General features: G+C 45.6%; 117 protein-coding genes, 1 pseudogene and 1 riboswitch (1 of these 119 running past the window's edge). Of the genes and pseudogenes, 43 read left to right on the plus strand and 75 right to left on the minus strand.

Features of this window, described 5'->3' with window-relative positions; translation table 11 throughout:
• Positions 1 to 19: 19 nt before the first annotated feature.
• From EX191_RS14040 to EX191_RS14050, 3 genes are read right to left on the minus strand one after another with little or no spacing between them, the layout of a single operon-like run.
• Positions 20 to 484, minus strand: a complete 465-nt coding sequence (locus EX191_RS14040) for a hypothetical protein (protein ID WP_193447925.1) — start codon at positions 482 to 484, stop codon at positions 20 to 22.
• 16 nt (positions 485 to 500) lie between these two features.
• Positions 501 to 1,019, minus strand: coding sequence for an ATP-binding protein (locus tag EX191_RS14045; protein WP_193447926.1), 519 nt, complete (start codon positions 1,017 to 1,019; stop codon positions 501 to 503).
• A 32-nt stretch (positions 1,020 to 1,051) separates the two neighbouring features.
• On the minus strand, positions 1,052 to 1,450 hold the full coding sequence (locus EX191_RS14050; protein ID WP_149595584.1) for an ASCH domain-containing protein: 399 nt from the start codon (positions 1,448 to 1,450) through the stop codon (positions 1,052 to 1,054).
• 899 nt (positions 1,451 to 2,349) lie between these two features.
• Between EX191_RS14050 and EX191_RS14055 the strand changes: the two genes are divergently transcribed.
• Positions 2,350 to 3,153, plus strand: coding sequence for a MetQ/NlpA family ABC transporter substrate-binding protein (locus EX191_RS14055; RefSeq protein ID WP_104974523.1), 804 nt, complete (start codon positions 2,350 to 2,352; stop codon positions 3,151 to 3,153).
• Between the two features lie 94 nt (positions 3,154 to 3,247).
• Here EX191_RS14055 and EX191_RS14060 read toward each other — a convergent pair whose 3' ends face one another.
• Positions 3,248 to 3,523: a D-fructose-6-phosphate amidotransferase gene (locus tag EX191_RS14060; protein ID WP_193447927.1), complete on the minus strand. Its 276-nt coding sequence runs from the start codon at positions 3,521 to 3,523 to the stop codon at positions 3,248 to 3,250.
• Between the two features lie 228 nt (positions 3,524 to 3,751).
• On the opposite strand from EX191_RS14060, the gene EX191_RS14065 reads away from it, so the two are divergent.
• Positions 3,752 to 4,801, plus strand: a complete 1,050-nt coding sequence (locus EX191_RS14065) for a DUF4382 domain-containing protein (RefSeq protein ID WP_193447928.1) — start codon at positions 3,752 to 3,754, stop codon at positions 4,799 to 4,801.
• Positions 4,802 to 4,854: 53 nt separating this feature from the next.
• On the opposite strand, the gene EX191_RS14070 is transcribed toward EX191_RS14065, so the two are convergent.
• Positions 4,855 to 5,574, minus strand: a complete 720-nt coding sequence (locus tag EX191_RS14070) for an SIMPL domain-containing protein (RefSeq protein ID WP_005392213.1) — start codon at positions 5,572 to 5,574, stop codon at positions 4,855 to 4,857.
• Positions 5,575 to 5,737: 163 nt separating this feature from the next.
• On the opposite strand from EX191_RS14070, the gene EX191_RS14075 reads away from it, so the two are divergent.
• The 6 genes from EX191_RS14075 to dhaR all read left to right on the plus strand — a co-directional run bounded on the left by EX191_RS14075 (position 5,738) and on the right by dhaR (position 14,377).
• A complete protein-coding gene (locus EX191_RS14075) occupies positions 5,738 to 6,004 on the plus strand; it encodes a hypothetical protein (RefSeq protein WP_031780245.1) in 267 nt (88 codons plus the stop codon).
• A gap of 135 nt (positions 6,005 to 6,139) precedes the next feature.
• On the plus strand, positions 6,140 to 7,888 hold the full coding sequence (locus tag EX191_RS14080; protein ID WP_193447929.1) for a lysophospholipid acyltransferase family protein: 1,749 nt from the start codon (positions 6,140 to 6,142) through the stop codon (positions 7,886 to 7,888).
• A gap of 613 nt (positions 7,889 to 8,501) precedes the next feature.
• Positions 8,502 to 10,454 carry a PTS mannitol transporter subunit IICBA gene (locus tag EX191_RS14085; RefSeq protein ID WP_167426946.1) on the plus strand — a complete coding sequence of 651 codons (1,953 nt, stop codon included), beginning with the start codon at positions 8,502 to 8,504 and terminating at the stop codon, positions 10,452 to 10,454.
• Positions 10,455 to 10,566: 112 nt separating this feature from the next.
• Entirely contained in the window at positions 10,567 to 11,715 is a 1,149-nt protein-coding gene (locus EX191_RS14090; protein ID WP_193447930.1) for a mannitol-1-phosphate 5-dehydrogenase, read from the plus strand.
• Positions 11,716 to 11,772: 57 nt separating this feature from the next.
• Positions 11,773 to 12,303 (plus strand): MltR family transcriptional regulator, encoded by a 531-nt coding sequence (locus EX191_RS14095; protein WP_193447931.1) that lies wholly within the window; start codon positions 11,773 to 11,775, stop codon positions 12,301 to 12,303.
• A gap of 148 nt (positions 12,304 to 12,451) precedes the next feature.
• On the plus strand, positions 12,452 to 14,377 hold the full coding sequence (dhaR, locus tag EX191_RS14100) for a dihydroxyacetone kinase operon transcriptional regulator DhaR (RefSeq protein WP_193447932.1): 1,926 nt from the start codon (positions 12,452 to 12,454) through the stop codon (positions 14,375 to 14,377).
• A 78-nt stretch (positions 14,378 to 14,455) separates the two neighbouring features.
• Here the strand turns inward: dhaR and ptsP are convergent, their stop codons facing one another.
• From ptsP to dhaK, 3 genes are read right to left on the minus strand one after another with little or no spacing between them, the layout of a single operon-like run.
• A complete protein-coding gene (ptsP, locus tag EX191_RS14105) occupies positions 14,456 to 16,855 on the minus strand; it encodes a phosphoenolpyruvate--protein phosphotransferase (protein ID WP_193447933.1) in 2,400 nt (799 codons plus the stop codon).
• Between the two features lies 1 nt (position 16,856).
• The gene (dhaL, locus tag EX191_RS14110) at positions 16,857 to 17,492 is read right to left on the minus strand and encodes a dihydroxyacetone kinase subunit DhaL (protein ID WP_005379705.1); all 636 of its coding nucleotides are present in this window, start codon (positions 17,490 to 17,492) and stop codon (positions 16,857 to 16,859) included.
• Positions 17,493 to 17,507: 15 nt separating this feature from the next.
• Entirely contained in the window at positions 17,508 to 18,566 is a 1,059-nt protein-coding gene (gene dhaK, locus EX191_RS14115) for a dihydroxyacetone kinase subunit DhaK (RefSeq protein ID WP_005383055.1), read from the minus strand.
• A 353-nt stretch (positions 18,567 to 18,919) separates the two neighbouring features.
• Between dhaK and EX191_RS14120 the strand changes: the two genes are divergently transcribed.
• The gene (locus EX191_RS14120; protein ID WP_193447934.1) at positions 18,920 to 20,002 is read left to right on the plus strand and encodes a glycerol dehydrogenase; all 1,083 of its coding nucleotides are present in this window, start codon (positions 18,920 to 18,922) and stop codon (positions 20,000 to 20,002) included.
• A gap of 53 nt (positions 20,003 to 20,055) precedes the next feature.
• Here the strand turns inward: EX191_RS14120 and EX191_RS14125 are convergent, their stop codons facing one another.
• The 5 genes from EX191_RS14125 to EX191_RS14145 all read right to left on the minus strand — a co-directional run bounded on the left by EX191_RS14125 (position 20,056) and on the right by EX191_RS14145 (position 25,519).
• Positions 20,056 to 21,441 (minus strand): heavy metal sensor histidine kinase, encoded by a 1,386-nt coding sequence (locus EX191_RS14125; RefSeq protein ID WP_193447935.1) that lies wholly within the window; start codon positions 21,439 to 21,441, stop codon positions 20,056 to 20,058.
• Positions 21,434 to 22,126: a heavy metal response regulator transcription factor gene (locus tag EX191_RS14130; protein WP_005487426.1), complete on the minus strand. Its 693-nt coding sequence runs from the start codon at positions 22,124 to 22,126 to the stop codon at positions 21,434 to 21,436. The genes EX191_RS14125 and EX191_RS14130 overlap by 8 nt, the downstream gene beginning before the upstream one ends.
• A 102-nt stretch (positions 22,127 to 22,228) precedes the next feature.
• On the minus strand, positions 22,229 to 22,606 hold the full coding sequence (locus EX191_RS14135) for a DUF3316 domain-containing protein (RefSeq protein ID WP_193447936.1): 378 nt from the start codon (positions 22,604 to 22,606) through the stop codon (positions 22,229 to 22,231).
• A 204-nt stretch (positions 22,607 to 22,810) separates the two neighbouring features.
• Complete coding sequence (glmS, locus tag EX191_RS14140; protein WP_005392238.1) at positions 22,811 to 24,643, minus strand: glutamine--fructose-6-phosphate transaminase (isomerizing); 1,833 nt, start codon at positions 24,641 to 24,643, stop codon at positions 22,811 to 22,813.
• 114 nt (positions 24,644 to 24,757) lie between these two features.
• Positions 24,758 to 25,519, minus strand: a complete 762-nt coding sequence (locus EX191_RS14145; protein ID WP_005392240.1) for a DeoR/GlpR family DNA-binding transcription regulator — start codon at positions 25,517 to 25,519, stop codon at positions 24,758 to 24,760.
• 433 nt (positions 25,520 to 25,952) lie between these two features.
• Here EX191_RS14145 and pykF point away from each other — a divergent pair, with 433 nt between their 5' ends.
• Entirely contained in the window at positions 25,953 to 27,365 is a 1,413-nt protein-coding gene (pykF, locus tag EX191_RS14150; protein ID WP_005392243.1) for a pyruvate kinase PykF, read from the plus strand.
• Positions 27,366 to 27,522: 157 nt separating this feature from the next.
• Positions 27,523 to 28,209 carry a GntR family transcriptional regulator gene (locus EX191_RS14155; RefSeq protein ID WP_006742739.1) on the plus strand — a complete coding sequence of 229 codons (687 nt, stop codon included), beginning with the start codon at positions 27,523 to 27,525 and terminating at the stop codon, positions 28,207 to 28,209.
• 64 nt (positions 28,210 to 28,273) lie between these two features.
• Here the strand turns inward: EX191_RS14155 and EX191_RS14160 are convergent, their stop codons facing one another.
• From EX191_RS14160 to EX191_RS14195, 8 genes are all read right to left on the minus strand, one after another.
• Positions 28,274 to 30,154: a sensor domain-containing diguanylate cyclase gene (locus EX191_RS14160; protein WP_005392251.1), complete on the minus strand. Its 1,881-nt coding sequence runs from the start codon at positions 30,152 to 30,154 to the stop codon at positions 28,274 to 28,276.
• 109 nt (positions 30,155 to 30,263) lie between these two features.
• Positions 30,264 to 30,758, minus strand: a complete 495-nt coding sequence (gene ilvN / locus EX191_RS14165) for an acetolactate synthase small subunit (RefSeq protein ID WP_005392253.1) — start codon at positions 30,756 to 30,758, stop codon at positions 30,264 to 30,266.
• Between the two features lies 1 nt (position 30,759).
• Positions 30,760 to 32,484: an acetolactate synthase 3 large subunit gene (locus EX191_RS14170; protein WP_193447937.1), complete on the minus strand. Its 1,725-nt coding sequence runs from the start codon at positions 32,482 to 32,484 to the stop codon at positions 30,760 to 30,762.
• 449 nt (positions 32,485 to 32,933) lie between these two features.
• Positions 32,934 to 34,742 carry an AMP-dependent synthetase/ligase gene (locus tag EX191_RS14175; RefSeq protein ID WP_046874025.1) on the minus strand — a complete coding sequence of 603 codons (1,809 nt, stop codon included), beginning with the start codon at positions 34,740 to 34,742 and terminating at the stop codon, positions 32,934 to 32,936.
• Between the two features lie 294 nt (positions 34,743 to 35,036).
• Positions 35,037 to 35,996, minus strand: coding sequence for a LysR family transcriptional regulator CalR (calR, locus tag EX191_RS14180; RefSeq protein WP_005379693.1), 960 nt, complete (start codon positions 35,994 to 35,996; stop codon positions 35,037 to 35,039).
• Positions 35,997 to 36,552: 556 nt separating this feature from the next.
• Positions 36,553 to 37,599, minus strand: coding sequence for an MJ1255/VC2487 family glycosyltransferase (locus EX191_RS14185; protein ID WP_193447938.1), 1,047 nt, complete (start codon positions 37,597 to 37,599; stop codon positions 36,553 to 36,555).
• A 3-nt stretch (positions 37,600 to 37,602) separates the two neighbouring features.
• Positions 37,603 to 38,151, minus strand: a complete 549-nt coding sequence (locus EX191_RS14190; protein WP_005379690.1) for a phosphatase PAP2 family protein — start codon at positions 38,149 to 38,151, stop codon at positions 37,603 to 37,605.
• A 152-nt stretch (positions 38,152 to 38,303) separates the two neighbouring features.
• A complete protein-coding gene (locus EX191_RS14195; RefSeq protein ID WP_193447939.1) occupies positions 38,304 to 39,101 on the minus strand; it encodes an SH3 domain-containing protein in 798 nt (265 codons plus the stop codon).
• 514 nt (positions 39,102 to 39,615) lie between these two features.
• Here EX191_RS14195 and leuA point away from each other — a divergent pair.
• The 5 genes from leuA to EX191_RS14220 all read left to right on the plus strand — a co-directional run bounded on the left by leuA (position 39,616) and on the right by EX191_RS14220 (position 45,581).
• Positions 39,616 to 41,163, plus strand: a complete 1,548-nt coding sequence (gene leuA / locus EX191_RS14200; RefSeq protein WP_006742733.1) for a 2-isopropylmalate synthase — start codon at positions 39,616 to 39,618, stop codon at positions 41,161 to 41,163.
• An 82-nt stretch (positions 41,164 to 41,245) separates the two neighbouring features.
• Positions 41,246 to 42,337 (plus strand): 3-isopropylmalate dehydrogenase, encoded by a 1,092-nt coding sequence (gene leuB / locus EX191_RS14205; protein ID WP_193447940.1) that lies wholly within the window; start codon positions 41,246 to 41,248, stop codon positions 42,335 to 42,337.
• An 81-nt stretch (positions 42,338 to 42,418) separates the two neighbouring features.
• On the plus strand, positions 42,419 to 43,819 hold the full coding sequence (leuC, locus tag EX191_RS14210; RefSeq protein WP_039841408.1) for a 3-isopropylmalate dehydratase large subunit: 1,401 nt from the start codon (positions 42,419 to 42,421) through the stop codon (positions 43,817 to 43,819).
• A gap of 11 nt (positions 43,820 to 43,830) precedes the next feature.
• Complete coding sequence (gene leuD, locus EX191_RS14215) at positions 43,831 to 44,433, plus strand: 3-isopropylmalate dehydratase small subunit (protein WP_104971226.1); 603 nt, start codon at positions 43,831 to 43,833, stop codon at positions 44,431 to 44,433.
• Between the two features lie 365 nt (positions 44,434 to 44,798).
• Positions 44,799 to 45,581 carry a DUF547 domain-containing protein gene (locus EX191_RS14220; protein ID WP_046874030.1) on the plus strand — a complete coding sequence of 261 codons (783 nt, stop codon included), beginning with the start codon at positions 44,799 to 44,801 and terminating at the stop codon, positions 45,579 to 45,581.
• A 100-nt stretch (positions 45,582 to 45,681) separates the two neighbouring features.
• Here the strand turns inward: EX191_RS14220 and djlA are convergent, their stop codons facing one another.
• On the minus strand, positions 45,682 to 46,536 hold the full coding sequence (djlA, locus tag EX191_RS14225) for a co-chaperone DjlA (RefSeq protein WP_005383076.1): 855 nt from the start codon (positions 46,534 to 46,536) through the stop codon (positions 45,682 to 45,684).
• 266 nt (positions 46,537 to 46,802) lie between these two features.
• Between djlA and lptD the strand changes: the two genes are divergently transcribed.
• From lptD to EX191_RS14255, 6 genes and pseudogenes are all read left to right on the plus strand, one after another.
• Positions 46,803 to 49,148 carry an LPS assembly protein LptD gene (gene lptD, locus EX191_RS14230; RefSeq protein WP_193447941.1) on the plus strand — a complete coding sequence of 782 codons (2,346 nt, stop codon included), beginning with the start codon at positions 46,803 to 46,805 and terminating at the stop codon, positions 49,146 to 49,148.
• Between the two features lie 60 nt (positions 49,149 to 49,208).
• Entirely contained in the window at positions 49,209 to 50,492 is a 1,284-nt protein-coding gene (gene surA / locus EX191_RS14235; protein ID WP_006742728.1) for a peptidylprolyl isomerase SurA, read from the plus strand.
• Positions 50,482 to 51,480 (plus strand): 4-hydroxythreonine-4-phosphate dehydrogenase PdxA, encoded by a 999-nt coding sequence (gene pdxA, locus EX191_RS14240; RefSeq protein ID WP_193447942.1) that lies wholly within the window; start codon positions 50,482 to 50,484, stop codon positions 51,478 to 51,480. The genes surA and pdxA overlap by 11 nt, the downstream gene beginning before the upstream one ends.
• A complete protein-coding gene (gene rsmA, locus EX191_RS14245) occupies positions 51,477 to 52,286 on the plus strand; it encodes a 16S rRNA (adenine(1518)-N(6)/adenine(1519)-N(6))-dimethyltransferase RsmA (protein WP_005379669.1) in 810 nt (269 codons plus the stop codon). Before pdxA ends, rsmA begins: the two co-directional genes overlap by 4 nt.
• 75 nt (positions 52,287 to 52,361) lie before the next feature.
• Positions 52,362 to 52,742, plus strand: a complete 381-nt coding sequence (apaG, locus tag EX191_RS14250) for a Co2+/Mg2+ efflux protein ApaG (RefSeq protein WP_005379668.1) — start codon at positions 52,362 to 52,364, stop codon at positions 52,740 to 52,742.
• 15 nt (positions 52,743 to 52,757) lie between these two features.
• Positions 52,758 to 53,565: pseudogene (locus EX191_RS14255) on the plus strand (symmetrical bis(5'-nucleosyl)-tetraphosphatase).
• Positions 53,566 to 53,833: 268 nt separating this feature from the next.
• Here EX191_RS14255 and folA read toward each other — a convergent pair.
• The 6 genes from folA to rplU all read right to left on the minus strand — a co-directional run bounded on the left by folA (position 53,834) and on the right by rplU (position 57,763).
• Positions 53,834 to 54,313 (minus strand): type 3 dihydrofolate reductase, encoded by a 480-nt coding sequence (folA, locus tag EX191_RS14260; protein ID WP_005392293.1) that lies wholly within the window; start codon positions 54,311 to 54,313, stop codon positions 53,834 to 53,836.
• A gap of 9 nt (positions 54,314 to 54,322) precedes the next feature.
• A complete protein-coding gene (locus EX191_RS14265; RefSeq protein WP_005392295.1) occupies positions 54,323 to 54,796 on the minus strand; it encodes a threonine/serine exporter family protein in 474 nt (157 codons plus the stop codon).
• On the minus strand, positions 54,796 to 55,596 hold the full coding sequence (locus EX191_RS14270) for a threonine/serine exporter family protein (protein WP_150916207.1): 801 nt from the start codon (positions 55,594 to 55,596) through the stop codon (positions 54,796 to 54,798). The genes EX191_RS14265 and EX191_RS14270 overlap by 1 nt, the downstream gene beginning before the upstream one ends.
• A gap of 195 nt (positions 55,597 to 55,791) precedes the next feature.
• A complete protein-coding gene (cgtA, locus tag EX191_RS14275; protein ID WP_005383091.1) occupies positions 55,792 to 56,967 on the minus strand; it encodes an Obg family GTPase CgtA in 1,176 nt (391 codons plus the stop codon).
• A gap of 206 nt (positions 56,968 to 57,173) precedes the next feature.
• Complete coding sequence (gene rpmA, locus EX191_RS14280) at positions 57,174 to 57,431, minus strand: 50S ribosomal protein L27 (RefSeq protein WP_005383095.1); 258 nt, start codon at positions 57,429 to 57,431, stop codon at positions 57,174 to 57,176.
• A gap of 20 nt (positions 57,432 to 57,451) precedes the next feature.
• Positions 57,452 to 57,763 (minus strand): 50S ribosomal protein L21, encoded by a 312-nt coding sequence (gene rplU, locus EX191_RS14285; protein WP_005383096.1) that lies wholly within the window; start codon positions 57,761 to 57,763, stop codon positions 57,452 to 57,454.
• Between the two features lie 256 nt (positions 57,764 to 58,019).
• Here rplU and ispB point away from each other — a divergent pair, with 256 nt between their 5' ends.
• Positions 58,020 to 58,991, plus strand: coding sequence for an octaprenyl diphosphate synthase (gene ispB / locus EX191_RS14290; protein WP_005392297.1), 972 nt, complete (start codon positions 58,020 to 58,022; stop codon positions 58,989 to 58,991).
• Positions 58,992 to 59,080: 89 nt separating this feature from the next.
• Here ispB and EX191_RS14295 read toward each other — a convergent pair whose 3' ends face one another.
• Together EX191_RS14295 and mdh are read right to left on the minus strand one after the other, a co-directional pair.
• A complete protein-coding gene (locus EX191_RS14295) occupies positions 59,081 to 59,272 on the minus strand; it encodes a hypothetical protein (protein ID WP_005392299.1) in 192 nt (63 codons plus the stop codon).
• A gap of 113 nt (positions 59,273 to 59,385) precedes the next feature.
• Entirely contained in the window at positions 59,386 to 60,321 is a 936-nt protein-coding gene (gene mdh, locus EX191_RS14300) for a malate dehydrogenase (RefSeq protein ID WP_046874036.1), read from the minus strand.
• Between the two features lie 359 nt (positions 60,322 to 60,680).
• On the opposite strand from mdh, the gene argR reads away from it, so the two are divergent.
• From argR to EX191_RS14320, 4 genes are all read left to right on the plus strand, one after another.
• Positions 60,681 to 61,151 (plus strand): transcriptional regulator ArgR, encoded by a 471-nt coding sequence (gene argR, locus EX191_RS14305; RefSeq protein ID WP_031780246.1) that lies wholly within the window; start codon positions 60,681 to 60,683, stop codon positions 61,149 to 61,151.
• 406 nt (positions 61,152 to 61,557) lie between these two features.
• Positions 61,558 to 62,526 carry a TAXI family TRAP transporter solute-binding subunit gene (locus EX191_RS14310; protein ID WP_005392302.1) on the plus strand — a complete coding sequence of 323 codons (969 nt, stop codon included), beginning with the start codon at positions 61,558 to 61,560 and terminating at the stop codon, positions 62,524 to 62,526.
• A gap of 295 nt (positions 62,527 to 62,821) precedes the next feature.
• Entirely contained in the window at positions 62,822 to 65,401 is a 2,580-nt protein-coding gene (locus tag EX191_RS14315) for a TRAP transporter permease (protein ID WP_048626597.1), read from the plus strand.
• A gap of 44 nt (positions 65,402 to 65,445) precedes the next feature.
• Positions 65,446 to 65,883: a universal stress protein gene (locus tag EX191_RS14320; protein ID WP_005392306.1), complete on the plus strand. Its 438-nt coding sequence runs from the start codon at positions 65,446 to 65,448 to the stop codon at positions 65,881 to 65,883.
• Between the two features lie 63 nt (positions 65,884 to 65,946).
• Here the strand turns inward: EX191_RS14320 and EX191_RS14325 are convergent, their stop codons facing one another.
• Positions 65,947 to 67,023, minus strand: coding sequence for an alkene reductase (locus tag EX191_RS14325; RefSeq protein WP_193447943.1), 1,077 nt, complete (start codon positions 67,021 to 67,023; stop codon positions 65,947 to 65,949).
• A 92-nt stretch (positions 67,024 to 67,115) separates the two neighbouring features.
• On the opposite strand from EX191_RS14325, the gene EX191_RS14330 reads away from it, so the two are divergent.
• Positions 67,116 to 68,063 carry a LysR family transcriptional regulator gene (locus EX191_RS14330; RefSeq protein ID WP_182033096.1) on the plus strand — a complete coding sequence of 316 codons (948 nt, stop codon included), beginning with the start codon at positions 67,116 to 67,118 and terminating at the stop codon, positions 68,061 to 68,063.
• Between the two features lie 18 nt (positions 68,064 to 68,081).
• Here the strand turns inward: EX191_RS14330 and thiQ are convergent, their stop codons facing one another.
• The 5 genes from thiQ to mpl form a co-directional block, all read right to left on the minus strand.
• Positions 68,082 to 68,786, minus strand: a complete 705-nt coding sequence (gene thiQ, locus EX191_RS14335) for a thiamine ABC transporter ATP-binding protein (RefSeq protein WP_182033097.1) — start codon at positions 68,784 to 68,786, stop codon at positions 68,082 to 68,084.
• The gene (gene thiP / locus EX191_RS14340; RefSeq protein ID WP_193447944.1) at positions 68,786 to 70,372 is read right to left on the minus strand and encodes a thiamine/thiamine pyrophosphate ABC transporter permease ThiP; all 1,587 of its coding nucleotides are present in this window, start codon (positions 70,370 to 70,372) and stop codon (positions 68,786 to 68,788) included. The genes thiQ and thiP overlap by 1 nt, the downstream gene beginning before the upstream one ends.
• A gap of 41 nt (positions 70,373 to 70,413) precedes the next feature.
• Positions 70,414 to 71,406, minus strand: coding sequence for a thiamine ABC transporter substrate binding subunit (thiB, locus tag EX191_RS14345; protein ID WP_193447945.1), 993 nt, complete (start codon positions 71,404 to 71,406; stop codon positions 70,414 to 70,416).
• 71 nt (positions 71,407 to 71,477) lie between these two features.
• Positions 71,478 to 71,614, minus strand: a riboswitch (TPP riboswitch).
• A gap of 37 nt (positions 71,615 to 71,651) precedes the next feature.
• On the minus strand, positions 71,652 to 72,287 hold the full coding sequence (locus EX191_RS14350; RefSeq protein ID WP_006742964.1) for a flavin prenyltransferase UbiX: 636 nt from the start codon (positions 72,285 to 72,287) through the stop codon (positions 71,652 to 71,654).
• A gap of 4 nt (positions 72,288 to 72,291) precedes the next feature.
• Positions 72,292 to 73,650: a UDP-N-acetylmuramate:L-alanyl-gamma-D-glutamyl-meso-diaminopimelate ligase gene (gene mpl / locus EX191_RS14355; RefSeq protein ID WP_124007403.1), complete on the minus strand. Its 1,359-nt coding sequence runs from the start codon at positions 73,648 to 73,650 to the stop codon at positions 72,292 to 72,294.
• Positions 73,651 to 73,962: 312 nt separating this feature from the next.
• Between mpl and fbp the strand changes: the two genes are divergently transcribed.
• Positions 73,963 to 74,979 (plus strand): class 1 fructose-bisphosphatase, encoded by a 1,017-nt coding sequence (gene fbp / locus EX191_RS14360; protein WP_005392321.1) that lies wholly within the window; start codon positions 73,963 to 73,965, stop codon positions 74,977 to 74,979.
• 127 nt (positions 74,980 to 75,106) lie between these two features.
• A complete protein-coding gene (gene ppa / locus EX191_RS14365) occupies positions 75,107 to 75,637 on the plus strand; it encodes an inorganic diphosphatase (RefSeq protein ID WP_012841160.1) in 531 nt (176 codons plus the stop codon).
• A 74-nt stretch (positions 75,638 to 75,711) separates the two neighbouring features.
• On the opposite strand, the gene EX191_RS14370 is transcribed toward ppa, so the two are convergent.
• From EX191_RS14370 to tamA, 4 genes are read right to left on the minus strand one after another with little or no spacing between them, the layout of a single operon-like run.
• Complete coding sequence (locus tag EX191_RS14370; RefSeq protein ID WP_193447946.1) at positions 75,712 to 76,074, minus strand: DUF2799 domain-containing protein; 363 nt, start codon at positions 76,072 to 76,074, stop codon at positions 75,712 to 75,714.
• Between the two features lie 49 nt (positions 76,075 to 76,123).
• A complete protein-coding gene (locus tag EX191_RS14375; RefSeq protein WP_193447947.1) occupies positions 76,124 to 76,471 on the minus strand; it encodes a gamma-glutamylcyclotransferase family protein in 348 nt (115 codons plus the stop codon).
• A 45-nt stretch (positions 76,472 to 76,516) separates the two neighbouring features.
• Entirely contained in the window at positions 76,517 to 80,281 is a 3,765-nt protein-coding gene (gene tamB, locus EX191_RS14380) for an autotransporter assembly complex protein TamB (protein ID WP_193447948.1), read from the minus strand.
• Positions 80,278 to 81,990: an autotransporter assembly complex protein TamA gene (gene tamA / locus EX191_RS14385; protein ID WP_193447949.1), complete on the minus strand. Its 1,713-nt coding sequence runs from the start codon at positions 81,988 to 81,990 to the stop codon at positions 80,278 to 80,280. The genes tamB and tamA overlap by 4 nt, the downstream gene beginning before the upstream one ends.
• A 167-nt stretch (positions 81,991 to 82,157) precedes the next feature.
• Here tamA and msrA point away from each other — a divergent pair, with 167 nt between their 5' ends.
• Positions 82,158 to 82,796 carry a peptide-methionine (S)-S-oxide reductase MsrA gene (gene msrA / locus EX191_RS14390; RefSeq protein WP_005392333.1) on the plus strand — a complete coding sequence of 213 codons (639 nt, stop codon included), beginning with the start codon at positions 82,158 to 82,160 and terminating at the stop codon, positions 82,794 to 82,796.
• Positions 82,797 to 82,882: 86 nt separating this feature from the next.
• Here msrA and EX191_RS14395 read toward each other — a convergent pair whose 3' ends face one another.
• Positions 82,883 to 83,083, minus strand: coding sequence for a DUF1107 domain-containing protein (locus tag EX191_RS14395; RefSeq protein WP_193447950.1), 201 nt, complete (start codon positions 83,081 to 83,083; stop codon positions 82,883 to 82,885).
• A 214-nt stretch (positions 83,084 to 83,297) separates the two neighbouring features.
• On the opposite strand from EX191_RS14395, the gene EX191_RS14400 reads away from it, so the two are divergent.
• From EX191_RS14400 to EX191_RS14430, 7 genes are all read left to right on the plus strand, one after another.
• Positions 83,298 to 83,849, plus strand: coding sequence for a YtfJ family protein (locus EX191_RS14400; RefSeq protein WP_005392336.1), 552 nt, complete (start codon positions 83,298 to 83,300; stop codon positions 83,847 to 83,849).
• A gap of 224 nt (positions 83,850 to 84,073) precedes the next feature.
• A complete protein-coding gene (locus tag EX191_RS14405) occupies positions 84,074 to 84,373 on the plus strand; it encodes a DUF2607 family protein (protein ID WP_005392338.1) in 300 nt (99 codons plus the stop codon).
• Between the two features lie 134 nt (positions 84,374 to 84,507).
• On the plus strand, positions 84,508 to 85,173 hold the full coding sequence (zrgA, locus tag EX191_RS14410; protein ID WP_124007397.1) for a zinc uptake protein ZrgA: 666 nt from the start codon (positions 84,508 to 84,510) through the stop codon (positions 85,171 to 85,173).
• 52 nt (positions 85,174 to 85,225) lie between these two features.
• Positions 85,226 to 85,954: an ABC transporter ATP-binding protein gene (locus EX191_RS14415; RefSeq protein ID WP_065644943.1), complete on the plus strand. Its 729-nt coding sequence runs from the start codon at positions 85,226 to 85,228 to the stop codon at positions 85,952 to 85,954.
• Positions 85,951 to 87,210, plus strand: a complete 1,260-nt coding sequence (locus EX191_RS14420; protein ID WP_193447951.1) for an ABC transporter permease — start codon at positions 85,951 to 85,953, stop codon at positions 87,208 to 87,210. The genes EX191_RS14415 and EX191_RS14420 overlap by 4 nt, the downstream gene beginning before the upstream one ends.
• A gap of 4 nt (positions 87,211 to 87,214) precedes the next feature.
• Positions 87,215 to 87,709 (plus strand): DUF3299 domain-containing protein, encoded by a 495-nt coding sequence (locus EX191_RS14425; protein WP_012841166.1) that lies wholly within the window; start codon positions 87,215 to 87,217, stop codon positions 87,707 to 87,709.
• A gap of 322 nt (positions 87,710 to 88,031) precedes the next feature.
• Entirely contained in the window at positions 88,032 to 88,937 is a 906-nt protein-coding gene (locus EX191_RS14430) for a TIGR03899 family protein (protein WP_006742971.1), read from the plus strand.
• A gap of 89 nt (positions 88,938 to 89,026) precedes the next feature.
• Here EX191_RS14430 and cysC read toward each other — a convergent pair whose 3' ends face one another.
• The 5 genes from cysC to cobA all read right to left on the minus strand — a co-directional run bounded on the left by cysC (position 89,027) and on the right by cobA (position 94,938).
• Positions 89,027 to 89,644, minus strand: coding sequence for an adenylyl-sulfate kinase (gene cysC / locus EX191_RS14435; RefSeq protein WP_005392350.1), 618 nt, complete (start codon positions 89,642 to 89,644; stop codon positions 89,027 to 89,029).
• 24 nt (positions 89,645 to 89,668) lie between these two features.
• Complete coding sequence (locus tag EX191_RS14440) at positions 89,669 to 91,393, minus strand: SLC13 family permease (RefSeq protein WP_005392351.1); 1,725 nt, start codon at positions 91,391 to 91,393, stop codon at positions 89,669 to 89,671.
• 252 nt (positions 91,394 to 91,645) lie between these two features.
• Positions 91,646 to 93,076, minus strand: a complete 1,431-nt coding sequence (gene cysN / locus EX191_RS14445) for a sulfate adenylyltransferase subunit CysN (protein ID WP_193447952.1) — start codon at positions 93,074 to 93,076, stop codon at positions 91,646 to 91,648.
• A gap of 18 nt (positions 93,077 to 93,094) precedes the next feature.
• Entirely contained in the window at positions 93,095 to 94,003 is a 909-nt protein-coding gene (gene cysD, locus EX191_RS14450; protein ID WP_005379592.1) for a sulfate adenylyltransferase subunit CysD, read from the minus strand.
• 59 nt (positions 94,004 to 94,062) lie between these two features.
• A complete protein-coding gene (cobA, locus tag EX191_RS14455) occupies positions 94,063 to 94,938 on the minus strand; it encodes a uroporphyrinogen-III C-methyltransferase (protein WP_031780800.1) in 876 nt (291 codons plus the stop codon).
• A gap of 274 nt (positions 94,939 to 95,212) precedes the next feature.
• On the opposite strand from cobA, the gene cpdB reads away from it, so the two are divergent.
• Together cpdB and EX191_RS14465 are read left to right on the plus strand one after the other, a co-directional pair.
• Positions 95,213 to 97,174, plus strand: a complete 1,962-nt coding sequence (gene cpdB / locus EX191_RS14460; protein WP_193447953.1) for a 2',3'-cyclic-nucleotide 2'-phosphodiesterase — start codon at positions 95,213 to 95,215, stop codon at positions 97,172 to 97,174.
• 97 nt (positions 97,175 to 97,271) lie between these two features.
• Positions 97,272 to 97,850, plus strand: a complete 579-nt coding sequence (locus tag EX191_RS14465; RefSeq protein ID WP_012841168.1) for a Crp/Fnr family transcriptional regulator — start codon at positions 97,272 to 97,274, stop codon at positions 97,848 to 97,850.
• 43 nt (positions 97,851 to 97,893) lie between these two features.
• On the opposite strand, the gene dbpA is transcribed toward EX191_RS14465, so the two are convergent.
• On the minus strand, positions 97,894 to 99,273 hold the full coding sequence (gene dbpA, locus EX191_RS14470; protein WP_047009023.1) for an ATP-dependent RNA helicase DbpA: 1,380 nt from the start codon (positions 99,271 to 99,273) through the stop codon (positions 97,894 to 97,896).
• Positions 99,274 to 99,415: 142 nt separating this feature from the next.
• Here dbpA and EX191_RS14475 point away from each other — a divergent pair, with 142 nt between their 5' ends.
• Complete coding sequence (locus EX191_RS14475; protein ID WP_048626712.1) at positions 99,416 to 99,877, plus strand: GNAT family N-acetyltransferase; 462 nt, start codon at positions 99,416 to 99,418, stop codon at positions 99,875 to 99,877.
• 85 nt (positions 99,878 to 99,962) lie between these two features.
• Here the strand turns inward: EX191_RS14475 and EX191_RS14480 are convergent, their stop codons facing one another.
• On the minus strand, positions 99,963 to 100,559 hold the full coding sequence (locus EX191_RS14480) for a LysM-like peptidoglycan-binding domain-containing protein (RefSeq protein ID WP_046874056.1): 597 nt from the start codon (positions 100,557 to 100,559) through the stop codon (positions 99,963 to 99,965).
• Between the two features lie 232 nt (positions 100,560 to 100,791).
• Between EX191_RS14480 and EX191_RS14485 the strand changes: the two genes are divergently transcribed.
• Both EX191_RS14485 and EX191_RS14490 read left to right on the plus strand, forming a co-directional pair.
• Positions 100,792 to 101,412, plus strand: a complete 621-nt coding sequence (locus EX191_RS14485) for a BamJ family beta-barrel-assembly machinery protein (RefSeq protein ID WP_005392370.1) — start codon at positions 100,792 to 100,794, stop codon at positions 101,410 to 101,412.
• A 153-nt stretch (positions 101,413 to 101,565) separates the two neighbouring features.
• A complete protein-coding gene (locus EX191_RS14490; protein WP_109168735.1) occupies positions 101,566 to 102,045 on the plus strand; it encodes a DUF2780 domain-containing protein in 480 nt (159 codons plus the stop codon).
• A 135-nt stretch (positions 102,046 to 102,180) separates the two neighbouring features.
• On the opposite strand, the gene rplQ is transcribed toward EX191_RS14490, so the two are convergent.
• The 27 genes from rplQ to rplC form a co-directional block, all read right to left on the minus strand.
• Positions 102,181 to 102,561, minus strand: coding sequence for a 50S ribosomal protein L17 (gene rplQ, locus EX191_RS14495; RefSeq protein ID WP_005383141.1), 381 nt, complete (start codon positions 102,559 to 102,561; stop codon positions 102,181 to 102,183).
• Between the two features lie 26 nt (positions 102,562 to 102,587).
• Positions 102,588 to 103,580, minus strand: a complete 993-nt coding sequence (locus EX191_RS14500; protein WP_005383143.1) for a DNA-directed RNA polymerase subunit alpha — start codon at positions 103,578 to 103,580, stop codon at positions 102,588 to 102,590.
• Positions 103,581 to 103,604: 24 nt separating this feature from the next.
• A complete protein-coding gene (rpsD, locus tag EX191_RS14505) occupies positions 103,605 to 104,225 on the minus strand; it encodes a 30S ribosomal protein S4 (RefSeq protein WP_005383146.1) in 621 nt (206 codons plus the stop codon).
• 27 nt (positions 104,226 to 104,252) lie between these two features.
• Positions 104,253 to 104,642 (minus strand): 30S ribosomal protein S11, encoded by a 390-nt coding sequence (gene rpsK, locus EX191_RS14510; protein ID WP_001118870.1) that lies wholly within the window; start codon positions 104,640 to 104,642, stop codon positions 104,253 to 104,255.
• Positions 104,643 to 104,660: 18 nt separating this feature from the next.
• Positions 104,661 to 105,017, minus strand: a complete 357-nt coding sequence (gene rpsM, locus EX191_RS14515) for a 30S ribosomal protein S13 (protein WP_005383154.1) — start codon at positions 105,015 to 105,017, stop codon at positions 104,661 to 104,663.
• 149 nt (positions 105,018 to 105,166) lie between these two features.
• The gene (gene rpmJ / locus EX191_RS14520; protein WP_000868186.1) at positions 105,167 to 105,280 is read right to left on the minus strand and encodes a 50S ribosomal protein L36; all 114 of its coding nucleotides are present in this window, start codon (positions 105,278 to 105,280) and stop codon (positions 105,167 to 105,169) included.
• A gap of 38 nt (positions 105,281 to 105,318) precedes the next feature.
• Positions 105,319 to 106,653 carry a preprotein translocase subunit SecY gene (secY, locus tag EX191_RS14525; RefSeq protein ID WP_005379562.1) on the minus strand — a complete coding sequence of 445 codons (1,335 nt, stop codon included), beginning with the start codon at positions 106,651 to 106,653 and terminating at the stop codon, positions 105,319 to 105,321.
• Positions 106,654 to 106,673: 20 nt separating this feature from the next.
• Positions 106,674 to 107,108 carry a 50S ribosomal protein L15 gene (rplO, locus tag EX191_RS14530; protein WP_005383155.1) on the minus strand — a complete coding sequence of 145 codons (435 nt, stop codon included), beginning with the start codon at positions 107,106 to 107,108 and terminating at the stop codon, positions 106,674 to 106,676.
• Between the two features lie 5 nt (positions 107,109 to 107,113).
• A complete protein-coding gene (gene rpmD / locus EX191_RS14535) occupies positions 107,114 to 107,290 on the minus strand; it encodes a 50S ribosomal protein L30 (RefSeq protein ID WP_005379565.1) in 177 nt (58 codons plus the stop codon).
• A gap of 7 nt (positions 107,291 to 107,297) precedes the next feature.
• Positions 107,298 to 107,801, minus strand: a complete 504-nt coding sequence (gene rpsE / locus EX191_RS14540; RefSeq protein WP_004745894.1) for a 30S ribosomal protein S5 — start codon at positions 107,799 to 107,801, stop codon at positions 107,298 to 107,300.
• A 14-nt stretch (positions 107,802 to 107,815) separates the two neighbouring features.
• A complete protein-coding gene (rplR, locus tag EX191_RS14545; protein ID WP_005379568.1) occupies positions 107,816 to 108,169 on the minus strand; it encodes a 50S ribosomal protein L18 in 354 nt (117 codons plus the stop codon).
• Positions 108,170 to 108,178: 9 nt separating this feature from the next.
• The gene (gene rplF / locus EX191_RS14550; RefSeq protein WP_005392377.1) at positions 108,179 to 108,712 is read right to left on the minus strand and encodes a 50S ribosomal protein L6; all 534 of its coding nucleotides are present in this window, start codon (positions 108,710 to 108,712) and stop codon (positions 108,179 to 108,181) included.
• Positions 108,713 to 108,725: 13 nt separating this feature from the next.
• Positions 108,726 to 109,118 (minus strand): 30S ribosomal protein S8, encoded by a 393-nt coding sequence (rpsH, locus tag EX191_RS14555; RefSeq protein ID WP_005379572.1) that lies wholly within the window; start codon positions 109,116 to 109,118, stop codon positions 108,726 to 108,728.
• A gap of 29 nt (positions 109,119 to 109,147) precedes the next feature.
• Entirely contained in the window at positions 109,148 to 109,453 is a 306-nt protein-coding gene (gene rpsN, locus EX191_RS14560; protein WP_012841173.1) for a 30S ribosomal protein S14, read from the minus strand.
• A gap of 17 nt (positions 109,454 to 109,470) precedes the next feature.
• On the minus strand, positions 109,471 to 110,010 hold the full coding sequence (gene rplE, locus EX191_RS14565) for a 50S ribosomal protein L5 (protein WP_005379573.1): 540 nt from the start codon (positions 110,008 to 110,010) through the stop codon (positions 109,471 to 109,473).
• A 23-nt stretch (positions 110,011 to 110,033) separates the two neighbouring features.
• Entirely contained in the window at positions 110,034 to 110,351 is a 318-nt protein-coding gene (gene rplX / locus EX191_RS14570) for a 50S ribosomal protein L24 (RefSeq protein WP_005379574.1), read from the minus strand.
• Positions 110,352 to 110,364: 13 nt separating this feature from the next.
• The gene (rplN, locus tag EX191_RS14575; protein ID WP_004410450.1) at positions 110,365 to 110,736 is read right to left on the minus strand and encodes a 50S ribosomal protein L14; all 372 of its coding nucleotides are present in this window, start codon (positions 110,734 to 110,736) and stop codon (positions 110,365 to 110,367) included.
• 162 nt (positions 110,737 to 110,898) lie between these two features.
• Entirely contained in the window at positions 110,899 to 111,153 is a 255-nt protein-coding gene (gene rpsQ / locus EX191_RS14580) for a 30S ribosomal protein S17 (protein WP_005379575.1), read from the minus strand.
• A complete protein-coding gene (rpmC, locus tag EX191_RS14585; RefSeq protein ID WP_005379576.1) occupies positions 111,153 to 111,344 on the minus strand; it encodes a 50S ribosomal protein L29 in 192 nt (63 codons plus the stop codon). Before rpmC ends, rpsQ begins: the two co-directional genes overlap by 1 nt.
• Positions 111,344 to 111,754 (minus strand): 50S ribosomal protein L16, encoded by a 411-nt coding sequence (gene rplP, locus EX191_RS14590; protein ID WP_005379577.1) that lies wholly within the window; start codon positions 111,752 to 111,754, stop codon positions 111,344 to 111,346. The genes rpmC and rplP overlap by 1 nt, the downstream gene beginning before the upstream one ends.
• An 11-nt stretch (positions 111,755 to 111,765) precedes the next feature.
• Positions 111,766 to 112,464, minus strand: a complete 699-nt coding sequence (rpsC, locus tag EX191_RS14595) for a 30S ribosomal protein S3 (RefSeq protein ID WP_005383161.1) — start codon at positions 112,462 to 112,464, stop codon at positions 111,766 to 111,768.
• A gap of 18 nt (positions 112,465 to 112,482) precedes the next feature.
• Positions 112,483 to 112,815 (minus strand): 50S ribosomal protein L22, encoded by a 333-nt coding sequence (gene rplV, locus EX191_RS14600; RefSeq protein WP_005383164.1) that lies wholly within the window; start codon positions 112,813 to 112,815, stop codon positions 112,483 to 112,485.
• Between the two features lie 10 nt (positions 112,816 to 112,825).
• Positions 112,826 to 113,104, minus strand: coding sequence for a 30S ribosomal protein S19 (gene rpsS, locus EX191_RS14605; protein WP_004394525.1), 279 nt, complete (start codon positions 113,102 to 113,104; stop codon positions 112,826 to 112,828).
• Positions 113,105 to 113,125: 21 nt separating this feature from the next.
• Positions 113,126 to 113,950, minus strand: a complete 825-nt coding sequence (gene rplB, locus EX191_RS14610; RefSeq protein ID WP_005383168.1) for a 50S ribosomal protein L2 — start codon at positions 113,948 to 113,950, stop codon at positions 113,126 to 113,128.
• A gap of 15 nt (positions 113,951 to 113,965) precedes the next feature.
• A complete protein-coding gene (gene rplW, locus EX191_RS14615; RefSeq protein WP_004398471.1) occupies positions 113,966 to 114,268 on the minus strand; it encodes a 50S ribosomal protein L23 in 303 nt (100 codons plus the stop codon).
• On the minus strand, positions 114,265 to 114,867 hold the full coding sequence (gene rplD / locus EX191_RS14620; RefSeq protein WP_005379556.1) for a 50S ribosomal protein L4: 603 nt from the start codon (positions 114,865 to 114,867) through the stop codon (positions 114,265 to 114,267). The genes rplW and rplD overlap by 4 nt, the downstream gene beginning before the upstream one ends.
• 17 nt (positions 114,868 to 114,884) lie before the next feature.
• On the minus strand, positions 114,885 to 115,343 hold the 3' portion of the coding sequence (gene rplC / locus EX191_RS14625; RefSeq protein ID WP_005379555.1) for a 50S ribosomal protein L3. Its footprint extends 171 nt past the window's final position; the window shows 459 of its 630 coding nt (coding positions 172-630); its start codon lies off the right edge, out of view — the gene reads right to left on this strand; the stop codon is at positions 114,885 to 114,887.

Raw genomic sequence — 115,343 nt, forward strand, 5'->3', positions numbered from 1 at the left:
GTACGGCGACAACCACGATCTACACAAGGCTATTCGTCGGCAGCGTCAGATGTGTATAAGAGACAGTCTTAACACCTTGAACCCCATCACCATTCTCTTGATCTATCTGTGTATAGAAATTCATTTTTTTATTATCTGGTAAAGATATATAGTGAATTCCTGAACCAGTTAAGTAAGAAGTTTCAGTGACATAGCTGTTAAAAATTGCAGACAAAAGTTCATGATCAGAACATACAACATTTCCTAGTTCTGAATCATATTCTATATGTTTTTTTTCAAATGGTAGATAAAATACAATACTTTGTATTTTTGATGCTATATCTTTTACACTAGATTTATTTGTTAGCTTAACTCCAATATCTAAGTAATTTATTCCCTGATTAGGTAAGACCCAGTAATTTATGTGGAGCTCAGAGTTTATCCCTAATGTCTCCTCTTGATATGAATCATGTTTATCTAACCAGAAACCTAAACTACTAGCCATTGAACGTCCTCAATTATTATAACTTATCGATTTTCTCAAAAGTAAGTGATATATCGTCTTGCCCAGAGTAATGTTTAACAAAAGGAATATTTCTTTGAAAACAGAAACTTTTAGCTCGTTCAAACTCTGCTTTTTGGAAAGAGCTCAGTAACTCAACGGAAAATTTCGTATTATCTCGCATCAACAAGCGACGTCGAAGCTCTTCTGGTTCACACTCAACAAAAATTACTAAAGACAGATTCATTGCATCGAAAACAGCATAATCAATTGTAATAATTTCCATATTATTGTTGAGCAAACAAAAATGACCATCTAGCAGGAATTTCTTTTCTTTCACAGAAGAAAGACCTCGAATTAAGGCCGCTTGATTTTTTTCTGCCTTATCTACGAGCTTACTGTCTTCAATGTAATCTGAATTATTTTTAATCAAATCACTTGCTGAATAGCTTTTGACACCTAACAGGTCATTCAAAGACTGACACAAAGTGCCTTTACCTGAACCGTGTACACCTGACACAAACACTACTTTTTTCATTTTCTCCACCAACATACTGAACTTTAGTCATATCAATTAATACATAACTCAGATGACGGTTCTATGTACTTAAATGATTGAGGAGCCTTGAAGCCTTCCTCTCTTTCATAAGGATTGATTGGTGTTGCATATCTTTTCAACTTTTTGATCTCAATGGCATAAGCTACATCACGATCTATAAAGTATTCATCAAAAAACTGTTTGTTGATACCTGATACATCTTTGGTTTGCTCCCACAACTCCTCTGGAGGCTTTGCCAAGATCTGACCGATTTCGAACTCACCAACAATTAAGCCATCGGGCATCGTTGAATAGATTACTACCGACTTAACTTCTGGGCGCTTAAAAACAGCTTTTCTGTATTCAAATAACTTCTCACCCGAAAGGATTTTTTCAACAAATTCAGGTTTTATCGAAAGAAGTGCTTTCATATATGACTCTCAAGAAAACTTCATGGCTGTAAATCTTAAACTGTTCAGTATCAAATAGCATTACAAAATAGGGGCCGCTTTTAAACATCTGACATTGGACATAGAATGGACATAATAGCATCCAACTGTTTTTATATACAGCATAAGTAGAAATTTAGAACCCTATCATGTGGTTAAAAATAGCTCTAAGAAACCTTGACTGCACTAGCGCTACACAAATAGTGTCAGTAGAAATAAGAAGGATGTTAACCGTCGATCTCCAAAAAGCTTAACTCTTGGCTTAGACGTGGCTGATACGGCTGAAGAAACAAACCAGTTTACCAAAACGAAGCTTAGTACCAAACTATACGTTTGGGTTCGTTCCAGCGAGTTTATACGCCAAGTTTGCTTACTGAAGAGTCCAATAACCTTCAATATAAACACATAGAGAAAAGGTACAATAGCGGTACAGTCACTAGTTTTGACTAATTTACGCAAACTACGCTAAACTACTGTTTAGTAATTACTTTAACCTATTTTAAATTACGCTAAACTTACCTCGGTTTACCTAGACTTCCTGTATTAGTGGCTAACTCATAATCGATTGGTCCGCAGTTCAAGTCTGCGAGGGGCCACCAAATTTCGAAAGGCGTAGCAGGTTAGTACCTACTACGCCTTTTTTGTGTCTGCTGACTTTGGGTACAGTTGTGGGTGTAGTAATTCGTTGCTCATCTCGTCAACAACTTCAAACTTATTACCTTCCTCGGTTCTACCCCCTCTTTCTTTCGCTTATTACCAAGCTTTCTATATAGTCGTAGAAACAAAATGTCTGCTCGCTATTTAAACCATTGACCCTTTTTCGACTTCTGATAGGATGGACATGTAAACGTATGGACGTCTAAAACAAAAATGGAGTTACAATGAAAAGTATTCGTCACCTAAAGAAACTAGCTTTGGTTCTCACGGCAGTAGTTGGCTTAAGTGCTTGTGGAGAAAAAGATAACTCTGTCATTAAAGTGGGAGCAACCGTAGGGCCTCATGCTCAAGTAGTTGAAGCAGTAGCTAAGGAAGCAGCGAAGCAAGGCTTGAATGTAGAAGTCATCGAGTTTTCTGATTACGTGACACCCAATGCCGCGCTTAGTGATGGTAGCATCGACATTAACAGCTATCAGCACCAACCATTTTTAGACAACTTCAACAATAGTCATGACGCCCAATTAGTGTCGATTGGTCAATCCATTCTGATGCGCATGGGGCTTTATTCTAACAAGTATCGCTCATTACAAGAGCTTCCAAACAATGCACGCATAGCAATTCCAAACGATCCAACTAATGGTGGTCGTGGTCTATTGCTACTCGCCGATGCAGGTTTAATTGAACTTAAACAAGGTGTTGGCCACAAAGCCGCCCTAACTGATATTACAAAAAATGCAAAGTCGTTTGAATTTGTCGAGGTAGATGCCGCCCAGTTACCACGAACATTGGATGATGTAGACGCGGCTGCGATCACAATGAACTACGTAATGTCTTCTGGTTTAGACCCGAAGAAACAAAGTATCTATCTTGAAGCAAAAGACGCACCGCTGGCCGTCATGGTCATCGCTACTCGTGACGCAGACAAAAATAATGAAGCGTATAAAAAATTCGTTTCTATTTACCAATCTCAAGCAATTCGTGATTATCTCGATCGTACGTTCAAAGGCACAATAGAAGCAGCTTTTTAATCAATAAAGCAACGAATACTTTGCCCACGAATCAGATAGAAAAGAGGCTAATGTTTTCTCATAGCCTCTTCTTTTCACTCCTCACTCAACCGGCTTATTGTCGACTTTCAGCCTCTAATCTCATTGCTAAATAAGCTTGGTCCGCAGAAACCAATTCAGGGCGGTTAATCAACTTCCAGAGGAAATATGGTGGAATTAAAAATACGATGAAGTAGAGAGATTCATGGAAGAAAACATCGGCTATCGTTTGCTGATGCTCCCAAAGTGCCGTCAGTGCAAAGAGCTCTAACATCACGCCTAATACGCCAAAGACGACAGAGACAACAATCGCTAAACCCAGTAGTTCTCTAATAAAGTGCTTGTATGCCATGATACTAATTCCTTCTAGCAGTAAGTCATACTAACTTACGCTCATAAGAACGAAGCCAGCTTGACTATTATCAAACTCCCCTCATCACAGTTAAGAACTTAGTTTTATAAAAAAGGACTTGTATATAACGCCATTGAAGATTGACCTCTCTATCACAATACAATGACATCATTTCTCGACTTTGAGACTAGCCTTTACATTTATCAGCAGTGTAAACAAGAGGTCATAATGAAAAAATATACCTACCCTTTACTTGCCATCTCAGGCGGTCTTTTATTGACGGGCTGTGGTAGCGACAACTCTTCATCCGATACAGAAGCAGCCACTTTTTCTCTCAGCGTTTCCGATGCGCCTGTCGACGATGCCAACAAAGTCGTCTTAGCGTTTAAAGATGTTGTCCTTGTACCATTTGACCCAGAAACTGGCGAACAAACTGGAGAACATATTCTGTTAGATGTTAGTGACAATGGAGCACTACACCAAGTTGATCTAATGGAATATCAGGGAAGTAACGCTAAAACGATCATTAGCGAGCAAGACATCGCTCCTGGTGATTATGCTATGTGTGTGTACGCTAAAGACGGCAAACAATTAAACGATACAACGCTGTCATACGTAGAGAAGACAGACGGCAACATCAAAGGCTTAGTTGTGCCTAGCCGAGGCAGCTGTTTTGGTTTTAAACCAGATACGAGCAATCAAGGTCGCTTGAAGTTTTCGCAAAAAGGTCAGTATGTAAAAGTTCATACTGGTCATAATAGCTATGTTGTCGAGTTTGATTTGCGTAAAGGTCTGGCAGATCCAACGGGCAAAGATTACATGAACATGAACTCTAATGCGGTAAGCTTAGTAAACGCATCAGAATCAGGTCATATCGGTGGTGAAGTCAGTGAAATTCAGTATCAAGCGTGTGAAGCAGACAGTGCAGCATCAAATGCAATAAATGACGTTCCTGCCGTTCACTCAGTCTATCTTTACGCAGGTTCGATGGATCGCTCAACCATGGGCGATATGGGCGCGATGGAGCCACTCCAAGCGCCAGTTGCAGTAGCTAACGTGAATGAATCGCAAGACGAAGAAGGTAATACATCCTACAGCTACGAGTTTGGTTACATCGGCCCAGGCACCTACAGTATTGGGTACACCTGTACCGCGTATGTTGATACACCAGATAACCATGAAACATCAGAAGATGGCTTCCTGATTTATCAACATTACACACCTGTTGATGTGGTCGAAGGTGAGCATACAGAGCAAGATATTAATCCTATCCTATAGCTCTCGTCTTATCGAAAGCCGCTCACACGAAGAGCGGCTTTTTGACTATTATTTTAATCCGATAAGTAATACTGAACAGTTGAGACCACTCGTACTTTCTTAATGTAAGGCGTGTTGCTATCTCGGTCATAAATCGAGAACTGCCCTTGCGTGGCACGTTTGATCTTACCCAGTGAACTCTGTGAGTCTTTGGCAAACTTTTGCGCCACTTCGCGGGCGTTTTTGGTCGCCTCTTCAATCATGTCTGGCTTTACATCATTTAGCTTAGTAAAGCTGTACTCAATGCGGTTCGCGTACGGGTCCTGATTCAGCAGTACACCTTGTTTTCCTAGCTCACCAATCTCATTAATTGCCGCTCGAACCACATCGACACTTTGACTATAAACCGTAACCGTCCGCGAGGCTAAATAACGAAACTCGATATCTTGCTCACTCCCGTATTGCTGTGCTTTTCGGTCAATGACAGCAGGAGAAGAAAGGGAAACGCTGGTTTCAGGGAGCCCTTTGGCACTTAAGAAATCCAGAATCAAACGCGTTTGCTGATCGATGTCATCAAACATAGCCCCCATATCATTACTCGCTAAGGTGAACTGAATTGGCCAGATCACTGTATCGGCAGAGTACTCTCGTTCAGACAATCCCTTCACCGTTACCACTCGCTCATAGGCTTTGTATTTGACTGCTGTTTGCTGAATAAAAAAGCCCAATACTCCTAAACCAATTATCAGACACAGCCCGAGCCATATTGACGCTTTATTGGAAATCTTCTCCATTCATCCTCCTAATTTCGCCAAAAGTAACAATTCGTCGTATCGATAACATAGCTCAACTATGGCCAGAAAATGGCGACCTAAAGCCAAGTTTTTGTCATGTCGTTCGAAATGGTGAATAGAATAAATTACAATTGAACAGTGTTTCATTATGATTTTTAAGATTATGTTGAAAATAAAATGGCTGGTAGTTCTGAGCGGATTATTTGTCTCAACGGCTTGTTTGAGTACTGACGACTTAGTAATGGATGACAACTCAACACAAGCCCCCCAAGCGGGTATGTGCGATGAAGATCAATGCGAAGGGAAAAGCTTTGATGGTCGCATTCTGCTAGATAATGAGCCGACCAAACAGGTCTTGAGCTCACTAGAAAGTCTCGGTGAAACGCTCAACTCTCTGAGTATCCTGATGTTTGCTGGCGACAAAACGTAACGCTAATACGTCCCTATCCCTCGCCTTTGGTCAACAAAGCTTCACCAGTTTGTCACCAAAGGCTCATGGATTTGCCTCTGAACTGTCATCTGTAATTTCTACTATCCGATCAGCCACTTGTATGCTGAGGTAAATATGGATAGTTCAACCCCTTTTCGTCTCCCTCGTAAAACGCCGTTCGGCATTGGTGAAAACGTTGCAGAATGGGCAACGGGTTTAAGTCAGCTCGATAAATTCTACGCCCAACGCCCCGTGAATGCGGATACCAAAACTTTCTTGCGATTTACGCTGGATATTTTGGGGATCGACTATCGCATTGCCCATGGTTCGCTCGACGCAGTGCCAAAGCAAGGCGCAACCGTCATTGTGGCGAATCACCCTCTCGGTTGTGTTGAAGGCGTGATTCTCGCCGAGCTACTATTGATGATACGAGACGATATCCAAATTTTAGCGAATCAGTACCTAAAAACCGTACCAGAGCTCGACCAACTTTTTATTGGTGTCGACGTATTCGAAGGCAAAGACGCCGTCAAATCGAATATGAAGGCCCTCAGAGCAGCCAACAAACACCTTGCGAATGGCGGCTTGTTATTGGTTTTCCCTGCGGGTGAAGTGTCGCAGTTAGTGGATGCCAAACAACAGCGTTTAGAAGACAAAGAATGGAGCCGCAGTGTCAGTGCGTTAATTCGTAAGAACAAAGCCGCCACTGTTCCCGTCTTCATTCGTGGGCAGAACTCAAAACGCTTCTACATGGCAGGTAAAATCCACCCTCTTTTACGCACCTTGATGTTAGGAAGAGAGCTGCTCAACAAGAGCGCAAAAACCATTGAGTTGTCCTTTGGGCAAGCAATCAAGTTTAAAGAACTCAATAACCTCAATGATGATCAGATCGTCAATTATCTGAGGCTTAACACCTACCTGCTTAACCGCGATGTAAGTGCCACTCAGCAAACGGTCTCAGACAATGCTCTCTTACCTATTGCGGCAGGGTTACCCATAGGCCAATTGCTTGAAGAGCTGCACAGCTTACCGTCAGAAACCCAATTGCTTCAAAGTGGCGAGTTCGACGTATATTGCGCCAGCGCGCAGCAGATCCCATCTCTCCTGCATGAAATTGGCCGCTTGCGAGAACATAATTTCCGTCAAGTTGGCGAAGGGACCGGGCAAGCGATAGACATCGATCATTTCGATCATGATTACCTGCACCTATTTGTGTGGGATCGTGAGAACCAATGCATGGTAGGTGCTTACCGTCTTGGATTAGTTGATCAGTTATTGGCGAAATATGGCGTAGAAGGATTGTATTCGCGCACATTGTTCAACTATGACCAACGCTTTCTCGATCAAATGGGTAAGTCGATTGAAATGGGTCGTTCTGTGATTGCCGAGCAATATCAAAAAAGCATGAGTGCCCTACTCTTACTCTGGAAAGGCATAGCGACTTTTGTCCATCAACATCCCGAATACACGCACTTGTTTGGCCCAGTGAGCATCAGCAACGATTACAGCCATACCGCGCGTCAGTTGCTGGCACAATCGATGACCCTACACCACTACGACAACGACTGCGCCGAATACGTCACTCCGTCAAATCCACTGCCAGAAACCAACTTAAACTGGAATACCAGCATGCTAACCGCATTGGGAGACTTACAGTTGCTATCTCGCGTGATCGCTCGAATTGACGAAGGCAAAGGCGTTCCGGTATTACTGCGCCAATATTTGAGTTTGAATGGTAAGTTGGTGTGTTTTAACGTCGATCCGGCGTTTAACAACGCACTGGATGGGTTGATTATGGTGGATTTACGCGATGTGCCTGAGAAAACGCTTGCACGTTACATGGGCAGTGAAAACGCGCGTGAGTATTTAGCTATGAACAATTAAGCGTCGTCTAAAAACGTAGGAGGTATCGCGCTGCTCAAAATCGCTCTAAACAACACAACGCGAGCAGCATGAAGCGTTATTTACCCATAAGACATTAAAAACAAAGTGTTTAGTTAAACTCATCGCAAAAAGGCCAGTCATCTCAAGCTTTAATCCACAAAACGCCAACATCGCAAAAACGTTCACGTTATAAACTTTCACAAAACCTCAAAATGGTCATAGATCACATTTTTAATCAAACCTGACGTCAAACAAAATGTGATATTGATCATCTCGAGCATTTAATTTGAATTGAAAAAGAAATTAAAGGCGATCTTAATCACAATGAATTTTGATTTTATATTTGTCAGAAGATCGAATTGATCACTAATATTTTTATTGACAGATTTGAAAGTCATTTTTTGTTATTAAGTTACATATCAATTAATTGATCATCATCACTTAAAAAATGCTTTTCATCCGAAGAAATGCGGGGGTTGATCACGAAAAACCCGTCGTCAGTTCCAATTGGAAAATGTGTGGTAAATTGATTGGGTACTAAGCAATCAAACAAGCGGTTTTGGCGAACCGTTTACGACAACATATTCATCAGAACATCGAACGGGGAATTGTTATGATATCACCAGATGCCAAGATCAAGATACAAAATTTTGGTCGTTTTCTGTCAAACATGGTAATGCCTAACATCGGCGCGTTTATCGCGTGGGGCTTTATCACTGCTCTATTTATCCCAACCGGATGGCTACCAAATGAGACGTTAGCTTCCATGGTTGGTCCTATGATCACTTACTTGCTGCCACTACTGATCGGTTACACCGGTGGTAAATTAGTGGGCGGCGATCGTGGTGCGGTAGTCGGCGCAATCACAACAATGGGTGTGATTGTCGGCACAGACATCCCAATGTTTATGGGTGCAATGATGGTCGGCCCAATGGGCGGCTGGGCTATCAAGAAATTCGATAACTACATCGATGGTAAAGTAAAAAGTGGCTTCGAGATGTTGGTTAACAACTTCTCTGCGGGCATCATTGGTATGCTGTGCGCCATTTTGGCTTTCTTCCTTATCGGTCCATTTGTCAAAGTGCTTTCAGGCGCATTGGCAGCAGGCGTAAACTTCCTTGTTTCAGCGCACCTTCTGCCACTGACTTCTATTTTTGTTGAGCCAGCGAAGATCCTGTTCCTAAACAACGCGATCAACCACGGTATCTTCTCTCCGCTAGGTATCCAACAAGCGTCTGAGACAGGTCAATCGATCTTCTTCCTAATCGAAGCAAACCCAGGTCCTGGTCTAGGTATCCTGCTAGCTTACATGGTGTTTGGTAAAGGTACGGCTCGTCAAACGGCAGGTGGTGCATCAATCATCCACTTCTTCGGCGGTATCCACGAGATTTACTTCCCATACATCCTAATGAACCCTCGCCTAATCCTTGCGGCTATCGCAGGTGGTATGACTGGCGTATTCGTTCTAACTATGTTTAACGCAGGTATCGTTTCTCCAGCATCACCAGGCTCAATCTTCGCAATCTTGTTGATGACTCAGAAAGGTTCAATCGTTGGTGTTCTAGCGTCTATCGCAGCCGCAACAGGTGTGTCATTCGCCGTAGCAGCACTGCTAATGAAGACACAAACGTCAACAGAAGAAGACGGTGATGAAGCAGCACTAGAAAAAGCAACATCACAAATGAAAGACATGAAATCTGCATCTAAAAACGATGCGGTGGTAAATAGCCAAAGCAAAGGTGACGTAGACCTAGCGACAGTACAAAGCATCATTGTCGCTTGTGATGCGGGCATGGGCTCGAGTGCAATGGGCGCGAGCATGCTACGTAAAAAGGTTCAAGACGCAGGTCTGAACATCCACGTAACCAACCTTGCTATTAACAGCTTACCAGAGAGTGCAGATATCGTGATTACTCATAAAGACTTAACGGGTCGTGCACGTAAGCATGCTCCAAACGCACACCACATTTCATTGACTAACTTCCTAGACAGCGAAATGTACAACCAGCTAGTCACCAAGTTACTAGCAGCACAAAACCAATCCGCAGCCAATGACGACCAGATGGTAAAAGTGTCAGTCATGGCGGCGAACGACGACAGCTTTGAGCCACAACAACCATCGGTATTCCAAATCCAGCGTGAGAACATTCACCTAGGTTTGAAAGCAGCCAACAAAGAAGAAGCCATTCGCTTTGCAGGCAACAAATTGGTTGAACTTGGCTACGCAGAACCAGAATACGTAGACGCGATGTTTGAGCGTGAAGCGTTGGTTCCAACTTACCTAGGCGAATCTATCGCAGTACCTCACGGTACGGTAGAAGCGAAAGATCGCGTGAAGAAAACCGGCATTGTAATCTGCCAATACCCATCGGGTATCCAATTTACTGAAGATGACGACGATGTCGCGAAACTGGTTATCGGCATTGCCGCTAAGAACGATGAGCACATCCAGGTGATCACCACCATTACGAACGCGCTCGATGAGCCGGAAGCAATTGAGAAGCTAACCAGCACCAACGATGTAGAAGAAATTCTAAACATCCTTGGCGGCCAGCAAGCGGCTTAATCACTCCTTTAATTTGCTCCTGAGGCAAACGAGGTCAACTGTCACCCCCTATGCGGTTGGCCTCACCCTAGTTTCGTAAGTCAACATTTTCAGATATTGGTAGGTAAGAATTATGAAAAACGCAGTTCATTTTGGTGCAGGTAACATCGGTCGTGGTTTCATCGGTAAACTCTTAGCAGACGCAGAAGTCGAGGTCACTTTCGCTGACGTTGATGTACCGCTAGTAGACCAGCTCAGCCACAAACAAGAATACAAAGTAAAAGTGGTCGGTACTGAGTGTCAAATCGACACCGTTACCCATGTCACAGCGGTAAACTCAGCCAGTGAAGACGTGATTGATCGCATCGTCAAAACCGATTTAGTCACCACAGCAGTTGGTCCAAACGTATTAGACATCATCGCGAAAACCATCGCGAAAGGTATCGCCAAACGTTTTGAAGCTGGCAATGACGCGCCACTTAACATCATCGCCTGTGAAAATATGGTGCGTGGCACAACGCACCTAAAAGGTGAAGTGTACAAACACTTGGATGAATCACTGCACGCAAAGGCAGACGAGTTGGTTGGCTTTGTTGATTCAGCGGTAGATCGCATCGTGCCACCAGCAGAAGCGGCGAACGATGACCCACTAGAAGTGACGGTAGAAAGCTTTAGCGAATGGATTGTCGATGAGCAGCAATTCAAGGGCGATATCCCTGACATAGCTGGCATGGAAAGAACCAACAACCTAATGGCCTTTGTCGAACGTAAGCTGTTCACCCTAAACACAGGTCACTGCATTACCGCTTATTTAGGTTGTTTGAAAGGGCACCGTACCATTCGTGAAGCAATTGAAGACCCAAGCATTCATGCCGAAGTAAAACAAGCAATGCACGAAAGTGGTGAAGTGCTGATCAAACGTTACGGCTTCGACCGCGACATGCACAATGCCTACATCGAAAAGATTTTAGGTCGCTTCGCCAACCCATATTTAGTGGATGAAGTGGATCGCGTTGGACGACAACCAATTCGTAAATTGGGTGCAAATGATAGATTAGTGAAGCCATTACTCGGTACAATCGAGTATGGCACTGAAAATCAAACACTTTTGAAAGGGATCGCGGCGGCGTTGAAATACACCAACGACACCGACCCACAAGCGGTGGAACTACAAACCTCATTAAAAGCCGTGGGCGTAAAGAAAACGCTAGCAACGTACACTGGCCTGGCTGAAGACAGTGTTGAAGTGGCTCAAATCGAAGTGATTTACCACCAGCTTTAATCGAATCAAGGGGAGCTCTGCTCCCCATAAATATAATTTTAAACAGTTACTCAGTATATGGCAGATAACATCAACGAAACCGAGATCATTGAACGATTAAACAGCGCGCCATCGGTACGAGGCTTTTTTATTGCAGCAGTCGATGTGTTCAACGATTCCATCGACGGGCTAATACAAAGGATCTTTCGTAAAGATAACTTCGCCGTGCAATCGGTTGTTGGTCCCCTACTGCAAGACTCCGGACCGCTGGGCGATCTCTCCGTTCGTTTGAAACTCCTATTTGGCTTAGGCGTACTCCCAGACGATATTTATCATGATATTGAAGACATCATTAAGCTTAAAAACCGACTCAATAGCGATGCATCCGACTACGAGTTCACTGATCCAAATATTCTAGAGCCAATCAAAAAGCTGCATCTGGTGAAGAAAATGGGCATGGTGCAATTGGAAGTCAGCGAACCCGATGACGACATCGATCTTGAGTTTTACCAACTCCAGCTTCAGCGCCAACAACAAATCATTAAGTCCGGCCTGTCACTCGCGATTGTCGAAATTTGCAATGAACTGGGCAAGGACAGCCCTTTTTAACCCAACCTCCGGCAAGGAATGCCTTCTCAACTAGCCTCTTTTCTTTACGTATCCTTTCTGTATAACGTGCGTGAAAGCCATCACAGTCCATATTCGTATGTCTCTGTAATATCGGACCAATCTATCGCTGGTATTGAAACGGTATGGCATGCTTTCAATCGAAGACACTAAAACCAAATGGGCGTTTTTCCAGAAACACCATTGGGTATCTCCAGAATTTTCCCGCACTCCCGTACTTGAGTCGTGGGAGCGTTGCATAAAGCAATGCAGCCCTTATACCTGGTCAAAACCACATATTGCCTCTGGCTTTACCTTCTCATCTCTGATGAAACGCAACGAGCACCTCATCGAATGCGCCACTACCGTACTTGAAGACACTTACGACATGCTAGGAGACGAAGACCTGCTATTGATGGTGACTGACGGCAACGGCTGCGTTCTATCTGTTGTGGGACATGACTCAATGCAACAAGAGATGCAGGCGCTCGGTATTAAACAAGGCTGCTTTCTGTCTGAAGGGAAAATTGGCACAAATGCGGTCAATCTCTGTATTAGTACTCATATCCCGTGTGAAGTGTTCGCAGCAGAACATTTCAATCGCCACTTACATCCTTATGCCTCTGTAGCAGCGCCTGTTTTCGACCAGTTTGGCAAGTTACGCGGCACAACATGCCTTCTCAAAAAAGCAGAGAGCTATAAGAAAGAAAACTTGGTCATCATCGCGTCGAGCGCGAAAGAAGTCAGTTTGCAAATCCATATTCAGTCGGAACAAGAAAACATTAACCGCCTCACTTGTGCGCACAACGCAACACTAGAATGCATGGATGACGGCCTTCTGGCCTGGGATGAAGAAAGCCGTATCACCATGGTAAATCATCAATCAGAGCGCTTGTTAAACATCGAAGCCAGTCAGGTCTTGGATAAAGAAGTCTTTTCTGTTTTACGTTTCCCGCCGAATGTCCTCAATAGTCTTGAGTCGGGTGCAAGCATCAACCGCAAGCTCACAACGGTAGAGGTTCGTGGCGAGTTTGTTGAAGCGATCATTACCTTGCGTCCACTCAACGACGGCACGCACTTATTGTTTTTGCACCCCATCGATAAAATTCGCGAACTTGCTCAACAACAAATAGGTGGCAGTGCGCGCTATACATTCAGCACTTTGCCTGTCATTTCACGAAAAATGAAGCATGTCATTACCGTGGCAAAACGGGCCATAAAGTCCAAATCACCGATTCTAATTACAGGTGAAGAAGGTGTAGGAAAAACCACTCTCGCCATGGCGATTCATAACGAAAGCACCTACAAAGAAGGGCCGTTCATTACGCTCAACTGCCGCTCCATCAATACAGAGCAACTGGTCAAAGAAACCCTGGGATACGACGAGGGGCAAGGCATGCCCTCTAAGTTTGAACTCGCCCATGGCGGTACACTCTTTTTGGAAAAGGTGGAATATCTGTCGCCCGATTTACAAGCCGTGCTACTTAAGTTGTTAAAAACTGGACTCGTCAGCCGCAGCGACAGTTTGCGATTAATCCCCGTAGACTTTCAACTTATTACGAGCACCGCTTCAGAGATCAGCGAGTATGTCACTCAGCGCTCATTTGGTCGGCAACTTTATTATGAAATCTCCTCGAACGAGCTGCATATTCCACCACTACGAAAGCGTAAAGAAGACATTGAATTTCTCGTCCAGCAACTTATCAGCCATTATGAACGCCGCCACAATGTGACGATCTCGATAGAGCCAGTCGCACTGGAAGCGTTGATGAATTTTCGTTGGTCAGGCAACAACTCTGAATTAAGAAATCGAACTGAGCGAATTTTGCTGAACCGCAGTTCCAACTTAATCAAGCTGAACGATATTCCTGAAGACATTAAACTGAATTCTCGCCATACCGCAGAAAATACGCCAGTAATCACGTTAGAAGAAGCCGAGAGAAGAGCGATTGTTCAGGCTTGGAATCAGTGTGATGGCAAAATGCATGATATGGCGAAAGCATTGCAAATTGGCCGCACGACCTTATGGAGAAAAATTAATAAGTTTGGGCTGCAGGAGCAAATGAAGCTGTATTAAGCCAAGAAGTGGCGTTCCTACAAAAGTAAAACCGGCGTAAGCACGCCGGTATACGTGTACTAACGATAAAGGTATCGATTAAACATCGACAGACAACTGACGAATCTGCGCTTTTAGTCCCGGCAACAAACTCGCACTGGCGCTGAATTTTCGTAACCCAACACGAAGCAATGTTTCTGTGGCATTTGGATCGCCTGCCATCTCACCACACATACTGACCGGTATGCCCGCGCGATCGCCTGCTGCACAAGTGAGTTCAATGGCTTTTAGTACCGATGGTTCAAAGTAGTTCACCAATTCAGCAACGGCAGCGTTGCCTCGATCGGCGGCCATAACATATTGAGTCAAATCATTGGTGCCAATAGAGAAAAAGTCGACTTCTTGTGCTAACGCATCAGCATTCAACACCGCGGCTGGTACCTCAATCATAATACCGACAGGCAAATGAGTCGCATCCAAGCCGAGTTGGGTTGCTTGATGCGCCAACAGCGCTTTTACTTTTCTCACTTCTTCAACCTGGGCCACCATCGGTATCATCAATTGAATATTCGGTTGCTCGTGAAAGGCTCTCAGAATGGCTCGAAGTTGGGCGGTAAACAATGATTCATGTTGAAGGCACAACCGCACCCCTCTCAGACCTAAAAATGGATTATCTTCCGCTGGCATAGGATAAGCGGCTAAAGGCTTATCACCGCCAACATCTAGACTACGAATCGCAAGTGGCTTATCGCCAAGTGCGGCAGCAATATCACGATACACTTGATATTGCGCTTCCTCAGTCGGCAACTCATCACTGTTTTGAAATAGAAACTCAGTCCGGAATAGACCAACGCCCTCAGCTCCTGATGTTAGTGCATCATCAATATCTTTCGGTCCACCAATATTGGCGAATACTGGAATATGGACACCATCACAGGTGACTGCGGCTTGCTGAGCACTCGCTAGTGCACTTTGTCGGGAGGTTTGCCACTCAATTTGTTGCGCTTCTAATTCCTGCTGTACGGAATCCGAAGGAGAGAACCATAAATGTCCTCGGAAACCATCAATAGTCACCACTTGACCAGCACGCACAGCATCAAGGCAGCCCGGAGCTTTAACGATGGCAGGAATCCCCATCGCACGAGCAAGAATCGCACTGTGAGAGGTTTTCCCTCCTTCACTCAAACAGATACCAAGCACTTTCGATTTATCAAGCCCGGCCACATCAGAAGGCATCAGGTCACGGGCCAACAAAATACTCGGTTCCTGAATGTCGATGGCATTAGGCGTTAAGCCTGTCATTTCGACCATAACTTGGCGTGCGATATCATGCACATCTGCTTCGCGTTCCCGCATGTACTGGCTTTCAGCCTGGCGAAACTCGTCGGCCAACGTTTGCAGTGATTCTACCCAAGCTTGCTCGGCTATCATGCCCGTTTGAATTCGCGACTCGACCGATGCCCATAATTCTGGGTCACTGAGCATCATGCTATGAGCGGAAAATATTTCCCCTTTCGGCAGCTTCGCTTGCTCCTGCAAATGTTGAACAACCACGCCTATCGCACGCTTAACCCTTTCAATTTCATCTTGTTCACTTTGGAAATCACGTTCAGGCACTGCTGGCATTTCATGAGTAAAAAGGACAGCTGGAGCAGTTGCGATACCGTCATTGACTCGAATACCAACAACAGCACCTTCAATCTGACTTGAGGCGATATCATCGAACAGAGTATCCGTGCTCTCTTCAGGCTCGATAATGCCTTGCTCAACCGCCTCTTTTTCTCCGAAGTGCTCATGAGCTAAGGCTTCAAATGCCTGAATTGCTTCACTAGATTGAGCTCCGAGTGCGCACAGCGTGATCGTCTCTTGGCTACGAACGCCAAGTTTAGCAATGCTGTTTAAGCTTTTCGCGTTCACACGGCGCTCGCCTTTTTTCAACCATAATTGGCAGTCAAAAGGCGCGAGTGCACCAACAATGGCCGCTGCGGGACGAGCATGTAATCCATGCGGATTTTGCACTACCCAATCAAATGTCCGCTCGTGTTCAAAGTTCTCTAATACTGGCGCTATCTCAGCGGATGTTAGTGGCTGATCGCCAAGGTGCTCTCGTTTTACGCTTAACGCATTCTGTGCCTCTTCGACTACCGTCGATAAAGGTAGTCCAGCGGCAGCAGCCACCGACGCCGCCATGGTCCCTTCAACAATGGGGGCCGAGATAAGGGTGACATTTTCCCTCACGTGATCATCAATCAGATCCAGAGCCATTTCCGTGCTAAGCAGGGCGCTGCCAAGATCCATCAACACAACAACCCCTTGTTGATCATGTACCTGCTCAATCGCTTCCATCACGGCAATGGCATCGGTTCCGATCGGGTTCTCTGGATCATCAATCCCAGCCGCAATCGCCAGCTTGGCTTTGCCTTGCGTCATTTGGGTGGCAAGTTCGGCCACCCCTTCCGCAAGGCGACGACTATGAGATACAACTACAATTCCCACCATCTTAATTACCTGCTATTGCCTGCTGTAGTGCTTTAATCATTAACAAAGAAGAGGTTGCGCCGGGGTCTTGGTGACCAATACTGCGCTCACCTAAATAGCTGGCTCGCCCTTTTTTCGCCAACATTTCAATCGTGGCAACCGCGTTCGTTTCTGCTAGCTCAACCATTTCATTCAATAAATGGTCAGCGCTCATGCCATTTTCTAACGACGCCTTCACGCTAACTAAAACGGGTAACCAAACATCACACATGGTTTTATCACCCAGTTCCGCTTTACCACGAGACACCACACCATCCACACCGCTTTTTAGTGCATCCACTAACTCTTCAAACGTTAATTGCTCTCGAGTTCCGACAGCGGCAGCCGTGCGAATAAACAGCGTGCCATAAAGCGGGCCACTTGCCCCACCGACACTAGAAAGCAAGGTCATGCCCGTATTCTTGAGAATGCTGCCGATATTTTGGTCCGCAAATTGCGGCAGTTTTTCCGCGACTTTTTTAAAGCCTCGGTTCATATTGAGACCATGGTCTGCGTCACCAATATCACGATCAAGGTCGGTCAGAAAATCTTGATTCTCTTGATACGTTTTTGCACATAGCTCTAACCAGTGAACGATATGTTGTTTTTCAATTTGCATGTTTGCTCCCCCCTGTTACCACTTGATCGCGGCCGTATCGACAGGAGCATCAAACAGCTCCAACATCTCTTTATCTGCTTTCAGCAACGTAATTGAAACGCCTTCCATATCGAGTGACGTACAGAAGTTACCAACCATATTACGCACGATACGGAACCCTGCTTGCTCACAGTTATGAGCAAGACGGCGGTACACTCCGTAAAGCTCTGAAGTTGGCGTACCGCCCATACCATTCACCATCACAATGTAGTCGTGTTCAGCAGCAAAAGGCTCAATGCTGGATTCCACTTCATCCCATTCACCTTCGTCACGATTCCAAATACGCAAAGTGCGCTGATAAGGTGTGTTTTCAGCAACTTCAGCAAACATTTCATCCACTAGCGTATCGACGTCGGTGTATTTCACTCGCTTGATACCTGGTTCACCATGGATACCAACACCAAACTCCACTTCATCATCTTCCAGAACAAAAGATGGTTTACCCGCCGCTGGCACAACACAAGCATTAAGCGCCACGCCAAATGAACGACAGTGATTATTAACGCGACGAGCCAGTGCTTCACATTGCTCCAACGAATAGCCTTTGTTCGCGGCAGCCCCAACTAACTTCTCAACCAATACCGTTCCAGCAACGCCACGGCGACCAGCGGTATACAGGCTGTCTTTGACTGCCACATCGTCATCCACTAACACCGACCCAACTTTGATGCCATCGGTATGAAGGAGCTCCACGGCCGTTTCAAAGTTCAACACGTCGCCGGTGTAGTTTTTAATGATAAACAGCACGCCTTCACCAGTATTCACTTGGTTACCACATTCGTACATTTGATCAGGCGTAGGTGAAGTAAATACCTCACCAGGGCAGGCGCCTGTCAGCATGCCTTTACCAATAAAACCTGCGTGCAAAGGTTCATGACCACAGCCACCACCAGAAACCAATGCCACTTGCCCCGGCGTTTCCTCATGCCACATGTAACGAGGTTCGTAGTTAGCTTTGAGCTCAGGGCGGGACAATGCCAGGCCTTCCATTTGCTGCAATACAACATCATCGACTTGGTTAATTAACTTTTTCATCGTTCTATCTCATTCCATTTATATTTTTATGTAGGGTATGAATTCATCTTAAACAGAGAAAAAACGTGCTCAACAAAAATCAATCCGTTTCATATTGAAACAACGACTTCGGTATTTTCGTTTCAATATGAAACGAAAAACGACGAATTTGCTTGAATAGTGATCGGCGCCATAAAGCATACTAATGCTTATTACTTCTGACAGTCGGTTTGACACCGAGGTCATAAAAGCATGGAACAAAACCAGAGATATCCTTCACCACTTACCTCACCAAACCTAATATAAACCTTATCCCTACAATGGATATTCATTGCAGTCCAAAACACACATAAAAAAGGTTAAAGGTTTGAATTATGGACAAAATTATTATCAGCCCAAGCAAATACGTCCAAGGTGAACAAGTACTTACATCTATCGCTCACTATGTGAAAACATTAGGTGAACGTCCGTTAGTCATTGCCGATGAGTTCGTGACTAACCTGGTTGGTGATGACGTCAAACAAAGCTTTGCTGACGAAAAGCTTCCACTCACTATGAACATTTTTGGTGGCGAATGTTCGCGCGTTGAGATTGAACGCATCACGGACATTTGTGCCACTCAAAAACACGATGTCATTGTCGGTATTGGTGGCGGTAAAACGTTAGATACAGCAAAGGCCGTTGCGTTTTACACCAAAATTCCTGTCGTGGTGGTTCCTACGATTGCCTCGACGGATGCGCCAACCTCTGCTCTTGCGGTGATATACACACCAGAAGGTGAATTTGCGGAATACTTGATGATCCCTAAAAACCCAGACATGGTCATCATGGATACATCAGTCATCGCAAAAGCCCCAGTTCGCCTACTGGTATCGGGGATGGGCGATGCACTCTCCACCTACTTTGAAGCTCGTGCCAACATGACCTCTGGTAAGGCAACAATGGCCGGTGGTTTAGCGACGCGTTCAGCGCAAGCTCTTGCGAAACTTTGCTATGAAACCTTGCTTGAAGATGGTGTAAAAGCAAAAGCTGCGGTAGAAAATGGTGTGAGCACCAAAGCGGTAGAAAACATTATTGAAGCCAATACATACCTAAGCGGTATCGGTTTTGAAAGCAGTGGCCTAGCAGGCGCTCACGCTATTCATAACGGCCTAACTAAGCTCGAAGAGTGTCACCATCTCTATCATGGTGAGAAAGTCGCGTTCGGCACGCTTGTTCAATTGGTGTTAGAAAACGCAGCGATGGAAGAGATTAATGCGGTTCTCGCCTTCTGTCGATCTGTAGGTCTACCAACCAACTTATTTGATATGGGCGTTAAAGAGCTTAATCACGCTAAGTTGCGCGAGGTCGCCGAAGCTTCAACGGCCGAGGGAGAAACCATCCACAATATGCCATTCCCAGTGACGGCAGAAAATGTCTACTCTGCAATTCTAACCGCTCATCAACTGGGTCAATAACCCAAATAACTTCAAACAAGTTTGAGTCCCAAAGGCAAGCCTTAGCTTGCCTTTTATGCTTCAACTGACTTATCACTTCCATTGACACCTGCCGATGGCAACATCATAACAAACTGCGTCTTTTCTTTATCTGATGTTACTTTTATCTGTCCTTCATACGCTTGCACGATAGATTGGGTAATCGACAAACCTAGCCCTGCACCGACGCTGCCTACATGTTGGCGAGACTTATCTGCGCGATAAAAACGGTCGAAAAGGTACGGTAAGTTTTGCTCTGCAATGGTGTCACCTTGGTTGCTGACCGATATCGTCACCCATTCATCAACCACTTGAACGTCAATCACAATGGTTGAATCAGAATACGCATGGCGAATCGCGTTGGAGAGCAAATTGCCCACCGCACGCTCAAACATGTTTTTGTCCATATAGAGCTGACCGTCGCCTGAGCTCACGATTCGCACCTCGGCATCTTCGGCCAATATTTCAAAATACGCGACCAAACGGTCGATTTCCTCCTGCACCGCAAACACTTCGTCATGGCGATGAATGAGCTTGTTTTCGGCCTTGGCAATGTAGAGCAAATCGTTGATGGTTTTCGTGATGCGGTTGAGTTCTTCCAACGTTGAGGCAATCGCATCCTGATACTCTTCAGGCGTTCGACACGCACCTAAAATGACCTGATTTTGCGTGGTAATGTTGGTGAGTGGCGTTTTTAACTCATGTGCTATATCAGAAGAAAACTCGCTCAAGCGGCGAAAACCAGTTTGCAACCTATCGAGCATCGCGTTGTGTTTGTTGGCTAACTCGCGCAGTTCTATTGGCAACGAATCGGGGTCGAGACGAATGCCCATTTGCTCTGGTGATATCTGTTGAATGTGCTGATTCAATCCCACAATCGGCTTCAACCCACGTTTTACCATCCAACCGCTCAACGCAGAAGAGATCACAAACGCCAAACCGAGCGCCCAAAACAAAATCCAGTCGAGCTTATCCAAAAACAAAATATGGTGATTGATACTCATGCCGAGCACCACCTGATACTCCCCAGCTTGAAACACAAACGCGCGAATATTCAGCGAGTCCTCACTCCATTCGATGGCGCGCTCGTGATTTAAGACCTGAGGAGAGCTAATGCTGTAGGCTCGGTTCTGAGGAATCGTCAGGCTCGAATTCTGATACACGTTCTGCTTGCCTTCAAACACCCACATGTAGAGCGTGCTGTTATTCGCTTGCTTGAACACATCCTCTGGCGAGTGTTTTAACGCTTTCTCAATGGCATTGAACTTACTGGAAATATAGCTGAAATCTTGCGAATAAAAGTGGCGCTCAATGGCGTACTGTAGGATGAAAGCCAAAGAAAAATAGGTCACGAACGTCATGCTAACAAACATCAGCACGAGTTTATTTTTCATGGAAAAAGGGAGCGAGAACTTAGGCATCACGACTCTCTTCGAGTTTGTAGCCCATCCCTCTGACAGTGTGAATCAGTGGTTTATCGAACGGTTTGTCCACTTTGCTACGCAGACGTTTGACCGCCACATCAATCACATTGGTATCGCTGTCAAAGTTCATATCCCACACTAACGACGCAATGGTGGTACGTGAAAGCACTTGGCCAGTTTTGCGCATCAACAACTCAAGCAGGGCATATTCTTTGGCGGTAAGCGACATCGACTGCCCCGCGCGCGTGGCAACGCGTTTGATCATATCAAGTTCTAAATCTGCCACACGTAATGTTTGCGGCGATGCGACCACTTGCGCGGCAATATGATGACGAAATACGTTTTGAACACGCGCCAGTAGCTCCGCAAACGCGTAAGGTTTTACGACATAGTCATTGGCACCCAGCTCAAAACCGCGCACGCGATCTTCCACTTGCTCCTTCGCTGTCAGCATGATCACTGGGGTGTGAATCCCGCTACTGCGCAATGTATTAAGCACCTGCCAACCATCGAGTTTAGGCAACATAATGTCGAGGAGGATTAAGTCATATTCTTCACTGGTAGCGTGATACAGCCCATCGACCCCATCATGCACTAAATCCACCACATACCCAGATTCAATCAAACCTTTTTGCAGATATTCTCCGGCTTTGTGCTCATCTTCGACGATCAATATTTTCAACTTTACTTACCTAGTGTGTTAGCGGGAGGATGAGAACCCAGTATAAAGCTCGAAAAAGAGCATGATGTGAACCACACCATACTCTTCCCCATTGGCAAACCATTATCGATTGTTATCGCGTTCGGCATAATGCACTTTGACATTCACTTTGCCCAAATATTCCAACTGACCATCTTCATTCATGCGTTCTTGCACGGTCACGAAGCCACCATCTTTTAAATGCGTACTGCGAGACTTCACATTAAACGTCAGGATATTGAGCTCTTTATTCAGTTCACGAGCCGTCATGGTTTTAAGTGAATTGAGTTCAGACAGTGCCTGTTGATAAGCCTCATCTGACGTTGCTGTCGGCGTAACTGAGATGGTTTTCATCTCTTCGTGGCTCACGTAGTTGCCACCAGTGAAAAGTGGTTGAGCGAATGCAGATGCGCTAGTCATTGCCATTACCGTTACAAAAAGAACAGTTTTGATTGCGTTCATGTTGTTAACCTTTGAGTGCTTGTTTTCAATGAGGTCATTATTGAACACCGCCTCTGACACCACCCTTTCAACAAAATGACATTTTTGTCATGAAAGCAACCTACTGGCGAAGGCTCTTGAGCATTCCATCACGCTTAGAATAAGACAAAAAAAAGCGGCACATACTCTCGCATGTGCCGCTTGGGATTTTTGCTGTTAGCGTAATTACTCAACCGTTACCGCTTTCGCTAGGTTACGTGGTTGGTCTACGTCCGTACCTTTGATCAGCGCTACGTAGTATGACAGCAACTGCATTGGGATGGTGTAGTAGATCGCCGCCGTGATTTCACTAACGTGAGGCATCGTGATGATCTTCATTGTTTCATCGCCTTCGAAGCCTGCGTCTGCATCTGCGAATACGTATAGAAGGCCGCCACGTGCACGTACTTCTTCAACGTTTGATTTTAGCTTTTCAAGTAGGTCGTTACTTGGTGCAACCACAACAACAGGCATGTCAGCATCAATCAGCGCTAGAGGACCATGTTTCAGTTCACCCGCCGCGTAAGCTTCTGCGTGGATGTAAGAGATCTCTTTCAATTTTAGAGACGCTTCCATCGCGATTGGGTAGAATTCACCACGACCTAGGAACAGTGTGTGGTGCTTGTCTGCGAAATCCGTCGCTAGTGCTTCAATGTCTTTCTCGAAAGAAAGTGCCGCATTGATTTGCTTAGGAAGTGCGTGTAGCGCTTCAACAATCTCTTTTTCTTTCTCTTTGCTGACGCGGCCTTGCTCTTTACCTAACGCCGTAACCAGCATCAATAGTGCAGAAAGCTGAGTCGTGAACGCTTTGGTTGAAGCGACACCGATTTCAACACCAGCGCGAGTCATGAATGCAAAATCTGACTCACGAACCAAAGAAGAACCTGCTACGTTACAAATAGTCATCGCCGCCATGTAACCTTTTTCTTTCGCAAGACGAAGTGCTGCTAGCGTATCGGCGGTTTCACCAGACTGAGACAACGTGATCAATAGGCTGTTTGGACGCGTCACAAACTTGCGGTAACGGAACTCAGAGGCGATTTCTACGTCACAGCTCACGCCAGCAATGTCTTCAAACCAGTAACGCGCTGTCATACCTGCGTTGTAAGACGTACCACACGCAACGATTTGTACGTGTTCTACTTTGCTTAGAATGTCAGCCGCATGCACACCGATCGCATCAGTTACAACAGAGTCTGCCGTGATACGGCCTTCCATTGTGTTGATCAACGCTTTAGGTTGCTCATAGATTTCTTTTTGCATGAAGTGGCGGTATTGGCCTTTATCGCCAGCATCATGTTCTGCGTTAGATTCTACGATTTCACGCTCAACCAGCTCGCCCGTTGCGTCAAAGACAGTAACTTCACGGCGAGTGATTTCTGCCACATCACCTTCTTCTAGGTACATGAAACGGCGCGTTACATTCAGTAGCGCAAGTTGGTCAGAAGCCAGGAAGTTTTCACCCACACCAAAACCAATTACGATCGGGCTGCCTGAACGTGCAACTACGATGCGTGAAGGATCTTTGCGATCCAACGCTACCGTGCCGTATGCGCCTTCAAGTTGTTTTGCTGTTTTTTGTACTGCTTCTAGTAACGTTTCTGAAGTGCGAAGTTCCCACTCAACCATGTGTGCGATAACTTCTGTATCCGTTTGAGATTCAAACACGTAACCACGAGATTGAAGCAATTCACGAAGCTCTTCGTGGTTTTCGATAATACCGTTATGTACAACAGCAATATCGCCGGACATATGTGGGTGTGCATTAACTTCAGATGGTTCACCGTGCGTCGCCCAGCGAGTGTGTGCAATACCCGTTCCGCCGATCACTTTTGCTTCTTCTACTGCATCAGCCAGTTCTTGCACTTTACCCAAGCGACGAACGCGCGTTAGGTTTGACTCGCCATCAACAACAGCAACGCCAGCAGAGTCGTAACCGCGGTACTCTAAGCGGCGTAGACCTTCAACCAAAATTTCTGCAACATCTCGTTGTGCTACTGCACCTACGATTCCACACATGTGTTTATCTCCGTTTGTAGTTTTGTTCTTCCCTAGCCATGTTTCAGATAGAGGCAGCAAGCAAAGGCCTGTATTCAGAGGGAAGTGAAATATGAAACTGATTACATTATTAGATTAGGCGCAAATAACTTTCACGCCATGTTGTTCAATCTGTATTTTGTGTTCTTGCTGAATATCAGCATCCGTCACTAGCACATCAATTTGATGCCAAGCGAGCTCTAAATTCGGGATCTTACGACCGATTTTTTCCGATTCGATCATGACGATCACTTCGCGCGACACTTCCGCCATCACCTTACTCAAACCAACCAATTCATTAAACGTTGTGGTGCCGCGTTCGAGATCGATGCCATCCGCACCGATAAATAGCTGGTCAAAATCGTAAGCTCGTAATACAGATTCGGCTACTTTGCCTTGAAAAGATTCTGAGTGCGTATCCCAAGTCCCGCCAGTCATCAGCAGTGTTGGTTCGCTCTCTAATTCATTAAGGGCGTTAGCAACATGCAACGAGTTGGTCATGACAACTAAGCCACGTTTGTCATTCAACTGTTGAATCAACGCAGCCGTAGTACTGCCACTGTCGATCACTATGCGATTATGGTCTCGAATCAGTGATGCCGCTGCTTTTGCCAAGTTTAGCTTTCGAGTCGAAACATTAGCGCTCAATTCTTCGTGAATGACTTCGGTTGGGATAGCAATCGCACCGCCGTAGCGGCGTAGAAGTTGGCCATTTTTCTCTAAAGAAGCTAAATCCTTTCTAATCGTGACCTCTGAGGTTTCGAATTTCTGAGCGAGTTCGTCAACGCTGACTTCTCCTAGCTCAGAAACCAAGTTAGAAATGGCGTGTCTTCTTAGTTGAGTGTTTCGTTTCGACATTTACGTTTTGAACTTAAGTTTCGATGTGAAACTTATTATAGTCAAACCGAAACTTTTAAGTCCATTTATTTCGATCCAAAAAATTAATATTTCTCGATAAAACCTTGTCCTAAGACAATTCTTAAACAGTGATATTGGATTCATTCAGTGGTAGAATTCGCCACCGAAAAGAAAAAAAATTACAGAATTGAAGGCTATTTTTTTGCAACTTTCTGCATATAAAGTGGGATTAGTCACAAAAAGGTAACCAAAATCGCCGATCTTTTAGTCATAAAATGACTAAACTTGGTGAAAGACTTTCAGAATCTGAAGTACTGATAATGAGGCGAAAAATCGGTGGGTGACAGGCACTAAATGTCATCAATAACGCCCTAACTTCAGAGTAAACAACCGACTTTCAAATTGTAACTATACTTACCGGAGAGTATCTTCCATGAAAAAGACCAAAATCGTATGTACGATTGGCCCTAAAACTGAATCTGTAGAGAAGCTAACTGAGCTAGTGAACGCAGGCATGAACGTAATGCGTCTTAACTTCTCTCACGGTGACTACGAAGAACACGGCACTCGTATCGCGAACTTCCGTAAAGTAATGGAAGCTACTGGCAAACCACTAGCAATTCTTCTAGATACTAAAGGTCCAGAAATCCGCACTATTAAGCTAGAAGGCGGTAACGACGTTGATCTAGTAGCTGGTCAAGAATTCACTTTCACAACTGACACTTCAGTTGTAGGTAACAAAGATAAAGTTGCAGTAACTTACGCAGGTTTCGCAGCAGACCTAAACGTAGGTAACACTATCCTAGTCGACGACGGTCTAATCGAGATGGAAGTTATCTCTAAGACTGAAACAGAAGTTAAATGTAAAGTACTTAACAACGGTGCACTAGGCGAGAACAAAGGTGTGAACCTTCCTGGCGTTTCTGTAAACCTACCTGCTCTATCTGAAAAAGATAAGAACGACCTTAAGTTCGGTTGTGAGCAAGGCGTTGACTTCGTAGCAGCTTCTTTCATCCGTAAAGCTTCTGACGTTCAAGAAATCCGTGAAGTTCTAGCGGCAAACGGCGGCGAGAACATCCACATCATCTCTAAGATCGAAAACCAAGAAGGTGTTGATAACTTCGACGAGATCCTAGAGCTTTCTGACGGCATCATGGTTGCTCGTGGTGACCTAGGTGTTGAAATCCCAGCTGAAGAAGTAATCTTCGCTCAGAAAATGATGATCGAGAAGTGTAACCGTGCACGTAAGATGGTTATCACTGCAACTCAAATGCTTGATTCTATGATCAACAACCCACGTCCTACTCGTGCGGAAGCAGGCGACGTTGCTAACGCAGTAATGGACGGTACTGACGCAGTAATGCTTTCTGGTGAAACAGCGAAAGGTAAGTACCCAGTTGAAGCGGTAACTATCATGGCTCAAATCGCGAACCGAACTGATTCAGCGCTAAAAGCTGAGCTAGGTTCTCGTCTAGACAGCCCACGTCTACGCATCACTGAAGCAGTATGTAAAGGCGCAGTAGACACAGCTGAGAAACTGGCTGCTCCACTTATCGTTGTTGCAACTGAAGGTGGTAAATCTGCACGTTCAGTACGTAAATACTTCCCAACTGCAAACATCCTAGCACTAACAACAAACAAGAAAACAGCAGCACAACTTGTTCTAACTAAAGGTGTGACGCCAGTTGTTGTTGATTCTATCGAAAGCACTGACGCATTCTACGTAGCAGGTAAAGAGCTTGCTCTAGAATCTGGTCTAGGTAACAAAGGCGACATCGTAGTGATGGTTTCTGGTGCTCTAGTCGCTTCAGGTACTACGAACACAGCTTCTGTACACGTACTATAAGACTGAACTTCTCATACTTCAGTTGATTGATAAAGAGGGCTTATGCCCTCTTTTTTTATATGGCTTTCTTGCTCTAATAATAGCCTAACTGTATCATTCACCATGCGCAGAATTGCGTACTGTTTAATTTTGTCGTCACGATTAAAATTTCTATGAGGTGTATGTGTCCAGTCCCACTCTTACCGACAAAGTATCAAAAATGATCCGTCAGGATATTCTCGATGGCGTGCTTAAACCGGGTCAAAAACTCGTGGTTGCGGAACTCAAAGAGAAGTACAACGTAGGAGCGTCACCCATTCGCGAAGCTTTGGTGCAGTTATCGTGGAGCAAATACGTCAAACTCGAGCCGCAAAAAGGCTGCTGGGTTGCACCTGTATGTAAAGATGAGTTGAATGACTTGTACGAGAGCCTACAAATGGTCTCTGCATGCCTACTAAATAAAGCAATTGTGATTGGCGATGAAAATTGGGAACTGGACGTCCTAACCGCTTATCACAAGTTATCCCGCTCTAAATCTGGCGAAAGCTTTTGCTGGAAGGAATGGGAAGAACGCCATAATCAGTTTCTTACTGCGCTGTTTGAAGGCGCTGGCTCTGCCAATATGTTTGGTTTTTTCCGCGATCTACTCACGCAAATTAAGCGTTACCAATATTTTGCTATGCAAATGTTAGGTACTGGAAACCCAGGGCACTGTAATATCGATGAACAAGAAATGCTGATGAAGACGTCGTTAGATAAAAAGAGCCAGGATGCTTTAGGTTATCTAGAGCGTTATTTGAGACAGTCAATGCAGTGTATCGAAGCGGCCATCGACAACCAATATCGCATACTGGCTAGCGAATAACGCTGAGGCTAAAATAAGCATAAAAATCGGGGTCCATCCCCGATTTTTTGTTTTTGAAAAAGAGCTAAGCAATATCATCGAAACTATGGCATAGCGATACGCAGTTACGCCCTGCACTTTTGGATTCATACAAGGCAATATCAGCACATTTATAAGTACGCGTGCGATCGGAGGTTAAATCACTATACCCGGCGCTAACGGTAATCGCTCTATCACTGCGCAGTTGAACCGCCACACGTAACCGGTTCAATACAACTTCTGCTTCTTCGAGTGTGGTATGCGGCATGATCACCGCAAATTCCTCACCACCGACACGAGACACAAAGTCAGTACTGCGCACCTCTTTAAGAAGAGTCTCAGCGACACTGCAAATCACTTTGTCCCCTTCATCGTGCCCAAGTTCATCGTTAATGCGCTTAAAGTGGTCAATATCAAACAACGCCAAACACGCTGGGGGACTGTCAGGATAACGCTCAATAATCCCGGCGTATTGCGCTAATTGCTCTTCAAATTTTCGGCGGTTCCACAAGCCCGTCAAACCATCTTTTTCACTGAGGTTGCGTAGCTTTTCTTCCAGCTCTTTTTGCTCGGAAATATCCACCAGCGACGTGATGTAATAGCTCACTTTACCTGACTTGGTTAAGTTTGCCTGAATGCGCATAATGGCGGTAAATACGTGATTAAACTTGGTTCGACAACGAACCTCACCTTCCCAAACGTGCTCGTTCGCAAGCTTATTCCAAATATTGAGGGTCGACTCGAGATCTTCCGGTAAGAAAATTAGATTATGCGCATTCCAGCCTTGAGTATGCTTGGTGGAATAGCCCATCATGTTTTCAAATTCTTGGTTCACCATAATGATTCGATGCGACGCATCTGAGATCATCACCGCAGTCATGCCATCAAGTGCAGCCCGAGCTAACTTCGATTCCATACTATGACGTCGATAGTGCAGGGCTAGCGCGGTCGTTGGTAAAGTAAAACCAAACACCAAACTTAATACAAAAAACGCTTCTTGGATTAAGTCATCAATATCTCGCTGAGATCGAGATAGTAATTGCTCATTCGTGAGATCAATCACCAGATGAAGTGGTTCACTAGAAACAAATTGGATCGTGCTATACGCAATCAAATTCGAGCCGTTGTACTCATAGCCCGAAACTTCTGAGATCATCGTGCGCCAAATGTTGGGGTACATCCGGCCAAAATTAAATTGAGAACGAGCTGGGATAATATTGCCGTACAAGCGTGATGACTTAGGACTCGCGATATAAAAACCATCACTTTTAATTAACTCAATATGAAAATCCCGCACCGGTGAGTAGTTGAGTCGAGAAGATAAATACTCAATATCAACATTAAGAACAAGATACCCTTCGCGTTTCCCATTGAGAGAAATCGGCATCAGAATACGCAATGAAGGGCTATAAGGGTAAACAAGCTCACCATTTTCTCGCTCCAGCTCAATCCCCCACGATGCAATTTCATCATTACCTAAACCTTGCGCGTAATGAAAATAATCCCGCTCTGACTTGTCATGTAATTTGAGGGCGGGTGCAGCGATACCCGTTTTGAAATCGTAATTAATCCGTGCTTTTTCCTGACCGGTAATATCAAGAAAACGAATTTGTTTATATAGCTTTTGGTTGATCGCAACCGAGATCCACATATCTTCTAAGATAGAAAGGTTGACTCGGTTCGGCTGACGTAGATAGTCGTAAAGACTTTGGCTGTGACCGAGAAGATCGCTGATCGTCTCAATTTGATCCTGAATATTGTTGTATTCGCGACCAGTATAAGCTAGTTGGTGTAATGCTTCTTGAGCGGTATTCTCAACGTTACTCTCTAATAACGTCAGATATTTCTGATAATAGTAAACTGCAGTGAGCGCACTAAAAAATAGTGCTGTCGCCAACAATGTGCCGACTCGCTTAGGTATTTTCACGCGTCTACTGCCTATAATGCTTACTAAAACGACAATTATATCATTAATTGTTATTTTCTAAACAAAAAGCCACTTAGATTAAGTGGCTTTTCTATATGCGATTAGACAATTACGGTTTGAGTGCGCGCTCACCTCGGGCAATGCCCACTACCCCACTACGAGCAACTTCGACGACTTCAGTTACTTCAGATATCGCTTGAATGAAGGCATCCAACTTTTCACTCGTGCCCGCAAGTTGTACCGTGTATTGAGCTGCAGTGACATCCACGATCTGGCCACGGAAGATGTCCGCTGTCCGTTTCACTTCTGCTCGTGCAAAACCGCTGGCTTTCACTTTCACCATCATCAGTTCACGTTCGATGTGTTCATACTCGGTGACTTCTTGTACTTTCAACACATCGATCAATTTGTGTAACTGCTTCTGAATTTGCTCCAACTGCATCTCATCAGACGTCGTGGTAATGTTCATTCGCGACAGCGTTTCATCATCTGTCGGTGATACCGTCAAAGATTCAATGTTGTAACCACGTTGAGAGAACAAGCCAACAACACGAGACAACGCACCCGGTTGGTTTTCCAATAGCAATGAAATAATGTGTCTCATATTAAGTTCTCTCCGTTTTGCTTAGCCACATTTTATCCATACCCTCACCTTTGATTTGCATCGGGTATACGTGTTCGGTTTCGTCTACGTTGATGTCCACAAACACCAGACGATCTTTCATATCCAACGCTTTTTGTAGCCCTTCTTCGAGCTGATCAGGCGTTTCGATACGAATACCGACGTGACCATAAGCTTCTGCAATCGCTGCAAAATCAGGAACAGAACTCATGTAAGAATTAGAGTGACGACCTTGATAAATAATGTCTTGCCACTGTTTTACCATGCCTAAGAAGCGGTTGTTTAGGTTGATGATCTTCACTGGAATGTCGTATTGCATGGCTGTCGAAAGCTCTTGGATATTCATTTGAATACTGCCATCGCCCGTAACAACCACGACTTCTTCTTGTGGCATGGCAAACTTAACACCCATACCAGCCGGAAGGCCAAATCCCATAGTGCCCAATCCACCCGAGTTGATCCAACGGCGTGGTTTGTTAAATGGGTAGTAAAGTGCTGCAAACATCTGGTGCTGACCCACATCAGAAGCAACATACGCATCACCATTGGTCAGCTTGTGCAAGGTTTCAATCACTTGCTGTGGCTTAATTCGCTCTGGTGACTTCTCATAAGCCAAACAGTTGCGGTCACGCCACACTTGAATGTCATCCCACCATGCGGTGACAGCATCTTCATCGTTCCCACCTTCTTGCTCTGCCAGCAGGCCAAGCATGGTTGTAAGCACTTTTTCCGCAGAGCCGACGATAGGTAAATCCACCTTCACGTTTTTCGAGATCGATGATGGATCGATATCAATATGCATGACTTTTGCGTTTGGGCAGTATTTTTCAAGGTTGTTCGTCGTGCGATCATCAAAACGCACACCGATACCAAAAATGAGATCCGCTTCATGCATCGCCATATTGGCTTCGTAAGTACCGTGCATACCCAGCATGCCCAGTGAGTTTTTGTGCGTTCCAGGGAATGCGCCTAGTCCCATCAACGTACTGACTACTGGAAGGTTCAGCTTGTCGGAGAGCTCTAAAATATGTTCATGAGCGCCAGAAATCACAGCACCACCACCGATATAAAGCACTGGCTTTTTCGCTTCTAATAGCGATTTAAGGGCTTTTTTAATCTGGCCTTTATGACCCGACGTCGTCGGCTTGTAAGAACGCATTGAAAGCGTTTCTGGGTATTGGTAAGGCAGTTTGATTTGCGGATTCATTACATCTTTCGGCAAGTCAATAACTACTGGACCAGGTCGACCTGTGGTCGCGATATAAAACGCTTTCTTGATCGTTTCAGGAATATCTTCCGCTTTTTTCACTAAAAAGCTGTGTTTGACCACTGGGCGAGAGACACCAACGATGTCACATTCTTGGAAAGCATCATTACCAATTAGGCTATTAGGTACGTTACCCGAAATAACGATCATTGGGATGGAGTCCATATAAGCCGTGGCAATACCAGTAATGGTATTGGTCGCGCCCGGACCTGAACATACCAGTACGACACCCGGTTTACCGGTAGCGCGAGCGTAACCATCTGCCATATGAGTGGCGGCTTGCTCATGCCTTACAAGTACGTGTTTGATTTGATCGGTTTTGGCATGCAGTGCATCGTAGATATCCAAAACGGAGCCACCTGGGTAGCCAAAGATCTGCTCTACGTGCTCTTCTATCAGAGATTGAACCACCATCTCTGCGCCTGACAACATTGCTGTCATAATTGCTCTCCTTAGCCAGTTTCCTCACCGTAAGGTCAACGGATTGGTCTGGTTTTACATAGTCTAGGTCTTATTCGTAGCCTAATCGAAATACTTCCACGTTTTCGGCTATGTCTTGCGTTCGTCATAACATCCCGCAAGGTTACCCAACAAATGTAACGTTTTATTATCAACGGGTCTAATGAGAGATTGGTCTACTTTTTAAACAAGATGCTAGTAATTAGAATGTTAGTAGGAATAGCAGCCACACATACCTTATTTCACAGTACAACCTAAAAATTTAACGTTCAAAAAAAGAACATTATTTCAGAACCTTTTAAGTATAGGGTGCTAAATAGCTGTATTTGGTGAGCAAAATAGAAAGAATCAACACAAACAAAAATCCCCAGTAATGCGCAATATCATCACTGGGGATTTTTTCATCAATATAAAATCTAAGTCAGCTTAAGTTACTTTTTCTCTGACTTTTCCTTATACATTTCTTCAATTTCATCTTGGTATTTGTCATTGATGACTTTACGACGCAGTTTTTGAGTTGGCGTTAACTCACCATCATCCATAGAGAAAGCTCTTGGTAACAGTTTAAACTTCTTCACCTGTTCAAACTTTGCCAACTCTTTTTGGAGATCGTTAACACGCTTCTCAAGCATTTCGACCACTTGGTGATGCTTAATCAATTCAACGCGATCGTGATACTTGATATTCAGCTCTTTCGCATACTCTTCAAGAGAATCAAAACACGGCACAATCAGCGCCGAGACAAACTTACGCGTGTCCGCGATAACCGCGATTTGCTCGATGAAGTGGTCTTTACCAATCGCACCTTCAATCATTTGCGGAGCGATGTATTTACCGCCAGAGGTTTTCATCAATTCTTTGATACGATCAGTAATGAACAAATTGCCATTTTCATCAATGTAACCCGCATCGCCAGTTTTTAGGAAACCGTGCTCATCAAAGGTCTTTTCGGTCTCTTCTGGCATTTTGTAATAGCCACGCATCACCATTGGACCACGCACCAGAATCTCGTTGTTCTCACCGATCTTCACTTGCGCGCCAGGCATCGACATACCAATAGAGTCTGGGTTAAAGCACTTATCATCCCAACACGATACTGTCGCCGTGGTTTCAGTCATGCCGTAACCTAACTTCACATTGATACCAATCGCGTGGAAGAATCGGCCTATGGTTTCATCTAACTTTGCACCGCCACACGGCATAAAGTTGATTTGTCCACCAAGTAACGCTCGCAGCTTGCTCAGAACCAATTTATCCGCCAGGGCATATGACTTGCGCAGCATGAGCGATGGCTGACGTTTTTCTTGATGACAAGCGGCCATTTTTGCGCCCATGTTCACAGCCCAAGTAAACATGATCTTGCGATGAATTGGCGCGCGAGACACTTTCTCGTGAATCGCAGAGAAGATCTTCTCATAGAAACGCGGCACGGCACACATCACGGTAGGTTGCACTTGGCTCAGTGCATCACGTACCTGCATGGTGTCTTGCAAATAGCAGTTGGTCGCCCCTTTGTACAACACATAAAAGGTCCAAGCGCGTTCAAATACGTGTGACAGCGGAAGGAAACACAATGACACATCACTTTGAGAAAGGCTCAAACGTTGATCGTGCCCTTCCAATTGCGCCGCAATGTTTGCGTAGTCCAACATGACACCCTTTGGTTGGCCTGTTGTGCCCGAGGTGTAGATCAGCGTAAGTAGATCATCTTCCTTTGCTTGCTCTAAACGTGCGTCTAATTCAACTTGGTATGTGGTATCGCCTTTGGCGACAAATGCTTGCCAAGAGATAACGAAATCATGCTCGCCAAGTTCGATATCATCAGACATGGCAACAATGAGCTCTAACTGCTCGCACTGGTCGAAAATGCTCACTGCTGCGTCAAATTGTGGCTGCTCACCAACAAACAGCACTTTGACGTCTGCGTTGTCAATGATGTACGCCGACTGAGCGGCGGTATTGGTTGGGTAAATAGGTACTGTTACGCCGCGTAGTTGTAGCGCTGCAATATCAGCAATCGTCCATTGCGGCATGTTGTTCGAGAAAATGCCGATTTTATCTTGGACTCCTAATCCCTGAGCCAAAAGTGCAAGTGATAAAGCATCAACTTGCTGACCAAATTGCGTCCACGTAATACCTTGCCATTCCTCACCCACTTTATGCTTGAGTGCAACGCGTGTACCACCGTTCGCAATTTGTTCACGAATACGTTTAACGATATGAAAATCTAACTTGGCCATTCTTTTACTTACCTTTTGGCTTACAGGCGTAAGCTAATTGAGCGAACAAGTGTACTCACGGCTTGCTAAAACGCAACTGACCAGTATCAAACTTATCACTAATAAGAGACAACTATCACTTATACGTCGCGAACATACCCAAAACTGCTGAATGATTACTCTATTTAACTTACTGTTTCGATTGTTGATTGCTAAAACAAAAAGCCCCGAGAGACAAAAATCTCTCGGGGACCAATGAATTGTAAAAATTGATGATTACCAATATGGTCTTAACCGATAAGACCAAACGTCATCTTATTTTGCGGCAACCACTTCACCACAAGTGATCATCAGTTGATCGCGCAGCCAAATGTGGCCTTTATCTTTTTCACTTGATTCATGCCAGCTTAAGAAGCCGCTGATTTCCTTGTTTGCAAATGGGAAGTCTAGAATTTGCAGCTGATCGCTGTTTACCGCATTTTCGGCCATCCAACGTGGCGCGATAGTCACAAGCTCAGATTGACCTACCACATATAGTAGGTTGCTTAGACTAGAGCCTTCGTACGCGGCTTGGCAATCCAGTTCACGATATGCTTGTTCTGAGAAGCTGCGTTGACCGTGCACTTTCGATAACTTCGCATGTTTTTCGTTAAGCAGTTGCTCGGCCGTTACACCACCTTGAATGCGTGGGTGTGTTTTTGACGCGATAACCACTAATTCATCTTTGAAGATTTCAGTACTTGAGAAACCTTGCTCATCAAAGCGAGCATAATCGATCACGAAATCAATTTCTTGATAGCGCATACGCTCAGACAACAGACGGTCAAATTCTGCATCTAGGTGAAGCTGAACGTTTGGTGCTTGTTGATTCACTTTTGCCATGATCTTCGGAGCAAAACGCATGTCACAAGGACTGCAAATCGCCAGCTTAAATAAGCGAGTCGAAGATTCTGGTTGGAATACGGAGCTAGGAAGTTCATTACGAATCAGCTGTAATGCTTGGCGAATTGGACCAAACAATTGACGAGCACGTTGCGTTGGCTGAATACCACGGCCCTGACGCATAAACAGCTCGTCGTTAAACATCACTTTTAGGCGTGCCACGGCATTACTTACTGCCGGCTGAGACATGCCTAAGTTATGTGCTGCACGAGTAATATTTTGCTCTTGCATCACAGCATCAAATACAGTCAGTAGGTTTAAATCTACACCACGCAAAGTGCTTTCCATACGGTAGCTAGCAATTGCGCTCATCGCATCTTTCTTCTCTAACATTGAGTGCGCCTCTTTTGTAATCGTCAACTTTGTTCATTAAATTCATAACGAATAGAATCCCATCTCGCACAAAAGACGGCGGCTGGATTCGAATCATTTTACGAATAGATAACCTAACTTTTTATTATATTTGCTGTCCGGATACTTCCGGCTCGAACTGTACTATCAACTAATCGATTGCGGTTTCGCAACTAGATTGATATTTAATCAGTAAATTTTAGCCGATTAGGTATTTACCCTTTAAATAACAACAACTTGATAAAAACATAAAAAACTATAAAACACGTAAAAGCGCATTCTTTGAGGAAGTATTTAGCAAATTGATGAGACGGATGGTCACCACATGCATGCATTTACCTCAGTTATTGGTCGAGAGCAAACCAACAAATGACGACTATATCTCTGAGTGAAATTTGCACTTATCAGTCAAATTATCAGCAAATACACATTGAATAGAAATGAAAGAGAAAGAATAAAAATGCAGCCTTCTAGATTGAAAGGCTGCAACAAAATCGTGTCAAAAATAGGAAGGAACAATGTACTTAGAACAACGTACTTAAATGTTCGACACGTAACTTGGGAAATCAACTTGCTCCCACAACTGTTTGGATAACTCCGCTTGTGAATCCCACGCGCCTTGCAATACCCAATGGACAATGGCCTGAGCAACATCTGGGTATTTCACACTTTCGGCTTGTTGCTCCTTTAGCCACTGGCGTACTGCGGAAATGTCTAAGTTCTCCATCGACATCGCAAGTCCTAAGTCTTCTAAGGTCGCGACATTGCTTTGTTGCTCAAACTGACCTGCGAGTGGCTTAAGCAATAATTTTTTTCCTAGAGACAGAGCTTCCGAAGGGAGCTCGAATCCACCATTGGCAATGACACCACTACAGCGATGTAAATGATGCTGAAAGTTGCTGTGGCATAAAGGGCGTAATTCTATGTTTTCCACTTGCTCACATTCGATCACATCGGGGTGATAACAGATAAACGCTTGTTGATTAAAGTGGAACAATAAATCAAAGATGTCTTCAATCGATTCGAACGGTAGATACACCAAAACAAAATCGTCATTTTCCGCTTGGCTATCGACGGTATGCACTATCGGTGGTAGCAAAGGTTGATCAAAATGATGCCAATGCAAACCAAGGTGGTGTTGAGAAGGCGCAAAGTATTCAATGACGGATTTGTCTAACCAACTCGCTCCCTTTAACGGCACTGGATAACGGAAAGCATTTTGATGACTGATACCAATCGACGGCTTATTTTGTTGTTTTGCCGCCCATGCCGTAACAGGCTCGAAATCATTGAGCACAAGATCATAGGACGACAAATCAAGCTGTTTAACTTCTTTGCAAAATTGCACTAAATTGTTACTCAATGCTGTTTTCGCATAGTTCACTGAACCTTTTTCAGTGATAAAGGTGAAGCCTCGGCGAGTCTGATAATCGCCAAACGCTTCCATTGAAAAGTACTTTTCAGGCGCTCGTCCAGAAAACAAAAAATCGACCTCAACATCGTGCTCTTTAAACGCATGACTCATCGCCCTCGCACGCGCAATATGTCCGTTTCCTGTACCTTGAACACCGTATAAGATTTTCATCAATTAGCCTCCCAGCATCGCAATCGCTAAGCCACCACAAAGGCTACCTAGCAGTGCACCAATGATGACATCGGTAAAAAAGTGCACCCCCAATAAGATTCGCGCAGTTCCGATTAAACTTGCCCAAAAGAATGCAGCAACGCCTAGGCTCGGATAGAAATGATCAATCAGCGTCGCCATGACAAACGCAGCGGCGGTATGTCCTGAAGGAAGACTGTAGCGATCAGAGGGGGTAATAAAAGCAGGAAGGAGTGCACTGAGTTCTTCAGGGCGACGACGCTTAAAACTGTTTTTCAGCGTCCAATAAATTGGCAACTCGATGGCAAAAGCAAGTAAACCCGCCAGTAAAAACCAAACTCCCTGCTCTTTATCTAAATACCAAGCTAATAAACCTAGCACCAAGTACAGATGTCCGTCACCACTGTGGGAGACTCCTTTACTGATGTTGGCAACTTGCTGATTAAAACGGTGCTTAAGACAAACACTAGAGAGCGCTAAATCAAACTTAGCAATGGTTGCAATTGGCTGTGTAATTGTCTCTATGGTTCGCATGTGGCCTTTCCTTACTTTGACAACGCCGTTGTGTGAAAAGTAGGAGGTTTAGGTGACAACTGCATGACGGGAGTTTGGACAATTAATGACAAATGCCAAATTAGAGTGTGCCCAATAATCTATCTATTGAGCACAATCATAGGAGAGAACGCTTAAGAAGGGTTTGCTTGCTGCGGTTGAGGCGTATCGATATACCAGACTTTTCTCTTCTTACGGCAGGCGCGCAAAGAGCCCATCGTCATGTCGCCATCTTTTGTCAGCTCGTAGCTAAGGGAGCGGCAAGTGTAATTTCCTGACAGTTCATGCTCTATGCCCGTTTGCTCAGTTGTGCTCGAAGCAGACTCTAAAAGAGGATTAGGCTGTGTAGAAAGAATGTCACGATTTACCACATTGCTGCGCGCATAATCCTTATGGACGTAACCTTTTATCACGCCTTTCTGTTCAACAAGAAACCAAGGTTGATCCACCACTTTTGCCAACACATTAAAAACTTCCCCTTTCGATAACACGCCAAGCTTTTCTCCTTCTAGGCTCGGCTTGGATCGCAGGTTTAATGTGGTCTTAGAGCGATAGGAGACATCCATAAACTCAACGGGGTTTGAGATATCCACACCGTCAGCTGTTGGTCGGAAGACTTCCGCTTGTTGTTTCTCACTAGGTTGCACTCGGATCTTCCACCACGAATAGGTTTCCGGATCTTTGCCTTTAAATTTATCTCGACTGTCCGACTCAAGAGCAACAAGCATCTGATTCAAGAACGATTCGCGTCCCTCATAACTCAAAAATCGATCCATTTGATCATTGATAACCATGACGCTCTGCGAGTGATCATTCATAACAACGGGGGAAGCCACTTCCACATAGGTCTGCGATTGAAACAGCTGACAACCCGACAAGCTGACCAGAGTAAATACTATGGCTGAACGTCCAAATTGTTTTGTTAACCTCATTCTTTCCCTAACCCTTCTTTTTACCTAGTGCAACTGCACTACTATAAATGGTCATTCAAAACTTTTGCCAAACAATTCGGACCTTTGTGTGACAAGTCGCAATCCCGATGCTTGTTTTGGTAATGAAACGTCGCAAACTTGATGAGAACTTACTTCTTCTAGCACGTTTCTATCGCATCATGTCGTTTCACTTAGTGCATCATTTTTTTCAAGCAAACGAAAAGACTCATCCGATATGAATAAAAAATCGACTTTAGGGTTGACGCGCTTCATGGAGTGCGGTACTAATTTGTTAACTTAATTATGTGGAAAGCTTAACAACTATGTCAGCTCATTTTTCTATTCTGCTTAGCCTCCTCCTGATCGTGACCAGTTCGCGCGGGTAGGCTGTGGAAGAAAAATAACCACACCAATTTCTAAGAACCCGCATGAGAATGCGGGTTTTTTTATATCTAAATACTGGAAGTAAACGATTAACTTGCACGAAAGTGCAGAAATCAGGAAGGAAGCAAACATGAACGATCAGGTCATTATATTCGACACCACATTGCGTGATGGCGAGCAAGCGTTGTCAGCAAGCTTGACGGTTAAAGAAAAACTGCAAATTGCCTATGCGCTGGAAAGACTCGGCGTTGATGTTATCGAAGCTGGCTTCCCAATCTCTTCACCTGGTGATTTCGAGTCGGTACAAACCATTGCAAAAAACATCAAAAACAGTCGAGTTTGTGCCCTTTCGCGTGCCGTTGCGAAAGATATTGATGCCGCCGCTGAAGCATTAAAAGTGGCCGACCAATTCCGTATTCACACGTTTTTAGCCACTTCCACCATTCACGTAGAAGACAAACTACGCCGCAGCTACGACGATGTACTTGAAATGGCGGTCAACGCCGTTAAACATGCGCGTAACTACACCGATGATGTCGAGTTTTCTTGTGAAGATGCAGGTCGTACTCCTATCGACAACCTATGTCGCATGGTAGAAGCTGCCATCAATGCAGGTGCGAGCACAATCAACATTCCAGATACCGTTGGCTACACAGTACCAAGCGAGTTTGGTGGCATTATTCAAACCCTTTTCAACCGCGTTCCAAACATTGATAAAGCGATCATCTCCGTTCACTGTCACGACGACTTGGGGATGTCAGTTGCCAACTCTATTGCCGCCGTTCAAGCCGGTGCACGTCAGATAGAAGGCACCATCAATGGCATTGGTGAGCGAGCAGGTAACTGTTCTCTTGAAGAGATCGCAATGATCATCAAGACACGTCAAGAGTTCTTGGGTGTTCACACTGGCATCAAACATGATGAAATTCACCGCACCAGTAAATTGGTGAGCCAATTATGCAACATGCCAATTCAGAGCAACAAAGCGATTGTGGGCGCGAATGCCTTTAGTCACTCTTCAGGTATCCACCAGGATGGCATGTTAAAGAATAAGAATACCTACGAAATCATGACCCCTGAGTCGATTGGCCTTAAAAACCAAGCACTAAACCTAACCAGCCGTAGTGGTCGCGCAGCCGTGAAGAGCCACATGGACACCATGGGATACAACGAGGACGAGTACAACCTAGACGCTCTATACGCGGACTTCTTGAAACTTGCCGACCGCAAAGGCCAAGTGTTCGATTACGATCTAGAGGCCCTAATGCACTTCTCGAACCTGCGTGAAGAAGATGACTTCTACAAACTGAACTACCTAAGCGTGCAATCGGGCAGCGTAATGGCCACCACCAGCATCAAAATGCAATGTGGCGATGAAGAAATGTGTGAAGCGGCAGTCGGTAATGGCCCAGTTGATGCGCTATACCAATGTATCTACCGCGTGACAGGCTACGACATCGTACTGGATAAATTCGACCTAACCGCGAAAGGCGAAGGTGAAGATGGTTTGGGTCAAGCTGACATCATTGCCAACTACAAAGGTCGTAAATACCACGGTACAGGCGTTTCCACCGATATCGTTGAAGCTTCCGGCCAAGCACTATTGCACGTTATTAATAGCATCCACCGTGCAGACAAAATCGAAGAAATGAAGCAGAAAAAGATTGCGACTGTGTAATAACAACCGAGCTGCATGGCTCAGGAAAGAACACGCTCGTTGAAATAATTAAGCTCAAAATTAGAAAACTTAAAGGATTAACATGACAGACAAATCATACAAAATTGCCGTCCTACCCGGTGACGGCATCGGCCCGGAAGTAATGGCGCAAGCACACAAGGTATTGGATGCTATCGAAAAGAAGCACGGTATTGCGTTTGAGCGTGACGAGCATGATGTAGGCGGCATCGCGATCGATAATCACGGCTCTCCACTTCCAGAAAGCACAGTAAAAGCGTGTGAAGAGTCTGATGCAGTCCTATTCGGTTCAGTTGGCGGTCCGAAGTGGGAACACTTGCCACCAAATGACCAACCTGAACGCGGTGCCCTACTACCACTACGCAAACACTTCCAACTGTTTTGTAACCTACGCCCAGCGCAAATCCACGCAGGCCTGGAAGCTTTCTCACCACTACGTGCAGACATCTCAGGCCGTGGCTTTGATATCGTCGTGGTCCGTGAACTGACAGGCGGGATCTATTTCGGTCAACCAAAAGGCCGTGAAGGCGAAGGCGCGACAGAAAAAGCGTTTGATACTGAGGTGTACCACCGCTTTGAGATCGAACGTATTGCAAAAATCGCCTTTGAGTCTGCTCGTCTACGTCGCAAGAAAGTTTGCTCAATCGACAAAGCGAACGTTCTACAAAGTTCAATCCTATGGCGTGAAGTAGTCGAAGAAATCGCGAAAGATTACCCAGATGTCGAGCTATCACACATGTACATCGACAACGCAACCATGCAGCTTATCAAAGACCCAGCACAGTTCGACGTCATGCTGTGTTCAAACATCTTCGGCGACATCATTTCTGATGAGTGCGCAATGATCACTGGCTCAATGGGTATGCTGCCTTCAGCAAGCCTTAACGAAAGTAAGTTCGGTCTGTACGAGCCAGCAGGCGGCAGTGCACCGGATATCGCAGGTAAGAACATCGCCAACCCAGTAGCGCAAATCCTATCGGCAGCACTGATGCTACGTTATAGCCTTGGCGAAGAAGCCGCAGCACAAGATATTGAAACAGCGGTGTCGAAAGCACTTTCAGTTGGCGAGCTAACAGGCGACCTTGCAGGCAACAACCCGGCACTCTCAACGTCTGAAATGGGCGATAAGATTGCTGAGTACATTTTGAACGCATAAATAGAATGAATTTATAAATATAACTGTCGTTCGCAGTCTACAACATGGTTGTGATAACAAGGACGACGAGGAAAGGAAGCAATGGGCAAAACACTATACGAAAAAGTCTACGACGCACACGTTGCCGTCGCAGCAGAAGGGGAAAACCCTATCTTGTACATCGACCGTCACTTGGTACATGAAGTGACGTCTCCGCAAGCATTTGACGGCTTGCGTGAAAAAGGTCGCAAAGTGCGTCAGGTCAGCAAAACTTTTGCCACTATGGACCACAACGTTTCGACCACCACCAAAGATATCAACGCATCCGGTGAGATGGCGCGTATCCAGATGGAAACGCTATCAAAAAACTGTGAAGAGTTTGGCGTTACGCTTTACGACATCAACCATAAATACCAAGGTATTGTGCACGTTATGGGCCCAGAACTTGGTATTACCCTACCGGGCATGACGATTGTTTGTGGTGACTCGCACACGGCTACACACGGTGCATTTGGCTCGCTAGCATTTGGTATTGGTACCTCTGAAGTTGAGCACGTATTAGCAACTCAAACGCTAAAACAAGCGCGCGCTAAAACGATGAAGATCGAAGTGAAAGGCAAAGTGGCTCCGGGCATCACGGCGAAAGATATCGTGCTAGCCATCATCGGTGAAACCACAGCAGCAGGCGGTACAGGCTACGTAGTTGAATTCTGTGGTGAAGCGATCACAGACCTTTCAATGGAAGGCCGCATGACCGTATGTAACATGGCAATTGAGCTAGGTGCGAAAGCCGGTTTGATTGCGCCAGATGAAACCACGTTCGAATACATCAAAGGCCGTAAATTCTCACCTCAAGGTGCCGACTTTGATGCAGCAGTAGAATACTGGAAGACATTAAAAACGGACGATGATGCTCAGTTTGATGCGGTCGTGACACTAAACGCAGCGGATATCAAACCACAAGTCACTTGGGGTACTAACCCAGGCCAAGTTATCGCGGTAGACCAACCAATCCCAGCCCCAGAAAGTTTTGCCGACCCAGTAGAAAAAGCATCGGCAGAAAAAGCTCTGGCTTACATGGGTCTAGAAGCAGGCAAGTCATTGTCTGATTACAACGTAGATAAAGTCTTCGTTGGCTCTTGTACTAACTCACGTATCGAAGACATGCGCGCAGCCGCAGAAGTGGCGAAAGGTCGCAAAGTCGCGTCTCACGTTCAAGCGCTAATCGTTCCTGGCTCTGAGCAAGTAAAGGCGCAGGCGGAAGCAGAAGGACTAGATGTCATCTTTAAAGAGGCGGGCTTTGAGTGGCGCCTACCAGGTTGCTCGATGTGTCTAGCAATGAACAACGACCGTTTGGGTCCACATGAACGTTGTGCGTCTACTTCAAACCGTAACTTTGAAGGTCGCCAAGGTCGTGATGGCCGTACCCACCTAGTGAGCCCTGCGATGGCAGCGGCAGCAGCAATTGCTGGTCACTTTGTAGATATTCGTGAACTAGACTAAGGAGCAAACAAATGTCAGGCTTTAAACAACACACAGGCTTAGTTGTTCCTCTAGATGCAGCGAACGTTGATACTGATGCCATCATTCCAAAGCAGTTCCTACAAAAGGTCTCCCGCCTAGGCTTTGGTAAACACTTGTTCCATGACTGGCGGTTCCTAGACGATGCTGGCGAACAACCAAATCCAGAGTTCGTGATGAACGCACCTCGCTACCAAGGCGCGTCTATCTTGCTGGCTCGTGAAAACTTCGGCTGTGGCTCATCTCGCGAGCACGCACCGTGGGCACTGGCGGATTACGGCATAAAAGCGATGATCGCACCAAGCTTTGCCGATATCTTTTACGGCAACTCGATCAACAACCAAATGGTGCCAGTTCGTTTGACTGAACAAGAAGTGGATGAAATCTTCCAGTTTGTTGAGGCAAATGAAGGTGCAGAAGTCGAGGTCGATTTAGAAGCGAATGTGGTTCGTGCCAACGGCAAAGAGTACAGCTTTGAAATTGATGAGTTCCGTCGTCACTGTTTGTTAAATGGTTTAGACAATATTGGGCTAACGCTTCAACACGAGGACAAAATTGCGGAATACGAAGCGAATATCCCAAGCTTCTTGCGTTAAAACGCATTAGTAAATACACAAATCAAGGGCTGGCAATTGTCGGCCCTTTTAATGTTTTAGGTGACTGATTTTATAGCGCTTTACTTACGGAATACCGAACGCCTCTGTTGAAATTCGTCATCCTGAACAGCGGCGAAGGAGCGTGATGCAGGATCGACTGCCAGAGTGTGCACTGTGCAGATTCATACTTTCTTTACTCAAGCGTTTGTGGGGATTAGATTCCTGCTGTCGCTTATGCTCCTCGGAATGACGGAGAATAAAGGCAACAGATAACTGATTACTGATTACTGATTACTGATTACTGAAAGAAAACAAGCACTAAACAGGTCTACACTATCAACAATATCTCATTCAAAGGTATCTCTATGAAGCGTCTGTTATTGCTATTGTGTGCTCTGGTTTCTTTCTCGGCGTTCGCTGCTCCTAAATCTGACTTGTGGCCGTATTGGCAACAATCGAATCAGGCCAACCAAACACACATTTCGCACCAGGAATGGCAACAACTGTTAGACAATTACTTGGTTGAACAAGGTGAGAATACTTTGTTCCGCTATAGCAAAGTCACGGCTTCCGACAAAGCGAAGTTAAAGCAGTACATCCGACGACTGGTAAAACTCGATCCATTGCAGTACAACCAAGCAGAGCAATACGCCTATTGGGTGAACCTTTACAACGCCATCACGGTTGACCTTATTTTGGATAACTATCCCGTCGAATCCATCACCAAGCTGGGTGGCTTATTTAGCTTTGGTCCTTGGGGAGACGATGTGGTCGTGGTCAACGGCAAGGATCTAACTTTAAACGATATTGAACATCGAATTTTGCGTCCAATTTGGAATGACCCAAGAACGCATTACGCCGTAAATTGTGCAAGTTTGGGATGCCCTAACCTACAAGCTCAAGCATTCACTGCCGAAAACACTGAAGCCTTACTTGAAAGTGCTGCCAGAACGTTTATTAACAGCAACAAAGGCGTATCTATCCAAGGAAACACGGCACAGCTGTCTTCCATTTATGATTGGTTTGCAGCGGACTTTGGTGGAGAAAAACAAGTTTTCAACCACATCGCAAAGTACGCGCCACAGTACAAAGACTTCTCTGGAAAAGTGAAGTACGAATACGATTGGAGTTTGAATCAAACTGACTAATTTATCGCCACCGTTCAGCTTGCAACGCTTTTGGTCACCCGTAACCCAAAAGCTAAAAAGGGCACCAAGTGCCCTTTTTACTTTCTAGATTTTGACAAAATCACTTAAAGCCTTTGACCTTTTTAATCAGATCGTAAGCGTTTTGAATCTCTTGAGATTTTTCTTTCGCTACGTTCATCATCTCTGGTGGTAGACCTTTAGCCATCAATTTGTCTGGGTGATGCTCGTTCATCAGTTTACGATAAGCACGCTTGACGGTTTTACTGTCGGCATCTGAAGACACATCCAGAATTTTGTACGCGTCAGCCAGTTGATCCGCTTGTGAAGCTTGTTGCCAGCTACCACCAGAAGATTGGCCTTGATGCTGACCATGAAAACCACCCTGGCTTTGGAAACGGAATGCGGCTTCTTGCATTTGCAAGCGACGCTCTAGCTGCTCAGAAGAGAAACCCAAACCACGTGCTATTTTGTGTAACACATTTCGTTCACTAGGATGAATCGAGCCGTCAGCAAAGGCCGCCGAGATTTGTAGTTCAAGGAAAAATTGCAACAAGTCAAAACGGCCTGCTGTCGAAATTTTCACACGAACAAGAACGTCTTCTAACGGAAAGTCACTGTCTTTACCTTCACGAAACGCATCTTGCGCAGCGCGGCGCTGTTCGCCATGCAAATTCATGCGATCCATCATGGCAGAAGCCAGTTGGATTTCCTCTTTGGTGACTTGGCCTTTCGCTTTTGCCACATGTCCCATTACCGCAAACGCCGCTTTAAAAAATTCTTCTTGGCGCTGAGCTTGGCTCGGCCCTTTTCCAAAGCCGCCAGTAGAGAACCCGGCTTGACTCAAGCGACGTGCTTTATCGAATTGATGGCCAATAAATAAGCCAAAGAGTAAACCTAGCGGCCCGCCAAGTAACAAGCCAAAAAAGGCACCCAGAATTTTGCCAAAAATATGCATTATGTGTTCTCTATCAATGAATTTTTATCGACGACGGCGGTCTTATAGTGCCGGATGCAACGATTTCCTTTATGATAATGGAATTAGTTTTATTTCGGCTAGGCCATTTCGCCTGCTTATCTTTGCAGCTATTTTGTCGTCATTATGCCACAGTGAATCAATACGCTGGGATAAATGCGACTATAGTTGATTCATTTGGCTATTACGCTAGGGTACAACAAGCCCTATAGCCATCGAGTAGTAGTGACACAGGAAAGTTCAATTCAATGCAACATTTCTCCCGCACATGTTTAGCGGCCTCTATCAGCACCGCCTTGTTTGTACCCACCACTCAAGCTGAAGCGAATATCCATGATAGTGTGCAGGAAATGCCCGCCACAGATCAATGTTTGGTCGATACCAGTGGCGAGGAGGACGCTCTTAATACCCCAGTAGTGGTAGAAGCTGACACCCTGCAAGCCATCAATGGTGACAAAGCTCAGTACTCAGGTAATGTACAAGTCACCCAAGGCCAGAAGAAAATCACCGCAGATAGCGTAAGGCTGCACCAACAAGACAACGTCGTGGTTGCCGAAGGCAACGTGACTTTCAATGACGGCCAAGTCAAAGCTCGATCTGATCGTGTTACTAATGACATCAACCAAGACACGTTTTCACTGGAGAACACCGATTATCAGTTCCTTTGCCAACAAGGTCGAGGCACAGCAGCATACATCGCGCGTACAGGTCAGTCGGTTTATGAACTCGAAGATGGTTCTATTACATCATGTCCTCAAGGCGACAATTCATGGCGTTTAGTGGCATCAGGTATTGACGTTGACCAAGATGAAGAGACGGCGACGCTGCACCATCCTCGATTTGAAGTGTTAGACGTTCCTGTTTTCTATGTGCCGTATCTAACCATGCCAATTGGAGATACGCGTAAAACGGGTTTCCTCTTCCCTTCTTTATCGTATGGTTCTAGTGATGGTATGGAAGTCGAGGTGCCATTCTATTGGAACATCGCGCCTCAATATGACATGACACTCACCACGCTCTACATGCAGCAACGTGGTACAAAACTCGATACTGATTTCCGCTACCTAACAGATGGTTGGGGAAATGGTGAAATCAAAGGCGAATACCTCAATAGCGATCGTAAATATCAAGACGAGTCTCGTTGGGGCTACCAAGTTAAACACGACGGTATTATCAATAAACAGTGGATAGTCAAAGTCGATTACTCAAAAGTGAGTGATATTGATTACTTCCTCGATCTCGACTCCGATATTGGTAACCGTGAAGATGGTCAACTGGTTCAAGAAGGACAAGTACAATATCGTTCTGATTTCTGGGATGCCTCGTTAACCGTTCGCGACTTCCAAATCTTATTGAAAGAAGAGAACCGCCCTTATCGCCTGCTTCCTCAGTTAGACTTGAACTACTACACGCCATTGTGGGGAGATTACCTCAACTTTGACGTGAAGAGCCAAGTGAGCCGCTTCGATACGAGCGATGCTGCGCGACCAAATGCGACCCGTGTTCATATTGAACCAGGGCTTACATTGCCGCTTTCAAATTCATGGGCAACGTGGACAACGGAAGCTCGCGTGCTTTCCACGTACTACTCTCAAGACTTAACGGGTCTGACAGATGTAAACTTACAAAACCAGTTAGATGACGAAGTTTCTCGTGTTATCCCCGAGTTCCGTACGCATGCGCAACTTTACTTGGAGCGAGACACGAGTTGGATCAAGGGCTACACACAAACACTGGAACCTCAGCTGCAGTACTTGTACGTACCTGAAGAAGATCAAACCAATATCTACAACTACGATACCACCTTGCTACAAACCGACTACTACGGGCTATTCCGCAGTCGTAAGTACAGTGGCATTGATAAAATCGCCTCTGCGAACCAGTTAAGCTACGGTGCGAGTACTCGCTTCTTTGATGATGACTATAAAGAGCGTCTTAACGTTTCATTTGGTCAGATTTACTACTTCGATAAAAAGACCAAACTGAGCAACAGCCCAAATCTTCCGGATGAGACCACCAACTACTCATCATGGGCGATTGAAGCTGATTTCAACTACAACGATTACTTGTTCTATCACGGTGGAATTCAATACGATATCGATTTGAGCTCCATGCAGTTGGCGAACAGTACCTTAGAGTACCAATTTAACGGTGGCTTTATTCAGGGTAACTATCGTTACGTCACGCGTGAATACATCGAAGATACGATCATTCTCGAAAACCTAGACACAATTACTCGTAAAGGCATTTCACAAGCAGGTATTGTAGCGGCCTACGAGTTCAACCCGAACTGGTCTGCAAGTGGTCAATACTACTACGACCTAAATGAAAATGCGGACCTAGAATGGCTAGCGAGCCTGCGTTACCAGTCTGACTGTTGGTACATTGGTGTGACTTACGCCAACCAATTGCTTGGTTGGGAAAACCAAACTATCGGCAGCACTGGCGCATCACCTGAATACGAAAATAACTTTAGCGTTAACTTCGGTATTCAAGGCTTTGCGACCAATCAGCGTGAAGACACTGCAGTCAAAGAACTGGATGGTTCTGACAACGCGATTAAGTACGGCCGCCCATTCTATCTGAACAATTAATCGAAATAGGCGTCTTAAATGAATAAGACGCCTATTCAAAAAATACTGACGGAATTTTAAATGAAAATTTGGAAATCAATCTTATTCACGACCCTACTCTCTTGCGGAGCGGTTGCAGCACCAGTAGAGATCGATAAGGTTGCGGTCATCGTGAACGACGGTGTAATTCTACAAAGCGACATCGAAACAGCGATGAAAACGCTGCAAGCCAACGCACGTCAAAGCGGAAAGAGCTTACCTTCTGCTAGCGTGTTAAAAGAACAAGTTGTTGAAAAGCTGATTATTGACACGTTGCAAGGCCAAGAAGCAGACCGTATCGGTGTGCGTATTGACGATAACCGCTTAAACCAAGCGATTGCGGAGATCGCACGTAATAATGAACAATCTGTAGAACAACTCGCCGCTTCTGTAGAAAGTGAAGGCTTGAGTTACCCAGAATTCCGCGAACAAATTCGTAAGGAAATTGCCGCTTCAGAAGCCCGTAATGCACTGGTTCGTCGCCGTATTAATATCCTTCCAGCAGAAGTCGACAGCCTTGCTGAGCAACTATCACAAGAAACCAATGCGACCGTTCAATACAAAATTGGACACATTCAACTGCGCTTCTCTGACGACAAAGAAAAGTCTGCTGTAGAAGCAGAAGCAAAAGCGCTAGCGAAAAAGCTGAACGAAGGTGCAGACTTTACGGAGATGGCCTACACCTACTCAAAAGGCCCTAAAGCTTTACAAGGTGGCGACTGGGGTTGGATGCGTAAAGAAGAGATGCCAACCATCTTTGCCGATCAGATCAAAATGCAAAACAAAGGCAGCATCATTGGCCCATTCCGTAGTGGTGTTGGCTTCCACATCCTAAAAATTGAAGATGTAAAAGGCCTAGAAACGGTTGCGGTAACGGAAGTAAATGCGCGTCATATTTTGATTAAACCAACCGTGATTCTGAGTGATGAAGGGGCGAAGAAGCAACTGAATGAGTTTGTACGCCGCATCAAAGCTGGCGAAGCCACTTTCGCTCAATTGGCAACGCAGTACAGCCAAGACCCTGGCTCGGCAGCGCAAGACGGCGAGCTAGGTTATCAAACGCCAGATCTGTACGTGCCAGAATTTAAACACCAAGTAGAAACTCTGCCTGTTGGCTCAATCAGCGAACCGTTCAAAACCGTTCATGGCTGGCATATCGTTGAAGTGTTGGATCGTCGCCAAGTTGACCGCACTGACTCAGCGATGAAGAATAAGGCTTACCGTATTCTATTTAACCGTAAATTTAATGAAGAAGCGGGCGCATGGATGCAAGAGCTACGCGCAAGTGCGTTTGTTGAAATCGTGGATGACAACAATGACAACTAATACAATTCGTAGAATTGTCGTAACCGCAGGGGAACCTGCGGGCATCGGCCCAGACTTAGTGCTTGCCTTATCGAAGGAAGATTGGGCACACCAAATTGTCGTCTGCGCCGATAAAAATATGCTGATGGACAGAGCCAAGCAGCTTGGCATTGAAGTCCAACTGTCTGATTACAATCCAGAAGAAGCGCCTAAAGCACAAAAAGCAGGCACGCTTATCGTTGATCATATCCAAATATCGGAACCTGCGGTCGCAGGCGAGCTCAACGAAGCGAATGGTCACTATGTACTAAAAACGCTAGAAAGAGCCGCTTTAGGCTGTATGAATGATGAATTTGATGCTATTGTCACCGGCCCTGTTCATAAGGGGGTGATTAATCGCGCAGGTGTTGCATTCAGTGGTCATACTGAGTTTTTCGCCGAGAAGTCACAAACGCCGCTAGTCGTCATGATGCTAGCAACGGAAGGATTACGCGTGGCGCTAGTCACAACACATATTCCTTTAGCGTATGTGTCCAAAGCGGTCACCGAAGAGCGATTAGAAAAAATCATCGATATTCTTCATAAAGACCTTGTAGAAAAGTTTGCTATCGCGCAACCAAACATCTACGTTTGCGGGCTTAACCCTCATGCTGGCGAAGATGGCTGCTTAGGTCGTGAAGAGATCGAAACCATCACTCCGACACTGGAAAAGATTCGACAAGAAAAAGGTATCAACCTGATCGGCCCTTTGCCGGCAGATACCATTTTCAATGAAAAATATTTAAATGATGCTGATGCTGTTTTAGGCATGTACCACGACCAAGTGTTGCCAGTATTAAAATACAAAGGCTTTGGTCGTTCAGTAAACATTACTCTTGGTCTACCTTTTATTAGAACATCGGTGGATCACGGTACTGCATTAGATCTGGCAGGGACAGGTCAAGCGGATACAGGGAGTTTCCGAACAGCGCTCACGCATGCGATAGATTTGGTAGAGAAGAAACAATGAGAAATGATGTCCATTTAGGACACAAAGCGCGTAAACGTTTTGGTCAAAACTTCCTGAACGATCCATACATTATTGATGGAATCGTATCAGCGATTAACCCAAAACCAGGTCAAAACCTGGTTGAAATCGGTCCTGGTCTTGGTGCAATCACTGAGCCGGTAGGTCGTGAAGTGGATAAGTTCACAGTTATCGAATTAGACCGCGATCTGGCAGAACGCCTACGTACTCACCCTGAACTGGCGGATAAGTTGACCATCCATGAGGGTGACGCTATGCGTTTTGACTTCACTCAATTAGTGAAGCCAAACAACAAGCTACGCATTTTCGGTAACTTGCCGTACAACATCTCTACACCATTGATGTTCCACCTTTTTGAATTCCATAAAGACATTCAAGACATGCACTTTATGCTGCAAAAAGAAGTGGTAAACCGCTTAGCTGCCGGTCCTGGCAGCAAAGCTTACGGCCGTTTAACGGTAATGGCTCAGTACTACTGTAAAGTGGTACCAGTACTGGAAGTGCCGCCAACGGCATTCGTTCCACCACCGAAAGTGGACTCTGCTGTCGTTCGTCTAGTGCCATACGAAGAGCTACCATGCCCTGCGAAAGATCTGCGTTTGCTGGATCGCGTTTGTCGTGAAGGCTTTAACCAACGTCGCAAAACAGTTCGTAACTGCTACAAATCGTTGTTAAGCACAGAAGTACTAGAAGAGCTAGGTGTTAATCCAAGCATGCGTCCAGAGAACCTGACGCTAGAACAATTCGTCGCGATGGCGAACTGGCTTGCGGATAACCCGCAGCACTAAGAACTCAAACGATAAGCCAAACCCTTGCCGGTTTGGCTTATTATTATTGGGATATTACGTTTCTGAGGAGTGCACATGGACGTCATTCAACCTTGCATCAAAATTCAAGTTCACACCAAATACATCGAAGAACAGTCCAATCCTGAGCTACAACGCTACGTTTTCGCCTATATCATCACCATCAAAAACCTTAGCCAACAAACCGTGCAGTTAGTGAGCCGTCGCTGGTTAATCACAGACTCGAATGGCAAGCAAATGACGGTTGAAGGTGACGGTGTGGTGGGTCAACAACCTTTTATTCCAAGCAATGATGAATACACGTACAGTAGCGGAACCGCGTTAGAAACCCCTGTCGGCGTTATGCAAGGGCACTACAAAATGCTGGATGAAAAAGGACAGGAGTTCATCACCGAAATTGAACCATTTCGTCTTGCTGTTCCAAATGTTTTAAATTAGTAAATTGGAGATTCAGTGGCTACTTATATTGTTGGTGATATTCAAGGCTGTTTTGATGAATTGCAGCGACTACTAGAACAAGTCTCTTTCTCTGCGAAAAAAGACCAACTTTGGCTCGCTGGTGATTTGGTCGCCAGAGGGCCTAAATCACTAGAAACTTTACGCTTTGTGAAGTCACTTGGCACAAGCGCAACAGTGGTGCTTGGTAATCACGACCTTCACCTGCTAGCCGTTGCTCACGGGATAAAAAAGGTCAAAGACAAAGATAAAACCGCGCCTATTTTCACAGCACCCGACAAAGAAGATCTATTAGCATGGCTAGCTCAGCAACCTCTTATGGCTGAGCATGACGAGTTCGTGATGTGTCACGCTGGTATATCACCGCAGTGGAATCTAAAAACCGCAAGAAAATGTGCCCGCGAAGTTGAACGCATCATCCAAAGTGAAGAGCTGCCTTGGCTCTTAAAAAAACATGTACAGTAATCAACCTGATTCCTGGGATGACTCTCTACAGGGTTTGGACCGATACCGTTATATTATCAATGCTTTTACGCGGATGCGCTTTTGTTTCCCCGATGGTCGTTTGGATATGGATTGTAAACTACCACCACAACAAGTTTCCGGTAACGAACTTATTCCATGGTTTGATGTACCTCAGCGCGTTCACCTCAATAAAACGGTGTTATTTGGTCACTGGGCTGCACTACAAGGCCATGTAGACGAAGAGATCATCGGTCTGGATACTGGCTGTGTTTGGGGCGGAAGCCTAACCATGATCCGTTGGGACGATAAGAAAATCTTTACTCAGGATGCGTTAAGTTAAACACGGAATAATAGTCGATAATCCATCGTAGGGAGAATGCCTGTCACCTAACATCTCCTGTAGGGTCATTCCAGCGAGCCTTAGCGAGACTAGGAATCTAATATCCGCACGCTGCGGGTAGATAGAGATACCTTTGACAACAAAGTACTCGTATAGAAGATCCTGAATCACGCTCCTCCGTCGCTTTCAGGATGATGGCAGGTCGGGATGGCCGCTCGCTGTTATACGAACGGCATTACCGTATTAACTACGCTGTTTTAATCTCGAATTACTTTTCTAACACAGTAAAGCGCATGTTGTAGGCGTTCTTCTCATCCGCTTGATACGTTTCTGAGTAGGTTTCCTTAAATTGATCTCCCCAGTCTGGGAACTGAGTATCACCATCAATCGCGGCTTCAATGTGTGTTACATACAGTTTATTGGCCATCGGCAGACAAGCTGCGTAAATCGCACCACCACCAATGATCATCACTTCTTCCACGTCACCAGCCACGTCCAAAGCTTGCTCAATCGATGTTACGGTAGTGACGCCTTCGATCTTTAGTGTCTCATCACGGCTGATAACAATATTCAAGCGACCAGGTAAAGGGCGACCAATAGACTCATAGGTTTTGCGTCCCATCACAACCGGTTTTCCCATGGTACAACGCTTAAACCAAGCAAAATCGGCGGGAAGATGCCAAGGCATTTGATTGTCTTTGCCAATGATGCGATTGTCGGCCATCGCGGCAATCATACTAATGATCATGTTAGGTCCTTATACAATTGGTCTGCGGCGATAGAATAACAGCCCTGGAACAGCAAGACCAACAGCTAAACCTGCAATAATAAACATGGCCTTAAGAAAGTTCTCCATACAAGTTGCAACGAGCTCAGGTGAATAACCAATATGGTTGATCTCAACCATGGCTATCATTGCTTTGTAAGCAAACACGCCAGGTACCATCGGGATCAAAGCTGCCACAGTGAACACTTTTGGGTGCGCGAGAAAGCGGCGAGACCAGTATACCCCGATCATCCCAACTAGCGTCGCGGCAAAAAAGGTCGCCCATTCAATGGGAATACCAAACTGCATCATCAAATAACGGCTGCCGTGTCCAATCGCGCCGCCAACAGCGCAATACACTAAAGCTCTTTGTGGCACGTTAAAAACCAGTGCAAATCCAACTGCGGGAATCGCAGCGAAAAACATGTCATTCAGCAGTCCAAGCATCAAATCAAACAAACTCATTAGATTGCCCACCCCCAAATTCCAGTAACGCTCATCGCAGCAACGATGCCCAAACACGTCGCCAACGTCAGTAAGCTGGCCATCACAAACCGGGCAATACCCATGTTAATGTGCCCTTTCAGCATGTCTGCCACCGAGTTAATCAACGGGAAACCCGGTACGAGCATTAATACCGACGATGCCATTGCAACAGTGGGCAGATTGCCGATTTGGTAGATTTCAGCTTGCGCAGAAATTAAGGTCGTGACAAAGGCGGTCGCTGCAAAGTTCAGTAAAGGATTAAAGTGACGATGACCAATTTCTTGGCGAACGATCATGCCACCAGCTGATGCTAAAAAGGTCATAACAAATACCCCCCAATCGCCACCAGCCAGATGACTGAATGCCGCACATGACAAGCCAATCATAAACACCACCAGCCAGCGGTTATAACGCTCTGGACTGATGGCGTTCAGCTTTTTCTGCGCCATGGCTGCATCGAGCAGCCCACGCTCCATCATGATGCAGATACGTTGAATTTGCGTAATAACGCGCATATTAATGCCACGATCGGCACAACTTCGGGTGGTGGTGATGCAGTGTCCATCCATTACCGTCGTTACAACCAGTGCATTGGCAGATAGGGCAACCGCAACTTCATTAACCCCACAAGCAAGGCCAATACGGCGCATAATATCGCTCACCAGAGTACTTTCAGCACCATGAGCGAGTAGCATTTGCCCGGCTTGGGCAACAAGGCGAGAAATAGATCGTTGAGTGGATACCGCCAACTCTCCAGACGGTATGGTTTCTAGAGTCATAAATAAGTCTAATTCCTTTTAGGGTGTTGCTCATTCATACGTGAGAGGTCCAAACTAGCCCTCAAAAATCACGACGTATCGGCTATTGTGCCGTAAATCACACCATCTAAATATGATTTAGATACAAAAAAAGCCGCAATAAATAATTGCGGCTTAATGAATTATAGGCAAACAGGCATTGTTTGACGGTTCTGATTAGTCACGAACGTAGACAACGTGACCGTCATCTTCTTCATCGTCCCAGTCATCCCAATCGTCGTCATCATCTTCAGTGATAACGTCTTTACCCGCCATCGCATCTTTATGGTAGTCATCCCACATGAAGTTAACTTTATCTTCTTCAGCCACTTCTTCCTCTTCGCGAGGTAGGTTATCCATAAAGTCAGCCAATTTGTAACAAAGCTCTTTAGTACCGTTACGGTTAATCGCCGAGATCTTAAAGTACTCGTCTTCCCAGCCTAGTGCGTCTAAGATTTCTTGGATCTTCTCATTCGCTTCTTCTTCAGGCATTAAATCAACTTTGTTGAATACTAACCAGCGTGGCTTGCTTGCCAGTTTTTCACTGTATTGCTCTAGCTCATCAATGATCGTCAGTGCATTTTGCACCGGATCAGACTGATCAATTGGCATAATATCGATCATGTGCAGCAACACTCGGCAACGCTCTAAGTGCTTCAAGAATCGAATACCAAGACCAGCGCCATCTGCTGCACCTTCGATAAGACCTGGAATGTCTGCAACAACAAAGCTTTTCTCTGGTACGACACTCACTACGCCCAAGCTTGGGATCAACGTCGTGAATGGGTAATCAGCGACTTTTGGTTTTGCTGCTGATACTGCGCGGATAAAGGTTGATTTACCTGCATTAGGTAGACCAAGCATACCAACGTCAGCAAGAAGCAATAGTTCAAGGCGAATTTCACGTACTTCACCTTTTGTGCCTAATGTTCTTTGACGAGGCGCGCGGTTTACTGAAGATTTGAAACGCGTGTTACCTAGACCGTGCCAACCGCCTTTTGCGATCATCACTTTCTTACCGTGTTCAGCAACTTCTGCCACGATTTCATTTGTATGGATATCCACTGCGCGCGTACCTACAGGTACACGAAGAACGATGTCTTTACCACGTTTACCAGTACAGTTACCGCCGCGGCCATTCTCACCACGCTCCGCTTCGTAGAAGCGCTGGAAACGATAATCAATCAGAGTGTTAAGGTTTTCATCGGCTTGGATATAAACATCACCACCGTCACCACCATCACCGCCATCAGGACCACCTTTAGTGATGAATTTTTCACGCCAGAAACTCACAACGCCGCTACCGCCGTCGCCAGCCTGAACTTTTACTACCGCTTCATCTACGAACTTCATCTTTTACTCCGACTACTTCGTGCGTGGATTAAATCTACTTTGTCATCTGACAATTTTAGCAGATGACAGATCTAAGCTCCCAGCCCACAAATAACGTGGAAACGAGAAACTTCGATATGTCGACTGCCATAAATAAAAAACCCCGCCGATTCGGCAGGGCTTTTGAATTCAGCTTAAAGCTATTAAGTAACTTGGTAAAAACCTAATTACTCAGCTTCGATGCTTACAAACTTACGGTTCTTAGGACCTTTCACTTCGAACTTCACTTTACCTTCAGTAAGAGCGAATAGAGTGTGGTCTTTACCGATACCTACGTTGTTACCAGCGTGGAACTTAGTACCACGTTGACGAACGATGATGTTACCTGCAAGTACAGATTCACCACCGAAACGCTTAACACCTAGACGTTTGCTTTCTGAATCGCGGCCGTTACGAGTAGAACCACCAGCTTTTTTGTGTGCCATTGTTAAACTCTCCTAATAGATTAAGCGTTGATACCAGTGATCTTCACTTCAGTGAACCACTGACGGTGACCCTGTTGCTTACGAGAGTGCTTACGACGACGGAACTTAACGATTTTAACTTTATCGCCACGACCGTGTTGTACAACTTCAGCAACAATTTTGCCGCCCTCTACAAGAGGAGCACCAACTTTGATGTCTTCGCCGTTAGCAACAAGAAGAACTTTATCAAATTCTACAGTTGCACCAGTTTCAACGTCTAATTTCTCTAAACGAAGAGTTTGACCTTCGCTTACACGGTGTTGTTTACCACCAGATTGGAAAACAGCGTACATATTTTACTCCGCTTTTTCCGCACAGCCTTTCTTGAGGGTGTGCGCTAAACTAATCATCAATAGGGCGCAGATTCTACAGAATAGATGCTCCTATGACAAGCCATATTTTGAAAAAATTGGCGAAAAGCTAATCGCCAAAGAAAAGTGCGGCAATCATGCCCTTTAGTAATGTATTAATCAACGTTTTTTAGTGTATTATTCGACAATTATATAAATCGAATAAGCCTTGCAGGGTCTAACTTCAGCCGGATATACGATGGATTTTAAAACTATCCAAGCGCTTACTGCCGATGACATGGCAAAAGTGAATGAAACAATTCAAGCCCAACTTAATTCTGATGTCTCTTTAATCAACCAGCTCGGTTTTTATATCGTGAGTGGTGGAGGCAAACGTCTGAGACCGCTTTTAGCGATACTGTCAGCCCGCGCACTTGGTTACCAAGGCAACGGTCATACCATGGCAGCTGCGTTTATTGAGTTCATCCATACAGCGACTTTGCTGCATGATGACGTGGTCGACGAATCAGACATGCGCCGCGGTAAAGCAACTGCGAATGCAGCATTTGGCAATGCTGCTAGCGTGTTAGTTGGGGACTTTATCTATACTCGCTCATTTCAAATGATGACGGAGCTAGGATCCATGAAGATCCTTAAGCTAATGAGCAACGCCGTAAACGTGATCGCCGAAGGTGAAGTTCAGCAGTTGATGAACTGTAACGATCCTGACACGACAGAAGAAAGCTACATGCAAGTCATCTACTCTAAGACGGCACGCTTATTTGAGTCTGCAACTCAAATTGGCGCAATCTTAAACGATGCTCCTGAGCATGTTGAAATCGCAATGCAAAATTACGGTAAGTATTTGGGTACTGCGTTTCAGCTTATTGATGACGTCATGGATTACACCTCTGATGGCGAAGACATGGGTAAAAATGTGGGGGATGATTTGGCTGAAGGCAAGCCAACTTTGCCTCTACTTCACGCTATGCGTAATACCACGCCAGACAATGCCCTCATGATTCGCGAAGCAATTGAGAAGGCCAATGGCATGGATCGCTTAGAAGAAATTCTCGCGGTGATGAAAGAGGCCGGATCTCTGGAATACACGACGCAAAAAGCACTAGAAGAAGCAGACAAAGCAATCGAAGAACTATCAGTATTGCCGGAATCTGAATACAAGCAAGCGCTTATTACTCTGGCTCATGTCGCGGTACAACGCACGAAGTAATCATAGCAACCCATAACGCAAGACTTAAAACAAAAAGGAAGAGCAAGCTCTTCCTTTTTTGTATCTGATACCTAATGCCGTGATAAGCGCTAGTAATATCTGTCACTACCGCCATGCAGTTGTGGGTCATCTTCTATTTCATCAAAGCTAACCGCAATCTGCTGATCAGAACCTTGTTTCGACAACAGTACCGTCTCTGCTTCACGGTCGACCACCAATATCGTACCTACGCCCTGCTGGCATTCAACAACCATGCCTTTACGGATTCGACTTGCTTCCATCATCTTCTCCTTCACCACGTTGTTTTGATCAAGTAATTTTACGAAGCAGAGAAGCCAAAGATCAAAAAAGCCGATCATTTTGATCGGCTTTCTTCTTATTCGAGCTTTCTAGATTACTTTGCGAATTCAACACCAATATTGATGTCGCCATTTAGTGTTTCTAGCATACCGTCTAGTGCAGACTTTTCGTAGTCGCTGAGTTTGCCGTAGCTTAGTACTTCTTCTACGCCTTCTTTACCTAGTTTCACAGGCTGTGCAAAGTAAGTCGCGTGCTCACCGTCGCCTTCAACGTATGCACATTCAACTACGCCTTCTTCACCTTGAAGGGCACGAACTAGAGACAGACCAAAGCGACATGCAGCTTGGCCCATTGATAGTGTTGCACTACCACCACCCGCTTTCGCTTCTACAACTTCGGTACCTGCGTTTTGAATACGTTTCGTTAATGCTTCTACTTCTTCAGCTGTAAAGTCAACGCCTTCCACTTGAGACAGTAGAGGTAAGATCGTTACGCCAGAGTGACCACCTATAACAGGTACGCGAATGTCACCTGGATCTTTGTCTTTTAGCTCTGCAACGAATGTTTCTGAACGGATAACGTCAAGTGTTGTTACACCGAACAAGCGACGCTTATCGTAAACACCCGCTTTCTTAAGTACTTCAGCGGCAATTGGCACTGTTGTATTTACCGGGTTTGTGATGATACCAACACAAGCTTTCGGACAAACAACCGCAATCTTCTCCGCTAGCGACTTAACGATACCAGCATTTACATTGAATAGATCCGCGCGATCCATACCAGGCTTGCGAGCAACACCTGCAGAAATCAGCACAACATCCGCACCTTCTAGTGCTGGAGTAGGATCTTCACCCGCGTAACCTTTGATAGAAACTGGCGTCGGGATGTGGCTAAGGTCAGCAGCCACACCAGGAGTTACTGGAGCAATATCGTATAGGGCTAAATCAGAACCAGCAGGAAGACGGTTCTTAAGTAGAAGGGCCAGGGCTTGACCGATGCCACCAGCGGCACCAATAACGGCTACTTTCATGTAGTTCTCCTTGAGAGTATTTCTCTTATAAACGTATTCGTAGGGTAGTTTGTAACCAACTTAAATAAAGCTATCGGAATCACAACTTGATTACAATCAATTAACGCTAGCTTTGCGACCTCGCGCAACTCGCTGTTACCGTGCTACAAATGGGGCTTGGATTATTCTTTTATTCTGTTGAAATGACAAGGAATTCAAGAAAACAAAAACAGCCCTACTTCATATAGTTAAAGAATTCCATGTGGTATATAGTTTACAGTGACGTAACTAACATAATACTGGGACTCTTTGGCACCGCATGAATATATATGCGAGAATATGCAAAATTGCTGACCCGTAATAAGAGATTCGTAATGACTATGCGCAATTCAGAAAAACAAGACAACTTAGTCCGCGCCTTTAAAGCCCTATTAAAAGAAGAGAGCTTTGGCTCACAGGGTGAGATTGTTGATGCACTCAAACAACAAGGATTTGAAAGCATTAACCAATCGAAAGTATCACGCATGCTGACTAAATTTGGCGCCGTCCGCACACGCAATGCAAAAATGGAAATGGTTTACTGCCTTCCTGCTGAGCTAGGCGTACCGACTGTAAGCAGCTCTTTGCGTGAACTGGTGCTAGACATTGACCATAACGCGGCATTAGTTGTTATCCATACTGGCCCTGGTGCTGCGCAGTTGATTGCTCGCTTGCTTGACTCACTGGGTAAATCCGAAGGTATTCTTGGTGTTGTTGCAGGTGATGACACTATCTTTATCACTCCAACGATGGCGATTACGACTGAACAGTTGTTCAAATCAGTGTGTGAACTGTTCGAATACACTGGCTAAGTTCTTTCACATTTAGATCAGCTAACTCTTTGTGGGCTATAAAAGAAATCTCATTTTGTAGCCCATGATTTATGTAAATTTTTTGCTTATCCAGACCATTATTTAACCACCTATTTTGTGATTAACATCACGCAATTGATCTTTTTCACTTCGTTCACTTAATACTTATTAAGTGTTTGTTATAAAAAGAATTAAATCACAAATCTAACACTATCCTCCTGCACAAGATTCAGACTTATCAACTATAACATTTAACAATTGGATAATTTTCTGCCAATTTTTTTGTTATGATTCGCTCGCTTTTTCAAACGATTGGATTGGAAAAGATGCCGTTTCCAAATAGGAAACTCCAGAAGTGATTTATGGTTATTTCCGGGTAAATAATGAATATAAGGAAGGGAAATTCATGGCATTTAACAAACTTCTCAAAGTAGGCGCTATCGCTGCAGCAGTAATGGGTGCAGGCGCAGTTAACGCTCAAGAGTTTATTACTATCGGTACTGGCTCTGTTACAGGTGTTTACTACCCTACTGGTGGTGCTATCTGTAAATTGGTCAATAAAGGTCGTAAAGAACACAACATTCGTTGTTCAGTAGAATCGACTGGCGGCTCTATTTACAACGTTAACACTATCCGTGCTGGCGAGTTAGATTTTGGTATCGTGCAATCGGATTGGCAGTACCACGGCTACAACGGTACGAGTAAGTTTGCGGAACAAGGCCCGTACAAAAAGCTACGTGCAATGTTCTCTCTTCATACAGAACCTTTCAACATCATTGCTCGTGCAGATTCAGGTATCGAAAACGTTGAAGACCTAAAAGGTAAGCGCGTAAACATCGGTAACCCTGGCTCTGGTGACCGTGCAACCATGGGCGTTGTTATGGAAGCGATGGGCTGGACAAACGACAGCTTCAAATTGGCTTCTGAGCTAAAGGGCTCTGAGCGTTCTCAAGCACTTTGTGACAACAAAATTGACGCATTCATTTACATGGTGGGTCACCCGAACGGTTCAATCAAAGAAGCAACAACATCATGTGATGCTAAGCTAGTTTCTGCAACAGGCCCGAAAATCGATAAGATTGTTGCTGATAACCCATACTACGCCTTTAGCTCAGTGCCAGCTGGCATGTATCGTGGCACAGACAAAGACGTAAACAGCTTTGGTGTTGCAGCAACGATGGTTACAACAGCAGACGTTTCAGACGATGTCGCTTACAACGTTGCAAAAGCCGTGTTTGAAAACTTCGATACGTTCAAACGTCTACACCCTGCGTTTGCAAACCTGAAAAAAGAAGACATGGTGAAAGCGGGTCTATCTATCCCTCTTCACCCAGGTGCAGAAAAATACTACAAAGAAGTGGGTCTACTTAAGTAACTTCCTCAGACTCCAAACTCACAGGCAGGAAAAGATGGTTTTCTGCCTGTTTGAGCATGCAGGTTGTAGCACGTGCTAACTGCATGCTTCATTCGCCAGTTTTCTTCCGAAAATTGCGAGTTCATACCCAAGAAAAACTTAAACGCCGCCTAGCAGAGTCTCCAAAATTCAACACTTTGAGTTCAGGCAGCAAAATACTCGAAAGCAAACTTCGCTCCATTCGCTACACTGATAAAGGCGAAGTGTGGTTCTCGATAAAAATCCGACAGGACCATCAATAATAAGGAAAAAGTACATGGCGACGAATCAAGCTCCGTCACAAGATGTGCAAGAAATGGTGGCTCAGGCAGACACAGGTGCACGTAGCCCCTCGGGAATGCAAGGACGAATCCTTTGGTTTGTTCCTCTGTGTTGGTCACTATTTCAATTATGGTACGCATCTCCGCTACCATTTATTTTTAATTTCGGCGTACTGAACGACACGGAAGCGCGATCAATCCACCTCACTTTCGCGATCTTCTTGGCTTTCACTGCTTATCCAGCGATGAAAAATTCCCCTCGCGATCATATCCCTCTTGTCGATTGGATATTGGCGCTAGCAGGTAGTTTTTCTGCGGCATATATTTACCTTTTTTATACCGAGCTAGCTGGACGTTCCGGTGCACCAACAACGGCAGATATCGTCGTTGCTGTCATCGGTATGGTTCTCCTTTTAGAGGCAACACGCCGAGCGCTCGGTCCACCACTGATGGTGGTTGCTGCTGTCTTCCTTACTTACACCTTTGCAGGCCCTTACATGCCCGATGTCATCGCGCATAAAGGAGCGAGCTTAAACAAGGCCATGTCTCACTTATGGCTAACAACGGAAGGTGTATTCGGTGTCGCATTAGGCGTTTCAACCTCTTTTGTGTTCTTGTTTGTATTGTTTGGCGCCATGCTGGAACGTGCTGGCGCAGGTGCTTACTTCATTAAAGTCGCCTTTTCTTTACTGGGTCATATGAAAGGTGGTCCTGCAAAAGCGGCCGTTGTTGCATCTGGTTTATCCGGGCTTGTTTCTGGCTCTTCAATCGCAAACGTGGTAACCACTGGTACCTTTACCATCCCATTGATGAAACGTGTCGGTTTTCCGGGCACTAAAGCGGGAGCCGTTGAAGTTGCCGCCTCAACTAATGGTCAGTTAACACCACCAATCATGGGCGCAGCGGCATTCTTGATGGTGGAATATGTCGGTATCTCATACGTTGAGGTGATTAAGGCTGCCCTACTTCCGGCACTTATCTCTTACATCGCTTTGATTTACATCGTTCACCTTGAGGCGTGTAAAGCGGGTATGACAGGTCTTCCTCGTCGCCACAACCCAACGTTAGTGCAAAGTTTGCTTTCCTTTACTGGCACAATCTTAGGACTGTGTGTGATCAGCGCATTGGTTTACTACGGAGTGGGTTGGACGAAAGATGTCTTTGGTGATGCCGCGACGCCAATTGTTACGGTTGCCCTGTTAATTGCGTACGTTGGCTTGGTAAAGATCTCAGCAAATCATGTGCAAGATGGCGCAATTGAGATTGATGCAGAGTTAACAGAAGTACCAGATCCTGGCCCAACGGTTAAATCTGGTTTGCACTATCTACTGCCTATCGTTGTATTGGTTTGGTGTCTGACTGTAGAGCGCTTCTCGCCAGGTCTTTCAGCATTCTGGGCAACGGTGTTCATGATTTTCATTTTGCTGACTCAGCGTCCATTGATTGCTCTGTTATCAAAGCAAGGTGACATGATGCAGCAAACCAAAGATGGCTTCGTCGATCTGGCAGAGAGCTTGGTTGCTGGCGCTCGCAATATGATTGGTATCGGCGTTGCAACGGCAGCGGCAGGTACCGTAGTTGGGGTCGTCACCCTAACGGGTATCGGCCTGGTCATGACGGACTTCGTTGAGTTTATCTCTGGCGGTAGCATCATTCTTATGCTGCTGTTTACTGCAATAATCAGCTTGGTTCTTGGGATGGGTCTCCCGACAACGGCGAACTACATCGTAGTATCTACGTTGATGGCACCGGTTATTGTCACGCTAGGTGCAGCACATGGCTTGATCATCCCACTCATTGCGGTGCACTTGTTCGTTTTCTACTTTGGTATTTTGGCCGACGACACCCCACCCGTAGGTCTTGCGGCATTTGCGGCGGCTGCGATTGCTAAATCAGACCCAATTCGTACCGGTATCCAAGGCTTTACTTACGATATTCGAACCGCCATTTTGCCATTCATGTTTGTGTTCAATACCCAACTACTGTTGATGGGGATAGACTCTTGGTGGCATTTAGCACTCACGGTCATCTCATCGATCATTGCGATGCTGATCTTCTCCGCCGCAACACAAGGATGGTGGTTCACGCGTAACAAGTGGTGGGAAACCGTTCTATTATTAGTACTGACATTTTCGTTTTTCCGTCCTGGTTTTTGGTGGGACATGCTGTATCCAGCGAAAGTTCTTTCTCCTGGCGTTGAGGTAGCTCAAATCACGGAAACGCTAAATGTAGGAGAATCATTGGAGCTACGTGTTGCCGGCGAAAACCTTGAAGGCGACTACATCGAGAAAACGGTTCGTCTTCCATTCGAAGACAGTGCGACAACAGCGGAAGCACGTATTTCGTCTATGGGTCTGATGCTGACCGAAAGCGACAACAAAATGATTGTCGATATGGTCGAGTTTGGTAGCCCGGCAGAGTCTGCAGGTATCGACTTTGATTGGGAGATCAAGTGGGTTATCCAAGATGCAGAACGTCCGATGAAAGAATGGGTATTTGTGCCATGCTTAATGATTTTGCTGGTGCTTGCCATGAACCAAAAACGTCGTGCTCGTAAGGAACAATTGAGCGCATAACCGATTTGGCCCCGAGGACAAGGGGCCTTAGTGAGAGACATTGAATGTACAAACAAATTCTTGTTCCGGTTGATCTAAATGACCAAGGCTTTTCAGATCGAGCGGTTGAACTAGCGGTTTGGCAGGCAAAGCAAGCGAATGCACAAATCCACCTTCTAACAGTATTACCTGGTATTCACATGTCGATGGTTGCTACATACTTCCCAAAAGATGCAGCAGCCAAAATGAAGCAAGACGTGAAGCAGCAATTAAAAGCTTTTGCCAATAAGCATATTGCTGAAGATGTTGTGTACCAAGTGCATGTCGCTGAGGGCAAAGCCTACGCGACGATTCTTGATTATGCAGAGCGCTTGGGCGCTGATCTCATCATTATGCCAAGTCACAAGCGTTCTAAAATCAATAAAGTAATGCTTGGCTCTGTCGCAAGTAAGGTCGTGGAATATTCTCCAATCAATGTGATGGTCGTAAAACCGCAAGGTTAAACAACTAAAGAAACGAAAAAGGACGCTAACATTAGCGTCCTTTTTATATTAAACAAGTAAGGATTATGCCATTACTGGGTAATCGGTATAACCTTCTGCTCCACCTAAATAAAAGTGCTCAGGTTTTGCCTCATTAAGAGGTGCATTTTTCTTAAATCGCTCAACTAAATCAGGGTTGGCGATAAATGGAACGCCAAATGCGACCACATCAACTTGATTTTCTGCAATTGCCGTTGTCGCTTCTTGTGCACTGTAGCCCACGTTGGCCATTAGGTAACCTTGATAGTTTTCGCGTGCTGGCTTGAGAACATCTGCTTTTTGTACGCCCTTTAGATCCGCACGCATCACGTGCCAATAAGCAAGATCGAAAGCATTAAGTTGCTTAGCTAAGTAACGAACCAAGCCAACCGGATCGCTGTCTTTCATGTCATTAAATCCATTTAATGGTGATGTGCGCAGCCCTACTCTTCCAGGTCCCCATACCTCGACCACTTCTTTAACTATCTCAAGTAAAAAACGGGCACGATTTTCGACTGAGCCACCGTATTCATCAGTACGTAAATTCGAACCATCACGAAGAAAGTTATCGATAAGATAACCATTGGCGCCATGTATCTCCACACCATCAAAGCCTGCTCTCTTGGCGTTTTCCGCACCTTGCTTAAACGCTGCCACAATGGAAGCTATCTCATCCACTTCGAGTGCTCGTGGTACCGTATATGCTTGCTTACCTGAAGGGGTATGGACTAACTCATCACGAATGGCTAGTGCGCTCGCTGCAACAGGCGTTTTCCCGTCATTCAGTTCAGGATGACAAGCGCGTCCCGCATGCCAAATTTGCAATACGATCTTACCGCCTCTTTCATGAACCGCATCCGTTACCTTTTTCCAAGCTGCAATTTGTTCTTCGTTATAAATGCCCGGTTCTGCCATAAAAGCAGACGTTTCTTCCATCACCATGGTGCATTCAGCAATGATAAGTCCAGCACTCGCGCGTTGAGCATAGTACTCAACCATAAGGTCATTCGGGATATGATCTGCGCTGGCACGAGCACGCGTTAAAGGGGCCATAATGGCACGGTTATCTAATGCTAATTGACCCAGTTCGATAGGAGAAAATAAGTCTACAGAGTTGGACATGTTGTTTACCTCAAATGACAATAACTTGATGGCTAAGGATGAGGAGCCAGACTATAATCAGATCAATATTGAAACAATATGGATAATTGAAAGTGATTGTTCGAAATTTAGAAACAATTGACTTTAGGACGCTCTCTATCTTTGTCACAAGCTGTCGACTACTGAGCTTAACCAAATGCGCGCTGGAGTTAAACCTACCAAAATCTACTGTTAGTAAAGCCATAACCAAACTCGAACAACACTTTGAAGCCAAGCTCCTAGAGCGCACGACCCGAAAGTTGGTGATTACCGAAGCTGGTCAAATGGTTTTAGAGCGTGCTGCAAGCTTAGTTGAAGAATTTCACTCGATTGGTCAAGACGTTCAGGAAATGGAACAGCAGATCCAAGGTCGGCTTCGCATTGCTGCGCCACCAGCATTGGACGCGTATATGGCTGAGCACATCTTTTTACCATTTTTAAAACAATGGCCAAAAGTACAAATTGCGTTAGAAGCATCGAACGATTTTGTTGATCTGTTTTCACACGGTTTTGATATGGCAATTCGAGTCGGCCAGATCGTCGATGATCGACTGATTGCTAAAAAATTGGGCTACACCACCCGAGTATTGGCCGCCAGTCCTGAGTATTTAGCTGAGTGTGGCGTACCTAAAACGCCAGAAGATCTGACAACACACAACTGTTTGAGATATCAGTATGTTTCAGAGATAGGCCCTTGGACGCTGATCTCACACGATAATACCGTCAATGTTTCGGTAAGCAGTAACTTCTCAAGTACAACTGTAGAAGCAATATTAAAAGGCGCACTCAAAGGACTAGGCATCGCTAACTTACCTATGCAAAACATGACGCAAGAGCTAGAAAATGGCTCCTTAGTCAGAGTCTTACCTCAATGGCACACGGTACCAATGCCCATTTATTTAGTCTATCGTCCTGGCGCAAACCGAACGCGACGAGTACAAGCGATGATTGACCATATCATGAGCCTAAGATCTCAGTTTGAATTTGGTCCTCGACATGGTTTGTGTTGCGGTGAAGCATAATCCCGCCACCAATGAGCATTAGCGTGCGGCTCGGATAAATGCCGCAAGCTTCTCACTAACATGCTGTTCACTCAATGCAGACATACTATCCGCCGCTTCCACTTTGCCATCAGCCACAAACACAAAGTGGCTGGCAATGGCTTTGGCATCGCTTAAATGGTGCGTGACCATCAATACGGTTATTCCCCTCTCTGCCGCCAGTTTTTTTACCAAGCTCAGCATCTCTTCACGTAAAACCGGATCAAGCGCCGAGAAAGGCTCATCCAACAGCCACATGGGATGAGGCTGAACAAAACAACGCGCCAAGGCAACACGTTGACGCTGCCCTCCAGAAAGGTGCTCAGGCAAACGGTCGAGGTACTCTGCAACGCCAACTTGCTGCGCCGCTTGTTCAACCTGACGTTTTTGGTCTACCGTGAGCTTTAGCCCTGGGTGTAAACCTAAGCCAATGTTGTCACGCACCGACAAGTGAGAAAACAAGTTATGCTCTTGGAACAGCATGGAGAAAGGACGCTGATAAGGCTCTTTGTGCACAATAGACTCACCATCAACCCGAATGTCACCTTGGTCAGGATGGATAAACCCAGCCACCAACGCCAGCAAAGTCGATTTTCCAGCCCCACTTGGTCCCATCAGCGACACTATCTGACCTTGCTCAATCGTTAAGTCAAAACGAAACAGCTCACGTTGGTAGGTGTACTGCACATCATCCAACACTAACATTACGCTCTCTCCTTCGTTTTCAATACTTTCTCAATCAAGGCAAAACAGCCCACACTCAACAACAATAGGGTCACCGATACCACCGCAGCTGCGTCCATCTGATAACTGCCAAGAAACTGGAACAAATACAGAGGTAAGGTACGAAACTCTTGTCCACCAAACAGTGCGATGGCACTTAAATCCCCTATTGCAAACATAAAGCTAATCGCAAACGCATGTGCAAACGGCTTGCGTAGCGCCTGCCACTCCACCACTTTAAATCGTTGCCAACCACGCATGCCTAAGCTGGCACACAGATACTGGTATTGCTGCTCGATGTGCAGCATTGGCTGTGCCAGCGTTTTGATCACGTAAGGCAAAGCCATCAAACCATTTACCAAAATCACAACAAAAAACGCCAAGCTAAAAACATCGGTAAATGATCGCAACAGCAAGAATAATCCGGTGCTAATCACCAAACCTGGCGTCACCAAAATAATGGTGCCGATTAACTCAATCTGATCGGCTCGCGTGTTTTTGTACTGCAACCGCCAACGGCGACTGGTCAATAGTATGGACACCCCTGCAGCGACCGCAAGCGCACTGGCTAACCCTGCCACTTTGAGTGAGTTAGATAACGCAGACCAAAAACGTTCATCGGTTAACACCGTCCAAACTTGTTGGTTGATGCCACTCAGTAACACCATCAATAACGGTGGTATCACCAGTAAAAAGGCACCTATGATCCAAAAGCTATCCCAAGCTTTTGACCACCCATGATCCTTCGTTAAATATTGCTGTACCGATGTGCTGCCAGCACTGATAGAAACAGGCTTTGTTAACTTCTGCACTCCAATGGCAAGCAGTCCACATAACAGCATCTGCCACAGCGCCAATAACGCCCCAGCTTGTAAATCAAAATCAAACTTAATCGCTTGGTAAATTGCCAATTCAATGGTGGTGGATTTTGGCCCGCCCCCCAATGCCATTACAGTGGCGAAACTGGTGAAGCACAGCATAAATACCAAACCACAAACGTGGGGAAGTTGCTGTCTTAAACGCGGCCATTCCACCCAACGAAACTTATTCCAATGGTTCATACCTAAATGCGCACACAGCTTATGTTGCTCGGCAGGAATAGATTCTAATGCTTGCAGAAGCAATCGCGCCGCGTAAGGTAAATTAAAGAACACATGGGCGAGTAAAATTCCGTTCAAACCGTAAATAGAAAATGGCAGTTTAGTATCGAAACTTTGCAACCACTGCGCTAACAAACCGCTGTTGCCATAAATCGCTAACAGCCCGAAAACACCAACCAAAACAGGCAAAACTAGCGTCGATGCAAACAGCTTAAGCAGTAATGACTTACCCCAAAATTGGCGACGTGAAAGCGCGTGCGCAACTGGGATGGCAAAGCCAACACTGAGCAATGTGGAAAGAAAAGCTTGGTAGAAGCTGAACTTGGTGACATGTTGATAATACGGGTCGTCCCATACCACAGACACATCAAGTGAAGGGGCTTGAACAATCAAAGCACCTAGGGCAGAAACAACAAAGGCCGCGATGATCATCGCGACCCCTAAACCTATTTTTGGAACAGAATTCAAAGGTAAAACCTATCTCATTCAGATGAGGGGTGGAACGTCAGCTAAAACGTCAGTGCGCTTTGCCATTCGCGAATCCAAGACTTACGCATTTTTGCCACTTCATCAGCACTAAAGCTCAACGACTTGTTTGGAACGCTCAAGGTTTCAAAACCTTTAGGTAACTCAACGTCTGTAACAGGGTACATCCAGTTACCCGTTGGCATCGCTGACTGGAACTCATCACTTAAAATGAAATTCATAAATTGATCAGCAAGTTCTGAATTTTTTGCCCCTTTCACTTTAGCGGCGACTTCAACTTGCATGTAGTGACCTTCAGCAAAATTCGCCGTCGCAAACTTTGAATCGTTTTCCGCAATTAAGTGGTACGCAGGTGACGTAGTGTAAGAAAGCACTAAGTCCGACTCGCCGTTAAGGAACATGGAATACGCTTCTGACCAACCTTTCGTGACCGTTACGGTTTTGCTCGCTAGCTTCTGCCACGCTTGCGTCACATCGTCGCCATAGATGGATTTCATCCACAGCATCAAGCCTTGGCCAGGCGTTGACGTACGCGGATCTTGATAAATCACTTTCAAATCGTCGCGCGTATCCACCAGCTCTTTCATGCTTTTCGGCGGATTAGCAAGTTTCTCTGTGTTGTACACAAACGCGAAGTAGCCGTAATCGTACGGTACAAACGTCGTGTCACTCCAACCATTTGGTAACACTGTGTTAGCCGTATCCACATTGTGCTCGGTAAGCAGGCCGGTTTTCTTCGCTTCGGCCATCAGGTTGTTATCCAAACCTAACACGATGTCGGCTTTGCTATTACCGCCTTCGAGACGAAGACGATTCAGGATCGACACACCATCGTCCAACGCCACGAAGTTAACGTCACAGCCACATTTTGCTTCAAAAGCTTGCTCGATTTTAGGACCTGGTCCCCAATCTGCGGCAAAAGAATCGTAGGTATAAATAGTTAATGGGTTTTCAGCAGCAAACGCTGAAGTTGAAGTAATTGCAGCTAAGGCAATCAGACTTGAAGTGGTTTTCACTGCTCGCTCTCCATGAGTATTTCAGAGAAATAAGTTGAGCGGCACAGGGTTGAGGCGGCTATTAAGGACTTCCAATATCCAGACTCAATTCCTACGCCAGCATTATCTGGTTCAGGTAATACGGGTCCCTAGTAAAGCACTTAGGTCTCAGCGCCCAAATGCATTGATTGACTCAATGCTAAATGGGTTTGCTCCCCGATGAGTTGGATGGATTGTAAAGGTATTTGAGTGGTTACACAATCAGCTCACGAACGCTGGTCATAACCCCAACGAGGCACTAAACCTTGCTCAATACCTAAGTGGTCGAGAATTCTCGCCACCATAAAATCCACTAAGTCTTCAATGCTCTTTGGCTGATGGTAGAAACCCGGAGCCGCTGGCATGATGGTCACGCCCATTTGCGATAGCTTGTGCATGTTCTCCAGATGCAGCGTTGAAAATGGTGTTTCGCGAACGACGAGCAACAACTGCCCACGCTCTTTCATCACCACGTCAGCGGCGCGCTCAATCAAGTTATCCGACATACCATGCGCGATCGCCGCAACACTTCCTGCTGAACATGGGCAAACCACCATTTGCTTGGGTGCCGCAGAGCCAGACGCTACCGGTGAGAACCAGTCATCTTTACCACAAACGGTGATGTTATTTGGGTCACAGTTGAGGTGTTCCACCAACGCTTGCTTTGCGGCTTCTGGCCCACTTGGCAGCTTAAGGTTGTGTTCGGTTGCCATCACGACACGAGCCGCCGAAGAGATCAGAACGTAGACATGATAATCCGCCGCGACTAAACATTCTAAAAGGCGCAGACCATAAGGCGCACCAGATGCTCCAGTTAACGCTAAAGTGATGGCTTTTTCTGCTTGCTGCTGTTTGTTTTGCATAAAATCAGGCTTTTTGTTTAAGTTGCTCGAGGATCTTGCCGTGAATACCGCCAAAGCCACCATTACTCATCACGAGGATTTGGTCACCTGGCTGCGCACGTTCAACGATTTTCGCTACAAAGTTATCGATGTCAGCGTCAACAAAAGCAGGTTGCTGACATTGTTCCGCGATATCTTGCACCGACCATTCGATGTTGTCTGGTTGGAATAAGAACACTTCATCTGCGCTGTGTAGCGAATCCGCGAGTGTGTTTTTGTGCACGCCGCGCTTCATAGTGGCAGAACGAGGTTCCAACACGGCAAGAATGCGTTTTTCGCCTACCTTGTTACGCAAACCACCGACGGTGAGTTCAATTGCCGTTGGGTGATGCGCAAAATCATCGTAAACCGTCACACCTTGCTCTTCACCTTTTAACTCAAGACGGCGCTTGGTGTTAATGAAACGGCCCAGAGCCTGACACGCAAGCTCCGGCGTTACGCCAACGTGTCGCGCCGCGGCAATCGCCATTAACGCATTATCAACGTTATGATCACCCACCAAATCCCATTCGACGGTACCGACCTTCTCGCCTTGTAGAGCAACTTCAAATTTTGAGCCATCGACCACTAATTTGTGCGCCTGCCAGTCGCCATCAACACCTGAAAACTGCTTTTCTGTCCAGCAACCACGCTCTAATACATCCGCCAAAGCTTGGTCTTGCTTCGGAGCTAAGATTAAGCCATTGCCGGGAACCGTTCGCACTAAATGATGGAATTGGCGCTTGATCGCCTCTAGATCATCGAAGATGTCAGCATGATCAAACTCAAGGTTGTTCATGATTAAGGTTCGAGGATGGTAGTGCACAAACTTAGAACGCTTATCGAAAAAAGCACTGTCATATTCGTCCGCTTCAACGACAAAAAACATGCTTTCACCCAAACGAGCAGAGACTCCAAAGTTACCAAGTACTCCACCAACTAGGAAACCAGGTTGATAACCGCAGTCTTCGAGTATCCAAGCCAGCATGCTCGACGTGGTCGTTTTACCGTGTGTACCCGATACCGCCAATACCCAGCGATCGTGCAGCAAAAACTCGTTGAGCCACTGCGGACCAGAGGTGTAGCGCATGTTGGTATTGAGCACATGTTCAACACATGGGTTACCACGGCTCATGGCATTACCGATCACCACAAGGTCTGGTTGAGGGTCGAGTTGAGACGGGTCGAAGCCTTCAATAATTTCAATACCTTGAGACTCAAGCAACGTGCTCATCGGTGGGTAAACGTTGGCATCAGAACCAGTGACTTTATGCCCTAATTGGCGCGCTAAAATCGCAGCGCCGCCCATAAATGTGCCACAGATACCCAAGATATGAATGTGCATAAACTAAACCTTGTAATGCGTTCTTTAATGCTTTCATTATCGCGATCACAACCAGAAAAGCGAGAGACTTTAGCCTTCTTCTTGCAGTCCCTTTCACAAATATGACAAGGTTGAACACAGACTGTACAACCTCTTGCTTACTGATGAATCCCTCAAACAAGTCTACAAATAAATTGAGATCTCAAACAGTTACTTCATTACCATTAAAAAGATCTGCGACTTAAACTTACATCCAGCGCAATCGTTTAACATCCATAAAGAGATGCTCACTTGCGCACTACCCCCAATGAAATGAAAATGTAAGGATTAACCATGTCAGGACTGCGCACCCTAGGCGAGTTCATTGTCGAAAAACAAGCGGATTTCCCCCACGCTAGCGGTGATCTATCATCCCTTTTAGCCTCCATTCGTTTAGCTGCGAAAATCGTTAACCGCGAAATCAACGCAGCGGGTCTCGGTGATATCACTGGTGCTGTAGGCACGGAAAATGTCCAAGGTGAAGACCAGCAAAAGCTCGATGTTTACGCGAACGATAAGTTCAAAGCCGCGCTTGAAGCTCGTGACCAAGTGTGTGGCGTTGCCAGTGAGGAAGAAGACGAAGCGGTTGCTTTCAACAAAGAGCTCAACCAAAACGCCAAATATGTGGTACTGATGGACCCACTTGATGGTTCTTCTAACATCGATGTGAACGTCTCTGTCGGTACTATCTTCTCTATTTATCGCCGTGTTTCACCTATTGGCACACCAGCGACAGAAGAAGATTTCCTTCAGCCTGGTCATAAGCAAGTTGCCGCTGGTTACGTGATTTACGGTTCATCAACCATGTTGGTTTACACCACGGGTAACGGCGTAAACGGCTTTACTTACGACCCATCTATCGGCAGCTTCTGCCTTTCTCATGAAAACATGATGATTCCAGAAGAAGGCAAGATTTATTCGATCAACGAAGGTAACTACATTCGCTTCCCTCAAGGGGTGAAGAAGTACATCAAGTACTGCCAAGAGAATGTGCCAGAAGACGGTCGTCCATACACTTCTCGCTACATTGGCTCATTGGTTGCTGATTTCCACCGCAACTTACTGAAAGGTGGTATCTACCTTTACCCTAGTACGCAAAGCCATCCTCAGGGCAAACTGCGTCTACTTTATGAATGTAACCCAATGGCATTCTTAATTGAGCAAGCGGGCGGTATTGCATCAGACGGCGTCAATCGCATCATGGATATCAAACCAACCGAATTGCACCAACGTGTGCCTTTCTTTGTTGGTTCTAAGAACATGGTTCGCAAAGTTGAAGAGTTCCTTGAACTGCACCGCGACGAAGAATAATTTCAGACCTTTGTCCAACGCGGCAGGTGTTTACCTGCCGCGTTTTTGTCGCTAAAGTGAAACGCGAATTTATCATCAGATGAAGCCGCTTCTGTGTGACTCATCGTTAATGAAAAGGAATATTCTAATGAGCTTAAACCATGTGCCAGCAGGCAAGTCGCTGCCTGAAGACATCTATGTTGTGATCGAAATTCCTGCAAATGCAGATCCAATCAAGTACGAAGTAGATAAAGACTCTGGTGCGGTATTTGTCGACCGTTTCATGTCTGCACCAATGTTCTACCCATGTAACTATGGCTACGTGAACAATACGCTGTCTCTTGATGGCGACCCAGTCGACGTACTGGTACCAACACCATACCCACTCATGCCAGGTTCAGTGATTCGCTGCCGTCCTGTTGGCGTTTTGAAGATGACGGATGAGTCAGGTGAAGACGCAAAAGTGTTTGCGGTTCCACACACCAAAATCTCGAAAGAGTACGATCATATCCAAGATGTGGACGATATCCCAGAACTACTGAAAGCGCAGATCACGCAATTCTTTGAGCGTTACAAAGAGCTTGAAGCGGGCAAATGGGTGAAAGTGGATGGTTGGGCAGATGTTGCTGCCGCTAAAGCTGAGATCCTAGAATCTTACGAGCGCGCTCAGAAAAAATAAGCATCACGGCTGATACAAAATTAAAAAGAGCTGCTTTAGGGCAGCTCTTTTGCTTTTCATCTTGTGTAAGTCAACTAGATAGGCGCGCCTGCAGAAGACATTCGGCCGGCGTCATAGTCATGCTGAAAGAAAGGGTCTAGGTCATCACAAATACCAAAATACGGACGCCCGATAACACCAAGCATATACGCGCTTTGTTCACAATACTCTTGCTTCCCTTGCTGATAACCCGTTTGATAGGCCATGATCAGTTCAGGCGTAGCATGATTAGTACCATCCAGTGCAGTGATGCGATCTTCAGATAAAACTCTTAATCCATCTAAGGCAGACTGCTTACCAAACGCTTGCCAGTCGGTAACATTACTCGAGGTCGGCAGGGTTGTTTGCGCGCATGCGGCAAGAATCAACGCCATTGATCCAATTACGAATACCTTCATCATGACTCCTTAGTGACCAGCTCGTCGCTATTGATAATGTCAGTATAGCTCACACCTTTTGACACCAATCTCCGGAAGCGATTTCTTCGGTCAGTTGTTCAGTATCTTGATACAAGTAGATCCAAGCTTGGCCAAACGGCGTGAAGATACTCTCTCGACGATACTCTACTGGCACATCTTCCAACTTATCTAGCTCGGATAAGGTTTCATCATCAATCAGATACACTTCACCTTGTATCGAGCGCTGCCCGACAGACAACGCGGGATAAGGACCTAAGTCATACAGTGCGAACTGAGCATCCGTTTCATGCTGACCAAGAAACTGGGCCGAGCTCAGAAAGTGATGATTACACTCTCCTTCACGCAAGGTCCCATATACAAAAACTAAATGCTGCATAACCACTCCTTAGTCATGAACTTTATGTACGCAGGTGAACAAGCTCTAATCGAACTCAAATTGATAGAGTAGGTCAACCGCACTATCTACACCAGAAACCGCCTCTAAATACAGATCTTGCATCAATCGATAACGCACTGTGAACTCGCCTAGTGAGTTAAAGATGCCGACGCCGTATTTCACCTGTAATCCCGGCAGAATGTAACCACTGACGGTCACTTGAGAATCATCGCCCGACCCCGCTGTATCCAATTGTAAATCTTGAACCCCAAAGGCTTCGCCGATTTCACCAACCACGCGTCCACTCTTTGCCAAACTTAGGCCGATCAACGTGGTCGTCATAGCATTGCCTCCCGCTTCGCCATCAATGTCTTGACCGCGAAGTAGGTAAGAGAGCGCATTCGCTTGAGGCATCGCTGGCTCAGAGAATATCTCCACATTTGGATCCGATGCTGGTCCTGTTACACGCACACCAGCAATCACGTCATCTTGGGTATTATCTGGATTTCGAATCGCCTTAATAGAAACGTACGGCTGATCTGCCGGGCCATTCATTAAGATCTTACCTTCTTCAATCACCAAATCCTGACCAAAAGAGCGGTAAGAACCGTCGACGATATTAACCTCACCAACGATGAACGGACCTTTATCTTTCTGTGTCACATTGAGGTTACCTTTCAGGCCACCTTTCAAGCCAAAGGCGGCCAGTTGGAAGTCATCACCGATCTTAATGTTGATATCCGTTTCAACATCAAATGGCATTGGCTCGATATCACTCACAGGCTGTAAATTCTGGTCCAAAATCACGGTGTCGCTTGAAACACCAACCGCACTTGGTGGCAGCTCTTCAACCACAACTCGTCCCCAAGGCAGATTAATATTACCTTCGACCTTAGCAAGCTGCGGTGTGACATCAATAGTCATGTCCGGCTCAACTTTGATTTTTACCATTGGTGGAAGATCCACCTGAAGCTCTTTCGCAAATACGCGCGCTTTGGCATGCCAATTTTGTAGATCCTGCCAATCGGCCTCACCGGTCACTTCCAACTCACCATCTGGCGTCATGATACCCGCATCAAGATCCGCTTGGTGACCTTTAAAGTTGATCGCGACCTGACCGGAGTTAATGTCTATCGGCGTGACTTCACCTTGTAGCTTCATTTGATCAATCAAGAACTGACCGTTGACTTTAGGGTGCATAACATCACCAGATATCGCCAAATCAGTATTCATGTTCGCTTTGAATAGGCTGTACTCACCTATCAACGGCGCTAAGAAATCCAGATGGAATGTCGATAGCGAGACCTTACCGTCAATCTCAGGCTGCTCAGACGTTACATCGACCAAAGAAACCTGACCAGATAAGTCACCGTTGTCTCTCACATCAAATAACCACTCAGCATCTAACTTGTCTTTTGCCAGCGCCGCTTTAAAGCTAAAGCTTTCCCAACCAAGTGTTATCGGCTGCTCTAGTGCTTGCTCTACTTGACCTTTAGGCATATCAACGTTCACCGTGACTTCCGGTTTCATCTCTGGTGCCCATTTTGCTGTCGCTTGCGCGTTGACCGACCCTTGCAATTTCGTCTCTGGCGGCAGGAACTGCTTGATTTGTTCAAAGTCAAAGTCGTTCACAGCTAACTTGGCTTCGCCACTTTGACCAACACTAATATCTTCGGTCAAACAAACACTCGAATTGGCTTGCAGCCAACAATGTGCTTGAACATCAGCGATTTGTTTATCAATGTTGACTTTAACCGCCGTCGATTTCTGCAACGTCCAAGGTCCCTGCGGCGTGCTCAAAGTAAGACGACGCAATGCACCATCCCAGATCATTTGCGGCTTCTGTATGAATGAGCCTTCAATTTCTAAGCTGGTTGATACAATGTCAGACACCACATCTAGCGTCAGTTGGTGCAGTTTTTCATCCCCAGAAACTTCAAGGTCTGCACTATCAACTTTAATGTCGTCGTAGGTAATGTTGTTAGCAATGAGGCTTAAGTTCGCTTTCGGTGCTGGCAGAGGCGTCACATCCCCCTTCAAAGTTATGTTTTCAACGTTCGCTTGCTGCTGCCAGTTCACTTGATTTAGCGCTAGTTCTAATTTGATGTCAGGCTCTTTCAAGCTACCACGCAGCGCAACATTGCCCTGCATCTTACCCGCAAGCTCCGGAACACTTTTCGCAAAATCGGGGAAGTTAACCTCAACATCCATTAATATCTGCTTATCAATCTTACCCTTGGCACTCAATTGGTTAGGGCCATGAGAAAGCGCTAAACCTTGCGTGGTAAGCTGAATATCTTCACCTTTGCCATTCTTATCAGACGCTTCCAGTTGGCCTTCCACATTCAGCGGATAACCGCGCAAAATGCCATCGATATCTAACTTAGGTAAACTGACTTGCCAACCGCCTTGTTCAGTTAAAGAACCTGAAGTCGAGAGGCTGCCACTGATATCGCCTTCCGCTTCTTCCCATTGAAGCTCTGGTTGAATATGTTGCAAATTAAGGTCAGCTTGCCAGTTGATTGGCGCAGCCCAATTCGCCATCACCTGACCGGATAGCTCACCGCCCAATGTTTTGACTACCAGGCTTTCAAGATCGATTTGCTCTAATGTGCCTTTGCCGTTTAGTGCAACATCTACAGCAGGAATATCTTTACCCGAAGCTTGTGTTTCTAGTGCCACGGTGTATCCGTCCAGGGAACCTTTTGCAGATAAACTTGGTACCGATACTTGATAATCACTTTGACCGATTAACGGCCATTGCGCTTGCACATTTTTGATTGCAACATCAAAGGGTAACTGCACTTTCAGAGGCTGAAGTTCACCTTTGATCTCCGCTTCGACTAGTTCAGATAAGGTCGCAGTGAGAGAAAGGTCTCCCACCGTGCCAGCAGCTGACAGCGACAGCTTTTGTCCCTTCGCATCCGCTTGCTTCACCAGCGCATCGAGCTGTGCTTTGAGAGGATAGTCAGCAGAAAGCGTTACTTGCGTGCTTAACTTACCTTCCACTTCAGGCATATCGAGCTCTAATGTTTTCACATCAACACGGTCGCCCCCCGCTTTCGCTACAACACCAAGGTGGTGAACGATCACCGGCTTCTCACCTGCAAGCTTGAAGTTATGAATATCGAGGCGTCGTGCTTCCACAGTGAGTGGAATCCACACCTCGGGTAACACAATATCTTGCGGCGGAGCGTCAGCGTCTTTCGGCTCGTCTGTGGCCGCTTCAGGTTCAGCTTCACATGGAGCCAATGCAACATTGATGTCTTTTAATGCCGTCGGCGCAATCACTAAACGATCGCCTTGCATAGAAAGCCCGGTAGAGAAATCTTGCCAGTCTATTTGGTTGCCTAAAATGTTTAAGTTAATGTCATCAAAACTGACCTTATTAACAAAAATAGGGACTGGTGTACTGACTGTACGTAATGGTGGTGTCTCCTCTGGCTCTTCGCCTGCCGGAGGGAGCTCTGGCATCTGAAAGTTAACACCTTGCAGGGTTAGCTCATCGACACAGACTTTAGGATCAAAGAAACAACGGAAGTTAACCGCTAACGCTAAACGATCGACTTTTGCGTCGATGTTCAAAGATTCGTCGACAAAACTGACGTTCTGTAGCTCAAAACGAGGAAATAATGAACCCTGAACTTGCTCTATCTGTAGTTGCGGTAAAGCCTTTTCTGCTCCCCACAACGCGAGCTTAAGACCAGGGTGAGTAAATAGCACTGTCGCAACAAAAATGATGAGCAACAGCAATAGACCAATCAAACTTAGCGACAGCCATTTGGTCCACCTAAACATCATTTTGATCATAACTCAGGCCCCAATGAGAAGTGGATGCGGAACTCTCTTTCTGGTTTTTCATCCAGTCCCCACGCAAAATCAAAGCTAACCGGTCCAACCGGAGACGCCCAACGGATACCCACACCAGCACCCGATTTCCATTCAGGTGTTTCGTTAAATGCATCACCAATATCGTAGAAGGTGGCTGCCCACCAGTTTCCATACACGCGATATTGATACTCTAATGTGCTGCTGACGATGTATTTACCACCCGTCAAGGCGCCACTTTCATCCACAGGTGAAATAGACTCGTATCCATAACCACGAATGTTGTTATCACCACCAGCGAAGAAACGCAGAGAAGGCGAAAGCTTTTCAAATTCCTCAGTGATGTTCGCACCACCTTCTAAACGGAACAAACCACGATGATTATCACCGATCCCGCGGATCCAAGATGATCGCCCTAATAGGCGCAATACTCGCGTTTCTGACAGCAAAGCAGGATCACCATATTCGATCGTTACACTTTGCTTATCCCCCCACATTGGCATGTTGCCACCACGGACACGAGTTCGTGAAAAAGTGGCTCCGGGTAACACAAATTGCACCCCATCATCTTGCAGACCTTGAGAGAAGTTTTCGTACAAGTGACGAACATAAATGGTTTTATGCCAGCCGCCATCGGTTAGCCAATGTCGCTCAACTGCTAGGTTGGATTCCAAACTCTCCGTATCTCGGTTATCAAGGTGCTTTAAACCAAATTGCAGTTGGTAGTATTCACGCAATACATCATCAAGCGGGATTTTGTAGCCTGCCGTGATCGTCTGTTCTGGCTTTGATAGTGATAACGCCGTATTAAAGCTGTGGCCACGTGAACTAACCCATGGTTTTTTCCATTTTAACGTGCCACGCACACCAGTATCGGTCGAGTAACCAAGACCGGTTTCTATTTGGTTTTTTGACGCTGGCGCGAGCGAGACCTTAATTGGCAATTCGCGTCCCTCATCCAATTTACTTAAATCAGGCTCCACAAAAACCGATGAAAACCAATCGGTATTAGACAGATTTTGGTTGTACTCCCCCACTTGCGAAACCAAGTAAGGTTCACCAATTTCAAAAGGTCGCATTGATTCAACACGGTTTTCCCAAATCTGACTGCCGGTAATGTTAATCGGACCAAAGTGATAACGAATACCACTGTCATAATGCAAACGCACATTCGCTTCATTGAAGTCAGGAATCACTTCAAGTTTGCTGAGCTTGTAATCACCATTAAAATAACCACGCTGCAACGCCAAGTTACGAATACCCGATTTCAGGCTATCGTATTCGCCTTGATTCAATACTTTGCCGACTTTAAGCGGTGAACGTTCAATAAGTTTGGCGAACTCTTCATCGTCTTTTGCTTCACCTGTGATCACCACATCCATGACTTTCACTTTCACAGGTAAACCCGGCTTGATGCTGACGATCAACTCATCATCCCCTTCCGGAATAGAGTATGAAATTTTTGCATGATAATACCCAAGCGCATTAAGAGCTTCAGTGATACTTTGATCTAATCTCGCTTGAAAGCGCAGAGAAGTGGAGTAGTCCTTCGCTGGAATGGACGACAGGTACGCACTGACATTCTCTTCTAAAGCGCCATCGATGCCTTTTAAAGTCAAAGAAACATCGGCATAGGCACCATGAGAAAAGGCAAACAGGCCAACAATGGTGAGGATAGCTTTTTTTATCATGCTTTTTTGGCTGAATGAGGTTAAGTAAACGTAAATAATGATAACGCCAATTAAAGTCTAAGTCTGTAATATTAATAGGTTTAACGCGGTCTATGTCATCACAGCATCAGATACAGACGAAATGAAAAAGTTCGCAAATTTAAGACACGTATTGAAGGACAAATACCATGCTCAACAAACAAACATTGATCAGTATAGAAGATGCCTTGCCAGGTAGAGATCAACCGATGCAGGTTGAAGATCATCATTTTGTAAATAAATCTAACTTAAAGGCACCATTGGAGCCGCATCAACAACAAATTCTGCTGGGAATGGGCTGCTTTTGGGGTGCTGAGCGCGTATTTTGGCAACTGGATGGGGTTATCTCCACTTCGGTTGGCTACGCCGGTGGATATACACCCAATCCTACTTATGAAGAGGTGTGTACGGGTAAAACAGGCCATACAGAGGTAGTACGAGTCGTCTTCGATGAACGCGTGATTTCCTTAGAAAAACTACTGGCCGTTTTTTGGGAGAAACATGACCCAACCCAGGGGATGCGTCAAGGTAACGATTTGGGCACACAATACCGTTCGGCTATTTACACTTATTCCGCGAAGCAGCAAGAGAGCGCAGAAAAATCGAAGCTCTTGTATCAACAAGCACTGCAAGAGGAACTACGCGCGAATATCACCACTGAGATACAGCCAGCGGGCCCGTATTATTTTGCCGAAACTTACCACCAGCAATACCTGGCTAAAAACCCTGACGGTTACTGCGGTATCGGTGGCACAGGTGTTTGCTTTCCACCCAGCTTACAAAGTTAGTTCCTACGACTAACTCAAACCAAAAAGAGCGACCGAGTAGGTCGCTCTTTTTTGAAATCGAAAACTAAATTCAAGCCAACGGGCTCTTAAATAGACAACGAAGCAATCACTTGGTTGACTTCTTTAAAGATGGTGAGTCTTTTCTGATCGTTGACGTCAGGGAGCAAAACTTTGCCATTGTCGAACTGAAAACATCCAACCCCAGCAATAAAGAATTGACCTTTGAACAACGTTTTAACGAAACGTGCCACTTGTAATGGTCGGTATACAGCAAACTCACGTAGCATAACTCACCTCAATTCCTTTGAGAAAACACGGATTGCTTATTTATCCTCTGCAATCTTGATGCGCAATCTGCGACGAGGTTCATTTTAGCAAATCCTAAATATAACGCAATATTACACCACCCCATACGTTAAATAAATGTTATCAACAGTTCTACAAATTTCCTAGATCTGGATATATACTGGAAAACTTCCAACTCGTACGGAATATAACAATATGAAAACTAAGACTCTCCTACCTCTACTATTGGCTATAACGCCAAGCTTTGCGTTTGCACACAACCTATCTGTCGGTGAGACCGTTCCTTCTGCCAAGGTCGCGGCTTATGGCGAGATTGTTTTGCAAGGTGAGGGCGTGGCATACCAACCATGGGCAACCCAGCATATGCAGGGTAAGGTTCGTGTTATTCAAGCAATCGCAGGTCGTAGCAGTTCAAAAGAAATGAACGCTCCTTTGATGTCAGCAATAACCGCCGCGCAATTCCCGCAAGAAAGCTACCAAACAACTACGATCATTAACCAAGATGATGCAATCTGGGGGACAGGTTCGTTCGTGAAATCTTCAGCCCAAGACAGCAAAAAAGAGTTTCCTTGGTCATCTATGGTTCTGGATGAAAATGGCGTAGTCGCCAACACTTGGGATCTTAAAGAAGAAAGCTCTGCCATTATTGTTCAAGACAAAACAGGCAAAGTGCTGTTTGTAAAAGAAGGCGCACTTGAGCAAGATGAAATTGCAAAGGTGATCGAGCTAATTAAACAGAACATCTAGTCTCGTTGCTTGGCTCCTTAATATCCGTAGTACGCAGTATAAGGAGCCATGCGACCAAACTTAAAGCTTGAGCCTAGTTTAACGCTCAGTGATTCCACCAAGGAGACTGTCTCAGATTCGGCGACATCGCATGTGTTGACGTAAATTTTCCCACTAGCCAACAAAAGAGTGAACTTTTACTCATTATGGGTGTTATATTATAACAGTCGGTAAGAGGAGCTCAGATGTACCACCACCAGCAAAAGATACGGAAGCATTGGCATCGCACTGTTTTATTTTTCAGTGTCGCGTTGCTGATCGCTTGGAACTTTGCGGTAATCCTTCATCAAGTTGATCTGACTCCCGAACACCACACACACCATCATTGCCAGCTATTTTCTGGGGTTCAGCACGGCATAGCCAAAGCTCAACCGACCCTATCGACGCCAACATTTACGCGCATCCAATACCATGATGTCTTTCAGCGCCTTGTTAATAGTGAAGACATTCGTGGTGCAGCTCGTGCCCCGCCTTATTTTGCTTAATTTCCAAACTATTCCACACTCAACATAATTTGTGCGTATTCCTGCACCTCACGTGTCAGCGAATCGCACCTTAGTAAATACAAATCTGATCCGGTATTGCTCGGGTTAGTGCCAGCAAAATTAGGAAACACAAAATGTCATCGAAACATGTTTTAGCGCTTGTCATTGGTCTCTCTTTATCGACAGCAGCAAATGCGGACGAATACCGCCAGCACGGTGCTCATGTGCATGGTCACGTCGAATTTAATATCGCCCAAGATGGAAAGGATCTGTTAGTGGAGATTACTGCTCCCGGTGCCGATGTGGTCGGTTTCGAGCATGCTCCAGAAAATGAACAACAAGAGCAAGCACTTAAACAAGCCATTGCCACCCTAGAAGACAGCAACACACTGTTTGCTATTAACGCGCAAGCCAATTGTGATATTGAAGAAGCTTACGTAAACCATAACCTCAGCAACCCTCATGAAGACCATGATCATAGCGAGCACGACCATGATGACCATGCAAATCACGATCATGAAGGGCACGAACACCATGATCACCACAATGAACATCATGATGAACATGAGCACCATGACGGTCACGATGCTCACCATGAGGAGCATGAAAATGGCGGACATGGTGAGTTTTCGGTGCAATATCGCTTCAGCTGTGACCAAGTTAACCAACTCAGTCACATTCAAACCGACTGGTTTAATCAATTTCCAACGACTGAGTCAATCAACGTCAATATATTCACTGACACCATGCAATCAGCCATCAAACTGAGCAAAGATAACTCCCAAATCGTAATCAAATAACACGAGTGGCGTGTAAGTACACACTTACACGCCAATGCTTTGGTGATTTAGTATGACTGAAATCATGTCAAACGTTGTTGAGCTAAATAATGCCCAGTTTGTCTGGCCCGGTTCAACACACGCAACCATTCATATTCCACAGTTACATATTGCCCAAGGTGAGCACGTATTTATCAAAGGTCCCAGTGGCTGCGGTAAATCTACGATGCTTGCTCTACTAACTGGCATCAACACGTTAACATCAGGCGCTCTATCCGTACTGAATACTGACCTTGTTAGTTTAAGTGCAAGTCAAAGAGACAAATTTCGCGCCGATCACATTGGCTATATCTTTCAGCAGTTCAATTTATTGCCTTATTTAAACGTACTTGAAAACGTACTACTGCCTTGCCAATTCAGTCAAACACGACGTGGCCGCGCTCATTCAAGAGTGCCATCTCAAACGTTAGAAGAGCAAGCTCAAGCTCTGCTTGAAAGACTCCACCTACCCAGCGAGCTTCATGCGCGTCCGGTATCGGAACTGAGCATTGGCCAACAACAACGTGTTGCGGCTGCACGAGCACTCATTGGGTATCCGGGGTTAGTGATTGCTGACGAGCCAACCTCCGCTTTAGACCATGATAACCGTAAAGCGTTTATTGAACTCCTGATGGAGCAAACGAATCAAGCCAACGCTACGCTGATCTTCGTCAGTCACGATCCAACGCTTGAGCCCTTATTTGACCGCACACTTAACCTACCAGATATTAACCAAGCATCTAACCTAGGAGCCGCATCATGAGCGCTGTTGCAAAGCTCGCGTGGAAGAGCTTAATCAATCGTAAGGCGACGGCAATATTAACCATCATGACAGTCGCGATTTCTGTCATACTCCTTTTAGGAGTAGAACGCATTCGTACTCAGGCAAAAGATAGCTTCGCCAATACAATTTCAGGCACCGACCTCATCATTGGTGGCCGTTCTGGACAAGTGAACTTGCTGCTCTACTCTGTATTTCGCATTGGCAATGCCACCAACAACATTGACTGGAAGAGCTACCAAGAGTTTGCCAATCATCGAGCAGTAGATTGGGCGATTCCAATCTCACTTGGCGACTCGCACAAAGGGTTCCGAGTCATGGGAACCAACCACAGCTATTTTGAACACTATAAATTCGGAAGTAAGCAATCACTAACCTTTTCAGAAGGCCTAGAATTCAATGGTTTATTTGAAACCGTGCTCGGTTCTGATGTCGCAAAACAGCTGGGGTATCACGTCGGTAGTGAAATCATCATTGCCCACGGCATTAGTGATGTAGGCTTTAGCCGACATGACAACCTACCATTCAAAGTTGTCGGTATTCTTGCGCCCACTGGCACGCCAGTCGACAAAACCGTTCATGTCTCGCTAGAAGCTATCGAAGCGATTCACGTCGGATGGGAAAGCGGTGCACGTTTAGGCCCAACACCCAAAGCACAAGATCTCAAAAACAGAGACTTTCAGCCCAAGCAAATTACCGCGATGCTGGTCGGTTTGAAATCTCGTATTCAGACTTTCGCCCTACAAAGGCAAATCAACACTTATCCCAAAGAACCGCTTAGCGCGATTATGCCCGGGATTGCGTTGCATGAACTGTGGGGGATGATGTCTGTTGCCGAGCAAGCCTTAATGGCAGTGTCTGGTTTTGTGGTGATTGCAGGATTACTCGGCATGCTAAGCAGCTTATTAACCAGCTTGCAGGAGCGCCGCCGTGAAATGGCGATTTTGCGCGCTATGGGAGCAAGACCTCGTCATGTTTTCTCATTGTTGATCAGCGAAGCCAGTCTACTTACTGCTGTCGGAATTGTGACCGGACTGGCAGGGCTGTATGCCATTCTCGCCATCGTGCAACCCATCATTCAACAGCATTATGGAATACATCTGACTTTAAGCCTCTTATCGCCCTATGAATGGATGCTATTAGGTTTCGTACAATGCGCTGGAATTGTAATTGGTGTCATCCCGGCTTTTCGCGCCTACCGACAGTCACTAAGTGACGGAATGACAATAAGGATTTAATAAAATGTGGAGAAAAATACTCGCAAGTTGCTTGCTGATCGTCTCATTTATAGCACCAGTACTCGCAAGCGAGGAGCCATTAACGCTCGACTGGATTGATCTAGTACCTGAGAAAGAACGCAAACTGTTCGACAGCGTGGGCATGCCAGCTTCTGATCACAGTGGCGGCGCAGCGCAACAGTCTAAAATTGGTAACGTTCGACCAGAGCTAAATGGAAGCCAAGTTAAAATCCCGGGCTTTGTCATCCCGCTTGAAGGTGACGCGAATACCGTCACCGAGTTTTTGTTGGTGCCATACTTTGGAGCTTGTATCCACGTACCACCACCGCCACCAAACCAAATCATTTACGTGAAGTTTCCCAAAGGCGCACCCGTTCAAGAACTGTGGGATGTCATATATGTGGTTGGAGAGTTGAAAACCGAGACGATAAGCCACGAGCTGGCTGAAACGGCTTACGTTATTGAGGGATCGAAAATAGAAGCCTACGACGATATGTAGTTTAAGTCGTTGACATGCATCGGTACACCTAAGGCGTCACATCGGCGCCTTTTTTAGTTCTGTGTTACACGATATAACGAGACAAATACGCTAATACGCCAACATAAATAACCAAAAGAAACGCTATCGACAGGTGCTTTTTGAGTTTACCTGCTTCTGAGAACTTCATTGTCCCTCCAAAATAACGATAACAATTTTAACAACTCATTATCATTTTGGGTAGCCCTATTCGTTCAAAAACTGAGAACTCCTATCTGGTCGCCTGGTTAGATAAGGTGTAAATTTAAACAAGCGAACAGCGCAGTTCTTGGTAGGAAAATTAATGGCAGAACCGACAAAGCAACCTGTTGTCATCGAACATCAGTCAAACGCACAAAAAAATACGCAACAAGAAAAGAAGCAGGGCTACATCAAAGACAGTGCCAGCAAGGTAAAAACCATTGCCCAAATACACGGTCTTGATGCCTTACTACAAACCGATCCACCAGCCAAATCCGCGCTTGAAAGAGCCCAACTGCGTGAACAGAGACGCCAAGAACAGCGACAAAAAAACCTAGAGCAGATTTTAAAGCTAGCACACAGTTCATGCCGAGATGAAACTGCCGGAGAGCCTGACCAAGACTGGTTGTATCGTTTTTTTGAAATGGCTCAAGACATCCATAACAGCGCGATGCAAAAGTTATGGGCTCAAGTGATGAAGCGTGAAGTGACAAACCCAGGCTCGACGTCTATGAAAGCGCTCAAAGTCCTCAAAGATATGTCACCAAAAGAAGCGCAAACTCTGCAAAGAGCCGCCTCTCTGGCGTGCAGTTTTGGAGGGGATCACAGTCGCAAGCTGTTGATTGGTTATAAAGCGCAAGGAGGAATATTTAGCTTCGGCAAACGAGACATCGCCAACAGCTTAAACATGGGAAGTTTTCAGTTGCCCTATTCAAGTTTGTTGCTGTTGATTGAACTAGGGTTACTGCATAGTACCGAGCTTGAATCTGGCGAAATTGGTATCGAGACGCCATTGATCCTCACCTACCAAGGTAAAAACTTGTCGCTGAACGTGAACAGCAAAGGCGTCCGCCTTTTATATTACCGCTTCACGCCAACAGGCAATGAACTCTGTACCTTGCTCGGTAACAAACCACATGCCGACTACTACGACCAAATGCTTGCGCTTTTAAATCATAGATTTAGTGTCCATAGTGACGCTAAAAGTACGGTTCATCATACCGTGTAGGCAGTTTGAGAAGCATTTGACCACCCATGATCCAAATGCTTCTTAAGCCGCTCAATGAGCTTGAGGTCACCAATGATCCAAATGCTTATTTATCGGATCACTGCACGCGACTTAAGCGCTTCCAAGCACAAGTCCACCAGCTCATCGACGCTTTTTTCGCCCGCTGGTAAATCGACTTCCGGATTCTTCGGTGCTTGATATTCAGAATCAATACCAGTGAAGTTAGGAATTTCTCCCGCACGTGCTTTGCGGTACAAACCTTTAGGATCGCGACCTTCGCAGACTTCTAGAGATGCATTGACGAACACTTCGATAAACTCACCTTCTGGCAATAAGTCGCGCACTAGCTGTCGCTCTGCGCGATGCGGTGAAATGAACGCCGATAACACAATTAAGCCTGCATCCGCCATCAGTTTAGCCAGTTCACCAATACGACGAATGTTCTCGCGACGATCCTGTTCAGAAAAGCCCAAATCGCTACACAAGCCATGTCGCACATTGTCACCATCCAATAAATAGGTGTGGTAACCCAATGCTGCAAGGCGATTTTCCAACGCCCCCGCTACGGTTGATTTACCCGCTCCAGATAAGCCAGTAAACCACAATACGGCAGGTTTTTGCTTCTTTAATTCAGCACGAAACTGTTTATCGACCGAATGCTGGTGCCAAACAATATTTTCATCTTTTACCGTCGTTTCGGCAGTCATAACGTATCCTTGTAAATATCGGAATTAAAACGGGAAGAAGACCGGAATCAAAGTAAGTACTAATACAGAGTACACAATCGAAATCGGCACACCAATTCTCACATAGTCGGTCAATTTATAATTTCCTACGCTGTACACCAGTAAGTTGGTTTGATAACCGTAGGGAGAAATAAAGCTCGCACTGGCGCCAAACAAGACCGCCATAATGAATGGCATCGGATCAACGCCATAACCGACCGCCATGCTATAGCCAATAGGAAAAGAAAGCGCAGCCGCGGCATTATTCGTCACCAGTTCAGTAAGAACTAATGTCATAATGTAAGTTGCGACCAAGGCTCCAAACACGCCCCAGCCATTGAACGCTTCAATAAACATCGCTCCCATTCTCTCTGACAAGCCGGAAGAGATCATCAATTGAGCGATGGACAAAGCAGAGCCGACAATCACGACGATATCGATCGGAAAACGGCGGCGCAGTTCTGATATCTGTACAATACCAAACGCGATAAGTGCAATAAGATACGCGGCAAGGCCTTTAATAATCGGTACTAGTTCTAATAGCGCACACCCAATTACGGCAGCAAAACCCAGTAGCACGATGGAGGATTTATTCGTATCAAGCCGAGCGCTAGAGTCCAAATCATGCACTAAAACAAACTCTTTACGATGAGCTCGGCGTTCAGACTCAAAACGCTTCCCCGGAACCAGAACTAACGTGTCACCTGGCGCTAAGGTAATGCTACCCAAACCGCCCTCTAAGCGCTCATGGCCACGACGAATAGCGACAACAACGGCATCAAAGCGGTCACGGAATCGGCTCTCTTTAAGTGTTTTATAGCAAAACGTCGCGGATGAGCTCACCACAACTTCAATAAAATTTTGCCCATTCAAGTGCTGCTGACCAAAAAGCTTGAGGCCCGGAATTTCTTGCAGAGTCGCGACGCTCTCAACATCACCACAAAACAACAAACGGTCTTTCGCATTGAGTACGAAATCCGGTCCTACAGAGGAAACCGTCACGCCATCTCGTACAACCTCCGCAAGAAACAGTTTGCGCAGCGCACGTAAATTATTCTCGCTGACCGTGCGCCCAACTAACGGTGAACCAGGCTCTACGCGAGACTCAAGAAAGTACGGTAAATCTTCTTGGCTTTGATCATCATAGTTAGGCAGTAAGTAACTGAGCGGGATAAGAATCAGCATTCCTCCCACCAACACCGCCAAGCCAATCATCGTGGGTGTAAAAAAGCTCAGGCTCGGCAAACCGGCATCTTCAACAAAGCTGTTGATGATTAAGTTAGTCGACGTACCTATCAAAGTTAATGTGCCACCAAAAATAGCCGCGTAAGACAGCGGGATGAGTAATTTCGAAGGCGCATGCTGCTGATTACGCTTAATCGCCCCAATCAATGAGACAACCACGGCGGTATTATTCGTGAATGAAGAGAGCAAGGCCGTTGATACACCGAGCTTAGCGATCACACTGCCTAACTGGCCTTCAGAAATACTACGGCTCACCCAACTGATCAGTAACGTTTTTTCTAAAGCACACGATGCAAGAATCAACAGAACCAGAGTCAATAACGAAGAGTTGGTAAAGTTGGATGCGATCGTGGCTGAATCCATCATTCCCGCCATAAATGCAATAAAAGCGGCACCCGCAAAGACATAACTAGGCTTAATTTTCGTGACAAGCAAACAAGTGATAATGCCAAGCAAAATCGCTAATACAAACCCTTGTTCCCACATAGCCTTTCCTTACCAAATCGCCCAAAGGGCACAACAACGGCTCATTTATCCGTGAGACACCAGACAAACGAGTAAACAGACCAAAATCAGCGCAAGCGAAAAGAACATCAGAATGCTCGGTTTTCTTGGGCTTCACCGAAGCATTCTGGTATTAGGAGAATAACCTAACTGCATTTCGCAACTCAGTTAGGCAACGACGCCCCAAGCACAACAACAGACAGAATCAGAGCTTATCGTGCTCGGGCGCGCCAATTACTTTTTCAGCAATTGGCTAACGTCTTTTGCTTCCCAGTGTGGGAAGTGTTTACGCACAAGTGCATTCAGCTCAACTTCAAACGCAGAGATGTCCGTCAAATCGCGCTCAACCACCGCGAGGCTTTCTTTGACCATGCCTGCACCAACCGTCACATTCGTCAGACGATCGATAATGATGAAGCCGCCGGTATCAGCACAATCTTGGTAATTGTCCAGCGCAACTGACTCATTGAGAGACCATTCACACAAGCCAATACCATTCAATGGCAGCTCTGCCGCACTATGAGTCGATAGGTTGTTGATATCATATTGGTAACGAATCGCTTCAACATGGCCCACAGTTTTCTTACCCGCGATTTTGATGTCGTAGTCACGGCCCGGTTGCAGAGGTTGCTCTGTCATCCATACCACATCGGCAAGCAAGTGGTTTGTGGTTTCCACTTGAGCATTGTCTAGGACAATCAAATCGCCACGGCTAATATCGATCTCATCGCTTAGCGTCAGAGTGACCGCCACCCCAGCACGAGCTTCCTCAATATCACCATCAAACGTAACAATGCGTGCCACGGTTGACGTTTTCCCCGATGGCAATGCTTTGATGGCATCACCGACTTTGATCGAACCTGAAGAAATCGTCCCCGCAAAACCACGGAAATCGAGGTTAGGACGGTTAACGTATTGCACAGGGAAGCGGAACTCACCCGCACCTTTTTCTTGATCCACATCGACCGTTTCAAGAAGTTCAAGCAATGACGGGCCTTTAAACCAGCTTAGGTTTTGCCCTTTATCCACCACATTGTCACCTTCAAGCGCCGAAATCGGGATGATTTGAATATCAATATCCCCGGTTAGATTCTCAGAAAACTTAAGATACTCATCGCGGATTTCTTCAAAGCGCTCTTGCGAGTAATCCACTAAATCCATCTTGTTGATCGCCACAACAAAGTGTTTCAAACCCAGTAGGTTGGAAATAAAAGAGTGACGACGAGTTTGATCAAGAATGCCTTTACGTGCATCAACTAAGATCACCGCTAAGTCACACGTCGATGCGCCTGTTGCCATATTGCGCGTGTACTGCTCGTGCCCAGGAGTATCGGCGATGATGAACTTACGTTTCTGCGTCGAAAAATAGCGGTAAGCCACATCAATTGTGATCCCCTGCTCGCGCTCAGCTTGTAAGCCATCGACCAACAACGCAAGGTCAGGCTTTTCACCCGTGGTGCCCACACGTTGGCTGTCTGAGTGCACTGCCGCTAGCTGATCTTCATAAATTTGTTTTGAGTCATGGAGTAAGCGACCGATGAGTGTACTTTTACCGTCATCTACCGAGCCACAAGTCAAGAATCTAAGTAACGACTTGTACTGGTGTTGTGTTAAATAGCCTTCGATACCAAGCTCGGCTAATTGAGCTTCAACTGCACTGTTCATTATCTTTCCTTAGATCCTTTAGAAGTAACCTTGACGTTTCTTAAGCTCCATCGATCCTGACTGATCGTGGTCGATCGCTCGACCTTGGCGCTCACTCGACGTTGCCACCAGCATCTCTTCGATAATGCCGGTCAAAGTGTTCGCTTCAGACTCGATAGCCCCAGTTAATGGATAACAACCAAGAGTACGGAAACGCACACTCTTCTCTTCGATCACTTCACCCGGTTGAAGCTCCATACGATCATCATCAACCATGATCAGCATGCCATCGCGTTCAACAACTGGGCGTTTGTCCGCGAGGTAAAGCGGCACGATCTCGATGTTTTCTAAATAGATGTATTGCCAGATATCAAGCTCAGTCCAGTTAGACAGTGGGAATACACGAATGCTCTCACCCTTATTAACCTGGCCGTTGTACGTCTTCCACAGCTCAGGACGCTGGTTTTTAGGGTCCCATGTATGGTTCTTATCGCGGAATGAATACACGCGCTCTTTTGCGCGTGATTTCTCTTCGTCGCGGCGCGCACCACCAAAGGCCGCATCAAAACCGTACTTGTTCAGCGCTTGTTTTAAGCCTTGAGTCTTCATGATGTCAGTGTGCTTAGAAGAACCATGAACAAACGGACTGCAGCCCATGGCTAGACCTTCTGGGTTCTTATGTACCAAAAGCTCAAAGCCGTATTTGGCAGCGGTGCGATCGCGAAACTCAATCATCTCGCGAAATTTCCAGTCGGTATCGACATGCAAAAGTGGGAATGGAATTTTGCCCGGGTAAAACGCTTTACGCGCTAGGTGCAGCATCACTGATGAGTCTTTACCAATCGAATACATCATGACTGGGTTATCAAACTCAGCCGCAACTTCGCGGATAATATGGATACTCTCCGCTTCGAGTTGTTTAAGGTGAGTTAAACGTTGTTGGTCCATGTTTTGTATTTCCTTTTTAAGCTTGAAGGCGCATTACGTCTCTAATCTTTGGTCTGAAATTATATGGAGTTGGCAATAGCACTTTTGTTGAATTCAGTACTAGACAAAAACCAGTCTAACTTTTGAGACAGTCGCACTACCTCTCCGACAACAATCAAAGATGGCGATTGTGCTTCCTTAGATAAATCAGAGAGTTGGGATAGTTCTCCCGTAAATACTTTTTGTTGAATCTGCGTGCCACGCTCAATAATGGCAATCGGAGTCGACGCTGAACGACCATGCTTAATGAGTTGATTCTGAATATAGTGTGATTTCATCAGCCCCATGTAGATCACTAAAGTCTGATTCCCACGAGCCAACGTTGACCAATCCATCTCATCGCTTTCTTCTTTCAAGTGGCCGGTCACAAAGATGGCCGATTGCGCGTAATCGCGATGAGTCAGTGGAATCCCAGCATAGGCCGTTGCGCCAGCTGCCGCGGTAATGCCAGGGACGACCTGAAAACGGACGCCTGCATCAGCAAGCACTTCCAGCTCTTCACCGCCACGACCGAATACAAATGGATCACCACCTTTAATGCGCACTACTTTGTAGCCCTGTTTGGCAAAATCCACCAAAAGCTGATTCGTCTTCTCCTGCGGCACACTGTGATGCCCAGCTCGCTTCCCAACGCACACTAAAATCGTATCGCTAGGGATCAATGCCATGATTTCTTCAGACACCAAGTAGTCGTACAAAACCACATCGGCTTGCTGCAAACAGTTCAGTGCTTTCACTGTCAAAAGTTCAGGATCACCCGGCCCCGCTCCCACTAAGGCGACTTCACCAGGCTGTAGCGATTGCTTTGCAAAACGAGTAACACCAGCTACTGGGTTGTCAGAAACTAACCGGGGCTTTGGTTTAGGAAAAGAAGTGACTGAATCGTTCGTTGCCATGTGCTTGCTCATCGTCCATTGATATCGTTATGCAAGCATTATGGCGGGGCGTTTATATTACCTGAAATTCTAAAATTTCATTTTTTATTCAAAAATCTGCTAAGAAGTTTTTGTTTGGTCTCATTCAAAAGCGTGAAAAAGTCGGCGGTTAATATGAATAAGGTTCAGTAAACTGATTTATGTTCACAGTTTTCTGTATCTTTATCATTAAGTTGCACCAGCGTTTGATACATTACGCGTACGATTCCCCCTTCCCATTGAATTGGAGCACCAAATGAAAGTGGCAGTTCACCCTATTTCCCTCGCAGTGTTAAGTGGCATGCTAACGCTTGCGGGCCCTGCGATGGCCGATACCATCAAGCTTCGTATCATCGAAACCACCGACATTCACACCAACGTGATGGATTACGATTACTACAAAGACCAACCATCACAGCAAATTGGTTTAAGTCGCGCTGCGACCATAGTGAAACAGGCTAAGTCCGAGGCAGAAAACACGGTATTAGTAGATAACGGCGATTTAATTCAGGGCAGCCCAATGGGCGATTATATGGCGGCGAAAGGGATTAACGCTGGCGATGTCCACCCAGTCTACAAGGCGATGAACCAACTAGACTACGATGTGGGCAACATTGGCAATCATGAGTTCAACTATGGCTTAGATTTCCTACAAAAGACGTTGAAGGGTGCAAACTTCCCTTACATCAACGCAAACGTATTTGATAAACAAACCGGTGAGCATTACTTCAAGCCTTACCTGATCAAAACCCACACCTTTAAAGACACAAACGGCGAAGCGCATCAAATAAAAGTGGGTTACATCGGCTTTGTACCACCACAAATTATGGTGTGGGATAAGAAGAACTTAGAAGGCAAAGTCTTTGCTAAAGACATTAAGGAAACTGCAAAGAAACTGATTCCTCAAATGAAGAAAGAAGGCGCAGACGTGATTGTGGCGATTCCACACTCGGGCATTTCTACTGATCCATACAAACTAGGCGCTGAAAACTCAGTTTACTACCTCACAGAAGTTGAAGGTATTGATGCCATTGCTTTTGGCCACTCTCACGCGGTCTTCCCAGGGAAAGACTTCGCAAACCTACCTGGTGTTGATACCGAGAGAGGGACCATCAATGGTGTGACGTCAGTGATGCCTGGTCGCTGGGGAAGTCATGTAGGTGTGATGGACTTGATGCTGAAAGAGGAAGACGGCAGATGGCAAGTAGTTGAAGGCCAAGCAGAAGCACGCCCTATCTTCGATAAAGTAAATAAGAAGTCATTAGCTAAAGCCGATGAAGGTATTGTGAAAGCGTTAGAAGAGGATCACAAAGGCACTCGTGAATTTGTAAACCAACCAATCGGCAAAGCAAATGATGTCATGTATAGCTTCTTGGCATTGGTGCAGGACGACCCAACCATTCAGATCGTTAACCTTGCTCAGAAAGATTACGTGGAACGCTTTATTCAAGGCGACCCAGATCTCGCTGACATTCCAGTATTGAGTGCCGCAGCACCATTTAAAGTCGGGGGGCGTAAGAACGATCCGAATAACTTTACAGAAGTCGAATCCGGTCAGCTCACCTTCCGTAATGCTGCCGATCTTTATTTATATCCCAACACCTTGGTCGCGATGAAAGTGAAAGGTAAAGAGGTTCGCGAATGGCTAGAGTGCAGCGCGGGTCAATTCAACCACATCGACATCAACAATCCTGAACCACAATCTTTGATTGATTGGGATAATTTCCGTACGTACAACTTCGATGTCATTGATGGGGTGAACTACCAGATCGATATCACCCAACCGCCCAAATACGATGCGAGCTGCAAAGTGATTAATCCAGATTCTCAGCGTATTGTGAATCTGACATTCAATGGTAAGCCAGTTGATCCAAAACAAGACTTCATCATCGCAACTAATAACTACCGTGCTTATAGCAATACCTTCCCTGGTACGGGCCCAGACTTTATTGCGTTTGACGCACCAGATGAAAACCGCTCTGTCGTCGCCGCTTATATTTCTCGCGTGAGTGAAGAAAAAGGTGAAGTGACACCAAGCGCTGACAACAACTGGTCTTTCGCACCGATTAAATCCGATAAAAAGCTAGATATTCGCTTCGAAACATCTCCTAGCGATAAAGCGGCGCAATTCATTAAAGATAAAGGTCAATACCCAATGAAACGTGTCGCGACTGACGACATTGGTTTCGCGATTTACCAAATCGATCTGAATAAGTAAGGCTGATTTGACAACAACGCTAAGCGGCTCTCATGAGCCGCTTTTTTGTTATCAATAAAACCCGTTAGAATAAAGAAAACCGTTTCTGAGTTATCACATGCACAGCGATCTTTTTTCAGACTTAGTCAATCATGGCTTCTTAGACACAGAAGCAAACCAACTTATCGAAAATGGTGAGTTACTCGAACTGCCTACGCGCCACATTCTTAACCACCAAGGAGAGTTTAGCTCGCACCTTTACTTCATTATTGAAGGGTTATGCCATGCAAGCTATCTCACTGAGCAGGGCAAAGAGTTCAGTAAAGAATTTTATTGGGAGAAAGACTGGGTTATCGGCTTTGAGAGCATAATTAAGAACCAACCTTCGCCTTACTTATTGGAAACGCTGAGCGCTTGTCAGCTATTTTGCTTACCAATTGAAACGCTGCATCAATGGCGAGCAGAAAAACACGCCATTTACTTAAAGCTACTCGAAAACCAACTGGTTAATAAAGAGAACAAAGAACGCTTTATGCTGCTCTACTCCCCAGAGGAACGATATCAACTATTTTGCGCCCATTACCCAGACTTAAAGCTACGTATTACCGATAGCCAAATAGCTGCTTATCTTGGGATCACGCCTATCAGTTTGAGCCGAATTAAAGCTCGCTTAACTAAAGATCACACATCCAAATAAACTCGAAAAAGAAAAGGCTCTTCAAACGAAGAGCCTTTCTATGCTATTTAAGAAGCCGCGCCCGGAACTGACGCCCTTTCATCTTGCCATTACTAATGGTTTGTAGGGCCTTTTTGGCAGCTGACTTCTCGACCGCAACGTAGGCGCGCATCGGGAACAGGTGAATCTTGCCAACTTGAGAGCCTGGGATACCATTTTTCCCCGTCAGACACCCTAAGATATCACCCGGTCGTACTTTCTGTTTCTTACCGCCATCAATGTTAATCGTCACCATCTTCGCTTGGTATGGCTGCTGATTTGATTTGGCAGGCAATGTTGCTGGTACCACGTCCATATCCAGGTATTCTTCAATACGAGCTACACGCAAACCGTCTTTCTCTCCAAAGAAGCTGAACGCCAAACCTTTACTACCCGCACGGCCTGTACGACCGATACGGTGTACATGAACCTCAGGATCGCGCGATAGCTCAAAGTTAAAGACTGCATCAAGGTTATCTACGTCCAAACCACGCGCCGCGACGTCTGTTGCGACAAGGATAGAAACACTCTTGTTAGCAAACTGCACCAATGCTTGATCGCGTTCACGCTGTTCTAAATCCCCATGGATATCGATAACGCTGAACCCTTTGCGATGCAACTCATCTGCGACACTTTGCACTTCTTTTTTGGTATTGCAAAAAACCACAGCGGACTCTGGTTGGTGAGTCAGTAGCAAGTTCGCCAACGCTTCATCACGCGCTTCCGAGCCTTCAACTTTATAGAAATGCTGAGCAATGCTTGAGGTATCGTGCGTCGATTCCACCTTAATCACTTCAGGCGTCTGCATGATACGCTGCGCAATTTGCTCAATTTTCTCTGGGAAAGTAGCACTGAAAAGTAGAGTTTGACGCTGCTTTGGCGCTGCATCAATAATCGCATCTAATGCGTCTTGGAAACCCATGTCCAACATGCGATCGGCTTCATCCAGCACCAAAGTATTCAGCTCGCTAAGGTTAATTCGGCCTTTCTCAAGGTGATCCAAAATACGGCCAGGTGTGCCGACTAAGATATGCGCGCCATGCTCCAGAGAACCAATTTGTGGCCCCATTGGCATCCCACCGCAGAGAGTAAGCACTTTAATATTATGAATGCCACGACCTAAAGTACGAATTTCCTTCGCGACTTGATCCGCAAGCTCACGAGTTGGACACAATACTAATGACTGGACACGAAAACGTTTGACGTTAAGGTTCGATAAAACACCCAAACCAAATGCAGCGGTTTTACCTGAGCCCGTTTTACCCTGCCCGATGACATCACGATGTTTTAGGATTGCAGGCAAACTCAAAGCTTGAATTGGCGTCATGTGGGTGTAGTTCAGGGAATCAAGTGTGGCGAGTAACGCTGGGTTTAGCCCGACTTGATCAAAAGTTTGTTTGCTCACGGGAATATCCTCAGGTGAGATGAAAAGAGGGCACATTATCACCAGATTTGGTGGGAAAACCAGTGATAATTAACCTTTGTTAATGAGTATGAGTACAAAACAAAGTAAAGTCAGTCACTCTACTCTCATGACGGATGACAACATGCTCACTTGGATTACTTTGCCCTTTGCTCAACTGACAACCACACAATTGTATACAATGATGAAATTACGTGTGGATGTATTCGTCGTTGAACAAACCTGCCCTTATCCTGAACTGGATGGCAAAGACACACTGGAAGGTGTTTATCATCTAATAGGTTACCACGGTGATGAACTTGTTGCTTGCGCACGATTGCTACCCGCTGGCACGACGTATGACAATGTGAGCATTGGTCGAGTCGTCACCAAACAAACTGCGCGTGGTGATGGTCTGGGACATAAGTTGCTGGAAGAGGCATTAACACAGTGTGAAATATTGTGGCCAGGACAGACGATTGATATAGGAGCTCAAGAGCATCTCATCCAGTTTTATGCGAGTCATGGATTCAAAGTTATATCTGATAGCTACCTAGAGGATGGTATTCCTCATGTGGATATGCGAAAAGAAGCCGTAGCGATATAACGCGTTCATTGCTAGGTTAACTAATTCAAAGATAGATAAACTAAAAAGACGCGATACCTTCGCGTCTTTAGTTCATTTGAAGCATCTACTTGTTGCGCCCAAAGGTCCCATCCGATAAGCGGAAAAACATGACGGACCGCCCGCTTTTTTCTAGTTGCAGCATATCCAACTCGCCTTCATCGCTAAGCTTAAAGCGAATCAATTGTCCTTGTTTAATTTGGCTCAGCGGCTTATCACTGCCTTCGATTTTTACTAGAGCGCTAAGATCCGCCATCGAGAGCTGATTACTTCTGAAAACCTGCGCTAACGTGTCGCCATTTTTAACCGTGTACTCTTTCCAGTCTTCGGATTTCGGCCCAGAATTCTGAGAGGTTCTTTGCTGGCTTAAACTCTGTGCATTCAGCTGAATCGCTACGCGCTGATGATCGACCTCAGCTTGCTCAACTGATTGTTCTGTTTTATTCGGCAAAGGAATAACAAGGAGTACCAGAATCAATGGAACTAAAACCATCAAAGCTCGTTGATGGAATTTCGGTAGTCGCAGCCAAAACTGCTTAACAGGCTGTATACGCTCCAACCATTGCTCTTTGTTGAACGGCTGCTTCCAGTCGATAGCAGCGAATTTTTGTTTAACCAATTCGACATAGTCGACTTGCTGCTTTTTCTTTCTGCGACGATTCATTTTAATGAGTCCCTTAATACTTCTACTGCCAGTATAAAAATACCGACGCGGAGAGTATATGTTTTTCACTAAACTAAAATGGAATTTGGATTAAATTAGCAGAAATTTCACTTGGAGTAAGAGATAAGTCACACCCTGGCCGCCTCAATTAAGCATTCAGTCGCAATCATTTAAACCTAAGCTCGAAACTGATATCCTGTTGCCTTTATCACTCCTAACAAGAGCGACATTCATGTCTGAAATTAAATTTGAAACTGCAGAACAAAAAGCAAGCTACGGCATTGGTCTGCAAATGGGTCAGCAACTTGCAGGTTCTGGTCTTGAAGGTCTTAGCGTTGATGCTATCGCAGCGGGTATTGCAACAGCACTAACTGGTGACATGCCATCAATCGAAATTGATGAAATCAACAAAGCACTACAAGAACTTCACACTCGTGCAGAAACCGCTCGCCAAGAAGCAGCGAAAATTGCAGCAGCAGAAGGCGAAGCGTTCCTAAAAGACAACGCACTACGCCCTGAAGTTAACGTTCTAGACTCTGGCCTTCAGTACGAAATCATTTCTGAAGGTACTGGTGCAGTTCCAACAGCAGAAAGCTCAGTTCGCGTTCACTACCACGGTGAGCTAACTGACGGTACTGTATTCGATAGCTCTGTATCTCGCGGTCAACCAGCTGAATTCCCTGTTACAGGCGTAATCAAAGGCTGGGTAGAAGCACTACAACTAATGCCTGTTGGTTCTAAGTGGAAACTATACGTACCACAAGACCTTGCGTACGGTGAGCGTGGCGCTGGTGCAGCTATCCCTCCATTCGCAGCACTAGTTTTCGAAGTAGAACTACTAGATATTCTTTAATTGAAACCATTTTCAATTATGATTTAATAAAACGGCGCATTAGCGCCGTTTTTTTGTCTAAACTGAATAGACTTTCTCACCTCTAAACCTTTCATTCTGATAGCCTTTAAAACAATAAAATCACGTTAAAAACGCTCAACCTTCGGAGGTACTATGCGTAAAATACTCCTGACTCTGGCACTCTTATCAATGAACATTGGTAGTGCACACGCATTCTTAGATTCCGTCACGCAAAAAAGTAAAGAAAGTGGCCTAATGGATATGGTAGGTAGTAGCCTGAACACTGAATCATCTCCATTAACAGACATGCTAACTAGCCAATTACCTGTATCTACAGAACAAGCGGCTGGAGGTAGTGGCGCACTACTCGCTTTGGCTCAAAGCCAGCTTTCACAAGAAAATAGCAGTGAATTACAGTCTTTGATTCCTGGGCTTTCAAACTTGCAAGGAGCACAAAGCTTACTGGGGAATATTGAGAATATCAGTGCAGTAAAAAGTGCATTCGATACGTTGGGTTTAGATCCCTCTATGATCAGTCAGTTTGCTCCAGTAATCTTGGATTACTTGAACAAGCAAGGCGCTAGCGAGGGACTTCTAAGTTCGTTAGGCGGGTTGTGGAATACTAGTAAATAAGCGCAAGTGATAATCACTTTTTAAATTGCCAGTCTGCATGGAGTAAAATAAATGCAGGCTGGATATAAAGATTTACTGAATCGCAGATACAAAAAAGCCGAGCTAACGCTCGGCTTTCTCGTTCTTACGAACTGATTACTCAGCAGCTTCTTCAGCAGCTGGGCGATCTACAAGCTCAATGTAAGCCATTGGAGCTTTATCACCAGCACGGAAGCCAGCTTTTAGGATACGAGTGTAACCGCCCTGACGAGCAGCAAAACGTGGACCTAGTTCGTTAAATAGTTTTGCAACTACTTCGTTGTCACGAGTACGTGCAAATGCTAGACGACGGTTAGCAACACTGTCAGTCTTAGCTAGTGTAATCAAAGGCTCAACTACGCGACGTAGCTCTTTTGCTTTTGGCAAAGTAGTCTTGATAACTTCATGACGTACTAGAGAGCTAGCCATGTTGCTGAACATCGCTTTGCGATGTGAGCTGTTGCGGTTGAGTTGACGACCACTCTTACGATGGCGCATGACCTAATCCTTCTAACTAGTATCGATTAATCTTCAGCGATTGATGCAGGTGGCCAGTTTTCTAGGCGCATGCCCAGAGACAGACCACGTGACGCAAGTACGTCTTTAATCTCAGTAAGAGATTTTTTACCAAGGTTAGGCGTTTTAAGTAGCTCAACCTCAGTACGTTGTACTAGATCACCGATGTAGTGAATCGCTTCTGCTTTCAGACAGTTAGCAGAGCGAACTGTTAGTTCAAGATCGTCTACAGGACGCAGTAGGATCGGATCGAATTCTGGCTTCTCTTCTTTCTCCTCAGGAACTCGTACATCACGAAGATCTACGAATGCATCCAATTGTTCAGCTAGGATTGTAGCTGCACGACGGATTGCTTCCTCAGGTTCTAGAGTACCGTTTGTTTCCATATCGATAACAAGCTTGTCTAGATCAGTGCGCTGTTCTACACGAGCTGCTTCTACAGCGTAGGCAATTTTGTCTACTGGGCTGTAAGTAGCATCTACTAGTAGGCGACCGATTGGACGCTCGTCTTCTTCGTTATGGATACGCGCAGAAGCTGGAACATAACCACGACCACGTTCTACTTTAATACGCATTGCGATTTCAGCGTTGTCATCCGTTAGGTGACAAATAACGTGTTCAGGGTTAGCGATCTCTACATCACCATCATGGGTGATGTCACCTGCAACCACAGGGCCCGAGCCTGATTTGTTCAAAGTAATGAACACTTCATCTTTGCCTTCAGCAACACGCACTGCCAAACCTTTAAGGTTTAGAAGGATTTCAAGAATATCTTCTTGTACACCTTCTTTAGTGCTGTACTCGTGAAGTACGCCTTCGATTTCTACTTCTGTCACTGCACAACCAGGCATAGAAGATAGAAGAATGCGGCGAAGTGCATTACCCAGAGTATGACCAAAGCCACGCTCTAATGGCTCAAGAGTTACTTTTGCGTGAGTCGAGCTGATTTGTTCGATGTCAACTAGACGTGGCTTAAGAAATTCTGTTACAGAACCCTGCATTGTGTCCTCTCTTTAGTTTAAACCTTACTTAGAGTAAAGCTCGACGATCAATTGTTCGTTGATGTCAGCTGATAGATCAGAACGCTCAGGCATACGCTTGAATGTACCTTCCATCTTGCCACCATCTACTTCAATCCAAGTTGGTTTTTCACGTTGTTCAGCAACTTCTAGAGCAGCTTTAATACGAGCTTGCTGTTTAGCTTTCTCGCGAATAGAAACAACGTCATTAGCCGCTACTTTGAAAGAAGGAACGTTTACAACTTTACCGTTTACTAGGATAGCTTTGTGGCTAACTAGCTGACGTGCTTCTGCGCGAGTTGCACCAAAGCCCATGCGGTAAACTACGTTATCAAGACGACCTTCAAGAAGCTGAAGTAGGTTTTCACCAGTGTTGCCTTTTAGGCGAGCAGCTTCTTTGTAGTAGTTACGGAATTGTTTTTCTAGAACGCCGTACATACGACGTACTTTTTGCTTCTCACGAAGCTGAACGCCATACTCAGATAGACGACCGCGACGAGCGCCGTGTACACCTGGTGCGTTATCAATTTTACACTTGGTATCGATCGCGCGAACACCAGACTTAAGGAATAAGTCAGTGCCTTCACGACGGCTAAGCTTCAGCTTAGGACCCAAATATCTTGCCATGATTCTTCTCCAATTGTCCTAGAAACGTTATACGCGACGTTTCTTAGGTGGACGACAACCGTTATGAGGGATTGGTGTAGCATCAACGATGTTTGTGATGCGGAAACCAGCGGCGTTTAGTGCACGAACAGTAGATTCGCGACCTGGACCAGGACCCTTAACCATAACTTCCAAGTTCTTTAGGCCGTATTCTTTAGCCATTTCAGCACAACGCTCAGCAGCAACCTGTGCAGCGAACGGAGTAGACTTACGAGAACCACGGAAACCAGAACCACCTGCAGTAGCCCATGCAAGAGCGTTACCTTGACGGTCAGTAATGGTTACGATTGTGTTATTGAAAGAAGCATGGATGTGCGCAACGCCATCTGCAACTTGCTTGCGTACGCGCTTACGAGCGCGAGTTGGTTGTTTAGCCATTGTACTCTACCTTCCCGATTATTTCTTGATCGGCTTACGCGGACCCTTACGGGTGCGAGCGTTGGTTTTAGTACGCTGTCCACGTAGTGGTAGACTGCGACGATGACGAAGACCACGGTAACAGCCAAGGTCCATAAGACGCTTGATGTTCATAGATACTTCACGACGTAGATCACCTTCTACAGTGTACTTAGCTACACCATCACGCAGTTGATCGATCTGCTCTTCAGTTAGTTCACTGATCTTAACATTTTCAGCAATACCCACTTCAGCTAGGATAGCTTGAGAGCGAGTTTTACCGATGCCGTAGATCGCTGTTAGAGCGATTACTGCATGTTTCTGATCAGGAATGTTAATGCCTGCTATACGGGCCATTATTCACTCCTAAGTGTTTCTATAAAAGAATTAGCCGCAGCAAAGCCCGTTATGGATACGCTGCGGAATACTACTTCTTTTGCACGCAAAAGGTAGGCCGAGGAATATACTCGACCCAACCTTCATTTTCAAGTAAAAATTTCTGCTAATTAGCCTTGGCGCTGTTTGTGCTTTGGCTCACTGCAAATCACGCGAACGACACCGTTACGCTTGATTACTTTACAGTTACGGCAGATTTTTTTAACGGAAGCACGAACTTTCATTGCTAAACTCCGTAAATGAAACTGAGTCTACCGCCGGATTAACGGCCGTAGCCTTTCAGATTCGCTTTCTTCAACACAGAATCATACTGTTGAGACATCAGATGAGTCTGTACCTGTGCCATAAAGTCCATAATTACAACAACTACGATTAGTAGCGATGTACCGCCGAAGTAGAAACGTACGTTCCACGCGACCATCATGAACTCGGGAATCAGACAGATAAAGGTAATGTATAGTGCACCAGCAAGGGTTAAACGTGTCATTACTTTATCAATGTATTTCGCTGTCTGCTCACCTGGGCGGATACCGGGTACGAATGCACCAGACTTCTTCAAGTTATCTGCTGTTTCACGCGGGTTGAAAACCAACGCCGTGTAGAAGAAACAGAAGAAGATAATTGCTGCTGCATAAAGCATTACATACAACGGTTGACCAGGGCTAAGAGCCAAAGACACGTCAGTTAACCAACCGAACGCGCTGCTCTCGCCGTTTTGACCAAACCACTGAGCCAATGTTCCTGGGAACAAGATAATGCTTGATGCAAAAATCGCTGGAATAACACCTGCCATGTTAATTTTAAGAGGCAGATGCGAGCTTTGTGCAGCAAATACTTTACGACCTTGTTGACGCTTCGCGTAGTTAACGACGATTCGGCGTTGACCACGTTCCATGAAAACAACGAAGTAAATGACTGCAAAAGCTAATACCGCGATTAGCAACAGAAGAAGTACATGCAATTCACCTTGACGCGCTTGCTCGATTGTTTGACCGATTGCAGAAGGCAATCCAGCAACAATACCTGCAAAAATCAGTATCGAAATACCGTTACCAATTCCTCGCTCTGTAATTTGTTCACCTAACCACATTAAGAACATGGTACCGGTTACTAAACTTACGGTAGCAATTAGCGTAAACATGGTTTGGTTGATAACAACCAGATTGTCGACCATGTTTGGTAGGCCAGTTGCAATACCTATAGCTTGGAAGGTTGCAAGTACAAGCGTGCCGTAGCGTGTGTATTGGCTGATCTTACGACGGCCTGCTTCACCCTCTTTTTTGAGTTCAGCTAACGCTGGATGAACTACAGTTAGCAATTGGACAACAATAGATGCCGAAATATACGGCATGATGCCCAATGCTAATATAGATGCACGCTCAAGAGCACCACCGGAGAACATGTTAAACATTTCAACGATGGTACCTTTTTGCTGTTCGAACAAATCGGCAAGTACAGCAGCGTCAATACCAGGAATCGGCACAAAGGAGCCGGCTCGGAATACTAAAAGTGCACCAATTACGAATAACAAGCGCGACTTTAGTTCACTTAAGCCGCTCTGAGCACTACGAAAATCTTGTCCTGGTTTCTTAGCCATCTGTACCTCGTTCCTCGAGATTATTCCTCGATTTTACCGCCTGCAGCTTCGATTGCAGCTTTAGCGCCTTTAGTCACACGTAGACCTTTCACAGTCACTGCTTTGTTGATTTCACCAGAAAGAACAACTTTTACAAATTCGATGTTCTTAGTGATGATGTTAGCAGCTTTAAGACTGTTTAGATCAACTACGTCACCAGAAACTTTCGCTAGCTCAGCTAGACGAACTTCAGCAGACACTAGGCTCTTACGAGAAGTGAAACCGAATTTTGGTAGACGTTGTTTCAGAGGCATCTGACCGCCTTCGAAACCTGGACGAACACTGCCGCCAGAACGTGATTTTTGACCTTTGTGACCACGGCCACCAGTTTTACCTAGGCCTGAACCGATACCACGACCTACTCGCTTCGCAGAAGTTTTCGCGCCAGCAGCCGGTGCTAGAGTATTCAAACGCATTCTGATTACTCCTCAACTTTAACCATGTAGTAAACCTTGTTGATCATACCGCGAATACACGGAGTATCTTCAAGTTCTACTGTGTGGTTGATTTTACGAAGACCTAGACCGCGCAAAGTAGCTTTGTGCTTTGGCAGACGACCAATTGAGCTTTTAGTTTGAGTTACTTTAATAGTTGCCATGGTGTTCTTACTCCGAAATAGATTCAACAGTTAGACCACGTTTAGCAGCAACCATTTCTGGTGACTTCATGCTACCTAGTGCATCGATCGTTGCACGAACGATGTTGATAGGGTTCGTAGAACCGTACGCTTTAGATAGTACGTTGTGTACACCAGCAACTTCTAGTACTGCACGCATCGCACCACCTGCGATAACACCAGTACCTTCTGCAGCAGGCTGCATGTAAACTTTAGAGCCCGAATGGCGACCTTTCACTGGGTGGTGAAGAGTGCCTTCGTTTAGAGCGATCGTAGTCATGTTACGACGCGCTTTTTCCATTGCTTTTTGAATCGCTGCAGGTACTTCACGAGCTTTGCCGTAACCGAAACCTACACGACCATTACCGTCACCAACTACTGTTAGTGCAGTGAAGCTCATGATTCGACCGCCTTTAACCGTCTTAGATACGCGGTTAACTGCGATTAGCTTTTCTTGCAAATCATTCGCTTGAACTTGTTGTTCTTTAGCCATCTTCCAACCCTACCTTAGAATTTCAGACCAGCTTCGCGAGCAGATTCTGCTAGCGCCGCTACTCGACCGTGGTATTGGAAACCAGAACGATCAAATGCAACTGCAGTTACGCCCTTCTCAAGAGCGCGCTCAGCAATAGCTTTACCCACTGCTTTAGCTGCATCAACGTTACCAGTGTATTTCACTTGCTCACGGATCGCTTTTTCTACAGTAGAAGCTGCTGCGATAACCTCAGAGCCGTTAGCCGCGATAACCTGTGCGTACACGTGACGAGGAGTACGGTGTACAACTAGGCGAGTCGCACCCAGTTCTGCAATCTTACGACGTGCACGTGTAGCACGACGGATGCGAGATGCTTTCTTATCCATAGTGTTACCTTACTTCTTCTTAGCTTCTTTAGTACGCACATTTTCATCTGCGTAACGAACACCTTTGCCTTTGTATGGCTCAGGCTCACGGTAAGAACGAATGTCAGCCGCAACTTGACCAACTAGTTGCTTGTCAGCACCAGTGATCACGATTTCAGTTTGGCTTGGACATTCAGCTTTAATACCCGCTGGCAACTCGTGCTCAACTGGGTGTGAGAAGCCTAGTGTTAGACCTACAGCGTTGCCTTTGATAGCAGCACGGTAACCTACACCTTTAAGAGTTAGCTTCTTAGTAAAGCCTTCAGTAACACCAACAACCATGTTGTTAACTAGAGCGCGAGCAGTACCTGCTTGAGCCCATGCGTTAGCAACACCTTCTTTAGGACCGAAAGTCAGGTTATTTTCTTCCTGAGCGATTACAACTGCATCGTTAAGAACGCGAGTTAGTTCGCCTTTCGCACCTTTTACAGTGATTTCTTGGCCGTTTAGTTTCACCTCTACGCCAGCTGGAATAGCGACAGGTGCTTTTGCAACACGAGACATAGTCTACTCCTTATTAAGCTACGTAAGCGATGATTTCACCACCAAGACCTGCTTTACGTGCAGCGCGGTCTGACATAAGACCCTTGGAAGTTGAAACGATAGCAATACCAAGACCACCCATTACAGAAGGAAGTTCATCTTTCTTCTTGTAAACACGTAGACCTGGACGAGAAACACGTTTAAGTTGCTCGATTACTGGTTTAGCTTGGAAGTACTTAAGTGTAACTTCTAGCTCAGGTTTTGCTTCGCCTTCAACAGCGAAGTCAACGATGTAACCTTCAGCTTTTAGTAGTGCAGCAATTGCAACTTTAAGCTTTGAAGAAGGCATTTTTACAGCAACTTTGTTTGCTGCCTGACCGTTACGAACGCGGGTCAGCATATCCGAAATCGGATCTTGCATGCTCATATGATTTACTCCAAATGATTAAGTGGCAATTACCAGCTAGCCTTACGAAGACCCGGAATCTCGCCTTTCATGCAAGCTTCACGAACCTTAATACGGCTTAGACCGAACTTACGTAGGTAACCGTGTGGACGACCAGTTTGGTTGCAACGGTTGCGCTGACGTGATGCACTTGAATCACGTGGAAGAGATTGCAGTGTAAGAACCGCGTTCCAACGATCTTCTTCAGATGCGTTTACATCGCTGATGATAGCTTTTAGCGCTGCACGCTTTTCAGCGAACTTAGCTACTAGCTGTGCACGTTTAGCTTCACGTGCTTTCATTGATTGTTTAGCCATAACAGTAACCCTTCACCTTACTTACGGAATGGGAAGTTAAAGGCAGCCAGCAGAGCACGGCCTTCCTCATCAGTACCAGCAGACGTCGTAATAGTGATGTCTAAACCGCGTACACGATCAACTTTATCAAAGTCGATTTCCGGGAAGATGATTTGCTCGCGAACGCCCATGCTGTAGTTACCGCGACCGTCAAAAGACTTAGCGCTAACACCACGGAAGTCACGTACACGTGGAAGAGCGATGTTAATTAAACGCTCAAGAAAATCCCACATACGTTCGCCACGCAAGGTTACTTTACAACCGATAGGGTAGCCTTCACGGATTTTGAAACCTGCAACAGATTTGCGCGCTTTTGTGATAAGTGGCTTTTGACCAGAGATCGTTGCCATATCAGACGCTGCATTTTCTAGCAGTTTCTTATCGTTGATTGCTTCACCAACACCCATGTTTAGGGTGATTTTCTCGATTCTAGGGACTTGCATGACGCTTGTGTAACCGAACTGTTTGGTCAGTTCAGCGACTACAGACGACTTGTAGTAATCATGCAGTTTCGCCATAGTAGAACTCCAAATTACTTCTATTAGTTAGAAACGGTTTCGCCGTTAGACTTGAAGAAACGAACTTTTTTGCCGTCTTCAAAACGGAAACCGATACGGTCAGCTTTACCAGTAGCTGCGTTGAAAATCGCCACGTTAGAAACGTCGATTGCTGCTTCTTGCTCTACGATACCGCCTTGGATACCCATAGCTGGAACAGGTTTCTGATGCTTCTTAACTAGGTTGATACCTTCAACGATAACTTTACCAGTTGCTAGAACCTTAGTTACTTTACCTTTCTTGCCTTTGTCTTTACCAGCAAGAACGATTACTTCGTCATTACGACGGATTTTAGCTGCCATTTCTACGTGCTCCTTACAGAACTTCTGGAGCCAGTGAAACGATCTTCATGAACTTATCGCCACGAAGTTCGCGTGTCACAGGACCAAAGATACGTGTACCGATTGGTTGCTCAGTATTGTCGTTTAGCAATACGCAAGCATTTCGGTCGAAGCGAATGACAGAACCGTCAGGACGACGTACGCCTTTACGGGTGCGCACTACCACCGCCTTCAGAACATCACCTTTTTTAACTTTACCGCGAGGGATTGCTTCCTTCACAGTAACTTTGATGACGTCACCGATATGTGCATAACGGCGGTGAGAGCCACCCAGAACCTTAATACACATTACGCTGCGTGCGCCTGAGTTATCAGCTGCGTCCAGCATACTTTGCATTTGGATCATGTTAGTGCTCCGCTAAATATTAATAACTAGACCCATCACGGGTCGGGCTGCCTCTTTAAAAGGGACGCGAATTGTACCACCCTTTTTTGTGATTGGGTAGTCAAAAAATAAACGGCTCCAAAAATATTTTGGAGCCGCTTTAGTTTCATAGAATTAACGAGATTAAATCTTCGCCTTTTCTAGAACTTTTACCAAAGTCCAAGACTTAGTCTTAGACAGTGGACGACACTCTGCGATTTCAACTGTGTCGCCTAGGCCACACTCGTTGTTCTCGTCATGTGCGTGTACTTTAGTCGTACGTTTTACGTATTTACCGTAGATTGGGTGTTTTACGAAACGTTCGATAGCAACAGTGATAGACTTGTCCATCTTATCGCTAACAACACGACCTTGTTGAGTACGTTTTACTTCGCTCATTATGCGCCTGCCTTCTCAGTCAAAACAGTTTTCACACGTGCGATATCACGGCGTACAGCTTTCAGAGTATGAGTTTGCTGTAGTTGACCAGTCGCAGCTTGCATGCGCAAGTTGAACTGTTCACGTAGCAAATTCATTAGCTCAGCGTTAAGCTCTTCAACGCTTTTCTCGCGTAGATCTTGTGCTTTCATCACATCACCTGCTTAGTTACAAATGTAGTTTTGAAAGGCAGTTTACGTGCCGCAAGACGGAACGCTTCACGTGCCAATTCTTCAGGTACACCACCCATTTCGTACATAACCTTACCAGGTTGGATTTGGGCTACCCAGTACTCAACGTTACCTTTACCCTTACCTTGACGAACTTCAAGTGGTTTTTCTGTGATTGGTTTGTCTGGGAACACACGGATCCAGATTTTACCTTGACGCTTAACGTGACGTGTCATTGCACGACGTGCCGCTTCGATTTGACGAGCAGTTAGACGACCACGGCCAACAGCTTTAAGACCGAATTCGCCGAAGCTTACATCAGTACCTTTAGCTAGACCACGGTTACGACCAGTCTGAACCTTACGGAACTTAGTACGTTTAGGTTGTAGCATCTGTCGACTCCTTACTTACGGCCTTTACGCTGCTTCTTAGGCTTGTCGCCTTTAGGCTCTACAGCGTTAGCTGCTGGCATACCACCTAGGATTTCACCTTTGAAGATCCAAGTTTTAATGCCGATCACACCGTATTGAGTGTGAGCCGAAGAAGTTGCGTAATCAATGTCAGCACGTAGAGTGTGTAGAGGCACACGGCCTTCACGGTACCACTCTGAACGTGCGATTTCAGCGCCGCCTAGACGACCGCTTACTTCCACTTTGATACCTTTAGCGCCTAGGCGCATTGCGTTTTGTACTGCGCGCTTCATAGCACGACGGAACATAACACGACGCTCTAGCTGAGACGCGATGCTGTCACCAACAAGTTGCGCATCTAGTTCAGGCTTACGTACTTCAGCGATGTTAATTTGCGCTGGTACACCTGCAATTTTAGCTACAGCTGCGCGTAGCTTCTCAACGTCTTCACCTTTCTTACCGATAACAACGCCTGGACGAGCAGTGTGAATAGTCACACGGATGCTCTTAGCAGGACGCTCGATAACGATACGTGATAGAGACGCTTTTTTCAGTTCACTTGTAAGGAACTGACGTACCTTGAAGTCGCCGTCTAGGTTGTCAGCGAAATCTTTGGTGTTAGCAAACCATGTAGCATTCCAAGGCTTAACGATGCCTAGACGAATACCATTTGGATGTACTTTTTGACCCATTGCTTACTCTCCTAGTCTCTAGCGATCTGCTACAACAACAGTGATGTGGCTTGAACGCTTCAAGATACGATCCGCACGACCTTTAGCACGAGGCATAATACGCTTCATGGTTGGGCCTTCATCTACAAAGATTTTTGCGACATTCAGATCGTCAATATCTGCACCTTCGTTGTGCTCCGCGTTAGCGATAGCAGACTCTAGAACTTTCTTAACTAGTGCAGCAGCTTTTTTGTTGCTGAACGTTAGGATTTCTAGAGCTTGGTCAACAGATTTACCACGGATTAGATCCGCAACTAAGCGAGCTTTCTGAGGCGAAATGCGAGCAAAGTTATGTTTAGCAATTGCTTCCATTATTTACTCCTTAGCGCTTCTTAGCTTTCTTATCCGCAGCGTGACCGCGGTAAGTACGTGTTGGTGCGAATTCACCCAGTTTGTGACCGATCATTTCATCAGTTACAAATACTGGTACGTGCTGACGACCATTATGGACAGCGATGGTCAAACCGATCATCGTAGGGATGATCATTGAACGACGGGACCAAGTCTTAATAGGCTTTTTGTCTCCGCTTTCCACCGCTTTCTCTACCTTCTTCAGCAAGTGTAGGTCAATAAAAGGACCTTTCTTGAGAGAACGTGGCATGGCGATTCCTCTTTATATAGATTACTTGTTACGACGACGTACGATGTACTTGTCAGTGCGTTTGTTCTTACGAGTCTTGAAGCCTTTAGTAGGCATACCCCAAGGAGATACTGGGTGACGACCACCAGAAGTACGGCCTTCACCACCACCGTGTGGGTGGTCAATCGGGTTCATTACAACACCACGAACCGTTGGACGGATACCGCGATGACGTGATGCACCTGCTTTACCAAGTTCACGTAGCATGTGCTCAGAGTTACCAACTTCACCGATTGTTGCACGGCCTTCAGAAAGAACTTTGCGCATCTCGCCAGAACGTAGACGGATAGTTACGTACGCACCGTCGCGAGCAACGATTTGAGCGTAAGCACCAGCCGAACGAGCTAGCTGACCACCTTTACCAGGCTTAAGTTCAACGTTATGTACTGTTGAACCTACTGGGATATTACGCATTGGTAGAGTGTTACCAGCTTTGATTGGTGCATCAACACCAGACTGAATAACATCACCAGCTACAACACCTTTAGGTGCTAGGATGTAGCGACGCTCACCGTCTTTGTAAAGAACTAGAGCAATGTTTGCGCTACGGTTTGGATCGTATTCAAGACGCTCAACTGTCGCTGGAATACCATCTTTAGTACGTTTGAAGTCAACTACACGGTAGTGGTGCTTGTGACCACCGCCGATGTGACGTACTGTGATACGACCCTTGTTGTTACGACCACCGTTCTTAGAGTTTTTCTCTAGAAGAGGTGCGTATGGCTTGCCCTTGTGTAGGTCAGCGTTAACAACTTTAACAACATGACGACGACCAGGGGAAGTCGGCTTACATTTAACAATAGCCATTTTTAACTACTCCTGTTATTCCGCGCCGCCAACGAAGTCAAGATCTTGACCTTCTTTCAAAGTAACGTACGCTTTCTTAACGTCGCTGCGGCGACCTTGGCGTAGACCTTGACGTTTGGTCTTACCCTTAGTGATAAGAGTATTTACAGACTTAACTTCAACTTCAAATAGCTTTTCTACAGCTGCTTTGATCTCTTTTTTAGTCGCATCTTTCGCTACTTTGAAAACGATAGTGTTCGCTTTCTCAGCTGCCATAGTTGCTTTTTCAGAGATGTGCGGTGCACGTAGAACTTTTAGGATACGCTCTTCAGTGATCATGCTAGCATTTCCTCTACTTGCTTAACTGCTTCTGCAGTCATTACAACTTTGTCAAACGCGATTAGAGATACTGGATCGATACCAGCAACATCACGTGCGTCAACTTTGTATAGGTTACGAGCAGCTAGGAATAGATTCTCATCTACTTCGCTAGTCACGATTAGAGCGTCAGTTAGCTCAAGCTCTTTAAGCTTAGCAACTAGCTCTTTAGTCTTTGGTGCTTCAACTGAGAAGTTATCAACAACGATTAGACGCTCTTGACGAACAAGCTCAGAAAGAATGCTCTTCATAGCACCACGGTACATTTTTTTGTTTACTTTTTGGCTGTGATCTTGTGGTTTCGCAGCAAAAGTAACACCACCTGTACGCCAGATTGGGCTACGGATTGTACCAGCACGCGCACGGCCAGTACCTTTTTGACGCCATGGCTTAGCGCCACCGCCAGAAACTTCTGAACGTGTTTTTTGAGCACGAGTACCTTGACGAGCACCTGCTGCGTACGCAACAACTACTTGGTGTACAAGAGCTTCGTTAAACTCACGTCCGAAAGTAGTTTCGGAAACAGTTAGTGCATCGGCACCTTTAACCATTAGTTCCATTACTTACTCCTGAGACGTTATGCTTTAACAGCTGGTTTAACGATCACGTTGCCGCCAGTTGCGCCTGGGACTGCACCTTTAATAAGAAGCAGGTTGCGCTCAGCGTCAACACGTACGATCTCTAGGTTTTGAGTCGTTACACGCTCAGCACCCATGTGACCTGCCATTTTCTTGCCTTTAAATACGCGACCTGGAGTCTGACATTGACCGATAGAACCAGGAGCACGGTGAGACAATGAGTTACCGTGAGTCATATCTTGAGTACGGAAGTTCCAACGCTTAACAGCGCCTTGGAAACCTTTACCCTTAGATGTACCAGTAACGTCTACTTTCTTAGTTTCGTTGAATAGTTCAACAGTTAGTTCTGAACCAACTTCGAACTCTTCGCCGTTTTCTAAACGGAATTCCCAAAGACCGCGACCAGCTTCAACGCCAGCTTTAGCAAAGTGACCTGCTTCAGCTTTGTTTACGCGGTT

The organism is Vibrio chemaguriensis, assembly GCF_012275705.1.
GTDB classification, from domain to species: Bacteria; Pseudomonadota; Gammaproteobacteria; order Enterobacterales; family Vibrionaceae; genus Vibrio; species Vibrio diabolicus.

Coding starts and splice junctions, on each gene's coding strand:
- EX191_RS14055 (WP_104974523.1), top strand. CDS start 2,350: ATGAAAAGTATTCGTCACCTAAAGAAACTAGCTTTGGTTCTCACGGCA.
- EX191_RS14320 (WP_005392306.1), top strand. CDS start 65,446: ATGTACAAACAAATTCTTGTTCCGGTTGATCTAAATGACCAAGGCTTT.
- folA (WP_005392293.1), bottom strand. CDS start 54,313: ATGATCATTAGTATGATTGCCGCGATGGCCGACAATCGCATCATTGGC.
- tamA (WP_193447949.1), bottom strand. CDS start 81,990: ATGATAAAAAAAGCTATCCTCACCATTGTTGGCCTGTTTGCCTTTTCT.
- EX191_RS14400 (WP_005392336.1), top strand. CDS start 83,298: ATGAAAACTAAGACTCTCCTACCTCTACTATTGGCTATAACGCCAAGC.
- ilvN (WP_005392253.1), bottom strand. CDS start 30,758: ATGAGACACATTATTTCATTGCTATTGGAAAACCAACCGGGTGCGTTG.
- pdxA (WP_193447942.1), top strand. CDS start 50,482: ATGACAACTAATACAATTCGTAGAATTGTCGTAACCGCAGGGGAACCT.
- rplR (WP_005379568.1), bottom strand. CDS start 108,169: ATGGATAAGAAAGCATCTCGCATCCGTCGTGCTACACGTGCACGTCGT.
- rplB (WP_005383168.1), bottom strand. CDS start 113,950: ATGGCTATTGTTAAATGTAAGCCGACTTCCCCTGGTCGTCGTCATGTT.
- rpmA (WP_005383095.1), bottom strand. CDS start 57,431: ATGGCACACAAAAAAGCTGGTGGTTCTACTCGTAACGGCCGCGATTCA.
- cpdB (WP_193447953.1), top strand. CDS start 95,213: ATGAAAGTGGCAGTTCACCCTATTTCCCTCGCAGTGTTAAGTGGCATG.
- EX191_RS14145 (WP_005392240.1), bottom strand. CDS start 25,519: ATGTCGAAACGAAACACTCAACTAAGAAGACACGCCATTTCTAACTTG.
- cgtA (WP_005383091.1), bottom strand. CDS start 56,967: ATGAAGTTCGTAGATGAAGCGGTAGTAAAAGTTCAGGCTGGCGACGGC.
- EX191_RS14095 (WP_193447931.1), top strand. CDS start 11,773: ATGGCAGATAACATCAACGAAACCGAGATCATTGAACGATTAAACAGC.
- rpsS (WP_004394525.1), bottom strand. CDS start 113,104: ATGCCACGTTCTCTCAAGAAAGGTCCTTTTATTGACCTACACTTGCTG.
- EX191_RS14440 (WP_005392351.1), bottom strand. CDS start 91,393: ATGTGGGAACAAGGGTTTGTATTAGCGATTTTGCTTGGCATTATCACT.
- EX191_RS14135 (WP_193447936.1), bottom strand. CDS start 22,606: ATGAACGCAATCAAAACTGTTCTTTTTGTAACGGTAATGGCAATGACT.
- EX191_RS14090 (WP_193447930.1), top strand. CDS start 10,567: ATGAAAAACGCAGTTCATTTTGGTGCAGGTAACATCGGTCGTGGTTTC.
- EX191_RS14065 (WP_193447928.1), top strand. CDS start 3,752: ATGAAAAAATATACCTACCCTTTACTTGCCATCTCAGGCGGTCTTTTA.
- secY (WP_005379562.1), bottom strand. CDS start 106,653: ATGGCTAAGAAACCAGGACAAGATTTTCGTAGTGCTCAGAGCGGCTTA.
- cysC (WP_005392350.1), bottom strand. CDS start 89,644: ATGACTGCCGAAACGACGGTAAAAGATGAAAATATTGTTTGGCACCAG.
- rpsQ (WP_005379575.1), bottom strand. CDS start 111,153: ATGAGCGAAGTAAAACGTACTCAACAAGGTCGTGTTGTTAGCGATAAG.
- argR (WP_031780246.1), top strand. CDS start 60,681: ATGCGCAATTCAGAAAAACAAGACAACTTAGTCCGCGCCTTTAAAGCC.
- rplO (WP_005383155.1), bottom strand. CDS start 107,108: ATGCGTTTGAATACTCTAGCACCGGCTGCTGGCGCGAAAACTTCTGCG.
- EX191_RS14075 (WP_031780245.1), top strand. CDS start 5,738: ATGTTGAAAATAAAATGGCTGGTAGTTCTGAGCGGATTATTTGTCTCA.
- rpmJ (WP_000868186.1), bottom strand. CDS start 105,280: ATGAAAGTTCGTGCTTCCGTTAAAAAAATCTGCCGTAACTGTAAAGTA.
- EX191_RS14295 (WP_005392299.1), bottom strand. CDS start 59,272: ATGGAAGCAAGTCGAATCCGTAAAGGCATGGTTGTTGAATGCCAGCAG.
- surA (WP_006742728.1), top strand. CDS start 49,209: ATGAAAATTTGGAAATCAATCTTATTCACGACCCTACTCTCTTGCGGA.
- EX191_RS14125 (WP_193447935.1), bottom strand. CDS start 21,441: ATGCCTAAGTTCTCGCTCCCTTTTTCCATGAAAAATAAACTCGTGCTG.
- EX191_RS14175 (WP_046874025.1), bottom strand. CDS start 34,742: ATGGCCAAGTTAGATTTTCATATCGTTAAACGTATTCGTGAACAAATT.
- pykF (WP_005392243.1), top strand. CDS start 25,953: ATGAAAAAGACCAAAATCGTATGTACGATTGGCCCTAAAACTGAATCT.
- EX191_RS14375 (WP_193447947.1), bottom strand. CDS start 76,471: ATGCAGCATTTAGTTTTTGTATATGGGACCTTGCGTGAAGGAGAGTGT.
- msrA (WP_005392333.1), top strand. CDS start 82,158: ATGCTCAACAAACAAACATTGATCAGTATAGAAGATGCCTTGCCAGGT.
- rpsN (WP_012841173.1), bottom strand. CDS start 109,453: ATGGCTAAACAATCAATGAAAGCACGTGAAGCTAAACGTGCACAGCTA.
- cobA (WP_031780800.1), bottom strand. CDS start 94,938: ATGGCAACGAACGATTCAGTCACTTCTTTTCCTAAACCAAAGCCCCGG.
- EX191_RS14270 (WP_150916207.1), bottom strand. CDS start 55,596: ATGACTCTAGAAACCATACCGTCTGGAGAGTTGGCGGTATCCACTCAA.
- mdh (WP_046874036.1), bottom strand. CDS start 60,321: ATGAAAGTAGCCGTTATTGGTGCCGCTGGTGGCATCGGTCAAGCCCTG.
- EX191_RS14315 (WP_048626597.1), top strand. CDS start 62,822: ATGGCGACGAATCAAGCTCCGTCACAAGATGTGCAAGAAATGGTGGCT.
- EX191_RS14405 (WP_005392338.1), top strand. CDS start 84,074: ATGTACCACCACCAGCAAAAGATACGGAAGCATTGGCATCGCACTGTT.
- rpsD (WP_005383146.1), bottom strand. CDS start 104,225: ATGGCAAGATATTTGGGTCCTAAGCTGAAGCTTAGCCGTCGTGAAGGC.
- EX191_RS14040 (WP_193447925.1), bottom strand. CDS start 484: ATGGCTAGTAGTTTAGGTTTCTGGTTAGATAAACATGATTCATATCAA.
- rplN (WP_004410450.1), bottom strand. CDS start 110,736: ATGATCCAAATGCAAAGTATGCTGGACGCAGCTGATAACTCAGGCGCA.
- leuA (WP_006742733.1), top strand. CDS start 39,616: ATGAACGATCAGGTCATTATATTCGACACCACATTGCGTGATGGCGAG.
- EX191_RS14490 (WP_109168735.1), top strand. CDS start 101,566: ATGCGTAAAATACTCCTGACTCTGGCACTCTTATCAATGAACATTGGT.
- leuC (WP_039841408.1), top strand. CDS start 42,419: ATGGGCAAAACACTATACGAAAAAGTCTACGACGCACACGTTGCCGTC.
- mpl (WP_124007403.1), bottom strand. CDS start 73,650: ATGCACATTCATATCTTGGGTATCTGTGGCACATTTATGGGCGGCGCT.
- EX191_RS14120 (WP_193447934.1), top strand. CDS start 18,920: ATGGACAAAATTATTATCAGCCCAAGCAAATACGTCCAAGGTGAACAA.
- ppa (WP_012841160.1), top strand. CDS start 75,107: ATGAGCTTAAACCATGTGCCAGCAGGCAAGTCGCTGCCTGAAGACATC.
- rpsK (WP_001118870.1), bottom strand. CDS start 104,642: ATGGCTAAACAACCAACTCGCGCTCGTAAGCGCGTACGCAAGCAAGTT.
- EX191_RS14220 (WP_046874030.1), top strand. CDS start 44,799: ATGAAGCGTCTGTTATTGCTATTGTGTGCTCTGGTTTCTTTCTCGGCG.
- apaG (WP_005379668.1), top strand. CDS start 52,362: ATGGACGTCATTCAACCTTGCATCAAAATTCAAGTTCACACCAAATAC.
- glmS (WP_005392238.1), bottom strand. CDS start 24,643: ATGTGTGGAATCGTAGGTGCAGTAGCACAACGAGATGTTGCAGAAATT.
- rplV (WP_005383164.1), bottom strand. CDS start 112,815: ATGGAAGCAATTGCTAAACATAACTTTGCTCGCATTTCGCCTCAGAAA.
- rplF (WP_005392377.1), bottom strand. CDS start 108,712: ATGTCTCGTGTTGCAAAAGCACCTGTCGCTATTCCAGCTGGCGTAGAG.
- EX191_RS14190 (WP_005379690.1), bottom strand. CDS start 38,151: ATGCGAACCATAGAGACAATTACACAGCCAATTGCAACCATTGCTAAG.
- rpsC (WP_005383161.1), bottom strand. CDS start 112,464: ATGGGTCAAAAAGTACATCCAAATGGTATTCGTCTAGGCATCGTTAAG.
- EX191_RS14485 (WP_005392370.1), top strand. CDS start 100,792: ATGTCTGAAATTAAATTTGAAACTGCAGAACAAAAAGCAAGCTACGGC.
- fbp (WP_005392321.1), top strand. CDS start 73,963: ATGTCAGGACTGCGCACCCTAGGCGAGTTCATTGTCGAAAAACAAGCG.
- leuB (WP_193447940.1), top strand. CDS start 41,246: ATGACAGACAAATCATACAAAATTGCCGTCCTACCCGGTGACGGCATC.
- EX191_RS14420 (WP_193447951.1), top strand. CDS start 85,951: ATGAGCGCTGTTGCAAAGCTCGCGTGGAAGAGCTTAATCAATCGTAAG.
- rpsH (WP_005379572.1), bottom strand. CDS start 109,118: ATGAGCATGCAAGATCCGATTTCGGATATGCTGACCCGCGTTCGTAAC.
- lptD (WP_193447941.1), top strand. CDS start 46,803: ATGCAACATTTCTCCCGCACATGTTTAGCGGCCTCTATCAGCACCGCC.
- EX191_RS14475 (WP_048626712.1), top strand. CDS start 99,416: ATGCTCACTTGGATTACTTTGCCCTTTGCTCAACTGACAACCACACAA.
- EX191_RS14465 (WP_012841168.1), top strand. CDS start 97,272: ATGCACAGCGATCTTTTTTCAGACTTAGTCAATCATGGCTTCTTAGAC.
- EX191_RS14085 (WP_167426946.1), top strand. CDS start 8,502: ATGATATCACCAGATGCCAAGATCAAGATACAAAATTTTGGTCGTTTT.
- EX191_RS14185 (WP_193447938.1), bottom strand. CDS start 37,599: ATGAAAATCTTATACGGTGTTCAAGGTACAGGAAACGGACATATTGCG.
- tamB (WP_193447948.1), bottom strand. CDS start 80,281: ATGATCAAAATGATGTTTAGGTGGACCAAATGGCTGTCGCTAAGTTTG.
- dhaL (WP_005379705.1), bottom strand. CDS start 17,492: ATGCAAATTGAAAAACAACATATCGTTCACTGGTTAGAGCTATGTGCA.
- ispB (WP_005392297.1), top strand. CDS start 58,020: ATGGATTTTAAAACTATCCAAGCGCTTACTGCCGATGACATGGCAAAA.
- rpsM (WP_005383154.1), bottom strand. CDS start 105,017: ATGGCCCGTATAGCAGGCATTAACATTCCTGATCAGAAACATGCAGTA.
- leuD (WP_104971226.1), top strand. CDS start 43,831: ATGTCAGGCTTTAAACAACACACAGGCTTAGTTGTTCCTCTAGATGCA.
- EX191_RS14480 (WP_046874056.1), bottom strand. CDS start 100,559: ATGAATCGTCGCAGAAAGAAAAAGCAGCAAGTCGACTATGTCGAATTG.
- rsmA (WP_005379669.1), top strand. CDS start 51,477: ATGAGAAATGATGTCCATTTAGGACACAAAGCGCGTAAACGTTTTGGT.
- EX191_RS14395 (WP_193447950.1), bottom strand. CDS start 83,083: ATGCTACGTGAGTTTGCTGTATACCGACCATTACAAGTGGCACGTTTC.
- rpsE (WP_004745894.1), bottom strand. CDS start 107,801: ATGGCTAAAGAACAACAAGTTCAAGCGAATGATTTGCAAGAAAAGCTA.
- EX191_RS14265 (WP_005392295.1), bottom strand. CDS start 54,796: ATGAGTTTGTTTGATTTGATGCTTGGACTGCTGAATGACATGTTTTTC.
- djlA (WP_005383076.1), bottom strand. CDS start 46,536: ATGCATATTTTTGGCAAAATTCTGGGTGCCTTTTTTGGCTTGTTACTT.
- EX191_RS14310 (WP_005392302.1), top strand. CDS start 61,558: ATGGCATTTAACAAACTTCTCAAAGTAGGCGCTATCGCTGCAGCAGTA.
- rplQ (WP_005383141.1), bottom strand. CDS start 102,561: ATGCGCCATCGTAAGAGTGGTCGTCAACTCAACCGCAACAGCTCACAT.
- EX191_RS14070 (WP_005392213.1), bottom strand. CDS start 5,574: ATGGAGAAGATTTCCAATAAAGCGTCAATATGGCTCGGGCTGTGTCTG.
- rpmD (WP_005379565.1), bottom strand. CDS start 107,290: ATGGCAACTATTAAAGTAACTCAAACTAAAAGCTCAATTGGTCGTCTG.
- rplE (WP_005379573.1), bottom strand. CDS start 110,010: ATGGCGAAACTGCATGATTACTACAAGTCGTCTGTAGTCGCTGAACTG.
- calR (WP_005379693.1), bottom strand. CDS start 35,996: ATGTTAGAGAAGAAAGATGCGATGAGCGCAATTGCTAGCTACCGTATG.
- EX191_RS14415 (WP_065644943.1), top strand. CDS start 85,226: ATGACTGAAATCATGTCAAACGTTGTTGAGCTAAATAATGCCCAGTTT.
- thiQ (WP_182033097.1), bottom strand. CDS start 68,786: ATGTTAGTGTTGGATGATGTGCAGTACACCTACCAACGTGAGCTGTTT.
- EX191_RS14080 (WP_193447929.1), top strand. CDS start 6,140: ATGGATAGTTCAACCCCTTTTCGTCTCCCTCGTAAAACGCCGTTCGGC.
- cysN (WP_193447952.1), bottom strand. CDS start 93,076: ATGAACAGTGCAGTTGAAGCTCAATTAGCCGAGCTTGGTATCGAAGGC.
- EX191_RS14170 (WP_193447937.1), bottom strand. CDS start 32,484: ATGACAGCAATGTTGTCAGGCGCAGAGATGGTGGTTCAATCTCTGATA.
- rplP (WP_005379577.1), bottom strand. CDS start 111,754: ATGCTACAACCTAAACGTACTAAGTTCCGTAAGGTTCAGACTGGTCGT.
- EX191_RS14425 (WP_012841166.1), top strand. CDS start 87,215: ATGTGGAGAAAAATACTCGCAAGTTGCTTGCTGATCGTCTCATTTATA.
- rplU (WP_005383096.1), bottom strand. CDS start 57,763: ATGTACGCTGTTTTCCAATCTGGTGGTAAACAACACCGTGTAAGCGAA.
- EX191_RS14050 (WP_149595584.1), bottom strand. CDS start 1,450: ATGAAAGCACTTCTTTCGATAAAACCTGAATTTGTTGAAAAAATCCTT.
- rplD (WP_005379556.1), bottom strand. CDS start 114,867: ATGGAACTAATGGTTAAAGGTGCCGATGCACTAACTGTTTCCGAAACT.
- EX191_RS14060 (WP_193447927.1), bottom strand. CDS start 3,523: ATGGCATACAAGCACTTTATTAGAGAACTACTGGGTTTAGCGATTGTT.
- ptsP (WP_193447933.1), bottom strand. CDS start 16,855: ATGGTGGGAATTGTAGTTGTATCTCATAGTCGTCGCCTTGCGGAAGGG.
- EX191_RS14370 (WP_193447946.1), bottom strand. CDS start 76,074: ATGAAGGTATTCGTAATTGGATCAATGGCGTTGATTCTTGCCGCATGC.
- rpmC (WP_005379576.1), bottom strand. CDS start 111,344: ATGAAAGCACAAGATCTACGCGAGAAAAGCGTTGAAGAGCTTAACGCT.
- zrgA (WP_124007397.1), top strand. CDS start 84,508: ATGTCATCGAAACATGTTTTAGCGCTTGTCATTGGTCTCTCTTTATCG.
- EX191_RS14045 (WP_193447926.1), bottom strand. CDS start 1,019: ATGAAAAAAGTAGTGTTTGTGTCAGGTGTACACGGTTCAGGTAAAGGC.
- cysD (WP_005379592.1), bottom strand. CDS start 94,003: ATGGACCAACAACGTTTAACTCACCTTAAACAACTCGAAGCGGAGAGT.
- rplW (WP_004398471.1), bottom strand. CDS start 114,268: ATGATCACTGAAGAGCGTATCCTAAAAGTTCTACGTGCACCGCACATC.
- EX191_RS14350 (WP_006742964.1), bottom strand. CDS start 72,287: ATGCAAAACAAACAGCAGCAAGCAGAAAAAGCCATCACTTTAGCGTTA.
- EX191_RS14430 (WP_006742971.1), top strand. CDS start 88,032: ATGGCAGAACCGACAAAGCAACCTGTTGTCATCGAACATCAGTCAAAC.
- dhaR (WP_193447932.1), top strand. CDS start 12,452: ATGCTTTCAATCGAAGACACTAAAACCAAATGGGCGTTTTTCCAGAAA.
- EX191_RS14325 (WP_193447943.1), bottom strand. CDS start 67,023: ATGTCCAACTCTGTAGACTTATTTTCTCCTATCGAACTGGGTCAATTA.
- dhaK (WP_005383055.1), bottom strand. CDS start 18,566: ATGAAAAAGTTAATTAACCAAGTCGATGATGTTGTATTGCAGCAAATG.
- rplX (WP_005379574.1), bottom strand. CDS start 110,351: ATGGCAGCTAAAATCCGTCGTAATGACGAAGTAATCGTTCTTGCTGGT.
- EX191_RS14500 (WP_005383143.1), bottom strand. CDS start 103,580: ATGCAGGGTTCTGTAACAGAATTTCTTAAGCCACGTCTAGTTGACATC.
- EX191_RS14195 (WP_193447939.1), bottom strand. CDS start 39,101: ATGAGGTTAACAAAACAATTTGGACGTTCAGCCATAGTATTTACTCTG.